At 59.6% G+C, this 113,878-nt stretch carries 105 protein-coding genes (2 of these 105 cut by a window edge); 41 read left to right on the top strand and 64 right to left on the bottom strand.

Annotated features, from left to right (window positions below; all coding sequences use genetic code 11):
- From tsaB to ACSQ87_RS06605, 4 genes are all read right to left on the bottom strand, one after another.
- Positions 1-656, bottom strand: the 5' portion of a protein-coding gene (gene tsaB, locus ACSQ87_RS06620; protein ID WP_223433563.1) for a tRNA (adenosine(37)-N6)-threonylcarbamoyltransferase complex dimerization subunit type 1 TsaB. The gene continues 19 nt to the left of window position 1, outside the view; only the first 656 of its 675 coding nucleotides appear in the window; it begins with the start codon at positions 654-656; its stop codon lies beyond the left edge, outside the window.
- An 87-nt stretch (positions 657-743) separates the two neighbouring features.
- Positions 744-1,391 (bottom strand): adenylate kinase, encoded by a 648-nt coding sequence (adk, locus tag ACSQ87_RS06615; RefSeq protein ID WP_027924949.1) that lies wholly within the window; start codon positions 1,389-1,391, stop codon positions 744-746.
- 288 nt (positions 1,392-1,679) lie between these two features.
- Positions 1,680-4,310, bottom strand: a complete 2,631-nt coding sequence (gene ppc, locus ACSQ87_RS06610; RefSeq protein ID WP_223433562.1) for a phosphoenolpyruvate carboxylase — start codon at positions 4,308-4,310, stop codon at positions 1,680-1,682.
- A gap of 199 nt (positions 4,311-4,509) precedes the next feature.
- Complete coding sequence (locus tag ACSQ87_RS06605) at positions 4,510-5,814, bottom strand: IS4 family transposase (protein WP_436273568.1); 1,305 nt, start codon at positions 5,812-5,814, stop codon at positions 4,510-4,512.
- Between the two features lie 880 nt (positions 5,815-6,694).
- On the opposite strand from ACSQ87_RS06605, the gene ACSQ87_RS06600 reads away from it, so the two are divergent.
- The 3 genes from ACSQ87_RS06600 to ACSQ87_RS06590 all read left to right on the top strand — a co-directional run bounded on the left by ACSQ87_RS06600 (position 6,695) and on the right by ACSQ87_RS06590 (position 8,565).
- Positions 6,695-7,039, top strand: a complete 345-nt coding sequence (locus ACSQ87_RS06600) for a hypothetical protein (protein ID WP_046048158.1) — start codon at positions 6,695-6,697, stop codon at positions 7,037-7,039.
- Positions 7,040-7,313: 274 nt separating this feature from the next.
- Entirely contained in the window at positions 7,314-7,727 is a 414-nt protein-coding gene (locus ACSQ87_RS06595) for a DUF4398 domain-containing protein (protein WP_111451410.1), read from the top strand.
- Positions 7,728-7,776: 49 nt separating this feature from the next.
- Positions 7,777-8,565 carry an OmpA family protein gene (locus tag ACSQ87_RS06590; protein WP_436273567.1) on the top strand — a complete coding sequence of 263 codons (789 nt, stop codon included), beginning with the start codon at positions 7,777-7,779 and terminating at the stop codon, positions 8,563-8,565.
- 137 nt (positions 8,566-8,702) lie between these two features.
- Here the strand turns inward: ACSQ87_RS06590 and ACSQ87_RS06585 are convergent, their stop codons facing one another.
- From ACSQ87_RS06585 to ACSQ87_RS06515, 15 genes are all read right to left on the bottom strand, one after another.
- On the bottom strand, positions 8,703-9,032 hold the full coding sequence (locus ACSQ87_RS06585; RefSeq protein ID WP_033056344.1) for a hypothetical protein: 330 nt from the start codon (positions 9,030-9,032) through the stop codon (positions 8,703-8,705).
- On the bottom strand, positions 9,029-9,943 hold the full coding sequence (locus tag ACSQ87_RS06580) for an alpha/beta hydrolase (protein WP_436273566.1): 915 nt from the start codon (positions 9,941-9,943) through the stop codon (positions 9,029-9,031). The genes ACSQ87_RS06585 and ACSQ87_RS06580 overlap by 4 nt, the downstream gene beginning before the upstream one ends.
- Before the next feature lie 146 nt (positions 9,944-10,089).
- Positions 10,090-11,367: a flavohemoglobin expression-modulating QEGLA motif protein gene (locus ACSQ87_RS06575; RefSeq protein ID WP_150654795.1), complete on the bottom strand. Its 1,278-nt coding sequence runs from the start codon at positions 11,365-11,367 to the stop codon at positions 10,090-10,092.
- Positions 11,368-11,404: 37 nt separating this feature from the next.
- Positions 11,405-11,959, bottom strand: a complete 555-nt coding sequence (locus tag ACSQ87_RS06570) for a hypothetical protein (protein WP_223429745.1) — start codon at positions 11,957-11,959, stop codon at positions 11,405-11,407.
- Positions 11,960-11,987: 28 nt separating this feature from the next.
- The gene (locus ACSQ87_RS06565; protein WP_046048164.1) at positions 11,988-12,704 is read right to left on the bottom strand and encodes a TetR/AcrR family transcriptional regulator; all 717 of its coding nucleotides are present in this window, start codon (positions 12,702-12,704) and stop codon (positions 11,988-11,990) included.
- Positions 12,705-12,805: 101 nt separating this feature from the next.
- Positions 12,806-14,308: a lysine--tRNA ligase gene (lysS, locus tag ACSQ87_RS06560; protein ID WP_282482734.1), complete on the bottom strand. Its 1,503-nt coding sequence runs from the start codon at positions 14,306-14,308 to the stop codon at positions 12,806-12,808.
- Positions 14,309-14,379: 71 nt separating this feature from the next.
- A protein-coding gene (gene prfB / locus ACSQ87_RS06555) for a peptide chain release factor 2 (protein ID WP_141232781.1) occupies positions 14,380-15,475 on the bottom strand; the annotation gives its coding sequence in 2 pieces (ribosomal slippage) (positions 14,380-15,402 and positions 15,404-15,475; 1,095 coding nt in all).
- Positions 15,476-15,769: 294 nt separating this feature from the next.
- Positions 15,770-16,771 (bottom strand): response regulator, encoded by a 1,002-nt coding sequence (locus ACSQ87_RS06550; protein WP_223429744.1) that lies wholly within the window; start codon positions 16,769-16,771, stop codon positions 15,770-15,772.
- 48 nt (positions 16,772-16,819) lie between these two features.
- The gene (locus ACSQ87_RS06545) at positions 16,820-17,830 is read right to left on the bottom strand and encodes a chemotaxis response regulator protein-glutamate methylesterase (protein WP_223429743.1); all 1,011 of its coding nucleotides are present in this window, start codon (positions 17,828-17,830) and stop codon (positions 16,820-16,822) included.
- Positions 17,827-20,124 (bottom strand): hybrid sensor histidine kinase/response regulator, encoded by a 2,298-nt coding sequence (locus ACSQ87_RS06540; protein WP_436273565.1) that lies wholly within the window; start codon positions 20,122-20,124, stop codon positions 17,827-17,829. Before ACSQ87_RS06540 ends, ACSQ87_RS06545 begins: the two co-directional genes overlap by 4 nt.
- Complete coding sequence (locus ACSQ87_RS06535) at positions 20,121-20,804, bottom strand: chemotaxis protein CheW (RefSeq protein WP_436273564.1); 684 nt, start codon at positions 20,802-20,804, stop codon at positions 20,121-20,123. Before ACSQ87_RS06535 ends, ACSQ87_RS06540 begins: the two co-directional genes overlap by 4 nt.
- Positions 20,801-22,075 carry a CheR family methyltransferase gene (locus ACSQ87_RS06530; RefSeq protein WP_223429740.1) on the bottom strand — a complete coding sequence of 425 codons (1,275 nt, stop codon included), beginning with the start codon at positions 22,073-22,075 and terminating at the stop codon, positions 20,801-20,803. Before ACSQ87_RS06530 ends, ACSQ87_RS06535 begins: the two co-directional genes overlap by 4 nt.
- Entirely contained in the window at positions 22,072-22,608 is a 537-nt protein-coding gene (locus tag ACSQ87_RS06525; protein WP_223429739.1) for a chemotaxis protein CheW, read from the bottom strand. The genes ACSQ87_RS06530 and ACSQ87_RS06525 overlap by 4 nt, the downstream gene beginning before the upstream one ends.
- The gene (locus ACSQ87_RS06520; RefSeq protein ID WP_150654786.1) at positions 22,608-24,230 is read right to left on the bottom strand and encodes a methyl-accepting chemotaxis protein; all 1,623 of its coding nucleotides are present in this window, start codon (positions 24,228-24,230) and stop codon (positions 22,608-22,610) included. The genes ACSQ87_RS06525 and ACSQ87_RS06520 overlap by 1 nt, the downstream gene beginning before the upstream one ends.
- Before the next feature lie 311 nt (positions 24,231-24,541).
- Entirely contained in the window at positions 24,542-25,264 is a 723-nt protein-coding gene (locus ACSQ87_RS06515; protein WP_436273563.1) for a tellurite resistance TerB family protein, read from the bottom strand.
- Between the two features lie 186 nt (positions 25,265-25,450).
- On the opposite strand from ACSQ87_RS06515, the gene ACSQ87_RS06510 reads away from it, so the two are divergent.
- The 8 genes from ACSQ87_RS06510 (at position 25,451) to ACSQ87_RS06475 (ending at position 35,308) form a co-directional block, all read left to right on the top strand.
- Positions 25,451-26,365, top strand: a complete 915-nt coding sequence (locus ACSQ87_RS06510) for a LysR family transcriptional regulator (RefSeq protein WP_223429736.1) — start codon at positions 25,451-25,453, stop codon at positions 26,363-26,365.
- Positions 26,366-26,465: 100 nt separating this feature from the next.
- Positions 26,466-27,953 carry a gamma-aminobutyraldehyde dehydrogenase gene (locus tag ACSQ87_RS06505; protein ID WP_436273562.1) on the top strand — a complete coding sequence of 496 codons (1,488 nt, stop codon included), beginning with the start codon at positions 26,466-26,468 and terminating at the stop codon, positions 27,951-27,953.
- A 90-nt stretch (positions 27,954-28,043) separates the two neighbouring features.
- Positions 28,044-29,195 carry a putative ABC transporter substrate-binding protein YdcS gene (ydcS, locus tag ACSQ87_RS06500; protein ID WP_150654784.1) on the top strand — a complete coding sequence of 384 codons (1,152 nt, stop codon included), beginning with the start codon at positions 28,044-28,046 and terminating at the stop codon, positions 29,193-29,195.
- A gap of 190 nt (positions 29,196-29,385) precedes the next feature.
- The gene (locus ACSQ87_RS06495) at positions 29,386-30,423 is read left to right on the top strand and encodes an ABC transporter ATP-binding protein (RefSeq protein ID WP_223429734.1); all 1,038 of its coding nucleotides are present in this window, start codon (positions 29,386-29,388) and stop codon (positions 30,421-30,423) included.
- A 1-nt stretch (position 30,424) separates the two neighbouring features.
- Positions 30,425-31,372: an ABC transporter permease gene (locus ACSQ87_RS06490; RefSeq protein WP_223429733.1), complete on the top strand. Its 948-nt coding sequence runs from the start codon at positions 30,425-30,427 to the stop codon at positions 31,370-31,372.
- Positions 31,362-32,204, top strand: coding sequence for an ABC transporter permease (locus tag ACSQ87_RS06485; RefSeq protein WP_223429732.1), 843 nt, complete (start codon positions 31,362-31,364; stop codon positions 32,202-32,204). Before ACSQ87_RS06490 ends, ACSQ87_RS06485 begins: the two co-directional genes overlap by 11 nt.
- Before the next feature lie 50 nt (positions 32,205-32,254).
- A complete protein-coding gene (locus ACSQ87_RS06480) occupies positions 32,255-33,679 on the top strand; it encodes a gamma-aminobutyraldehyde dehydrogenase (protein WP_223429731.1) in 1,425 nt (474 codons plus the stop codon).
- A gap of 144 nt (positions 33,680-33,823) precedes the next feature.
- Positions 33,824-35,308, top strand: coding sequence for an APC family permease (locus ACSQ87_RS06475; RefSeq protein ID WP_223429730.1), 1,485 nt, complete (start codon positions 33,824-33,826; stop codon positions 35,306-35,308).
- Positions 35,309-35,418: 110 nt separating this feature from the next.
- Here ACSQ87_RS06475 and ACSQ87_RS06470 read toward each other — a convergent pair whose 3' ends face one another.
- A complete protein-coding gene (locus ACSQ87_RS06470) occupies positions 35,419-35,976 on the bottom strand; it encodes a hypothetical protein (protein WP_223429729.1) in 558 nt (185 codons plus the stop codon).
- A 5-nt stretch (positions 35,977-35,981) separates the two neighbouring features.
- Positions 35,982-36,683, bottom strand: a complete 702-nt coding sequence (locus ACSQ87_RS06465) for a ComF family protein (protein WP_223429728.1) — start codon at positions 36,681-36,683, stop codon at positions 35,982-35,984.
- Positions 36,684-36,899: 216 nt separating this feature from the next.
- On the opposite strand from ACSQ87_RS06465, the gene ACSQ87_RS06460 reads away from it, so the two are divergent.
- Positions 36,900-37,412, top strand: coding sequence for a BRO-N domain-containing protein (locus tag ACSQ87_RS06460; RefSeq protein ID WP_436273561.1), 513 nt, complete (start codon positions 36,900-36,902; stop codon positions 37,410-37,412).
- A gap of 119 nt (positions 37,413-37,531) precedes the next feature.
- On the opposite strand, the gene ACSQ87_RS06455 is transcribed toward ACSQ87_RS06460, so the two are convergent.
- The 3 genes from ACSQ87_RS06455 to ACSQ87_RS06445 all read right to left on the bottom strand — a co-directional run bounded on the left by ACSQ87_RS06455 (position 37,532) and on the right by ACSQ87_RS06445 (position 38,506).
- Positions 37,532-37,933 (bottom strand): type II toxin-antitoxin system VapC family toxin, encoded by a 402-nt coding sequence (locus ACSQ87_RS06455; RefSeq protein WP_140677731.1) that lies wholly within the window; start codon positions 37,931-37,933, stop codon positions 37,532-37,534.
- The gene (locus tag ACSQ87_RS06450; protein ID WP_223429726.1) at positions 37,933-38,178 is read right to left on the bottom strand and encodes an AbrB/MazE/SpoVT family DNA-binding domain-containing protein; all 246 of its coding nucleotides are present in this window, start codon (positions 38,176-38,178) and stop codon (positions 37,933-37,935) included. The genes ACSQ87_RS06455 and ACSQ87_RS06450 overlap by 1 nt, the downstream gene beginning before the upstream one ends.
- 142 nt (positions 38,179-38,320) lie before the next feature.
- Positions 38,321-38,506: a hypothetical protein gene (locus tag ACSQ87_RS06445; protein WP_008151642.1), complete on the bottom strand. Its 186-nt coding sequence runs from the start codon at positions 38,504-38,506 to the stop codon at positions 38,321-38,323.
- Positions 38,507-38,899: 393 nt separating this feature from the next.
- Here ACSQ87_RS06445 and ACSQ87_RS06440 point away from each other — a divergent pair, with 393 nt between their 5' ends.
- Complete coding sequence (locus ACSQ87_RS06440) at positions 38,900-40,525, top strand: glucan biosynthesis protein D (RefSeq protein ID WP_008151641.1); 1,626 nt, start codon at positions 38,900-38,902, stop codon at positions 40,523-40,525.
- A gap of 63 nt (positions 40,526-40,588) precedes the next feature.
- Here the strand turns inward: ACSQ87_RS06440 and ACSQ87_RS06435 are convergent, their stop codons facing one another.
- The 3 genes from ACSQ87_RS06435 to ACSQ87_RS06425 form a co-directional block, all read right to left on the bottom strand.
- Positions 40,589-41,695: an NADH:flavin oxidoreductase/NADH oxidase gene (locus tag ACSQ87_RS06435; RefSeq protein ID WP_046048186.1), complete on the bottom strand. Its 1,107-nt coding sequence runs from the start codon at positions 41,693-41,695 to the stop codon at positions 40,589-40,591.
- A 199-nt stretch (positions 41,696-41,894) separates the two neighbouring features.
- On the bottom strand, positions 41,895-43,604 hold the full coding sequence (gene recJ, locus ACSQ87_RS06430) for a single-stranded-DNA-specific exonuclease RecJ (RefSeq protein WP_436273560.1): 1,710 nt from the start codon (positions 43,602-43,604) through the stop codon (positions 41,895-41,897).
- A 66-nt stretch (positions 43,605-43,670) separates the two neighbouring features.
- A complete protein-coding gene (locus ACSQ87_RS06425) occupies positions 43,671-44,213 on the bottom strand; it encodes a YaeQ family protein (protein WP_007897614.1) in 543 nt (180 codons plus the stop codon).
- A 147-nt stretch (positions 44,214-44,360) separates the two neighbouring features.
- Between ACSQ87_RS06425 and ACSQ87_RS06420 the strand changes: the two genes are divergently transcribed.
- The gene (locus ACSQ87_RS06420) at positions 44,361-45,560 is read left to right on the top strand and encodes a CaiB/BaiF CoA transferase family protein (RefSeq protein WP_223429722.1); all 1,200 of its coding nucleotides are present in this window, start codon (positions 44,361-44,363) and stop codon (positions 45,558-45,560) included.
- Between the two features lie 58 nt (positions 45,561-45,618).
- Positions 45,619-46,482 carry a TIGR02285 family protein gene (locus ACSQ87_RS06415; protein WP_436273559.1) on the top strand — a complete coding sequence of 288 codons (864 nt, stop codon included), beginning with the start codon at positions 45,619-45,621 and terminating at the stop codon, positions 46,480-46,482.
- 170 nt (positions 46,483-46,652) lie between these two features.
- On the opposite strand, the gene ACSQ87_RS06410 is transcribed toward ACSQ87_RS06415, so the two are convergent.
- The 11 genes from ACSQ87_RS06410 to ffh form a co-directional block, all read right to left on the bottom strand.
- The gene (locus tag ACSQ87_RS06410; RefSeq protein ID WP_033056390.1) at positions 46,653-46,940 is read right to left on the bottom strand and encodes a DUF3509 domain-containing protein; all 288 of its coding nucleotides are present in this window, start codon (positions 46,938-46,940) and stop codon (positions 46,653-46,655) included.
- 162 nt (positions 46,941-47,102) lie between these two features.
- Positions 47,103-48,461 carry a transporter substrate-binding domain-containing protein gene (locus ACSQ87_RS06405; RefSeq protein ID WP_223429720.1) on the bottom strand — a complete coding sequence of 453 codons (1,359 nt, stop codon included), beginning with the start codon at positions 48,459-48,461 and terminating at the stop codon, positions 47,103-47,105.
- 121 nt (positions 48,462-48,582) lie between these two features.
- Entirely contained in the window at positions 48,583-50,007 is a 1,425-nt protein-coding gene (thrC, locus tag ACSQ87_RS06400; protein WP_223429719.1) for a threonine synthase, read from the bottom strand.
- A gap of 66 nt (positions 50,008-50,073) precedes the next feature.
- Positions 50,074-51,378: a homoserine dehydrogenase gene (locus ACSQ87_RS06395; RefSeq protein ID WP_150654769.1), complete on the bottom strand. Its 1,305-nt coding sequence runs from the start codon at positions 51,376-51,378 to the stop codon at positions 50,074-50,076.
- 134 nt (positions 51,379-51,512) lie between these two features.
- Positions 51,513-52,244: a DsbC family protein gene (locus ACSQ87_RS06390; RefSeq protein WP_436273558.1), complete on the bottom strand. Its 732-nt coding sequence runs from the start codon at positions 52,242-52,244 to the stop codon at positions 51,513-51,515.
- Between the two features lie 283 nt (positions 52,245-52,527).
- On the bottom strand, positions 52,528-53,424 hold the full coding sequence (gene xerD / locus ACSQ87_RS06385) for a site-specific tyrosine recombinase XerD (protein WP_008151625.1): 897 nt from the start codon (positions 53,422-53,424) through the stop codon (positions 52,528-52,530).
- Positions 53,425-53,523: 99 nt separating this feature from the next.
- Entirely contained in the window at positions 53,524-53,874 is a 351-nt protein-coding gene (gene rplS, locus ACSQ87_RS06380; RefSeq protein WP_003175895.1) for a 50S ribosomal protein L19, read from the bottom strand.
- Positions 53,875-53,919: 45 nt separating this feature from the next.
- A complete protein-coding gene (gene trmD / locus ACSQ87_RS06375; RefSeq protein WP_154503229.1) occupies positions 53,920-54,693 on the bottom strand; it encodes a tRNA (guanosine(37)-N1)-methyltransferase TrmD in 774 nt (257 codons plus the stop codon).
- Positions 54,675-55,211, bottom strand: a complete 537-nt coding sequence (gene rimM / locus ACSQ87_RS06370) for a ribosome maturation factor RimM (RefSeq protein ID WP_008014731.1) — start codon at positions 55,209-55,211, stop codon at positions 54,675-54,677. Before rimM ends, trmD begins: the two co-directional genes overlap by 19 nt.
- 5 nt (positions 55,212-55,216) lie before the next feature.
- Positions 55,217-55,468: a 30S ribosomal protein S16 gene (rpsP, locus tag ACSQ87_RS06365; RefSeq protein WP_007944872.1), complete on the bottom strand. Its 252-nt coding sequence runs from the start codon at positions 55,466-55,468 to the stop codon at positions 55,217-55,219.
- 249 nt (positions 55,469-55,717) lie between these two features.
- Positions 55,718-57,094: a signal recognition particle protein gene (gene ffh / locus ACSQ87_RS06360; protein WP_033056394.1), complete on the bottom strand. Its 1,377-nt coding sequence runs from the start codon at positions 57,092-57,094 to the stop codon at positions 55,718-55,720.
- Between the two features lie 210 nt (positions 57,095-57,304).
- Between ffh and ACSQ87_RS06355 the strand changes: the two genes are divergently transcribed.
- The 3 genes from ACSQ87_RS06355 to ACSQ87_RS06345 all read left to right on the top strand — a co-directional run bounded on the left by ACSQ87_RS06355 (position 57,305) and on the right by ACSQ87_RS06345 (position 61,009).
- On the top strand, positions 57,305-58,117 hold the full coding sequence (locus ACSQ87_RS06355; protein WP_436273557.1) for a cytochrome C assembly family protein: 813 nt from the start codon (positions 57,305-57,307) through the stop codon (positions 58,115-58,117).
- 12 nt (positions 58,118-58,129) lie between these two features.
- The gene (locus tag ACSQ87_RS06350) at positions 58,130-59,374 is read left to right on the top strand and encodes a transporter associated domain-containing protein (protein WP_223429717.1); all 1,245 of its coding nucleotides are present in this window, start codon (positions 58,130-58,132) and stop codon (positions 59,372-59,374) included.
- A 318-nt stretch (positions 59,375-59,692) separates the two neighbouring features.
- Positions 59,693-61,009, top strand: a complete 1,317-nt coding sequence (locus ACSQ87_RS06345) for an MFS transporter (protein WP_436273556.1) — start codon at positions 59,693-59,695, stop codon at positions 61,007-61,009.
- Between the two features lie 111 nt (positions 61,010-61,120).
- On the opposite strand, the gene purT is transcribed toward ACSQ87_RS06345, so the two are convergent.
- The 5 genes from purT to ACSQ87_RS06320 all read right to left on the bottom strand — a co-directional run bounded on the left by purT (position 61,121) and on the right by ACSQ87_RS06320 (position 64,313).
- Positions 61,121-62,302 carry a formate-dependent phosphoribosylglycinamide formyltransferase gene (gene purT, locus ACSQ87_RS06340; RefSeq protein ID WP_223429715.1) on the bottom strand — a complete coding sequence of 394 codons (1,182 nt, stop codon included), beginning with the start codon at positions 62,300-62,302 and terminating at the stop codon, positions 61,121-61,123.
- Positions 62,303-62,401: 99 nt separating this feature from the next.
- On the bottom strand, positions 62,402-62,869 hold the full coding sequence (locus ACSQ87_RS06335; RefSeq protein WP_223429714.1) for a VUT family protein: 468 nt from the start codon (positions 62,867-62,869) through the stop codon (positions 62,402-62,404).
- A gap of 39 nt (positions 62,870-62,908) precedes the next feature.
- Positions 62,909-63,124 carry a DUF1289 domain-containing protein gene (locus ACSQ87_RS06330; RefSeq protein ID WP_223429713.1) on the bottom strand — a complete coding sequence of 72 codons (216 nt, stop codon included), beginning with the start codon at positions 63,122-63,124 and terminating at the stop codon, positions 62,909-62,911.
- A complete protein-coding gene (locus tag ACSQ87_RS06325; protein WP_095132309.1) occupies positions 63,121-63,645 on the bottom strand; it encodes a gamma carbonic anhydrase family protein in 525 nt (174 codons plus the stop codon). Before ACSQ87_RS06325 ends, ACSQ87_RS06330 begins: the two co-directional genes overlap by 4 nt.
- 68 nt (positions 63,646-63,713) lie before the next feature.
- Complete coding sequence (locus ACSQ87_RS06320; protein ID WP_056743377.1) at positions 63,714-64,313, bottom strand: CoA pyrophosphatase; 600 nt, start codon at positions 64,311-64,313, stop codon at positions 63,714-63,716.
- A gap of 146 nt (positions 64,314-64,459) precedes the next feature.
- Here ACSQ87_RS06320 and ACSQ87_RS06315 point away from each other — a divergent pair, with 146 nt between their 5' ends.
- From ACSQ87_RS06315 to nagE, 7 genes are all read left to right on the top strand, one after another.
- Complete coding sequence (locus tag ACSQ87_RS06315; protein WP_436273555.1) at positions 64,460-65,011, top strand: NUDIX hydrolase; 552 nt, start codon at positions 64,460-64,462, stop codon at positions 65,009-65,011.
- Between the two features lie 64 nt (positions 65,012-65,075).
- Positions 65,076-65,579 (top strand): L,D-transpeptidase family protein, encoded by a 504-nt coding sequence (locus ACSQ87_RS06310; protein ID WP_223429711.1) that lies wholly within the window; start codon positions 65,076-65,078, stop codon positions 65,577-65,579.
- Positions 65,580-66,029: 450 nt separating this feature from the next.
- Positions 66,030-66,761 carry a GntR family transcriptional regulator gene (locus ACSQ87_RS06305; RefSeq protein WP_436273554.1) on the top strand — a complete coding sequence of 244 codons (732 nt, stop codon included), beginning with the start codon at positions 66,030-66,032 and terminating at the stop codon, positions 66,759-66,761.
- Positions 66,762-66,794: 33 nt separating this feature from the next.
- A complete protein-coding gene (gene nagA / locus ACSQ87_RS06300; RefSeq protein ID WP_436273553.1) occupies positions 66,795-67,901 on the top strand; it encodes an N-acetylglucosamine-6-phosphate deacetylase in 1,107 nt (368 codons plus the stop codon).
- Entirely contained in the window at positions 67,882-68,904 is a 1,023-nt protein-coding gene (locus ACSQ87_RS06295; protein ID WP_436273552.1) for an SIS domain-containing protein, read from the top strand. The genes nagA and ACSQ87_RS06295 overlap by 20 nt, the downstream gene beginning before the upstream one ends.
- Before the next feature lie 144 nt (positions 68,905-69,048).
- A complete protein-coding gene (gene ptsP / locus ACSQ87_RS06290) occupies positions 69,049-71,565 on the top strand; it encodes a phosphoenolpyruvate--protein phosphotransferase (RefSeq protein ID WP_436273551.1) in 2,517 nt (838 codons plus the stop codon).
- 41 nt (positions 71,566-71,606) lie between these two features.
- Positions 71,607-73,322 carry an N-acetylglucosamine-specific PTS transporter subunit IIBC gene (nagE, locus tag ACSQ87_RS06285; protein WP_436273550.1) on the top strand — a complete coding sequence of 572 codons (1,716 nt, stop codon included), beginning with the start codon at positions 71,607-71,609 and terminating at the stop codon, positions 73,320-73,322.
- A gap of 103 nt (positions 73,323-73,425) precedes the next feature.
- Here the strand turns inward: nagE and ACSQ87_RS06280 are convergent, their stop codons facing one another.
- A complete protein-coding gene (locus ACSQ87_RS06280; protein WP_436273549.1) occupies positions 73,426-73,737 on the bottom strand; it encodes an NGG1p interacting factor NIF3 in 312 nt (103 codons plus the stop codon).
- A 20-nt stretch (positions 73,738-73,757) separates the two neighbouring features.
- Positions 73,758-77,654 (bottom strand): phosphoribosylformylglycinamidine synthase, encoded by a 3,897-nt coding sequence (purL, locus tag ACSQ87_RS06275; RefSeq protein WP_436273548.1) that lies wholly within the window; start codon positions 77,652-77,654, stop codon positions 73,758-73,760.
- A 274-nt stretch (positions 77,655-77,928) separates the two neighbouring features.
- On the opposite strand from purL, the gene mltF reads away from it, so the two are divergent.
- Positions 77,929-79,389: a membrane-bound lytic murein transglycosylase MltF gene (mltF, locus tag ACSQ87_RS06270; protein WP_436273547.1), complete on the top strand. Its 1,461-nt coding sequence runs from the start codon at positions 77,929-77,931 to the stop codon at positions 79,387-79,389.
- Between the two features lie 31 nt (positions 79,390-79,420).
- On the opposite strand, the gene pdxJ is transcribed toward mltF, so the two are convergent.
- The 8 genes from pdxJ to lptF form a co-directional block, all read right to left on the bottom strand.
- Positions 79,421-80,164 (bottom strand): pyridoxine 5'-phosphate synthase, encoded by a 744-nt coding sequence (pdxJ, locus tag ACSQ87_RS06265; protein ID WP_150654752.1) that lies wholly within the window; start codon positions 80,162-80,164, stop codon positions 79,421-79,423.
- A 49-nt stretch (positions 80,165-80,213) separates the two neighbouring features.
- Positions 80,214-80,897 (bottom strand): DNA repair protein RecO, encoded by a 684-nt coding sequence (recO, locus tag ACSQ87_RS06260; protein ID WP_140677777.1) that lies wholly within the window; start codon positions 80,895-80,897, stop codon positions 80,214-80,216.
- Positions 80,898-81,059: 162 nt separating this feature from the next.
- Entirely contained in the window at positions 81,060-81,962 is a 903-nt protein-coding gene (era, locus tag ACSQ87_RS06255) for a GTPase Era (protein WP_008151577.1), read from the bottom strand.
- The gene (rnc, locus tag ACSQ87_RS06250) at positions 81,955-82,644 is read right to left on the bottom strand and encodes a ribonuclease III (RefSeq protein WP_033053426.1); all 690 of its coding nucleotides are present in this window, start codon (positions 82,642-82,644) and stop codon (positions 81,955-81,957) included. Before rnc ends, era begins: the two co-directional genes overlap by 8 nt.
- A gap of 184 nt (positions 82,645-82,828) precedes the next feature.
- Complete coding sequence (gene lepB, locus ACSQ87_RS06245; RefSeq protein ID WP_150654750.1) at positions 82,829-83,683, bottom strand: signal peptidase I; 855 nt, start codon at positions 83,681-83,683, stop codon at positions 82,829-82,831.
- 5 nt (positions 83,684-83,688) lie between these two features.
- Complete coding sequence (gene lepA / locus ACSQ87_RS06240; RefSeq protein ID WP_008151572.1) at positions 83,689-85,488, bottom strand: translation elongation factor 4; 1,800 nt, start codon at positions 85,486-85,488, stop codon at positions 83,689-83,691.
- 171 nt (positions 85,489-85,659) lie between these two features.
- Entirely contained in the window at positions 85,660-86,721 is a 1,062-nt protein-coding gene (gene lptG, locus ACSQ87_RS06235; protein ID WP_223429702.1) for an LPS export ABC transporter permease LptG, read from the bottom strand.
- Positions 86,714-87,832, bottom strand: a complete 1,119-nt coding sequence (gene lptF / locus ACSQ87_RS06230; RefSeq protein WP_223429701.1) for an LPS export ABC transporter permease LptF — start codon at positions 87,830-87,832, stop codon at positions 86,714-86,716. Before lptF ends, lptG begins: the two co-directional genes overlap by 8 nt.
- Positions 87,833-88,138: 306 nt before the next feature.
- Here lptF and ACSQ87_RS06225 point away from each other — a divergent pair, with 306 nt between their 5' ends.
- The 5 genes from ACSQ87_RS06225 to rlmF all read left to right on the top strand — a co-directional run bounded on the left by ACSQ87_RS06225 (position 88,139) and on the right by rlmF (position 94,940).
- Positions 88,139-89,629: a leucyl aminopeptidase gene (locus tag ACSQ87_RS06225; RefSeq protein WP_436273546.1), complete on the top strand. Its 1,491-nt coding sequence runs from the start codon at positions 88,139-88,141 to the stop codon at positions 89,627-89,629.
- A gap of 60 nt (positions 89,630-89,689) precedes the next feature.
- On the top strand, positions 89,690-90,118 hold the full coding sequence (locus tag ACSQ87_RS06220) for a DNA polymerase III subunit chi (RefSeq protein WP_436273545.1): 429 nt from the start codon (positions 89,690-89,692) through the stop codon (positions 90,116-90,118).
- An 8-nt stretch (positions 90,119-90,126) separates the two neighbouring features.
- The gene (locus tag ACSQ87_RS06215; RefSeq protein ID WP_436273544.1) at positions 90,127-90,522 is read left to right on the top strand and encodes a DNA polymerase III subunit chi; all 396 of its coding nucleotides are present in this window, start codon (positions 90,127-90,129) and stop codon (positions 90,520-90,522) included.
- 266 nt (positions 90,523-90,788) lie between these two features.
- The gene (locus tag ACSQ87_RS06210; protein WP_201185831.1) at positions 90,789-93,635 is read left to right on the top strand and encodes a valine--tRNA ligase; all 2,847 of its coding nucleotides are present in this window, start codon (positions 90,789-90,791) and stop codon (positions 93,633-93,635) included.
- A gap of 282 nt (positions 93,636-93,917) precedes the next feature.
- Positions 93,918-94,940, top strand: coding sequence for a 23S rRNA (adenine(1618)-N(6))-methyltransferase RlmF (rlmF, locus tag ACSQ87_RS06205; protein WP_056743581.1), 1,023 nt, complete (start codon positions 93,918-93,920; stop codon positions 94,938-94,940).
- Positions 94,941-95,148: 208 nt separating this feature from the next.
- Here the strand turns inward: rlmF and ACSQ87_RS06200 are convergent, their stop codons facing one another.
- The gene (locus tag ACSQ87_RS06200) at positions 95,149-95,430 is read right to left on the bottom strand and encodes an HU family DNA-binding protein (RefSeq protein ID WP_007905514.1); all 282 of its coding nucleotides are present in this window, start codon (positions 95,428-95,430) and stop codon (positions 95,149-95,151) included.
- Positions 95,431-95,825: 395 nt separating this feature from the next.
- Here ACSQ87_RS06200 and yejK point away from each other — a divergent pair, with 395 nt between their 5' ends.
- Positions 95,826-96,830, top strand: coding sequence for a nucleoid-associated protein YejK (gene yejK, locus ACSQ87_RS06195; RefSeq protein WP_008147593.1), 1,005 nt, complete (start codon positions 95,826-95,828; stop codon positions 96,828-96,830).
- Positions 96,830-97,180 (top strand): glutaredoxin family protein, encoded by a 351-nt coding sequence (locus tag ACSQ87_RS06190; RefSeq protein WP_436273543.1) that lies wholly within the window; start codon positions 96,830-96,832, stop codon positions 97,178-97,180. Before yejK ends, ACSQ87_RS06190 begins: the two co-directional genes overlap by 1 nt.
- Before the next feature lie 43 nt (positions 97,181-97,223).
- Here the strand turns inward: ACSQ87_RS06190 and ACSQ87_RS06185 are convergent, their stop codons facing one another.
- The 5 genes from ACSQ87_RS06185 to ACSQ87_RS06165 all read right to left on the bottom strand — a co-directional run bounded on the left by ACSQ87_RS06185 (position 97,224) and on the right by ACSQ87_RS06165 (position 101,157).
- Positions 97,224-98,159 carry a glutathione S-transferase family protein gene (locus ACSQ87_RS06185; RefSeq protein ID WP_436273542.1) on the bottom strand — a complete coding sequence of 312 codons (936 nt, stop codon included), beginning with the start codon at positions 98,157-98,159 and terminating at the stop codon, positions 97,224-97,226.
- An 88-nt stretch (positions 98,160-98,247) separates the two neighbouring features.
- On the bottom strand, positions 98,248-98,568 hold the full coding sequence (locus ACSQ87_RS06180) for a GIY-YIG nuclease family protein (protein WP_436273541.1): 321 nt from the start codon (positions 98,566-98,568) through the stop codon (positions 98,248-98,250).
- A 40-nt stretch (positions 98,569-98,608) separates the two neighbouring features.
- Complete coding sequence (locus ACSQ87_RS06175; protein ID WP_123365717.1) at positions 98,609-99,079, bottom strand: nuclear transport factor 2 family protein; 471 nt, start codon at positions 99,077-99,079, stop codon at positions 98,609-98,611.
- 112 nt (positions 99,080-99,191) lie between these two features.
- Complete coding sequence (locus ACSQ87_RS06170) at positions 99,192-100,508, bottom strand: CynX/NimT family MFS transporter (RefSeq protein WP_223429693.1); 1,317 nt, start codon at positions 100,506-100,508, stop codon at positions 99,192-99,194.
- Complete coding sequence (locus ACSQ87_RS06165; RefSeq protein WP_223429692.1) at positions 100,498-101,157, bottom strand: FadR/GntR family transcriptional regulator; 660 nt, start codon at positions 101,155-101,157, stop codon at positions 100,498-100,500. The genes ACSQ87_RS06170 and ACSQ87_RS06165 overlap by 11 nt, the downstream gene beginning before the upstream one ends.
- Positions 101,158-101,322: 165 nt before the next feature.
- On the opposite strand from ACSQ87_RS06165, the gene ACSQ87_RS06160 reads away from it, so the two are divergent.
- Together ACSQ87_RS06160 and ACSQ87_RS06155 are read left to right on the top strand one after the other, a co-directional pair.
- Positions 101,323-101,634: a type II toxin-antitoxin system MqsR family toxin gene (locus tag ACSQ87_RS06160; protein WP_436273540.1), complete on the top strand. Its 312-nt coding sequence runs from the start codon at positions 101,323-101,325 to the stop codon at positions 101,632-101,634.
- On the top strand, positions 101,631-102,119 hold the full coding sequence (locus ACSQ87_RS06155) for a type II toxin-antitoxin system MqsA family antitoxin (protein WP_223429690.1): 489 nt from the start codon (positions 101,631-101,633) through the stop codon (positions 102,117-102,119). Before ACSQ87_RS06160 ends, ACSQ87_RS06155 begins: the two co-directional genes overlap by 4 nt.
- Before the next feature lie 58 nt (positions 102,120-102,177).
- Here ACSQ87_RS06155 and ACSQ87_RS06150 read toward each other — a convergent pair whose 3' ends face one another.
- The 4 genes from ACSQ87_RS06150 to ACSQ87_RS06135 all read right to left on the bottom strand — a co-directional run bounded on the left by ACSQ87_RS06150 (position 102,178) and on the right by ACSQ87_RS06135 (position 106,336).
- Positions 102,178-102,942: an amino acid ABC transporter ATP-binding protein gene (locus ACSQ87_RS06150; RefSeq protein ID WP_008147575.1), complete on the bottom strand. Its 765-nt coding sequence runs from the start codon at positions 102,940-102,942 to the stop codon at positions 102,178-102,180.
- Positions 102,943-102,952: 10 nt separating this feature from the next.
- Positions 102,953-104,050 carry an amino acid ABC transporter permease gene (locus ACSQ87_RS06145; protein ID WP_223429689.1) on the bottom strand — a complete coding sequence of 366 codons (1,098 nt, stop codon included), beginning with the start codon at positions 104,048-104,050 and terminating at the stop codon, positions 102,953-102,955.
- A 10-nt stretch (positions 104,051-104,060) separates the two neighbouring features.
- Positions 104,061-105,242 (bottom strand): amino acid ABC transporter permease, encoded by a 1,182-nt coding sequence (locus ACSQ87_RS06140; protein WP_223429688.1) that lies wholly within the window; start codon positions 105,240-105,242, stop codon positions 104,061-104,063.
- Between the two features lie 65 nt (positions 105,243-105,307).
- The gene (locus ACSQ87_RS06135; protein ID WP_223429687.1) at positions 105,308-106,336 is read right to left on the bottom strand and encodes an amino acid ABC transporter substrate-binding protein; all 1,029 of its coding nucleotides are present in this window, start codon (positions 106,334-106,336) and stop codon (positions 105,308-105,310) included.
- Positions 106,337-106,803: 467 nt separating this feature from the next.
- Here ACSQ87_RS06135 and ACSQ87_RS06130 point away from each other — a divergent pair, with 467 nt between their 5' ends.
- From ACSQ87_RS06130 to ACSQ87_RS06110, 5 genes are all read left to right on the top strand, one after another.
- Complete coding sequence (locus tag ACSQ87_RS06130) at positions 106,804-107,460, top strand: alpha/beta hydrolase (RefSeq protein WP_436273539.1); 657 nt, start codon at positions 106,804-106,806, stop codon at positions 107,458-107,460.
- Between the two features lie 98 nt (positions 107,461-107,558).
- The gene (gene rhlB / locus ACSQ87_RS06125; RefSeq protein WP_095130527.1) at positions 107,559-109,046 is read left to right on the top strand and encodes an ATP-dependent RNA helicase RhlB; all 1,488 of its coding nucleotides are present in this window, start codon (positions 107,559-107,561) and stop codon (positions 109,044-109,046) included.
- Between the two features lie 126 nt (positions 109,047-109,172).
- Positions 109,173-110,120 (top strand): ornithine cyclodeaminase family protein, encoded by a 948-nt coding sequence (locus tag ACSQ87_RS06120; protein WP_436273538.1) that lies wholly within the window; start codon positions 109,173-109,175, stop codon positions 110,118-110,120.
- Positions 110,121-110,267: 147 nt separating this feature from the next.
- Positions 110,268-111,395, top strand: a complete 1,128-nt coding sequence (locus tag ACSQ87_RS06115) for an NAD(P)/FAD-dependent oxidoreductase (RefSeq protein ID WP_436273537.1) — start codon at positions 110,268-110,270, stop codon at positions 111,393-111,395.
- A 92-nt stretch (positions 111,396-111,487) separates the two neighbouring features.
- The gene (locus tag ACSQ87_RS06110; protein ID WP_223429683.1) at positions 111,488-112,144 is read left to right on the top strand and encodes a helix-turn-helix transcriptional regulator; all 657 of its coding nucleotides are present in this window, start codon (positions 111,488-111,490) and stop codon (positions 112,142-112,144) included.
- A gap of 113 nt (positions 112,145-112,257) precedes the next feature.
- On the opposite strand, the gene hmpA is transcribed toward ACSQ87_RS06110, so the two are convergent.
- Positions 112,258-113,439: an NO-inducible flavohemoprotein gene (gene hmpA / locus ACSQ87_RS06105; protein ID WP_223429682.1), complete on the bottom strand. Its 1,182-nt coding sequence runs from the start codon at positions 113,437-113,439 to the stop codon at positions 112,258-112,260.
- A gap of 156 nt (positions 113,440-113,595) precedes the next feature.
- Between hmpA and norR the strand changes: the two genes are divergently transcribed.
- Positions 113,596-113,878: the beginning of a nitric oxide reductase transcriptional regulator NorR gene (gene norR / locus ACSQ87_RS06100; RefSeq protein ID WP_150654727.1), read on the top strand. 1,268 nt of this gene lie beyond the right edge of the window; 283 of the gene's 1,551 nt are visible here — the first part of the coding sequence; the start codon lies at positions 113,596-113,598; the stop codon falls past the right edge of the window.

The following is a 113,878-nucleotide window of genomic DNA, read 5'->3' as shown; positions in this document are numbered from 1 at the left end:
GCCACTTTATCGCGCAAGTACACCGGCTGAGCCTCATCAGCCACGATCGCCTCGCCACGCGCCCAGGCAAAACGCGCCAAGGTCAGCAGGTCTTCAGCGTGAGGCAGCATGCCCGCATCCTGACCGGTCAGGCTGACGGCGATTCGCTCGGCATAACCCCAGCCAGTGCCGGCGCCAAACCACTCACCGCGGGCGTCAGCCGGCAACTCGGCCACTTCCGGCGGCAGCACCGCTTCATTGCCGACCAACCGCATCTCCCCCGCCGTTTCGCGGTAGCAACCCCAATACACTTCGTCCATGCGCGCATCGATGGCAGCCGCAACCTGGCTCACGCCATGTTCGCGATAGGCCCGCTGCGCCAACACGGCCAGGTTCGACACCGGCAACACCGGACGGTCCAGCGCAAACGCCAGCCCCTGCACCACGCCGATGGCGATCCGCACGCCGGTGAAAGCACCCGGACCACGTCCGAAAGCGATTGCATCGACCGCTTGCAGGGTGGTCCCGGCATCCGCCAGCAGTTGCTGAATCATCGGCAACAGCTTTTGTGCATGCAGGCGCGGGATCACCTCGTAATGGCTCGTGACTTTACCGTCATGCAGCAAGGCAACGGAGCAAGCTTCAGTCGCGGTGTCCAGGGCCAGCAAGGTGCTCATCGATGTTTCCGTAAGAGAGGTCAGAAAAAGTGCGCCAGTATAAACAACTACGGCCCGCAAGCGGGCCGTAGAAGATGAAGCGTTTTTTTAGCTCAGTGCTTCAAGCACTTTGCCGGTGATCGCTTCAACCGAGCCAACACCTTCGACGTGGCTGTACTTCGGTTTGCCTTGAGCGGCGGACAGCTCCTGGTAAAACTTCACCAGAGGCTCGGTCTGGGCGTGGTAGACCGACAGGCGATGACGCACGGTTTCTTCAGTGTCGTCTTTGCGCTGCACCAGCTCGTCGCCGGTGATGTCGTCTTTACCGGCAATTTTTGGCGGGTTGTAGACGATGTGGTACACGCGGCCGCTGGCCTCGTGAACACGACGGCCAGCGATACGCTGAACGATGTCTTCGTCTTTAACGTCGATTTCCAACACGTGGTCCAGCTCGACGCCGGCCTTCACCAGGGCTTCAGCCTGAGGAATGGTGCGCGGGAAACCGTCGAACAGGAAACCGTTGGCGCAATCGGCCTGGCTGATGCGTTCCTTGACCAGATTGATGATCAAGTCATCGGAAACCAGACCACCGCTGTCCATGACGCTCTTGGCGATCAGGCCCAGCTCGGTGCCAGCCTTGACCGCGGCACGCAGCATGTCGCCGGTGGAGATTTGCGGAATGCCGAATTTCTCGGTGATGAACTTAGCCTGAGTACCTTTACCGGCCCCGGGAGCTCCCAGCAGAATGACGCGCATCGATGTGCTCCTCAATTTTTTATATAGATAACGTCAGATTCGCCTCGTGGGGCCAATCTCAAAATAAGGGTCGTGACCGCCCAAACGGTCAAAGGCTGATCAAGATACACAGCAGATCCTACGCACACAAGCCGCCGAAAGTCGGAGAAACCCACGCCTGATGTGGCCTTTCGTCGGGGTAACCCTAGTCGCAACCCCATCACTAACTGTCGCCTGGCAGCACTTTTCAAGCCCTCGCCCACAGGCACCCGACGCTCGCGCCGAGTGCCTTGCCCCACGACGAAAACCTTAGCCGGTATTACGCAAACCGGCGGCAATCCCCGCCACAGACACCAGCAGCGCCTGTTCTACCGGGCTGCCCTGCGCCACTTCCTGTTGTCGCGAACGCGCCAACAACTCAGCCTGCAATAGATGAAGAGGGTCAAGGTAAGTGTTGCGCAAGCGGATGAATTCAAGCGTGGCTGGGCTATGTGCCAGTAGCTGCGACTGACCGGTCAACCCCAGGACCACCGAGCAAGCCTGCGACAATAGGTCGCGTAAATGCGCACCCAAAGGGAGCAGATCCGGCTCGACCAAACGCTCATCGTAAGACAGAGCGATATCGGCATCGGCCTTGGCCAATACCATTTCCAGCATATCGATGCGCGTGCGGAAGAATGGCCACTGCTCGCGCATCTGCCCCAGCAGCTCACCTTCGCCGCGCTCCAGCGCCTTGCTCAACGCCGCTTCCCAGCCGAGCCATGCCGGCAACATCAGCCGCGTCTGGGTCCAGCCGAAGATCCACGGGATCGCCCGCAGGCTTTCAATCCCGCCGGCGCGGCGCTTGGCCGGGCGACTGCCCAGCGGCAAGCGTCCCAGTTCCTGCTCCGGCGTGGACTGGCGGAAATACTCTACGAACTGCGGGTTTTCCCGCACCACGGCGCGATAAGCGCTAACACCGTCAGCAGCCAATTCGTCCATCAGATGGCGCCAGGCTGGCTCTGGTGGCGGTGGCGGCAGCAAGGTCGCTTCCAGCACCGCCGCCAGGTACAGATTGAGGTTTTGTTCGGCGATGTCCGGCAGGCCGAATTTGAAACGAATCATTTCCCCCTGCTCGGTGGTACGGAAACGCCCCGCCACCGAACCCGGCGGCTGCGACAGAATCGCCGCGTGTGCCGGGCCGCCGCCGCGTCCCACGGTGCCACCGCGACCGTGAAACAACAGCAGTTCCACTTGCTGCTCGCGGCAGATGTCGACCAAGCGCTCCTGCGCCCGATACTGCGCCCAGGCCGCTGCCGTCGTGCCGGCGTCCTTGGCCGAGTCGGAGTAGCCGATCATCACTTCCTGCGGCCCTTGCAGGCGCGAGCGATAACCGGGCAGCAGCAACAGTTTTTCAATCACCGGGCCGGCGTTGTCGAGGTCGGCAAGGGTTTCGAACAGCGGCACCACACGCATCGGCCGCAACACGCCAGATTCTTTGAGCAGCAGTTGCACGGCCAGCACGTCGGAAGCGGCGCCGGCCATGGAGATCACATAAGAACCGAGCGATGCGCCCGGTGCGGCAGCGATTTCCCGGCAGGTCGCCAACACTTCGGCGGTGTCCGCCGATGGCTTGAAGTACGCCGGCAACAACGGCCGACGGTTGTTCAGTTCGCGCATCAGGAAGGCGATACGCTCTTCCTCGCTCCAGTCCTCGTACCGCCCAAGGCCCAGGTAATCGGTGATCTCGGTCATGGCCGCGGTATGTCGCGTCGAATCCTGACGCACATCGAGCCGCACCAGGAACAGCCCGAACGTCACCGCCCGGTGCAGGCAATCAAGTAGCGGCCCATCAGCGATCACGCCCATGCCGCACTCATGCAGCGAGTGGTAGCACAGCTCCAGCGGATCGAGCAGCTCGCGATTGTTTTGCAACACATCGGCGGGTGCCGGCGTGGTCGTCGTCAAAGCGGCGTGAGCCCAGTTACGTGTCGCGCGCAGGCGTTCACGCAGCTGTTTAAGCACCGCACGGTAAGGTTCGGCGCTGTCCCCGGCCTTGGCCTTCAAGTCGTCGCTGGCCTGCTGCATCGACAACTCAGCCGCCAGGTGATCGACATCGCGCAGGTACAAGTCCGCAGCCATCCACCGCGCCAGCAGCAAGACTTCACGGGTCACGGCAGCAGTCACGTTGGGGTTGCCATCCCGGTCGCCGCCCATCCACGAGGCAAAGCGAATCGGTGCGGCCTCCAGCGGGAGGTGCAGGCCAGTGGCGTCATGCAGGGCTTTATCGGCCTTGCGCAAATAGTTGGGGATCGCCTGCCACAACGAATGTTCGATCACCGCGAAGCCCCACTTGGCTTCATCCACCGGGGTTGGGCGGGTGCGGCGGATTTCTTCGGTGTGCCAGGCTTCGGCGATCAGGCGCTGCAACTTCGTGTGGATCTGCTCGCGTTCGGCAGTGGTCAGGTCGCGATGGTCCTGGGCCGCCAGTTGTGCGGCAATCGCGTCGTATTTCTGGATCAGCGTGCGGCGCGCCACTTCGGTCGGGTGCGCGGTGAGGACCAGTTCGATCTCCAGCCGTCCCAGTTGCCGGGCCAGGGATTCAGCGCCATGACCTTCAGCACTCAGGCGGGCGAGCAGTTCCGGCAGTACCCGCGCTTCGAACGGCGCAGGCTGTGACTCTTCGCGTCGGTGAATCAGCTGATATTGCTCGGCGATATTGGCCAGGTTGAGAAACTGGTTGAACGCCCGCGCCACCGGCAGCAACTCTTCTTCGCTCAATTGGTTGAGGCTGGCGCTCAGTTCAGCGTCCATTGAACCGCGACGGTCGGCCTTGGCGCCTTTGCGGATCTGCTCGATCTTGTCGAGAAAACCGTCCCCGTACTGTTCACGAATGGTGTTGCCCAACAGCTCACCCAACAGGTGAACGTCCTCGCGCAAGCGTGCATCAATATCGGTCATCAGCAGTTCTCCAGCGAAAATCCGGGTGTGCTTTGTCGTTAGAGAGTGCCGTTGTAAAGCGGTTCTTACAAGCGGACGACGATGGGAATGATGTTCGCCCGAGAAGTTTTTGGGATTGGGGTTGGGGTTGGGGGTGGTGGGTACATATCCGTTTCTGCGGTGATGGCGGCTGGCGGTTTCGCTTTTACAGCCAGCCCTTTCAAGGTCTTTTGACTTTAGCGGCCTTGAGCACCCGATCCGTCGACACGTGGGCATTCGCGGCTTTGCCTTCAAGCCACTCCTTTGTTTTGGGCACCTTCGGACCTCGCTTGCTCTTGACGACCGCTTTGGGCTGGATGTTTCGAGCGAGTGCAAGCAGGTACTGAGCCAGCCCTCCTGCGGGGATCGGAATGGATGAGTGCTCTGCTGGCAGAGCTATTTGCATACCCTCGTAACCGCTGCGTACCTGTACCGTCAGGTGGAAAATCGATGCTTCCCAATCGTCGGGCAGGGTCTGGCGATGAGCCTGTTCAACGCTGCGCTTGAGCACGGCCAAGACGTTGTAAGCCAACACGGCCGACGCAAATCCCAGCAGGGCGGCCTTAGGGTTGCCCAAGGTTTCGATTTCGCTGTCCAGCACCGATTCCAGGCGCTGGAACATCCCTTCGATGCTCCAGCGACGGCGGTACAAATCGGCGATTTGCTCGGCACTGATGGAGTCGGGCAAGTTGCTCCAGAACAACAGCGTGGTGTCGCCAGATTCGGTGGGGGTTTGCAGATTCAGTTCGACACGCCGCCACTGGCGACCACCTTTAACTTCGATGATTTGCTCGCGCACGCTGCCTGCCCCGACCGCGACAGACTCCTGCCAGTCGCTTTCCTTAAGTAGGCGTGGATGTTTGCTCGGTTCGCGAATGATGAACGAGGCTCCGGACTCTTCGCAGGCGTCCATGACGGGGAGCGTGCAATAGAGTCGATCAGCCATCCACAGCTGCCCCGCACAGGCTTTTTCCAGCAACGGCAGAACGCTGACGCGCTCACTGGCATAGGCATCTTCACAGGGCTGAAGATCGACGACCTGATCCAGATCGGGGTCGTAAACCACTACTGAAAAACCAGGCCGGGCGGCCCCCCGTTCACGGCGCAAAGCGCCCAGGCGTTTTTCGCTGGAAGGCAGGTGGTTGCCGTCGACGACCCGCAGTTGCCAGCCCGGCAAAATGGCTGAGTGCCCCAGCTCTTTTATCGTCGGGGCCAAGCGCTCTGCGCTGCCGGTGACCAGGGCGCGCAGCAGCGCAGGTTCTGTGCGGCTGACCTTGTCATACAGCGCCGCCAAGCTGACGGGAAGATCCTCCATCTGCCGTGCAGCAGCATGTAGCGATGGTCGCAAGCCCAATGAAACAAGGGACATCAGTTCAACGATGGTTGAGAACAGAAGCTCACGCGGGTATTGCCGCTGACGATGTTCTTCGAACACCTGATCGACCCATTCGGCAGGAACAGCCTGCTCCAGTATCACTCTTGTCATGACACTGGCCGGTGTTTTTTTCTCAAACCGCGCTAGAACTTCTGCCCACATCGCTTTCGTCACCCTGACTGGAGTTTTGGGGGATTTTATCAAAGACCTTGAAAGGGCTGGCTTTTACAGCGACTCCCTTTTGCAAACGCCCAAAAGGAAGCAAAACGCTTTGCCCCTCCATTCGGTGCCTCGCCTAGGCTCGGCATGCCCTCACTCCGGCATTGCTCCGGGGGCCCGCCGCCATCGGCCATCCATGGCCGGGGGCGGCTACCGCGGCATCCTTGCCGCGGTGCCCCCTGCGCAACGCCTGCGTTCGGCCTCTGGGAAAGGGGCAACAGATCAAAATCAAAAGCAACGGCAACGGCAAGATCAACAGCTTCGCGAGCAAGCCCGCTCCCACATAAAGCAGATCGGCGTACAGCTTTTGCTCCTCACCACTCAACAGGCCGAGCGTTAGCTCGCCTGCAGCTTTTGATCTTGATGCACCGCCCCATCGAGAGGCCGAGTGGAGGTTCTGCGCAGTGGGCAACCCGGCATGGATGCCGGGTTAGCCGCCCCCGGCCATGGATGGCCGATGGCGGCGGGCCCACGGAGCAGGACCGGAGCGAGGGCATGCCGAGCCTGGGCGAGGCACCGAACGACAGGGGCAGGAGCGCTTTGGTTACTTTGGCGCTTTTCCAAAGTGACTCGCTGTAAAAGCGAAACCGCCAGCAGCCATCACCGCAAAAACGGATATACACCCAATCCCCGCCAACGGCATAAGACGACGAAGGGACTTTAAACCTTGGGCGTTAAAGCTAGTCTGAAGAGTAAGCCTTACAACGGCTGCCGCCGGCGATTGCCGGACACTGACACTGCCTGCCACGAGCAGGTGCGCATTGAGGTCACTATGAAAATCCGCGAGCTTGCCCATCACTGGGAAGAAAACGCCAAGGGTCGCCTGACCGACACCGGATACTCGATTCATCTGGATGTAGAGGCCGCCGCACGGCTGGCGGCCATTATCGAAATGTACCCCAAACGGCAGCCCGAAGAACTGCTCGGCGAGCTGATCGGCGCCGCCCTGGAAGAGCTCGAAAAAAGCTTTCCGTACGTGAAGGGCTCGACCGTCGTGGCCACCGACGAAGAAGGTGATCCGCTGTACGAAGACGTCGGTCCGACTCCGCGTTTTCTCGCCTTGTCCCGTCGTCATTTGCACGATTTGTCGGCCGTCGACGACAAACAGAAACACTGATTACTGCACTTCTTTCCCCCTCCCAAAATGCGTATTCCTGGCCCCCTGCAGGGCCGGGAATACGGCTGCTTGCGGTAAGGATTCCTGGTTTAGAGCCTTGTCCGTTCGGTCAAAGTTTTTTCGGGCGATGGGCCATATTCTCTGAACTTTCGAAAAACGCCTCGGGTCACACCCATTAACCACGCCTGGGACGGCCGTTTTAAAACACCCCCGGAAATTGAAGGTTGCGGCTCCTTGCCCAGGATGGATTTTAAGTTTTTCAGGAGTTTTTCCAATGGAGTTGAAGACCATGAAGACCCGAACTGCCAAATCCTCGTTCCCCCCTCTGCGTAGCCTGAAACTGGCTGCACTGGCCATCGGCAGCAGCCTCGTTCTGGCCGGTTGTGCCGGTAACCCGCCAAGCGAGCAATTCGCCGTGACGGAATCGGCGGTCAACAGCGCCGTCAGTGCCGGCGGTACCGAATTCGCGGCAGTGGAAATGAAATCCGCCCAGGACAAGCTCAAACAAGCCGAAATCGCCCTGCACGACAAAAAGTATGACGAAGCCAAAGTCCTGGCCGAACAGGCCGAGTGGGACGCTCGCGTGGCTGAGCGCAAAGCCCAGGCGATCAAAGCTGAACAGGCTGTGAAGGACTCTCAGAAAGGTGTTCAAGAACTGCGTCAGGAAAGCCAGCGCACCGTGCAGTAAGCGGCGCGACACGACGTACTTCTTACTCGACTAAAAGGACGAAACCACCATGCGTACACAATTGTTGATCCCTGCCCTGCTGGCCGCAAGCGTTGCACTGGCCGCCTGCTCCACGCCGCCGAACGCGAACCTGGAACAGGCCCGCACCAACTACACCGGCCTGCAAACCAACCCGCAAGCCAGCCAAGTCGCGGCGCTGGAAACCAAAGAAGCCAGCGATTACCTGGACAAGGCCGACAAGGCTTATCAGGACAAAGAAGACCAGGCCAAGGTTGACCAACTGGCTTACCTGACCAATCAACGTGTTGAAGTAGCGAAGCAGACCATTGCTCTGCGCAACGCCGAAGCCAATCTGAAAAATGCTTCCGCGCAGCGTGCCCAGGCTCGTCTGGATGCCCGCGACGCGCAGATCAAGCAATTGCAGGACAGCCTGAATGCCAAGCAGACCGATCGCGGAACCTTGGTGACGTTCGGTGATGTGTTGTTTGCCACTGACAGGGCTGATCTGAAGTCCAGCGGTCTAGCGAATATCAACAAACTGGCGCAATTCCTCTCGGAAAACCCTGATCGCAAAGTGATCGTCGAGGGCTACACCGACAGCACGGGCACCGCGAACCACAACCAGTCGCTGTCCGAGCGTCGGGCCGGTTCCGTGCGCACGGCACTGGTGAAGATGGGCGTAGATCCAGCGCGTATCGTGGCGCAGGGTTACGGCAAGGAATACCCGGTCGCGGAGAACTCCAGCGTGTCGGGCCGTGCGATGAACCGTCGGGTGGAAGTGACCATTTCCAACGACAACCAGCCGGTGATCCCGCGTTCGGCGGTCAGCTCTAACTAAGCTTCGTTTGCTGAAACACAAAAGCCCCGCCTGAGTCGATCAGGTGGGGCTTTTGTTTTTAAGATCAAAAGATCGCAGCCTCGTTTCACTCGACAGCTCCTACATAGTGAAACGAGGCTGCGATCTTGTCGGGAGCGCTACGGTTGCAGCTTCTGCGGGGTTTCCTCACCCATGCAGCGCACGGCTTTTTTCTTGTTGTTGACCAACACGCCGCTCAGGCCTTTCTGTTCGGTGTCGAACATCACCAGCACGCCATCGATGCACTGCGCGACTTGCGGGGCCGGTTCCAGGGAGACTTTGTAGTCTTCGCCCGGCACAGTCTTGAGCATGGTGAAGTCGCTGAGCAGCAGCGCATCTTCGGGTTTGGCGAAGTGCAGGTAGCCGTAGAACCACAGGGCTCCGACAGTGCCGAGGATGCTGCAGATACCGGTGATGATCAGCGGGATGGCGTTACGTTCTTCACTCATTGCGGACTCTCTGGTGGTTCATCTTCAGAATTTTTCGGCGCCGGGTAATTCGGGACTTCGCCGAGGCGGCGCAGACCGTTGAAATGCTGCGGATCATCGAGAAAACGCAGCATGACTTTGCGCCAGACCGGGTCGGTGAACGTCTGCACATGACCGCCACGGGTCAGTTGCAGCACCCGCGGCGGCGGCGCAGCTTGATACAGACGGATGCCGTTGGAAAGGGGCACGATCGGATCGTCGATGCTGTGGTAGATCAGTTTCGGTACGCCATTGAGCTGCGCCATGGAGTGGATCGCGCTGTCGCCGTCCGGCACCAGCCAGGACAGCGGCACCTGAAACAGCCAGGTCAGCCAGGATTGGCTCAGGGCAAATTGACCGATACTGCGATAGCTGGCGGGCACGCCATCGAGGACGAAAGCCTTGAGTTGTTTCTGGCGTTCAGGGTGCTGAACCAAGTAGTGCACGGCCATCGAACCACCGAGGCTTTGGCCGAGCAGGATCAGCGGCTTGCCCTTGACCTCCGGCGCCTGATCGAGCCATTTGAACGCGGCGTCGATGTCCTGATAAATCTCCGGCAGCGTCGGTTCACCCTCGGACAGACCGTAGCCGCGATAATCCAGCAGCAGCACTTGATACCCTTCTTTCGGTAACCACCAGCTCCCCCCGAGATGCATGGGTAGATTGCCGCCGTTACCGTGCAAATGCAGCACCGTGCCTTTGACCTCGACACCTTGTTTGGCCGGCAACCACCAGCCGTGCAGCTTGAGGCCGTCGGCGGTGGTCAGGGTGACGTCGCGGTATTCGAGTTCGGCTTTTTCCGGGGTAAACAGCTGGCCTGGCTCGGGGTAGAACAGCAGCGAGCTGCAACCGCTCAAGGTCAGGAGAAGGCAGAAGAAGCCGAGGATTCTCATCCGATGAAACCTCGTGAATGAAGGTTGAAACACAGAACCTGTGGGAGCGGGCTTGCTCGCGAAAGCGGTGTGTCAGACAACAGAGATATTGAATGTTAGACCGCATTCGCGAGCAAGCCCGCTCCCACATTTTGACCGTGTACTCCTTAAAGGATATTGGAGTAATCCGCTTCGATCCGGTCCAGGCTCAGATGATTGAGGAAGTTGGAGAAGCACATCCATGCCGACAGCGCGTTCAGGTCACGGAACTGATCCGGCAAATACTTCGGCGGCACCACCAGCCCTTCATCCACCAACTGGCGCAAGGTCCGCATGTCTTCCAGCGTGGTCTTGCCGCAAAACAGCAGCGGTATCTGCTCAAGCTTGCCTTTACGCACGGCCAACTGAATGTAGTTGTAAACCATGATAAAGCCCTTGAGGTAGGACAAGTCTTTGGTAAATGGCAGACCTGTCGGCACCGAGCCACGGAAAACCCGACTGGCGTTGCCATAGCTTTCCGCCATTTCAAAACCTTGCTCGCGGAAGAACTCGAAGATCTGCAGGAAGTCCGCGCCCTCTTCCACCATGTGAATGGCGCGAGTGCGGTTGGTCAGCTTGCGCAGGCGACTTGGGTAGGAGGCAAAGGTGATGATTTCCATCAGGATCGCCAGGCCTTCCTGGGTCACCGTCGACGACGGCGGACCTTTGGAGAGGAAGGTGCAGATCGGCTGGTTCAGACCATTGAGCGTGGTCCCCACATGCACCAGCCCTTCGTGGACTTCCAGGGCGCGCACGTCACGGTCGTTGAACATCGCGTCGGCGCGGATCTTGATGTAGTCGGCGCCAGCCGCGGCATCGGCGACGATCCCGTCGGATTCGAATACGCGAATGGTGTCCTCGGCCTCGCCGAATACCTTGTTCAAGCGGGTTTGCAGCAGGTGGACGGCTTCCTTGGCGGTGAGGATTTTCGGTTCGTCCTTCAGGTCGCCACGGCCATCGATATTGTTCAGGTAATCCGAGAGCATCAGACCCAGGTCGGAAAGGGTCGGATCGCCGGCGTGGAACGCGTCGGAAGCGGCACCGTAAAGCTCCTGTGAAATCAGCCCGAAATCCTCGGTGCCGCGCGCTTCGAGCATGCGCACCACCATCCGGTATTCCTTGCACATGCGGCGCATGATCTGGCCGACCGGGTTGAACTGTCCGAGCTGACGGGTGATGTCGCGTTCAATGTTCTGGAATTCCAGCTTCACCTTGCTGGAGTCGAACGCCAGCGGCCGGTTCAGGTAGTAATCGCGGTCCACCGCCGGCATTTCCTTGCCCTTGGCCTTGAGGAACCCCTTGCGGATGTTGTCGTCCCACTTCACCGCATCCAGGACGCGAATCGGCGTCTGCGCCAGCACAATGCGATCGGACAAAATGCGTATCGACTGCTGGTAATCGTCCACCCGAAACTCCTGTAGAAAAACCGTTTACGTGCTGGGTTTATTTGGCTTTGGCCAGGCGCTGATAGCGCACCGCCTCGACGAACACATCGGAATTGGCCGGGTCATCGAGGTAGGCGAAAACCTGGTCCAGATTGTTGTTGATCAACACGCCGTCGCCGTCGTCGGTCTGGAAGCCTTCGCCGCTGAGGACTTTTTGCCTCAAGGCCTGGTTGATCTGCTCGAGGTCGAGGTTGTAGACAACCAGTTCATGTTTATCGGTGAGTTCAAAACCCAAGAGTGTGAAATGCCCACCGAATTGCGCCGGCACCTTCGCCGACAGGTACCAGCGACTGCCATGGCGGGTCACCGTGAACGGATAGGCTTCGCGCTCCTTGGGTTTAGCCTTGAAGTAGCTGACGGCCTGATAGTGATTGTCGCCGAGGCGCGTCAGTTCCAGATTCAGCGGCTCGCCCCAGGCATTGGTGCTGGTCCATTTGCCGAGCAACCCTTTAGGCGCGGGCTCGCTCGAGGGCAGCGGCTCCTTGAAGGTCACCAGACAGCCACTGAGCAGCAGGAACGACAAGGCGATCACAACGACACGCCAGGCTTTCATTCAACACTCCCTTTGAATACACGCAGGGTTACACCGACGCCAATACCAGGTGCATATACCGCGTGAGGATGCCGAGCATTTCGGCTTCGGCGACAGGCTCGGCGTCGTTGAGCAGGCCCTGATATTCCATCCGTCCGATAATCGCCGTCAACACTTTGGCATCCTGTTGTGGCTCGCGGGAACCCAATACCTCGAAAAAATGGCAGGTGCCTTGCAGAAGAATCTGCTGATGCGAGCGCACCAACTCCGCCAGGCGCGGGTTCAACAGCGCCTCCTGACGGAACGCCTGCTCGGCCATCAAGTGCTCGCGACGGTTGTGCAATTGGCGTTGCACATAATCGGCGGTCAGGCGTGCGATATCGTCAGCCAGCTGTGAACGGGACTCAGGGCTGCCATCGCCATAAGCAACCATCTCGCGCAGCAGGCCTTCGTTGCTGGCCCACAGCTTGGCCATGAACGCCGCGCTGCGTTCCACGTATTGGGCAAAGGTATCGGTGAGCAGGTCATCGATATCCTTGAAATAGTAAGTGGTGGCCGACAGCGGCACACCAGCCTCGGCGGCCACTGCGCGGTGACGCACGGCCCGCACGCCATCGCGCACGACAATGCGCATCGCCGCATCGAGAATGTCCTGTCGACGCTGTTCACTGCCCTGTCGGCTGGCCTTGCGACCCTGGTACTGAACACTTTCAGCGACCGCAGTGGCGACGTCCGCTGCACCCTCTTGAGCAATTGCACGGTTCACGACAGGTATTCCTCTCTACTTCAAAAGTAACCAATTGATACGTTTGTACCAGACAGGCAATAAAAAGCCGCCTGTTTTAGGCGGCTTTTTTATTGAAACACTTACGCTTGCGGCCGCATGTGCGGGAACAGGATCACGTCGCGGATCGACGGGGAGTTGGTCAGCAGCATCACCAGGCGGTCGATGCCGATACCTTCACCGGCCGTTGGCGGCATGCCGTACTCCAGCGCACGAACGAAGTCGGCGTCGTAGTGCATGGCTTCGTCGTCGCCGGCGTCCTTGTCGGCCACCTGAGCCATGAAGCGCTCGGCCTGGTCTTCCGCGTCGTTCAACTCGGAGTAGGCGTTGGCGATTTCGCGGCCACCGATGAACAGTTCGAAACGGTCGGTGACGTTCGGGTTGTCGTCGTTACGACGGGCCAGCGGCGACACTTCAAACGGGTACTGAGTGATAAAGTGCGGCTGCTCCAGCTTATGCTCGACCAGTTCTTCGAAAATCATCACCTGCAATTTGCCCAGACCTTCGAAGCCCAGCACCTTGGCGCCGGCCTTCTTGGCGATGGCGCGGGCCTTGTCGATGTCGGTCAGGTCGTCAGCGGTCAGCTCAGGGTTGTACTTGAGGATCGAGTCGAACACCGACAGACGCACGAACGGTTCGCCGAAGTGGAACACTTTGTCGCCGTAAGGCACGTCGGTGCTGCCCAGAACCAGCTGCGCCAGTTCGCGGAACAGTTCTTCGGTCAGGTCCATGTTGTCTTCGTAGTCGGCGTAAGCCTGGTAGAACTCCAACATGGTGAATTCAGGGTTGTGACGAGTCGAAACGCCTTCGTTACGGAAGTTGCGGTTGATCTCGAAGACTTTTTCGAAGCCGCCGACAACGAGGCGCTTGAGGTACAGCTCAGGCGCGATACGCAGGAACATTTCCATGTCCAGCGCGTTGTGGTGAGTCTCGAACGGCTTGGCTGCCGCGCCACCCGGAATGGTTTGCAGCATCGGCGTTTCCACTTCCAGGAAGTCACGCTGCATCAGGAAACTGCGGATGTGCGCAATCACTTGCGAACGTACGCGGAAGGTCTGGCGCACGTCTTCGTTGACGATCAGGTCGACGTAACGCTGGCGATAGCGCTGTTCGGTGTCGGTCAGGCCGTGGTGTTTGTCCGGCAGCGGACGCAAGGACTTGGTCAGCAGGCGCACTTCCGTCATTTCGACGTACAGGTCGCCCTTGCCGGAACGCGCCAGGGTGCCAACGGCTGCGATGATGTCGCCCATGTCCCAGGTTTTCACCGAGGCCAGGGTTTCTTCGGACAGGGTTTTACGGTTGACGTAGACCTGAATGCGACCGGTCATGTCCTGGATCACCATGAACGAGCCACGGTTGAGCATGATGCGACCGGCAACCTTGACCGGGATCGCAGCCTCTGCCAGCTCTTCCTTGGTCTTGTCCGCGTACTGTTTCTGCAAGTCTTCGCAGTAGTTGTCGCGGCGGAAGTCGTTCGGGAAGGCATTGCCCTTGGCGCGCTCGGCAGCCAGCTTTTCCTTGCGCAGGGCGATCAGGGAGTTTTCTTCCTGTTGCAGGGCTTGCGGGTCGAGTTCTAGGTCGCTCATGTCTTTAAAAATTCCATCACAGGTTCGTTGCCCCCACCGGTGGCAGGGGACTTAAGGTCTTGACTGGCGGTTTACAGGCCTTGCTTCAGGCTGGCCACCAGGTATTCGTCGATGTCGCCGTCGAGCACCTTGTCGCAGTCACTACGTTCGATGTTAGTGCGCAAATCCTTGATTCGCGACGCATCGAGTACATACGAGCGGATCTGGTGACCCCAGCCGATGTCCGACTTGGTGTCTTCCAGGGCCTGGGAGGCGGCGTTGCGTTTCTGCACTTCCTGCTCGTACAAGCGCGCCCGCAACATTTTCATCGCGGTGTCTTTGTTGGCGTGCTGGGAGCGTTCGTTCTGGCAGCTGACCACAGTGTTGCTCGGTACGTGCGTAATACGCACGGCCGAGTCGGTGGTGTTTACGTGCTGACCACCGGCACCGGAGGAGCGGTAGGTGTCAATGCGCAGGTCCGACGGGTTGATGTCGATTTCGATGTTGTCATCGATTTCCGGCGACACGAACACGGCCGAGAACGAGGTGTGGCGACGGTTACCGGAGTCGTACGGGCTCTTGCGCACCAGACGGTGCACGCCGATTTCGGTACGCAACCAGCCAAAGGCGTATTCACCCTTGATATGGATTGTGGCGCCTTTGATACCGGCGACTTCACCGGCCGACAGTTCCATGATGGTCGCGTCGAAACCGCGTTTGTCGGCCCAGCGCAGGTACATGCGCAGCAGGATGTTGGCCCAGTCCTGAGCCTCGGTACCGCCGGAGCCGGCCTGGATGTCCAGGTAGGCGTTGTTGGCGTCCATTTCACCGCTGAACATGCGACGGAATTCGAGTTTTTCCAGGGACTCGCGCAGACGCTCGACTTCGGCAGCAACGTCATCGACGGCGGCCTGGTCTTCTTCTTCGGCGGACATCAGCAGCAGGTCTTTGGCGTCGGCCAGGCCTGTGTGCATTTCGTCGAGGGTTTCGACGATCTGAGCCAGCAGGGACCGCTCGCGGCCCAGCTCCTGAGCGTACGTCGGGTTGTTCCAGACAGACGGATCTTCAAGCTCGCGATTGACTTCAGTCAGACGCTCATGCTTTTGATCGTAGTCAAAGATACCCCCGAATAGTTTCGGAGCGCTCGGACAGGTCCTTGATACTGTTAAGGATCGGGTTGATTTCCATGGCGGGCAGCACTCGTTGGCGAACTTTTGAAAGCCGGCGAGTATAACGTAATCAGGCTGTCACGGCAGCCCGCCTGGCGGCTTTAGGGGCGAATGGTTTTGCTTGAAACCATGGAGCACTCCTGTAGCAGCGGTCGAGCCCCGCGAGGCCGCGTTCGAGGACGAAGTCCTCGCAAAACCTGCGTACGCGGTTTTCCTGAACGACCGCGTTGTCTGGTTTTACGACGGCTGCGCCGCCGAACGCAGCCTCGCGGGCTCGACAGCTGCTACGGTGCTACAGCGCTAGGGGTGTGGGTTATTCGATCCCCACCTGATTACGCCCATTGTTCTTCGCCAGATACAGCCCCTTGTCCGCCGCCGAGATCAATTGACGGCAGTCGCCGCCCGGTTGCGGGGTCATGGTCGACAGGCCGATGCTGATGGTCAGGCTCGAGCCCTCGCTGGGGAAAATATGCGGAATCTTCAGCGCGGCCACCGTCAGACGCAGTTTTTCCGCCACCAGTCGCGCACCGCCCGGTGTGGTATTAGGCAGCACCAGGACGAATTCTTCGCCGCCGTAACGGGCCGGCAGGTCCGAAGGCCGCGCACTCGCATCACGTATCGCCGTGGCCACTTTGCGCAGGGCTTCATCGCCTTCAAGGTGGCCGAAGCTGTCGTTGTAGGACTTGAAGTAATCCACATCGATCATCAGCAGCGACAGTTGACTTTGGTCACGCATCGAACGGCGCCACTCAAGCTCCAGGTATTCGTCGAAATGCCGGCGGTTCGACAGCCCGGTCAGGCCGTCCGAGTTCATCAAACGTTGTAGCACCAGGTTGGTGTCGAGCAACTGTTGCTGGCTGACCCGCAGCGCGCGATACGCTGCATCACGCTGCAGCAACGTCATGTAGGAGCGCGAGTGATAGCGGATGCGCGCCACCAGTTCGATGTTGTCCGGCAACTTGACCAGGTAATCATTGGCCCCCGCCGCAAACGCCGCGCTCTTGATCAGCGGGTCTTCCTTAGTCGACAGGACAATAATCGGGATGTCCTTGGTCGCCGGATGATTGCGGTACTCTCGCACCAGGCTCAAACCGTCAAGACCGGGCATCACCAGATCCTGGAGGATCACCGTCGGCTTGATGCGGATCGCCTGGGCGATGGCCTGGTGCGGGTCGGCGCAGAAGTGGAAGTCGATGTTTTCTTCGTTCGACAACCCGCGGCGCACCGCCTCGCCGATCATTGCCTGATCGTCCACCAACAACACCATGGCGGCGTTTTCGTCGGTTTTGAAGTCGTCGAGCTGTAAATCATTCATGTGCGGTCACCTGAGTACTACTTTGGCCACGATTGCTGCTAATGATAGTCATTTTGAGAAGATTTCCAGCAATCGTGGCGCTATCTTGTGCAGTGGGCGAATTTCCACAGCCGCGTCGATGGCGGCGGCCGCCTTCGGCATGCCATACACCGCACTGCTTTGTTGGTCCTGAGCGATTGTGAGGTAGCCCTGTTGGCGCATGAGTTTAAGCCCCTGTGCGCCATCGCGTCCCATGCCGGTGAGCAAAACACCCACGGCATCGCCGTTCCAGTAATTGGCCACGCTCTCGAAGAACACATCGATCGAGGGCCGGTAGATCTCGTTGACCGGTTCAGCGGTGTAAGCCAGCGTGCCGTTTTTCAGCAAGCGAATATGATGGTTGGTCCCGGCCAGCAGGACCGTGCCGCTTTGCGGCGGTTCGCCTTCCTGGGCCAGGCGTACGTCCAGGCCACTGGCGCTGGCAAGCCATTCCGCCATGCCGGCGGCGAACACCTGATCCACATGCTGGACCAGCACGATGGCGGCCGAAAAATCTCGCGGCAGGCCCTTGAGCAGCACTTCGAGCGCCGCCGGCCCGCCAGCGGATGAACCGATGGCCACCAAATGCTGGCGCGAGGACGAGTGGCGGTGCGAGCTCGGTGCCGATCGCACCCGATTGCTATGGTCGCCGATCAGCCAGCCAATGTTCATGATCTTGCGCAGCAACGGTGCGGCGGCTTCCTGAGGATTGCCCCCTCCGATAGCCGGCGTATCGACCACATCCAGTGCTCCGTGGCCCATGGCCTCAAACACCCGATGCACGTTCTGCTCGCGGTCGACCGTAACGATGACAATCGCGCACGGCGTATCAGCCATGATCCGCCGGGTCGCTTCCACGCCATCCATCACTGGCATGATCAGGTCCATCAGGATCAGATCCGGCGTGTTTTCAGCGCAACGCTGCACCGCCTCGGCCCCATTACTGGCGACCCAGACCACCTCGTGCGCCGGATCGAATACCAAGGCGCGGCGCAGGGCCTCCACCGCCATGGGCATGTCGTTGACGATCGCTATTCTCATGCACGTGCTCCTCCAATGAGCTCAACCACCGCGTCAAGCAGGGCGTCGTCATGAAAACTGGCTTTGGCTAGATAATAGTCGGCTCCAGCGTCCAGTCCACGGCGACGGTCCTCTTCACGATCCTTGTAAGACACCACCATCACCGGAAGGGATTGCAGGCGATTGTCCCGGCGCAACAAAGACACCAGCTCGATGCCATCCATGCGTGGCATATCGATGTCGGTGATCAGCAGATCGAAATTCTCCGAACGCAGGGCGTTCCAGCCATCCATTCCGTCCACCGCCACCGCCACGTCGTAGCCGCGATTGAGTAGCAACTTGCGTTGCAGCTCACGTACGGTCAGCGAATCGTCGACCACCAGAATCCGTTTTCGCGCGGCTTCAACCACTTGGCTGCCTTGACGGGCAATGCGCTCAAGACGCCCGGTATTGAGCAGTTTGTCCACCGAACGCAGCATGTCTTCGACGTCGACGATCAGCACCACCGAACCATCGTCGAGCAAGGCCCCGGCGGAAATGTCCTGCACCTTGCCCAGACGCTCGTCCAGCGGCAACACGACCAACGTCCGCTCGCCGATAAAACGCTCGACCGCCACGCCGTAAATCGCCTCGCGCTCGCGAATCACCACCACTTTGAGGGTTTGCTGACTGTTCTGGCTCGCCGGACGCTGCAACAGCTGACTGGCCGCGACCAGCCCGACATGCCGGCCTTCGTGCCAGAAATGCTGACGGCCTTCGACCTGGACAATGTCCGCTGGCTCCAGATCGCACATCCGTTCGATGTGGGCCAGCGGAAAGGCATACGCCTCGTCACCGACTTCCACCACCAGACTGCGCACCACCGACAGGGTCAGCGGCACTTCGAGATGGAAGCGACTGCCCTCGCCCGCCGTCTGCTCCAGCACAACCGCGCCGCGCACCTGGCGGACCATGTGCTGGACCGCATCCAGTCCGACGCCGCGCCCGGAGACTTCGGTGACCGTGTCGCGCAGGCTGAAACCCGGCAGAAACAGGAAGGTCAGCAACTCTTCTTCACTCAACTGCGCGGCGGTTTCGGCCGGAGACAATTGGCGTTCGATGATGCTACGACGGACCTTTTCCAGATCGACGCCATTGCCGTCATCGCTTAGTTCCAGCACCAACAGACCGGCCTGATGGGAGGCGCGCAAACGGATCAGGCCTTCAGCGGGTTTGCCCGCCAATAGCCGTTGCTCCGGGGATTCGATGCCGTGATCCACGGCATTGCGCAGCAGGTGAGTCAGCGGCGCTTCAAGTTTCTCCAACACGTCGCGGTCGACCTGTGTTTTCTCGCCCTCGATCTCCAGTCGTACCTGTTTGCCGAGGTCGCGACCGAGGTCACGGACCATGCGCACTTGCCCGCTCAACACATCGGCAAACGGCCGCATGCGGCAGGCCAGCGCGGTGTCGTACAACACTTGCGCCCGTTGACTGGCCTGCCAGGCGAATTCATCCAGTTCGGCGTTCTTTTCCACCAGCAATTGCTGAGACTCAGCCAGTAGCCGACGAGCAACTTCGAGGGCTTCTTGTGCTTCCAGACTCAAGGCATGTTCCTTGAGGTGGACGTTGAGGCTTTCCAGGGCCCGCAGGCCGTTGTTCTGCATTCGCTTGAGGCGTTGCATGGTGGCCAGGTGCGGTTTGAGCCGCAGGGTTTCCACCAGGGATTTGCTCGACAGGTCGAGCAGGCTGTTCAAGCGCTCGGCCGTGACGCGCAACACGCGTTCGCCATTTTCGGTGGTGCGTTTAGCCTTGGGCGTTGGCTCGGCGGGCGCTGCGGGGGGCTGTTCTGGGTGAGCTTCGCCTGCCGGCATGGGCGGCTCAACCTTGGGCGTCGTTGGTTCAAACTGAAGTTCTGCCATCGGCGGCGCGATGGGGGCAACCGTCGCCATGTGTTCAAGCAGCCGTCCCATCAAGACGACGTAAGCTTCGATATCCGCAGGCGCCGGAGCGTTGCTCGGCGTCGCAATTCGCATCAGCAGATCAGTGCCTTGCAACAGTCCATCAATGTATTCGGGCCGCAGGTACAGGCGCCCTTCCTGGGCGCTGACCAGGTAATCCTCCATCACATGGGCGACGCTGACCCCGGCATCGACGCCGACAATCCGCGCCGCGCCCTTGAGCGAATGCGCCGCGCGCATGCACGACTCGAGGTAATCGGCCTGGGTCGGGTCGCGCTCCAGCGCCAAAAGACCTGCGCTCAGCACCAGCGTCTGGGCCTCGGCTTCCAGACTGAACAGTTCCAGCAAAGAGGCGTCGCGCATTTGCTCGGGGGTCATGTGAGGCTCCGGGTCACGGCGGACAGCAGCTGTTCTTCATCCAGCCAACGCAGGCTGCGACCTTTGAATTGCAACACGCCACGGGTGTATTTGGCGCTGGCCTGCGTGCCGGGGCGGGACGCTGCCTCGAGGATGCGTTCGTCGATGGCGTGAATCCCGTCCACTTCATCCACCGGCACCACCACCGGCCCGCCGTGGGCGGCGATGATCAGCATGCGCGGCATGACCCGCGCGCCGGACGCCACGCTGCTGGCGCCGTCGAGCCCGAGCAATTCCACCAGCGACAGGCACGCCACCAACGCGCCGCGCACATTCGCCACGCCGAGCAAGGCCCGGGAGCGTTGGTGCGGCAAGGAGTGAATCGCTTGCAGCGGCGCCACCTCCACCAGACTACGAGTGGCAAGGGCCAGCCATTCTTCGCCCAGACGGAACATCAGCAGCGAACGGGTCTTCACCTCGCTCTCGACCGCCGTGGAGACTTGCCAGCGGTCTTCCTGCCGCAACGCGTAGCGGTCGAGCAAGCGCGTCGCAGCGGCCGAATACACCGCGCAATTGCGGCAGTGAATGTGATCGTTCAGCAGCGGGCAGGACTTGTCGCCGTGGATACCGATGCGGTTCCAGCAGTCGTCGATGGCCTGGGCATCTTCATGGGTGAGGCTAAAGGTGTCGGCGGCATTCATCGGTTACGCTCACTGTCAGCGGCGCGCTCGCTGCGGGCGGCGCGGTCCTGCAATCGTCTGGCTCCCGCCGTGTCGCCCAAGGATTGCAGCAACGCCGCCAGGTGCATCAACGCGTCGGGATGTTGCGGGTCGAGGTACAACGCCTTGCGATAAAACCCTTGAGCCTCAAGGACTCTGCCGGCGACATCGCTGAGCAAGCCCAGCCAGTAAAAGACCTGGGCCACTGGTTCATGACTGCGCAAATAGCTATCGCACGCGGCGCGGGCCTCGGCACTTTTGCCTTCGTTGGCCAGCGCGGCGATGTTCGCCAGCAGTGTGGCGGTGTCCGGGTTGGCGACTTTCGTCACGACAGGCAGCGGCGCTACCGTTGCGAAGGGCCGGCTGCGAACGGGCGGCGGCGCCACGCTACGCACCGCTTGGTGCACGGGCAGAGGCGTTGGCACGAACGTCGGGGAGGGTTCTGGCTCTGGTGCGCTCTGACGACTGAACGCAAAGGACTGCGGGATGCCGATCGAACGCATGCCGAAACGGCCGAGCAAACTGCCCTCGGCCGGGCCGATAAACAGCACGCCATCCACATGGGTCAGACGCTTGAGCACTTCGAACACTTGCTGCTGGGTCGGCTGATCGAAATAGATCAGCAGGTTGCGGCAAAACACAAAGTCATAAGGCGGCTCGTTGGCCAGCAACGTCGGATCCAGCAGATTGCCGACCTGCAAACGCACTTGTTCGAGCACTCGCCCGCTGAGGCGATAGCCCTCCTCGCCTTCAGCGGTGAAATGCCGGTCGCGAAAGTCGATGTCCTGACCCCGAAACGAATTCTTGCCGTACAGCGCGCGCCGGGCTTTTTCCACCGACAACGGGCTGACGTCCATGCCTTCGACCTTGAACTGGTGCGGCTGTAGCCCGGCATCGAGCAACGCCATGGCGATGGAATACGGTTCTTCACCGGTGGAACACGGCAGGCTGAGAATCCGCAGCGCGCGCATATTGTTGATGTCGCTCAGGCGTTTGGCGGCGAGTTTCGCCAACGTGGCGAAGGATTCCGGGTAACGGAAAAACCAGGTCTCGGGGACAATCACCGCTTCGATCAGCGCCTGCTGCTCGTCCTGCGAACCCTGCAAGGTGTGCCAGTATTCATCGACCGTCAGCGCTTTGGATGCCGTGCTGCGCTGGCGCACCGCACGCTCGATGATCGCCGGGCCCACCGAGGTCACGTCGAGACCGATGCGCTCTTTGAGGAAATCGAAAAAACGCTGATCGCTGCTCATGGCCGCTCCTCAAACAGCGCCAGGTCCAACGGCTGCAACGGAAACAGCAGCGCGCGAACCTTCTCGTCCAGCAGATCGGCGACCCGCACCCATTGCAGCAAACCCTGGGTATCTTCGCGCACCGGCCCAAGGTACGGCGCCTGGCGATTGTCCAGGCCATAGGGCTGAAAATCCGCCGGGTTGCAGCGCAAGGTATCGGTGGCCTGTTCCAGAATCAGCCCGAGCAATTGCGCCTCAGCAGTCTCATCTGGACGGTAATTAACCAGCACCAAGCGCGTGCTGGTGCGGGCCTGGGCCGGTTGGCCAAACGTCAGCGCACTGAGGTCGATCACCGGCACCACCGCGCCGCGGTAGGCGAACACCCCGGCAACCCATTCCGGCGCGCGGGGAATCGGCTTCAATGGCAGACGCGGCAGCACTTCCGCCACTTCGATGGCCTGCAAGGCATAGCGCTCGCTGCCGATGCGGAACACCAGAAACAATGATTGCAGCGCCGGCTTCACGGCGGTGCGCTTGGCCGTGGGTTCGCTCATCAGACTTTGAATCGCGAAACGCCACTGCGTAGCCCTACGGCCACCTGGCTCAGTTCGTCGATGGCGAAACTGGCCTGGCGCAGGGACTCGACGGTCTGGCTGCTGGCATCGCCCAATTGCACCAGCGCGTGGTTGATCTGCTCCGCGCCCGTGGCCTGGGCCTGCATGCCTTCGTTGACCATCAACACCCGCGGCGCCAATGCCTGAACCTGATGGATGATCTGCGACAACTGCTCGCCGATTTGCTGTACTTCGGACATCCCACGGCGCACTTCTTCAGAGAACTTGTCCATGCCCATGACCCCGGCCGACACTGCCGACTGGATCTCGCGCACCATCTGCTCGATGTCGTACGTGGCGACGGCGGTCTGGTCCGCCAGACGCCGCACTTCGGTGGCGACCACGGAAAAACCGCGGCCGTATTCACCGGCCTTTTCGGCCTCGATCGCCGCGTTGAGCGACAGGAGATTGGTCTGGTCGGCGACCTTGACGATGGTCACCACCACCTGATTGATGTTGCCGGCCTTCTCATTGAGGATCGCCAGTTTGGCGTTGACCAGATCGGCCGCGCCCATCACCGAGTGCATGGTCTCTTCCATCCGCGCCAGGCCTTGCTGCCCGGAACCGGCGAGCACCGAGGCCTGATCGGCGGCGGTGGAGACTTCGATCATCGTGCGCACCAGATCCCGCGAAGTGGCCGCAATCTCACGGGACGTCGCGCCGATTTCGGTGGTGGTGGCGGCGGTTTCGGTGGCGGTCGCTTGCTGTTGCTTGGAGGTGGCGGCGATCTCGGTCACCGAGGTGGTGACCTGCACCGAGGAACGCTGGGCCTGGGACACCAGCGACGTCAGCTCGGTCATCATGTCGTTGAAGCCGGTTTCCACGGCGCCGAATTCGTCCTTGCGCGCCAGGTTCAGACGACTGCTGAGATCGCCGGTACGCATTATTTCGAGGATCTGCACAATGCGATTCATCGGAGCCATGATCGCGCGCATCAACAAAAGACCACACAACCCGGCACTCATGACGGCGACCAGCAACGAAATACCCATGATCAGCTTCGCCGCTGCTACCGATGAAATGATCGAGTCAGTGGCCGTCTCAGCCGCCTCCCTGTTGAATTCAATGAGTTCATCCAAATGTTTGCGGCCGGCAGCCCATGCCGGGGTCATCTGTTCGGCGAGTATGCGACGGGCCTGTTCGAAGTCCTTTTGCTGGTAAGCATCAAGTACCGCTTCGAGCTGCTTGTCATATTGTTCGTGCAGCTTTTCAAACTCATCGAATCTTGCCTGATCATCTTCCTCGAAAATGGTACTCCGGTAGCTGGCCATCGAGCGTTGCAGCCTTTCCTCAATACCCTTGTACAGATCCTTGTCAGCCTGGGTCATGCCCCGACCACCACCCAGCCCGATCAGTTGCTGGGTCAACACGTAATCATCGACCCAGGCACCGCGAATCAGGGAACTGTAGTGAATCCCGGGAACACTGTCAGTGCGCACAACGTTCTCACTGGACTCAATCGACAGTAAACGGGAATACGACACGACGACCATCAGCAACATGATGGCGATAATCACCGCAAAGCTCGCCAAGATGCGTTGGCGCAACGTCCAGTTCTTCACAGTCAGTCCTCGGGGAGCGGTTGAAATGTTGCGGAGTATAGCTGAGGGTGGTGTTTCATTTATAAGACTGTTGCCAGGGGTGAATCGGAAGAAACGGGTCGTGGAATGACAATAAAATCTGTGGTGCTGCTGAAAATGCTATCGCGAGCAGGCTCGCTCCCACACTTGACCGAGTTGTCCAAACGGACACGATCTATGTGGGAGCGAGCCTGCTCGCGAAGAACGATGACGCGAATTAACTGACTGCACACCTACTCTGGTGGATCGAGGTTACCCAGAGCCCTCTCGGAACGCGTTTTTTTAAACAACGCTTACACAGAAGCCTGACGCACCTGCTTTTCCAACTCAGCCTTCAACCCCGGCTCAAGCTTGAGCTGACGTGCAAGCTCATCAAGGTAGGACTTCTCCATGAAGCTCTCTTCATCCACCAGCATCACACTGGCGATGTACATCTCTGCAGCCATTTCCGGTGTGCTGGCAGCGCGGGCGACTTCTGTCGGGTCGAGCGGCTTGCTGAGTTCGGCATGCAGCCACTGCTGCAATTCCTGATCGTTGTCGAGCTTGGTGAACTCACCTTCGATCAGCGCACGTTCACGCTCATCAACATGGCCATCGGCTTTAGCAGCGGCCACTAGCGCTTTGAGAATCGCCTGGCTGTGCTGTTCAACTTGCGCCGCCGGTAAGCGGTCGATGGTTTGCGGTTCAGTCTTCGGCGCGGAGCCCTGCTGGGCCTGCCAGTTGCCATACGCCTTGTAGGCGATCACGCCCAATGCGGCGAGGCCGCCATAAGTCAGGACCTTGCCGCCGACACTGCGCCCTTTCTTGCTGCCCAGCAGCAAACCCATGGCGCCGGCCGCCAACGCCCCGCCGCCCGCGCCCGAGAGCAAACTGCCGAGGCCGCCCGAACCACCGCTGCCGCCGAGCAATCCGCCCAAGCCACCGCCAGAGGTCTTGTTTTGTGAGCCGCCGGCCTTGTTCTGCAACATGTCCTGACCGGACTTGAGTAGCTGATCGAGCAATCCACGCGTGTTCATTTGCCGCCTCCAAAAAGGGGTTAACCGGATCAATAAGGCCTCCAGCCTAGATCGAAAGTGCCCGGCATTCGGGGGCGAGAGTGCTTCGAGATGTTGCGCAGCGCCGTTCAGCTGACCGCGGCCATTCAGAAAAATGGATATACACTCAAGCAAATCTATAAAAACCGCTCACCGGGTACTTTATCCATGATGACCTTGCGTCAGATCCGTCACTTCATCGCCGTGGCCGAGACCGGCTCGATCTCCGCCGCGGCACAAACCGCGTTCATTTCTCAGTCCACCTTGACCCTGGCCATCCAGCAATTGGAGCAGGAAATCGGCGTCGGCCTGTTCAACCGTCACGCCAAGGGCATGACGCTGACCCACCAGGGCCACCAATTCCTACGCCAGGCGCACCTGATTCTGGCGACGGTGGACAACGCCAAACGCAGCCTGCAACAGAGCACCGATCAAGTCGCCGGGCAGTTGATCATCGGCGTGACCAGCCTGGTGGCCGGTTACTACCTTGCGGATCTACTCACCCGTTTCCAGCGCGCCTACCCCAATGTCGAGATCCGGGTGATGGAGGACGAGCGCCCTTACATTGAGCATTTGCTGGTCAGCGGTGAGATCGATGTCGGGGTGTTGATCCTCTCCAACCTCGAAGACCGCCACGCCTTGCAGACCGAAGTGCTGACCCACTCGCCGCACCGGTTATGGCTGCCGGCCCAGCATCCGCTGCTGGAACACGACAGCATCAATCTCGCCGACGTGGCCCGTGAGCCGTTGATTCAGCTGAACGTCGATGAAATGGACCGTAACGCCCAGCGCATGTGGGCGGCGGCTTCGCTGCAACCGCGCATCACCTTAAAAACGGCGTCGACGGAAGCGGTACGAAGCCTGGTGGCAGCGGGGTTGGGCGTGTCGATCCAGCCAGACATGACTTACCGCCCGTGGTCACTGGAGGGCGACATCATCGAAGCGCGCCCGATCGCCGACCTGAGCCAGACGTTGGACGTCGGCCTGGCCTGGCGTCGTGGCACCGCGCGCCCAGCGCTGGTGGACCCATTCCTGACCGTTGCCCGCGAGCAACCCCATGGCGGGCGCAAGCCATCTATTTAATCGAACGCCACCTTCAGTATTTAGTATTTGTCGACCTCGGGTGCGGCGCCTAGTCTTGGTACATCTATAAGACGGCCGCGCCCCAGTCACAGGGAGCAGCATGGCCACACAAGAAAAGAGAACCCGAAAAATGGCTGGCGCGCAGACCCCGTTGTTCACCGCGTTGTTGATCGATGGCGAATTGGTCGCGGGCCAGGGGTTTGTCGAACCGATCCTCAACCCGGCCACCGGGGAAGTGCTGACGCACATTGCCGAAGCCAGCACCGAGCAGGTCGAAGCCGCGATCCTCGCCGCCCACCGCGCCTTTGCCAGTTGGTCGCGGACCACGCCGCAACAACGCTCGAACCTGTTGCTGGACATCGCCAACGCTATCGAAAAACAAGCCGACCTCCTCGCCCGTCTCGAATCCCTGAACTGTGGCAAGCCGTTGCACCTGGCCCGTCAGGATGACTTGAGCGCGACGGTCGATGTGTTCCGCTTCTTCGCCGGTGCCGTGCGTTGCCAGACCGGTCAGCTCAGCGGCGAATACCTGCCGGGCTACACCAGCATGGTTCGTCGCGATCCGATTGGCGTGGTGGCATCGATTGCGCCGTGGAACTACCCGATCATGATGGCAGCGTGGAAAATCGCCCCGGCCCTGGCCGCCGGCAACACGCTGGTGTTCAAGCCGTCCGAACACACGCCGCTGTCGATTCTGGCCCTGGCGCCCGCGCTGGCCGAGATCCTGCCGCGCGGTGTGATCAACATCATTTGCGGTGGCGGTGAAGGCGTCGGCAGCCACTTGGTCAGTCATCCTAAAGTGCGCATGGTGTCGTTGACCGGCGATATCGTCACCGGGCAAAAAATCCTTCAGGCCGCAGCAAAAACCCTGAAGCGCACTCACCTCGAACTCGGCGGCAAGGCCCCGGTGATCGTCTGCAACGATGCCGACATTCAAGCCGTGGTCGAAGGCGTGCGCACTTACGGTTATTACAACGCCGGCCAGGATTGCACCGCAGCGTGCCGAATTTATGCACAGGCCGGGATTCATGATCGCTTGGTGGCCGAACTCGGCGCGGCGGTCAGCAGCCTGCGCTTCGCCGGCAAGCGCGACGCCGACAACGAGATCGGCCCGCTGATCAGCACCCGCCAACGCGACCGCGTGGCCAGTTTCGTCGAGCGCGCCCTCGGCCAGCCGCATATCGAGCGGGTGACCGGCGCGGCAGTGCATTCCGGTGCTGGCTTCTATTACCAGCCGACGTTGCTGGCCGGTTGCAAGCAGAGCGATGAGATCGTCCAGCGCGAAGTGTTCGGGCCGGTGGTCACCGTGACCCGTTTCGATCAGCTCGAACAAGCCGTGGACTGGGCCAACGACTCGGAATACGGCCTCGCTTCATCGGTCTGGACCCAGAACCTCGACAAGGCCATGCAGGTCGCGGCGCGCTTGCAGTACGGCTGCACCTGGATCAACAGCCATTTCATGCTGGTCAGCGAAATGCCCCACGGCGGCCTGAAACGTTCGGGCTACGGCAAGGACTTATCCAGCGATTCGCTTCAGGACTACAGCGTGGTGCGGCACATCATGGCTCGCCACGGACAGCATTTGTAAAAGCGCACTACGCTAACAATTAGCCGTAAAGGCATCGGCTTCACCACGTTCAAAACTGCCCCGACCATAATTAAAGAAGAGGGAAACCCCATGTTCGTGCACAAGACCGCACTGCTCAGTGCAATCACCACCGCGCTGCTGGCCAGTGCCAGTATCCAGGCCGCCGAACCGCTGAAAGCCGTCGGTGCCGGCGAAGGTCAGCTGGATATTGTGGCTTGGCCTGGCTACATCGAACGTGGCGAAAGCGACAAGGCCTACGACTGGGTCACCGGCTTCGAAAAGGAGACCGGCTGCAAGGTCAACGTCAAGACAGCCGCCACTTCCGATGAGATGGTCAGCCTGATGTCCAAGGGTGGTTACGACCTGGTGACTGCATCCGGTGATGCCTCCCTGCGGTTGATCGCCGGCAAGCGTGTGCAGCCGATCAACACGGCGTTGATCCCGAACTGGAAGAGCATTGACCCTCGCCTCAAGGATGGCCCGTGGTACGTCGTCAACAAGCAAACCTACGGCACCCCGTACCAATGGGGCCCGAACGTGTTGATGTACAACACCAATATCTTCAAAACGGCGCCGGACAGCTGGAGTGTGGTGTTCGAAGAACAGACCCTGCCGGACGGCAAGTCCAACAAGGGTCGGGTCCAGGCCTACGACGGCCCGATCTACATCGCCGATGCGGCGCTTTATCTCAAATCGAAACAGCCGGAACTGGGCATCAAAGACCCGTACCAGCTCAACGAAGCGCAATACAAAGCGGCGCTGGAACTGCTTCGCAAGCAACAGCCCTTGATCCACCGCTACTGGCATGACGCAACGGTCCAGATGAGTGACGTCAAAAACGAAGGCGTGGCGGCGTCCAGCACGTGGGGTTACATGGTCAACGGCCTGGTGGCGGACAAGCAGCCGGTTGCCTCGGTGATTCCAAAAGAAGGTGCAACGGGTTGGGCCGACACCACCATGCTCCACGCCGAAGCCAAGCACCCCAACTGCGCTTACAAATGGATGGACTGGTCGCTGCAACCGAAAGTCCAGGGTGACCTAGCGGCATGGTTCGGTTCGTTGCCGGCGGTTCCGGCGGGGTGCAAGGAAAGCGAATTGCTCGGCGCCGAAGGTTGCAAGACCAACGGTTACGACCAATTCGAGAACCTGGCCTTCTGGAAAACCCCGCAGGCTGAAGGCGGAAAATTCGTGCCGTACAGCCGCTGGACCCAGGACTACATCGCGATCATGGGCGGTCGCTGAGCCCACCGTAGCAGCTGCCGAGGCACGAGGCTGCGTTGCGGTGTCCGCAGGACCGCCCTCGGGGCCGCTGCGCAGCCCGACGCAGCCTCGTACCTCGACAGCTGCTACGACGCTGTTCATTAAGTTTCAGTTTTTCAGAAGTCCAGGCAGGGGCCGCTGTGAGGCCCTCGCCTTTTTGGAGCACCGCACCATGACGCTTGCAGTCCAGTTCACCAACGTTTCCCGTCAGTTCGGCGAAGTGAAGGCCGTTGACCGGGTTTCCATCGATATCCAGGACGGCGAGTTCTTTTCCATGCTGGGCCCTTCCGGCTCGGGCAAAACCACCTGTCTGCGCCTGATCGCCGGTTTCGAACAGCCGAGTGCAGGCTCTATCCATATTCACGGCGAAGAAGCCACCGGGCTCCCGCCATATCAGCGTGACGTGAACACCGTGTTCCAGGATTACGCGCTGTTCCCGCACATGAACGTACTCGACAACGTCGCTTACGGTTTGAAGGTCAAAGGCGTCGGCAAGTCCGAACGCCAGAAACGCGCCGAAGAAGCCCTCGACATGGTCGCCCTCGGCGGTTACGGCGAGCGTAAACCGGTGCAACTGTCCGGCGGTCAGCGCCAGCGTGTGGCCCTGGCCCGCGCCCTGGTCAATCGTCCGCGCGTGCTGCTGCTCGATGAACCGTTGGGCGCGCTCGACTTGAAGCTGCGCGAGCAAATGCAGGGTGAATTGAAGAAGCTGCAACGCCAGCTCGGCATCACCTTCATCTTCGTCACTCATGACCAGACCGAAGCGCTGTCGATGTCGGATCGTGTGGCAGTGTTCAACAAGGGGCGCATCGAGCAGGTCGACACGCCGCGCAACCTCTACATGAAACCGGCTACAACCTTTGTGGCGGAATTCGTCGGCACCTCCAACGTGATTCGCGGCGACCTGGCGAAACAATTGAGCGGCAATCCACAGCCGTTTTCGATTCGCCCGGAACACGTGCGTTTCGCCGAAGGGCCGCTGGCCAGCCATGAAATCGAAGTCAGCGGTTTGCTCCATGACATTCAGTACCAGGGCAGCGCCACGCGCTATGAACTGAAACTGGAAAACGGCCAGACCCTGAACATCAGCCAGGCCAACGTCCAGTGGCTGGACGTCAGCGCGCAACATCAGACCGGGCAACGCATCAGCGCGCGCTGGGCACGGGAAGCGATGATCCCGCTGCACGACACCGTTGTCGGTGGGGTGTGAGATGAACAGCGTGGCTCTCCCTCAAACCCCGGCCGGCGGCTCGCCGTTGCGCAGGTTTTCCAACCTGCTGTATCGCCGGCCGAACTTTTACCTGTCACTGCTGCTGGTGCCGCCGCTGCTGTGGTTCGGCGCGATCTACCTCGGTTCGCTGCTGGTTCTGCTATGGCAAGGTTTCTACACCTTCGACGACTTCACCATGGCGGTCACGCCCGACCTGACCCTGGCGAACTTCGCTGCGCTGTTCCAGCCGTCGAACTTCGACATCATCCTGCGCACCTTGAGCATGGCCGTCGTCGTCTCGATCGCCAGCGCCATCGTCGCGTTCCCGATCGCCTACTACATGGCGCGCTACACCACCGGCAAAACCAAGGCGTTTTTCTACATCGCGGTGATGATGCCGATGTGGGCCAGTTACATCGTCAAGGCGTATGCCTGGACCTTGCTGCTGGCCAAGGGCGGCGTGGCGCAGTGGTTCGTTCAGCACCTGGGTCTTGAGCCGGTTTTGCAGTTCATTCTGGGCATTCCGGGCGTCGGCGGCAGCACCTTGTCGACCTCGCACCTGGGCCGGTTCATGGTGTTCGTCTACATCTGGCTGCCGTTCATGATCCTGCCGATCCAGGCTTCGCTGGAACGTCTGCCGCCCTCGTTGCTGCAAGCCTCGGCCGACCTCGGTGCCAAGCCACGCCAGACCTTCATGCAAGTGACGCTGCCGCTGTCGATTCCGGGCATCGCGGCCGGTTCGATCTTCACCTTTTCACTGACCCTGGGCGACTTCATCGTGCCGCAACTGGTGGGCCCGCCGGGCTACTTCGTCGGCAGCATGGTGTACGCCCAGCAAGGCGCGATCGGCAACATGCCGATGGCCGCGGCCTTCACGTTGGTGCCGATTGTGTTGATCGCCATTTACCTGACTGTCGTGAAACGACTGGGGGCCTTCGATGCGCTCTGATGCAAAAAAACCAAGGCCAGAAACGCACGGGGAGAAAGCCTCGCTCGGCCTGCGCATCGCCGCCTGGGGCGGGTTGGTGTTTCTGCACTTTCCGATCCTGATCATCTTCCTGTACGCCTTCAACACCGAAGACGCAGCGTTCAGCTTCCCGCCCAAGGGCTTCACCCTGAAGTGGATCGGCGTGGCGTTCTCGCGACCGGACGTGCTGGAAGCAATCAAGCTGTCGCTGCAAATCGCTTCCGTCGCGACGTTGATTGCGTTGGTCCTCGGCACACTGGCATCGGCGGCGTTGTACCGCCGGGATTTCTTCGGCAAGCAAGGCATCTCGCTGATGCTGATCCTGCCGATTGCCTTGCCGGGGATCATCACCGGCATCGCATTGCTGGCGACCTTCAAGACGCTGGGGATCGAGCCGGGAATGTTCACCATCATCGTCGGTCACGCGACCTTCTGTGTGGTGATCGTCTACAACAACGTCATCGCCCGGTTGCGTCGCACTTCTCACAGTTTGATCGAAGCTTCGATGGACCTTGGCGCCGATGGCTGGCAGACCTTCCGCTACATCGTCCTGCCGAACCTCGGCTCGGCGTTGCTGGCCGGCGGCATGTTGGCGTTTGCACTGTCGTTCGACGAAATCATCGTCACCACCTTCACCGCCGGCCATGAACGCACCCTGCCGCTGTGGCTGCTCAACCAGCTCAGCCGCCCACGGGACGTGCCGGTGACCAACGTCGTCGCGATGCTGGTGATGATGGTGACCATGCTGCCGATCCTCGGCGCCTATTACCTGACCCGTGGCGGCGAAAGCGTTGCGGGCAGTGGTGGCAAGTGATTTTCCTGACAATTCCAATAATGAATTTGCGGTAGAAAGAGGACAAAGCCATGCAAACCAAACTCTTGATCAATGGCCAACTGATCGACGGCGAAGGCCCCGCCCAACCGGTGTTCAACCCGGCCCTCGGTCGTGTGTTGGTGGAAATCAACGAAGCCAGTGAAGCCCAGGTCGATGCCGCCGTGCGTGCCGCCGACAGCGCCTTCGAAGGCTGGTCGCAAACCACGCCGAAAGAACGTTCGCTGCTGCTGCTCAAACTCGCCGACGCCATCGAAGCACACGGCGAAGAGCTGGCCAAACTGGAATCGGACAACTGCGGTAAACCTTACAGCGCTGCACTGAACGACGAGATCCCGGCGATTGCCGACGTGTTCCGTTTCTTCGCCGGCGCCAGCCGTTGCATGAGCGGTTCGGCGGGCGGTGAATACCTGCACGGCCACACCTCGATGATCCGCCGCGACCCGGTCGGCGTGATCGCCTCCATCGCACCGTGGAACTACCCATTGATGATGGTCGCCTGGAAAATCGCCCCGGCCCTCGCGGCGGGTAATACCGTGGTGCTCAAGCCGTCGGAACAAACCCCGCTGACCGCGCTGCGTCTGGCAGAACTGGCGTCGGATATTTTCCCGGCCGGTGTGCTTAACCTGGTGTTCGGTCGCGGTCCTACAGTCGGTAGCCCGCTGGTCACACACCCGAAAGTGCGCATGGTCTCGTTGACCGGCTCAATTGCCACCGGTTCGAACATCATTTCCAGCACCGCTGACAGCGTCAAACGCATGCACATGGAACTGGGCGGCAAAGCCCCGGTGATCATCTTCGACGACGCCGACATCGATGCGGCCGTGGAAGGCATTCGCACCTTCGGCTTCTACAACGCCGGCCAGGACTGCACCGCCGCCTGCCGCATCTATGCGCAGGAAGGCATCTACGACAAATTCGTCGAGAAGCTCGGCGAAGCGGTCAGCAGCATCAAGTACGGTTTGCAGGACGATCCGTCGACCGAGCTGGGCCCGTTGATCACCGCGCAACATCGCGACCGCGTGGCCGGATTTGTCGAGCGTGCTTTGGCGCAGCCGCATATCCGATTGATCACCGGCGGCAAAGCGGTTGAAGGCAATGGCTTCTTCTTCGAACCAACGGTGTTGGCCGACGCACAACAGGACGATGAAATCGTCCGTCGTGAAGTGTTCGGGCCGGTGGTATCGGTGACCAAATTCGCCGATGAAGCACAGGTGCTGGGCTGGGCCAACGATTCTAACTACGGCCTGGCCTCGTCGGTCTGGACCTCGGACGTCGGTCGTGCGCATCGCTTGTCCGCACGCTTGCAGTACGGCTGCACCTGGGTGAATACACACTTCATGCTGGTCAGCGAAATGCCGCACGGCGGTCAGAAACTGTCCGGTTATGGCAAGGACATGTCCATGTACGGGCTGGAGGACTACACCGTCGTTCGGCATGTGATGTTCAAGCATTAAAAAAGCTTCGCGAGCAGGCGCATTCCCCTGCTCGCGATGGCCTCACCGCAACACAAAACAATAACCACCGATCCGGGCAGCGCCGTCATGGCCCTGCCACGGTTTCGGACATCCGAAATCTGCCGATTTTCCGGAGCTAACACCATGGATTCAACACCCGAACTCGCTGTACCCGTCGCTGACAGCGACGCCGAGCAACTGCGCAAGCTGGGCTACACCTCGAACTTCAATCGCAGCATGAGCCTATGGGAAAACTTCGCCCTGGGCTTCACTTATCTCTCTCCGGTCGTAGGGGTTTATACCCTGTTCGGCCTGTGCCTCGCCGCCGGTGGGCCACCGATGTTCTGGGCCTATTTGCTGGTCGGCTGCGGCCAGTTGCTGGTGTGCCTGATCTTCGGTGAAGTGGTCTCGCAGTTCCCGATTTCCGGCGGCGTGTACCCGTGGGCTCGTCGCTTGGTGGGCAAGCGCTGGGCGTGGATGGTCGGCTGGATCTACTCCATCGCCCTGTGCGTCACCATCGCGGCTGTTGCGGTGGGCGCCGGTCCATACCTGGCCGCCATGATGGGCTTTGAACCGAGCAACAACACCAACATCGTCATCGCACTGTTCCTGACGTTGTTCGCCACGCTGGTCAACCTCAGCGGCACCAAGGTGCTGGCACGGATCGCCATGTTCGGCTTCCTCTGCGAACTGGTCGGTGCGGTGATCGTCGGCCTTTATTTGCTGATCTTCGAGCGTCATCAATCGATCAGTGTGTTGTTCAACACCTTCGATATCAGCGTCGACGGCTCGTATCTGCCGGCGTTCCTCACCGCCTCGCTGGCGGGGATGTTCCTGTACTACGGCTTCGAGGCCTGCGGCGATGTGGCCGAAGAAACCCCGAACCCGAGCAAACAGATCCCGGTGGCCATGCGCATGACCATCTACATCGGCGGCATCGCGGCGATGTTCGCCTGCCTGGCGCTGATCCTCGCCGTGCCAGACATGCAAGCAGTGATCAACGGCACCGACAAGGATCCGGTCACCACCATTCTCAACAACGCCTTCGGCCCGGTCGGTTCGAAAGTGGTGATGGGCGTGGTCATGATTTCCTTCATCTCCTGCGTCATCAGCCTGCAAGCGGCGGCGAGTCGTCTGCTGTATTCCTACGCTCGGGATGAAATGATCATCGGCAGCTCACTGCTGAAGAAGATTTCCCCTACGACTCAGGTTCCGGTTGCTGCGCTGTTCGTGTCCGGCGTCCTGCCAGCACTGATCATTGTGCTGGGCTTCTTCCTGCAGGATGCGGTGGCAACCATCGTCAGCTTCGCGGCCATCGGTATCTACCTGGCGTTCCAGATGATCGTGCTCGCCGCGTTGTATGCGCGTATGAAGGGCTGGAAACCTAGTGGCAAGTTCACCCTCGGTGCCTGGGGCTGGGCAGTGAACATCGGCGCACTGGTTTATGGCGTCGGCGCGATCATCAACATGGCCTGGCCGCGTACGCCGGATGCGGCGTGGTACATCAACTACGCGATGGTGTTGAGTACTGCGATCGTGATTGGGTTGGGGCTGGTTTACATGTGGCTTGCCAAGCCGTATGACCATGGGACTGCGCCGGCGGGGGATGCTTGGAAGGTTAGTCGATAAGTTTTTTTGCTCCCTCGGCACCGCTAGTGGTGCCGTCGCTGAAATATCCCCTTTCTCACACGCCTAGAGAAAGGGGAGTTAATGACAACTATTGACTGAAGAGAAAACCATCAAAGCAACAGTTCTGCTTGATCGTGCTTCAGCAAAGATATGCGATCGAAAAGCTTGATTTTTTCATCTGCCTTTTGTTTAGCGTAATCCGACATAAACGCAACAAGTTCCTCAAGCTGACTCACATTCCCTACCACCTTAAAAGCTTTTTCTTTATTAACGAAAACGAGAGACTTTTTCTTTCTAGACAACAGCTCAATTACGTTACTCAGTGTTCCAGTACTTTTTGCATCCCATATCATCAAGCCGTAATCCGCGGCCTCGGCCATGACAACATCCTTCGCCGTAAAAAAAGCTCGCGACCCTTTGGAGTGCTTGGTTTCCACTGTTCTAGCCGGCCATTCTCCGAGATTGTTTCGCGGGGCCACGCCACTGCAATAAATAGTAGTTTTAGATCGAGCCAGGCTCAACAGATACTCTTGAATAGAAGTATCGGCTCCGCCTGCGTCACCCACCACGACATCAAACTCTGAATCAACGATATTATTGATACGCTCTTTAACCTTCGGATCAAGGTGTTTGATATTAATAGAGCCCGCAATGAATACAGTTGTCATCTATCTCATTTCCAAGTTAATGCCGCGACGTAGATTTTTCCCACTTTGGGATATTTACGTAAAGCAGCGCAGGCGGCATCCATTGACGCCCCACTGTCAAACAAATCATCAACGACCAAAATATTCCAGCAGCCTGTATTGGTAATTTCATCATTCACACTGAAGCTAGCTCCGATAGCAGCAACCTTTTCAGCCTTAGAATGCAAATCTTTAAGCGATTGCCCCGTAGCGGCCTTTCGGAGTAAATCCGAGAATACAGGCTTCCCTATTATTCGTCCTAACTCCATGGCAACCTCAGTAACGGGTTGTCGTGCACGTACATTCGAAGCCGGCATAGGAACTACGAACCCTACTTGAGTAAGTTTAGGTAAAACATTCGTAGCTACAGCTTGAGCAAGAGGGCCCACTTGACTCCAATCCTTCTGGTATTTGAGCTGGTAGGTTGCCTGTCCTACCTCGGTACGGTGGTTATCGAAACGTGGTTTTCCATGCTCATCTTCCCCTAGAAAGGTACTACTTATCATGTGCTTGTCCAGCACCCATCCCAGGTCCCAAGGACCGTTTATCTGTTTGAGGGATACTTTCAAGGCATTCTCCATTTTTAAACCCTGTCCATAAGCACCGAAATTTCCTTGGCGCTTTTTGACCATAGGCAATGAAAAACAGAGATTCCAGTCAAATGCCGTGTGGCGCTGACTCTCATGCAAAAACAGGAAATTCCTACAGACCGAACTTTCCGGTAAAAGCCCCAATTCCTACAGCATGCGGCGGCAGAGTAGACTTGGCGCCGCGAGCGCCTGAACGATAGGCTTTACCTCGTCGCTGCCAAATCAGCGACCCGGGGTCGAAGCCGGAACACAATCAATATGGCGCAACCGCGCTCCTCTGAGTGGCGGCTCCCTTTTCAACTTGGAGTCGAAAAAATGCTTGAACACACGCTAAATCCGTCTGAAACCCATCCTCATTTCACCCCATCCGTCTTCACCCGCCACAACCGCTTCCTCCACGCCTTCATGCAGGACAACCAAGCCTGGTTCTGCGTCCAGGACCTCGGTCGCCTGATGGGCCGCCCGATGGATCAACGCCTCACCCTGAAACTCGATCCCGATCAGCGTCGATACGTCTGGTTGCTCAAGAGTGGGAAAACAGTCGAATCACTGATGGTCAGCGAATCAGGGATGTACGCCCTTCTGGTGCACCACTTCGTCCCGGAAAACCGAAACCTGCGCCAGTGGCTGAGTAACGAAGTCATACCTACTCTGCGTGAGTCGAAAGCAACATCTGTGGATAACATTCCAAGCCTGAGTTCGTTGCAATGGGGCGGGCTCTCTGTGCCGCTATTGCACTGGCAACAGTCGGCCTGGATCAAGTGGCGGGACATGCCTGATCTGATGCAGGCACAACGGCCGTTCACGATCGTGGGCACTTGCAGTTGAAGGTAGAGTGAAAAAATGAAAAAGGGGCAGACTTCACAGTCCGCCCCTTTTGTTAGCCTTCCCCTCAAAACCTCCACGAATAGCCATCTCGGCAGGTTTATCCGTTGAGACAGAAAGTCTCAGGCCGGCACTATCAATTCAACCGAAGGAAAATAGCTGCGGTAACGCTTGGCATCCCGAGTCAGTAGCGGCAGCTTTTTCACTGCGGCATGCGCACCGATGAAAAAATCCGCCAAAACGTTACTTTTTCCGCCGCCTACTTTCCGGTAACGAACAAAGGCCTTTCCTGCCAAAAACAAGGCGGGACGCGGGACTTCCCGCATCGCCAAACCGAGCTGTGTAACCGCATCATCCAGCGCTTCAAACGTGGTGAATGTATGGGACAGTTCGGCGTAAATAATCGGATTGATGGCCAATTCATGAATCTGGGATTGAGCACGTAGCTGTTGAATGGACCAGTCAGCCCAGACGGGGTCGTCTTCCAGAACATCAATCAACACATTCGTGTCGACCAATATCATCAGTCCTCACCTCGCAGCAATGCCATCAAATCGTCGGTTCGCCATTTGATATCCGCTTTACCACGCGCAGCCTCAAATCGGTCGAGTGTGGCTGTCTTGTCGGCTACTGCCTTATGGCTGTGCAGCACCACCTCGCCTTGCGCGTTGACACTAAACTCTATGGCCGAACCTGGTGTCAGGTGCAGCGCGTCGCGAATAGGCTTGGGAATAGTGACCTGCCCTTTGCTGGTCATGGTTGTCGTCATGATGCTCTCCTGGAGTATTACTCTGCCGTGAAACGTAATACTTGGCGTGCAAGTCTGCAACCGCCGCTCATCGTAGTCGGGTTCCTACCGCTCTGTAGGATCTGACCGCGACACCTGTGTCACGGCCAAAGCCTTCTCCTTTTCAAAACCGCGAAACACTCCTCATCGCATCCACCAGATACCGCATCGCAATCTGGTCGCTTTCCGACAGCTCCCGATAGCGCTCCAACAACTTCATCTCGTCCGAACTGACCCGACGCCTTCGGCGCACAGTGGTCAGGCAAGGAAGGATTCCCAGCAACTGGGTGATGCCTTGTACTTTCGTCATGGACGATGTCCTTCTATAAGCCCGAGAAAACTTCAAAAACCGCATCGCCCTCTCCTTTTTGTCAGTCGCCGGCCTGAAGGGCAGAAACCGGTCATGACCACAGAATAGAAACTATCCGGGCGCTGAAAAGCGGTTTTTAGAGTAATTAGTCAAAAAAAGCAGAAATGCCCTATAAATCAGAAAGTACTGTCGGAAAACTTAACCGACATTTCTTGTTTCATTGCCGCGAAGCCAAAGTGCTACCAATCATTTTTTGTACGCAACCGAACGGTTTAAGCTATTTGTTATCTGTTAAATGACCGTTGCGTTTGGCCGAAGGCATGTCCGAACCTTTTATTTTTGATCCAGCACGTGCCAGGAACGGCGCGGGATTGTTCACGACAGGTTGAACTTATGCACCGCAGGAATTTGCTCAAAGCATCCATGGCCATCGCTGCCTACACCGGATTATCAGCCACCGGTCTGCTGGCTTCGCGGGCCTGGGCCGGTACTGGCGCGGCGGACGGCGAAGCTCAGGCTTTCGACTTTGAAGCGCTGAAAATCCAGGCCAAGCAGCTCGCCGGCAATCGCTATCAGGACACCAAGCAGGTGTTGCCGCCGACCCTGGCGACCATGACGCCGCAAAATTTCAACGCGATCCGCTACGACGGCAACCACTCGCTGTGGAATGACCTCAACGGTCAGCTGGATGTGCAGTTCTTCCACGTCGGCATGGGTTTCAAGCAACCGGTGCGCATGTACAGCGTCGACCCCAAGACGCGTCAGGCGCGAGAGGTGCATTTCCGCCCGTCCCTGTTCAACTATGAGAAAACCACGGTCGATACCAAACAGCTCACGGGCGACCTGGGGTTTTCCGGGTTCAAGCTGTTCAAGGCCCCGGAGCTGGACCAGCACGACGTGCTGTCCTTCCTCGGCGCCAGCTATTTCCGTGCGGTCGATGCCTCGGGCCAATACGGTCTGTCGGCACGCGGCCTGGCGATCGATACCTATGCCAAGAAGCGTGAAGAATTCCCGGACTTCACCAAGTTCTGGTTCGAGACCCCGGACAAGGACAGCACCCGCTTCGTGGTCTACGCCCTGCTGGATTCACCGAGCGCGACCGGCGCTTACCGTTTCGACATCGACTGTCAGGCCAGCCAGGTCGTCATGGGCATCGATGCCCACATCAATGCGCGTACCGCCATCGAACAATTGGGCATCGCGCCGATGACCAGCATGTTCAGCTGCGGCACCCATGAACGGCGCATGTGCGACACGATTCACCCGCAAATCCACGACTCGGATCGCCTGGCCATGTGGCGTGGCAACGGCGAGTGGATCTGCCGCCCGCTGAACAACCCGGCCACCCTGCAATTCAATGCCTTCGCCGACACCGATCCGAAAGGTTTCGGCCTGGTGCAGACCGATCACGAGTTCGACAGCTATCAAGACACCGTCGACTGGTACAGCAAGCGTCCGAGCCTGTGGGTAGAACCTACGACCGCGTGGGGCGAAGGCTCTATCGATCTGCTGGAAATTCCTACAACCGGCGAAACCCTGGATAACATCGTCGCGTTCTGGACCCCGAAGAAACCGGTCGCGGCCGGCGACTCCCTGAACTACGGCTACAAGCTGTACTGGAGCGCACTGCCTCCGGTCGGCACGCCATTGGCGCGGGTCAACGCCACTCGTTCGGGCATGGGCGGCTTCATCGAAGGCTGGGCGCCGGGCGAACATTACCCGGAGGTCTGGGCGCGACGGTTTGCCGTGGACTTCACGGGCGGCGGTCTGGACCGCTTGCCGGAAGGCGCGGGGATCGAGCCGGTGGTCACGTGCTCGAATGGGCAAGTGAAGGATTTCAACGTGCTGGTGCTGGATGACATCAAGGGTTACCGCATTACCTTTGACTGGTACCCGACCAATGACAGCGTGGCGCCGGTGGAACTGCGGTTGTTCATTCGTACCAATGACCGGACGTTGAGTGAAACCTGGTTGTATCAGTACTTCCCGCCTGCGCCGGATAAGCGTAAGTACACCTGACAGCTGTAGAAACGCAAAAGCCCCGATCACAACGACCGGGGCTTTTTGGTTTTACTGCATCACTCAGTCGCGCAAATCCGACTCATGAATCGGCTGTTCACGATGGGTGGCCCGCTGATACTGCGCCGGCCAGATGGCCTTGCGTCCACCCAGGTCATCATCGGCATGCAGCGGCCAGTACGGATCACGCAGCAGCTCACGGGCGAGAAAGATGATGTCGGCCTGGCAGGTGCGCAGAATGTGCTCGGCCTGCGCCGGCTCGGTAATCATTCCTACCGTGCCGGTGGCAATGCCTGACTCTTTGCGCACACGTTCAGCGAAGCGAGTCTGATAACCGGGACCTGTTGGAATCTCGGCGTTGGCCGCCGTACCGCCCGACGAGACGTCAATCAGGTCTACGCCCAACGCGTGGAGGCGTCGCGCCAGCTCCACGGTTTCATCCGGGTTCCAGCCGTCTTCCACCCAATCGGTGGCCGACACCCGCACGAACAGCGGTAGCTCTTCAGGCCACACCGCACGCACCGCTTCGGTGACTTGCAGCACCAGCCGGATGCGATTCTCGAACGAACCACCATATTGATCGCGCCGCTGATTGCTCAGGGGCGAAAGAAACTGATGCAACAGGTAACCGTGGGCGGCGTGTATTTCCACCACTTTGAAACCGGCGGTCAGTGCTCGCTGAGCCGAAGCGACAAAGGCCTGAATGACCTCAGCGATCTCGCTTTCATCAAGCGGCTTGGGATGTGTGTGCTGCGGGTCGAAAGCAATCGACGATGGACCCACCGGGATCCAGCCACCGTCTTCGGGTTTGACGCTGCCATGTTTACCGATCCACGGCCGATGGGTGCTGGCCTTGCGCCCGGCGTGAGCCAACTGAATGCCGGCCACAGCGCCTTGTGCCGCAATGAAGCGCGTGATGCGTTGCAACGGTTCGATCTGTTCATCGTTCCACAGACCGAGGTCCTCGGCGGTGATGCGCCCGTCGGCCGTGACCGCCGTGGCTTCGGTAAACACCAGGCCGGCCCCGCCGACTGCGCGGCTGCCGAGGTGGACCAGGTGCCAGTCATTGGCCAGTCCATCAACGCTGGAGTACTGGCACATCGGCGACACCGCAATGCGGTTGAGGAGGGTCAATTGGCGAAGGGTATAGGGTTCAAGCAGCAGACTCATGGGGCACCTCTCGAATCAGTGGGCAGGCTCCAGGGTTCTGTTTGAAAAGTCGACGAGTGACAGGAAAAAGGTGCAGCACCCGCCCCCGCGGGCAAAAAATTCGACAAGACGTCACAAGGATAATCAAGCAGTGCTTAGAGACTAGTCGACATCGGGGGATGAGGGAGGGTTCAGATGGATTGGGTGCCAGAAGATCGCTTCAACGCGGTTCGATGTGGGCAATCATCAACTGCACCGTCTCGTTGCCACGGAACTCGTTGAGGTCGAGTTTGTAGGCCAATTCCACCCACTTGATGGTCGGATTCGGCCAGATGTCGCGGTCGATTCCGAAGGCAATGCCATCCAGTTTTACCGAACCACATTCACTCTTCAGCACCACTTTGAGGTGTCGCTCACCGACCACCCGCTGCTCGACCAACTGGAACACGCCGTGGAACAGCGGCTCCGGGAAATGCTGCCCCCAAGGACCGGCATGGCGCAGGGCACGGGCCAGTTCCAGGTGGAATTCCTCGACCGCCAGCGTGCCGTCCGACAGCAATCGCCCGGTCAGGTCTTCTTCGCGCAATTGCCTACGCACTTCCGCATCAAAGGCTTCGGCGAACAACGGAAAATTCGCTTCCGGCAGCGTCAGGCCGGCGGCCATTGCATGGCCGCCGTACTTGCTGATCAGGTTCGGATGCTGCGCGGCCACCACGCTCAGCGCGTCGCGAATATGAAAACCCTGAACCGAACGCCCCGAGCCCTTGAGCAAGCCATCGCCGGCATCGGCAAAGGCAATGGTCGGACGGAAATAGCGTTCTTTCATACGCGATGCGAGGATGCCGATGACACCCTGGTGCCACTCGGGATCGAACAGGCACAAGCCGAACGGCATCGACTCGACCGGCAAATCCTTCAGTTGAGCCAGCGCTTCACGCTGCATGCCCTGCTCGATGGATTTTCGGTCCTGGTTCATGCCGTCGAGTTGAGCGGCCATTTCACGCGCCAGACCAGCGTCTTCGGTGAGCAGGCATTCGATGCCCAGGCTCATGTCATCCAGACGTCCCGCCGCGTTCAGACGCGGGCCAACAATGAAACCCAGGTCGGTAGAGGTGATGCGCGCGTGGTCACGTTTGGCGACTTCGAGGATCGCCTTGATCCCCGGTCGAGCACGCCCGGCGCGAATCCGTTCCAGGCCTTGGTGCACCAAAATCCGGTTGTTGGCATCCAGCGGTACCACGTCGGCGACGCTGCCAAGGGCCACAAGGTCCAGCAACTCGCCGATGTTCGGCTGCGGCTTGCTCTCGTACCAACCGAGGCTGCGCAAGCGCGCACGCAGGGCCATCAGCACATAGAAAATCACCCCGACGCCGGCCAGCGCCTTGCTCGGAAAGTCGCAACCTGGCTGGTTGGGATTGACGATGGCATCGGCCAACGGCAACTCGTCACCGGGCAAGTGGTGGTCGGTGACCAGCACCTGGAGCCCGGCCTTTTTCGCCGCCGCCACGCCTTCAACGCTGGAGATACCGTTGTCCACAGTGATCAGCAACTTTGGTGTACGGGTCAGCGCCACTTCAACGATTTCCGGCGTCAGGCCGTAGCCGTACTCGAATCGGTTCGGCACCAAATAGTCGACGTGCGCCGCGCCCAGCAGGCGCAAGCCCAACATGCCCACGGTGCTGGCCGTCGCGCCATCGGCGTCGAAGTCACCGACGATCAGAATCCGCTGACGCTGCTCCAGCGCCGTCACCAGCAAATCCACCGCGGAATCGATGCCTTTGAGTTGCTGGTACGGAATCAACCGCGCCAGGCTCTTGTCCAGTTCAGCCTCCGACAGCACGCCCCGCGCCGCGTACAGACGGGTCAGCAGCGGCGGCAGATCACCGAGGAATGGCAGGGTGTCGGGCAACAGGCGAGGTTCGATGCGCATGGGGTGACAGGTGCTTCTCTTGAATACGTAGGATAAAAACGGGTAACGCTGACCAGCAGCGAGTAATCAGCCGCGTTCGCCGCTCAGCCACTGCAACTGGACTTCGTGCTGACCACGGTCGTCGGTGACGAAAATCGTCCCTTCGCTGATCATCACATCCCACTTGATAACCCGCGGCATGTCTTTGGCCAGGGTTTCCAACACTTCCTGCGGAACAGCAGCGATGTGCACGTTTTTCAGGTTCTTGATCGCCGGGATCACTTTGGTCTCCCAGACGCGCAGGCTGCCGTAAGCCAGCAGGCTGGTGCGTTCGGTGCGACGCGAGCACCACGTCAGGCGATCGGCGTCTGGCTGGCCGACTTCGATCCAGTGCAGGACACGGTCGTCCAGGCTCTTTTCCCACAGGGCAGGTTCGTCCACGTCTGACAGACCGCGACCAAACGACAACTGCTCGTTGTACCAGAAGGCGTAGGCCAGCAGCCGCACGGTCATGCGCTCTTCGGTTTCCGAAGGGTGGCGGGCGATGGTCTGCTTCACGCTCTCGTACACGCTGCGATCGAGGTCGGTAAGGTTCAGTTCAAACTTGTAGGTCGTGGACGGCTGGGCCATGAACGGGCTTCTTGATACGGGGAAAGGCGGCAAGTCTAACCGATGCGGTAGGCAATCCACGAATTGAAGGCGATCAACCTTGGTCGTCTGACGTTCGGCTATGTTAAAACCCTGTATCCGCTCAACCTTTGTCCTACAGGATCCAGCATGCCGCTCACCGGAAAACCGCTCTCAGGTCTGAAAGTCATTGAATTGGGAACGCTGATCGCCGGGCCGTTTGCCTCGCGCATTTGCGGCGAGTTCGGTGCCGAGGTGATCAAAATCGAGTCCCCGGATGGCGGCGATCCGTTGCGCAAATGGCGAAAACTGTATGAAGGCACCTCGCTGTGGTGGTTCGTCCAGGCGCGCAACAAAAAATCCCTGACCCTGAACCTCAAACACCCCGAGGGCCTGGCGATCCTGAAAAAACTGCTCAGCGAAGCGGACATTCTGATCGAGAATTTTCGCCCGGGCGTGCTGGAAAAACTCGGTCTGGGCTGGGACGTCTTGCACGCTCTGAACCCGAAACTGGTGATGGTGCGTCTCTCGGGTTTCGGTCAGACCGGACCGATGAAGGATCAGCCAGGCTTTGGTGCCGTCGGTGAATCCATGGGCGGTCTGCGTTACATCACCGGGTTCGAAGACAGACCACCGGTGCGCACCGGGATTTCCATTGGTGACTCGATTGCCGCGCTCTGGGGCGTGATCGGCGCATTGATGGCCCTGCGTCATCGCGAGGTTAACGGTGGCCTCGGCCAAGTCGTGGATGTGGCGCTGTATGAAGCGATCTTCGCCATGATGGAAAGCATGGTCCCCGAGTTCGACGTGTTCGGCTTCATCCGCGAGCGCACCGGCAACATCATGCCGGGCATCACGCCCTCCTCGATCCACACCAGTGCCGACGGCAAACATGTGCAGATCGGCGCCAATGGCGACGCGATCTTCAAACGCTTCATGCTGATCATTGGTCGCGAGGACTTGGCCAATGACCCTGTATTGGCGAGCAACGACGGACGCGATAGCCGTCGCGACGAGATTTATGGGGTGATTGATCGCTGGGTCAATTCGCTGCCGCTGGACACCATCATCGAGCAGTTGAATCAGGCCGACGTACCGGCCAGCCGGATCTTCAGTGCTGAAGATATGTTCAGTGATCCGCAGTACCTGGCTCGGGAAATGTTCCTGAAGGCCAAGTTGCCGGACGGCAAAGATTTCAAGATGCCGGGAATCGTGCCGAAACTATCAGAGACACCCGGCACTTCGGAATGGGTCGGGCCGCAGTTGGGCGAACACAATGCGCAGGTACTCAACGATCTTGGTTACGACAAGGAACAGATCGCAAAACTGCGTGAAGACGGGGCCATCTAAGCTGAGGCGCCTGCTTGCGCGGCCCATCAACCACTGCCTGACACGCGACGGACGAGCATTGTGCGCGTTCGCCTTTTTCCTGTTGCTCGCCGGCCAGGCTCAGCCAACGTTGGCGCAACCGAAGGAAACCCTGGTCTGGCTGTTGCGCGACCTTCCACCGCTGATGATTTTCGAAGGATCGAAAAAGGGCCAGGGCGTCATCGATCAACTGTTACCGCTGCTGATCGCCCGCATGCCGCAATATGAACACTCCCTGATGCGAGTCAATCGCGCTCGTGGCTTGCAAATGCTCCACGAGCCATCCCTCACGTGTGATGCAGCGCTGAACTGGAGCAAGGAGCGCGATGGCTGGATCGCGTTTTCCATCCCGGTCTTTCGGGCCATGAGTAATGGCCTGGCCGTGCGCCGCGTTGACCGGGAGGTGCTGGCGCCCTTTATCAAGGACGGCGAAGTGGACCTGGCGGCCCTGCTGGCCAGTGGCCGCGAGAAACTGGGCATTATTGCCGAGCGCAACTACGGCGAATATCTCGACGCGCTGATCAAACAAGCACCAGCCAACTCACTAACCCTCCACTACGGCAACGACGCTTTGGGCAGCCTGTTGCAAATGCAACGCCTGGGGCGCTTGCGGATGCTGTTGGGGTACCGCTCGGAGATCCGCTACCAGGCCCAGCAGCAAGGGATCGCGGAGGATGAATTGCAGTTCTACCCGATTCGCGGCACGGGCAAATACCTGTCCGGTTACATTGGCTGTACCGACACCCCCCAAGGCCGGCAGGCGATCATCGAGATCAACCAACTGCTAAGCACCCTGCCCCACGATGACTTGAGCGAGGCATATGCCGCCTGGCTGGACCCCGAAAGTCGCAGCGACTACCTGGAAGCCAGTCGTGCATTTTTCCTGCAGCAGGCCGAGCAATGACAAATCGCAGGCAAAAAGAAACCCCGAGAAGTGGGGAGACGACTCGGGGTTAAACGTGGCCTATATAAAGACCAGTAACAGCAAGCTACAAGCACCGGAGCACAATGCTTGATCCTGCTGTTACATGGTCTGACTGACCTAAGCGCAGGAAGGTTCCCACAAAAAACAATTCAATTTCGGTTGGCCAGGATCTTGTCCTGAGCAGCATTACGTAACGCCGCGATGACGCAGGGCTCCAGCCGACCTTCGGCGATCAGCACGTCGCGATGCAATCCGTCGACGACATCCGTCAACAGACGTTTGCTGGTCAACTGGGCCTGATTGAACGCCCGCTCGACCACGATCGCACCGGTCGCATTCTTAAGTGTCACCAGGCATTCGCCATGGGTCCCCGACGGGGTCAACGTTACCTGATACGGGCTCAGAGCTTCACCGAGCAATAGACTGATACTTTCCATCTCGATCACCACTCAATAGTCCGAAAACAAAGTGCCTGGGGCGTGCCTACAGTAAATGACCACTGGCTCGAGAATAAAGTTCTGGATACCGATTGCTGGTGAACCTGCGCCGCGGGTCAATAGAGCATGCACGGCCAAGATGACAGATAAAAAACAGCCGCGTCACGCCTGCGTCTTACGCTTGCCAATATCGGTCCATCCTCCCAGCAGGCCCCGCAATTGTCCGTCGGCACCGTAAAAAGGCACCGTCCACTGATAGACATGCCTGACGCCGTTGTTGAACATCAATTGACGCTCAGTGAAGCGCGTCTTGCGCGTACCGAGTTGGGCCATGAACTCTGCATGCAGCAGTTCAGCGGTCTCTTTGGGCAAGACGTCCAGCTCAATCAGCTGTCGTCCCTGAACCTGGTCGAAACGGGTCGACAAGCCCTCCTCATAACTTTTGTTGCACATGATCAAACGCCCCTCCAGATCACGAACAAACATCGGATCGGGCATGGCGTCCATCAACGCATGCTGGAAGGCAAGCTGATCACTCAGACTTTTCTCGGCATCCAGGCGCTGCTGGATCAATACCGTGAGCCGTCGGTTCCAGAGCAGGGACATCAGGCCGAACAGACTGACGATTACCATTCCCCAGCAGCCCCACTCGGCGAGTCGGTGCCAGACGCCGGACACCTTGACCGGGGCAATCCCATTGAGCCATTTCAGGCGAATGGCGCGCAATTCGGCAGGATCAAGCGCCTCAAGCGCCTTGTTGAGGATGCTCGACAGCTGAGGCTGACCTTTGCGTACGGCCAAGTGGTCCGCCTCCCATTTGCCCTCCACCGTATACCCGACCTTGAGCTGCCCGGACGGATAGAGTTGTGCTCCGGTTTCGTTTTCGATGGTGGCATAGGCCTCACCGCTCTCGACCAGCGCCCGGGCCTCCGCGTAGGTTTTAACCGAGCGCAGCTCAATGTCGGGATAGTCGCGGCGAATCGTGGCCTCCAGCGCATGCCGGGTTGGCAACACCAGAACCCTTCCCGACAGCTGCTCCAGGGATTGCACCTCTGGCGCCCCGGCCCGCCCAACGAACACCCAGCCAGCGCCACCGAACGCATGACTGAAATCCAGAAACGTCTTGCGTTCGTCATTCATCGCCAGCGTCGTGCTCATGTCCGCTACGCCACTTTCCAGTCGCCCGAGCAACTGATCGGTGGAAAACGATTCTTCGTGAACAAACTGCAATCCCGTCATCACGCTGATGCGGTTGAGCAGATCATTGTTCAAGCCGCTCCATTGGCCGTGCTTATCCTTGAACAGGTACAGCGGGTATTGCACCGATGCGACGATGACTTTTGAATGCTCGGCAATCCATTTCAACTCTTGAGCATCCAGCTCGATCCTTAGGCCAGCAACCGATCCTTTGGAATCGGTCGCCGCCAATTGCGACGCGCTCCCCCATTGAGCAAAGCCCAGGGCGCCGACTAAAAAAAACATCCAGCACGCGGCTGGTTTTAACCCTCTGAAAAACAGCATTGCCACTTCCTTCGTGATCAACTCGCCCGTCCTTCATGGGGCGAAAACCCGACAAGTGTGGCACGCAGAAATGAGAAAGCCCGTCAGGAGACGGGCTTCAAAATGTGACAGTTTTAATCGGTTACAAAGGCTTGCCGCGGTTGCCATGCTTGCTGACAAAGGCCTGCACGGCTTTCAGATCATTTGGCAGCACGGTGCAGCGCTCATCTCGCTCAAACAAATCAGAAAGATGTGCAGGTAGTTCGAGCGCTTTTCCTACGCCAGCTTTTTCCACTGCGTCCGGGAATTTGACCGGATGCGCCGTACCGAGGATCACCATCGGGATATCCAGGCTGCGACGGCACTCGCGCGCCGCCTTCACGCCGATAGCGGTGTGCGGATCCAGCAGTTCGCCGGTTTGCTCAAAAACTTCAGCAATGGTTTCGCAGGTTTGAGCGTCATCCACGGCCAGCGAATCGAACAGCTTGCGAGCTTCGGTCCAGCGCTCCTCTTCGACGCTGAAACCGCCACCTTGCTTGAAGGTGTCCATCAGCCCGGCAATTGCTGCGCCGTTGCGACCGTGCAGGTCGAACAGCAGGCGTTCGAAGTTCGACGACACCATGATGTCCATCGACGGCGACAGCGTGGCGTGCAGGGTGTCCTTGACGTACTGATTGCCGCTCATGAAGCGGTGCAGGATGTCATTGCGGTTGGTGGCGACGATCAACTGGTTGATCGGCAGTCCCATGTTGCGCGCCAGGTAACCGGCGAAGATGTCGCCGAAGTTGCCGGTCGGCACCGAGAACGATACCGAACGTGCCGGACCGCCCAACTGCAGGGCTGCGTGGAAGTAGTAAACGATCTGGGCCATGATTCGCGCCCAGTTGATCGAGTTCACGGCCACCAGACGCGTGCCTTTGAGGAAGCTCTGGTCGGCGAAGCTGGCCTTGACCATTTCCTGGCAATCATCGAAGTTGCCTTCGATGGCGATGTTATGGATGTTCTCGCCGAAGATGGTGGTCATCTGGCGACGCTGCACTTCGGACACGCGGTTGTGCGGGTGCAGGATGAAGATGTCGACGTTTTCGCAGTGCTTGCAGCCTTCGATGGCCGCCGAACCGGTGTCGCCGGAGGTGGCGCCGACAATCACTACGCGCTCACCGCGTTTTTCCAGCACGTAGTCAAGCAGACGACCCAGCAGCTGCAAAGCGAAGTCTTTGAACGCAAGAGTCGGGCCGTGGAACAGCTCCAGCACCCATTCGTTGCCGTTCAGCTGACGCAGCGGTGCCACGGCGTTGTGGGAAAACACGCCGTGCTCTGAAGAAGAGTAGGTCTCTTCCAGAATCTTTTTGAAATCGGCGTCAGGGATGCTGCCGCCAACGAACGGGCGCATCACCCGGAAGGCCAACTCGTGATACGGCAGGCCGGCCCAGGAGGCGATTTCTTCCTGGGTGAAACGTGGCAGGTTTTCCGGGACGTACAGACCGCCGTCGGTGGCGAGACCGGCCAGCAGGACATCTTCGAAATTCAGGGCCGGTGCCTGGCCGCGGGTACTGATATAACGCATGACTGGCTCCAATAGACAGTGTTCGCAATGCCGGGCCCGCGTGCGAGCCCGGTGAACGATAACGGCTTAGTTCAGGTGCTCGACGCGGATCCGTACGACCGGGCCGACCACGCCTTCCAAGGCCTCCAGGGCGGTGATCGCGTCGTTCATGTGCTGTTCCAGCACACGGTGCGTCAGCAGGATCATCGGCACCAGGCCGTCGTGTTCTTCGACTTCCTTCTGCATGATCGATTCGATGTTGATGCCGCGCTCCGACAGGATGCTCGCCACCTGCGCCAACACGCCCGGATGGTCCTTGGCCTGGATGCGCAGGTAATAGGAGCTTTCGCAGGCCTCGATCGGCAGGATCGGGTGAGCCGACAGCGAATCCGGCTGAAAGGCCAGGTGCGGTACGCGGTTTTCCGGGTCGGAAGTCATGGCGCGAACCACGTCCACCAGGTCGGCGATCACCGACGAAGCGGTCGGCTCCATACCAGCGCCAGCGCCGTAGTACAGGGTCGAACCCGCGGCATCACCGTTGACCATCACCGCGTTCATCACGCCGTTGACGTTGGCGATCAGGCGATCGGCAGGAATCAGCGTCGGGTGCACGCGCAACTCGATACCGGCCGCCGTGCTGCGCGCCACGCCCAGGTGCTTGATGCGATAGCCCAGCGCTTCGGCGTAGTTCACGTCAGCGGTGGTCAGCTTGGTGATGCCTTCGGTGTAGGCCTTGTCGAACTGCAGCGGAATGCCGAACGCGATCGACGCCAGGATCGTCAGCTTGTGGGCCGCGTCGATGCCTTCAACGTCGAAGGTCGGATCGGCCTCGGCGTAACCCAGGGCTTGCGCCTCGGCGAGTACGTCTTCGAAGGTGCGACCCTTCTCACGCATTTCGGTGAGGATGAAGTTACCGGTGCCGTTGATGATGCCGGCGACCCAGTTGATGCGGTTGGCCGACAGGCCTTCACGGATCGCCTTGATCACCGGAATGCCACCGGCCACGGCGGCTTCGAACGCAACAATCACGCCCTTCTCCCGGGCCTTGGCGAAAATTTCATTACCGTGAACGGCGATCAACGCCTTGTTCGCGGTCACAACATGCTTTCCGTTCTCGATCGCTTTGAGTACCAGCTCGCGGGCAACGGTGTAGCCGCCCATCAGCTCTATGACGATGTCGATCTCAGGGTTCGTGGCCACTTCGAAGACATCGTTGGTAATCGCAATACCGGTCGTCTGGAACTGAGGCTTTGGCGTGCGCATGGCAATTTGTGCCACTTCGATTCCACGCCCGGCACGACGAGCAATTTCCTCGGCGTTACGCTGAAGTACGTTGAAGGTACCGCCACCGACGGTCCCTAACCCACAGATGCCTACTTTGACCGGTTTCACTGTGAACTCCCCATAAAACGGCCGACTCAAGGCCGGCCGTGAAAACAACCGCATGCTCGCGGTTCTCTATTAATGGCCCGGCGAATGCTGCCGCCGAACCATGATCGTCAATGGCTGACCGTGACGATGCGAATTTACTTCGCGCCCAGTGCCAGTTTGGCGACTTGTGGCGCAGGCTGGTAGCCCGGAATGACTTGGCCGTCGGCCAAAACGATGGCCGGTGTACCGTTCACGCCGATCGACTGACCGAGGGCGAACTGCTTGGAAACCGGGTTATCGCACTTGGCGGCCTTGATTTCCTTGCCGTCGACCATCTTGTCCATCGCGGCTTTCTTGTCTTTCGAGCACCAGACCGCTTGCAGCTGTTCATCACCCGGCGAGCCAAGGCCCTGACGCGGGAATGCGACGTAACGCACTTCGATGCCGCGCTTGTTCAGCTCAGGCACTTCGGCGTGCAGCTTGTGGCAGTACGGGCAGGTGGTATCGGTAAACACGGTGATGTGCGATTTGGTTTCGCCGATCGCCGGGTAGACCACGGTTTCAGCCACTGGAATTTCGTTGATCAGTTTGGAAATGCCCAGGCGTTCGGTCTTTTCGGTCAGGTTGACCGGTTTGCCGTCCTTGAGCTGGAACAGGTAACCCTGAACGACGTACTGGCCGTCGGCACTGGCATAGAGTACGCGACTGCCCTTGAGTTTGACTTCGTACAGACCTGGCAACGGGCTGGCAGTGATGGTTTCTACCGGCACGTCGAGCTGGAGGTTTTCCAGGCTTTTACGAATGGCTTTGTCGGCCGCGTCATCGGCGACGGCAAAGGTGCTGACCAACGCAATGGCTGCGGCGGCGAAAGTCTGGGTCAGACGCATGAGAACTCCTGAAGGCGGACAAATGGGACGATCAGAACGCCCGTGCCGAAACACCGGGTCATAAACGCCCATCGTGCAAACTGGCAAAGCCTACCACATAAGGCCCTCGTGGCGAGGGGGCTTGTCGGAACGCCGCACCGCCCCGTTGGGTTGCGAAGCAGCCCCATTTTGACGATCTCAAGCAGCCAGATAGACCGGGGTGTGAGACTTGACGACTGCTGCGCAGCCGAACGGGGGCAAGCCCCCTCGCCACAGGTCAGCATTTTCATTCCTGGAGCTGCGCTTATCCGCGCGGGTGGTGTTTGGCGTGCAGGTCCTGCAAACGGGCGCGGGCGACGTGGGTGTAGATCTGCGTGGTCGACAGATCGCTGTGGCCGAGCAGCATTTGCACCACCCGCAAGTCCGCGCCATGGTTGAGCAAGTGCGTGGCGAAGGCATGGCGCAAGGTGTGCGGCGAGAGCGACTTGCCGATCCCGGCAACCTTGGCCTGGTGCTTGATGCGATGCCAGAAGGTCTGCCGAGTCATCTGCTCGCCGCGCTGGCTGGGGAACATGACATCGCTGGGACGCCCGCCGAGCAGCTCCTGGCGGCCATCGCGCAGGTAACGCTCGACCCAGACAATCGCCTCCTCGCCCATCGGCACCAGCCGCTCCTTGCTGCCCTTGCCCATCACTCGCAGCACACCTTGGCGCAGATTGACCTGCTCCAGCGTCAGGCTGATCAGCTCCGTCACACGCAAGCCACAGGCATAAAGCACTTCGAGCATGGCGCGGTCGCGTTGGCCGATGGCTTCGCTCAGGTCAGGTGCTTTTAACAAGGCCTCCACATCCGCTTCCGACAAGGACTTAGGCAATGGCCTACCCAGCTGCGGCATGTCGACACGCAAGGTCGGATCGACGGCAATCAGCTTTTCCCGCAGCAAATAGCGATAGAAGCCACGCACGCCGGAGAGAAATCGCGCCGTCGAGCGGGGTTTGTAGTTTTGCTCCAGACGCCAGGCCAAGTGATCGAGGATCAATTCGCGGCCGGCATTGATCAACTCCAGCCCTTTTTCCTGCAGCCAGCCGTTGAACAGGGCCAAGTCGCTGCGATAGGCATCGCGGGTGTTATCGGAAAGACCTTTCTCCAGCCACAGAGCGTCGAGGAATTGGTCTATCAGTGGATGATCGATGGCGGGCATAAAGGCTCAGGCAAGACCGACAGTACGGCCAGGGAAGATAAATCGCAGGCAACAAAAAAGCAGCCCGTAGGCTGCTTTTTTCTGCATCGGAAGCTGGACTTAAGCCAGTTTTTCCTTGATGCGAGCTGCTTTACCGGACAGGTCACGCAGGTAGTACAGCTTGGCTTTACGTACGTCACCGCGACGTTTAACGGCCATGCTGTCGATTTGCGGGCTGTAGGTCTGGAAAGTACGCTCTACGCCAACACCGTTGGAGATTTTACGAACGGTGAAAGCACTGTTTACGCCGCGGTTACGCTTGGCGATAACAACACCTTCGAACGCTTGCAGACGCGAACGGTCGCCTTCCTTCACTTTCACCTGAACGACAATGGTGTCGCCCGGGGCAAAGGTAGGGATCTCTTTGGTCATCTGCTCTGCTTCGAGTGCAAGGATGATTTTGTTAGTCATGCTGTGCTCCTAAGGTAAATCGTCGGATCTACCATCGATACGTTGTTAACTATCGTCCCGCTCGCGGATGTATTCCTCGAGCAGCTTCTTCTCTTCTCCAGAAAGCGAGCGGCTTTCCAGAAGATCGGCGCGTCGTTCAAAGGTCCTACCAAGGGACTGCTGTAAACGCCAACGCCGGATATGCGCGTGATTGCCACTTAGCAACACGTCGGGAACACGCTGATCCGCATACACCTCCGGTCGGGTGTAGTGCGGGCAATCCAGCAAACCATCCGTAAAGGAATCTTCCTCGGCGGAGTCCGCATGCCCTAAAGCTCCAGGCAGCAGTCGTGTAACCGCATCGATCAGGACCATCGCCGGCAGCTCGCCGCCAGACAGTACATAGTCACCAATCGACCACTCTTCATCGACATGAGCCTCTATAAAACGCTCGTCAATGCCTTCATAGCGGCCGGCAATCAGGATCAATGCATCCAGATTCGCCAACTCGCGTACCGCCGACTGAGTCAGTTGACGGCCTTGGGGGGACAGGTAAATTACCTTCGCCGCCTCCCCGGCTGCTGCCTTGGCCTGAACCAACGCATCTTCCAGGGGCTTGATCTTCATCACCATGCCCGGACCACCGCCAAATGGGCGATCGTCCACAGTGTGATGTCGATCCGTCGTGTAGTCTCGCGGATTCCAACAGGTGAGCTGCAAGAGCCCCTGTTTCACCGCACGACTGGTGATGCCGTACTCGCTGATGGCGGAGAACATCTCGGGAAACAAACTGATCACTTCTACGCGCAAGTTAGCCACGCTTAGAAGTCCGCATCCCATTCCACCTTCATCTCGCCTGCGGCAAGGTCGACGGCCAACACGCATTGCTCCGTATAGGGCAACAGGCGTTCGCGATCATCCAGGCTGCCAGCGCAAGGCTTGACCACCATTACATCATTGGCGCCGGTTTCCAGAAGATGATCGATTTTCCCAAGCAATTGCCCGAGTTGATCAATGACCTTCAGACCTTCCAGCTGGTACCAGTAGTACTCGCCGTCGGTCAATTCAGGGAACAGGTTGCGCGGCACGCAGATCTCATAACCGGCCAGAAGACGCGCTTCTTCACGATCATCAAGACCCTTGAGCTTTGCGACCAGGAACTTGTCGTTCCCACGTCCGCTGACCAGCTCAACCTGTTTCACATTACCTTCGCGCTTGAGCGTCCAGGTTTTGTACTGCAACAGGTTTTCAGTCGGATCAGTAAAGGAATACACCTTCACTTCGCCGCGAACGCCATGAACCGAATAAATTTTGCCGATAACGATCAAATCATCAGCAACAGCTGGCGTCGCGTTCATATTGCTCAGGCCGCAGCCTTAGCCGCGTCCTTCAACAACTGAGCAACACGCTCAGATGGTTGTGCACCAACGCTCAGCCAGTAGGCTACGCGCTCTTGGTTCACGGACAGACGGACTTCTTGACCACGAGCAACAGGGTTGAAGAAACCAACCTGTTCTTTGTGCGAACCGTCGCGCGGGTTGCGGCTGTCGGTTACGGTCAAGTGGTAAAACGGGCGCTTTTTGGAGCCGCCAAGGGCAAGACGGATTGTTAGCATGTGAACATCGTTCCTGTAGTCGGTGCTGCAAATCTAAAGGCACAGCGGGCATAGGTGCCCGAAAGGCCGCATATTCTAAGGAATATCCGGACTTTTGCAAATGACTTTTTCCGGCGGCCTTTCAGTCGCCATCAAGATTTGCTATAGAGCCGTCGTTGAAAACGGCCAGTCAGCTCCCGCCAAGCGCGGGTTTGCTGGAGATCCCACTTCCGTGTGAGAGGTGCAAGGGCAAGCCCTTGCGTGAATTCTTTACATTCTCGGCATGCCGCCGCCGGGCAACATACCGCCCATGCCGCGCATCATTTTGGCCATTCCGCCTTTCGCGGAGAACTTCTTCATCATCTTCTGCATCTGCTTGTGCTGCTTGATCAAGCGGCCGATGTCCTGCACCTGAGTGCCGGAACCCATGGCGATCCGGCGTTTGCGCGAACCGCTGATCATCTCAGGGTCGCGGCGCTCGGCCGGGGTCATGGAATTGATGATGGCTTCCATCTGCTTGAATTGTTTCTCTGCCGCGCCTTGGGCGTTGCCCATCTGCGCCAGGTTCATACCGGGCATGTTTGGCAGTTTATCCATGAGGCCGCCGAGGCCGCCCATGTTTTTCATCTGTTGCAGCTGATCGCGGAAGTCTTCGAGGTCGAAGCCCTTGCCCTTCTTCAGCTTCTTGGCCAGTTTGTCGGCCTTGTCCTTGTCGAGGGTCTGCTCGGCCTGCTCGATCAGGCTGAGTACGTCGCCCATACCAAGGATGCGCGAAGCAATACGCTCCGGGTGGAACGGTTCAAGCGCGTCGCTCTTCTCGCCCATACCGATGAACTTGATCGGCTTGCCGGTGATGGCGCGAACCGACAGCGCGGCACCGCCACGGGCATCGCCGTCGACCTTGGTCAGGATCACACCGGTCAGCGGCAGCGCGTCGCCGAAGGCCTTGGCCGTGTTGGCAGCGTCCTGACCGGTCATGGCGTCAACCACGAACAGCGTTTCGACTGGGTTGATCGCGGCATGCAGAGCCTTGATCTCGCCCATCATCTCTTCATCGATGTGCAGGCGACCGGCGGTATCGACGATGACCACGTCGATGAATTTCAGTTTTGCTTCTTTAATAGCTGCTTGCGCGATGTCGACCGGCTTCTGGCTCAGGTCGGACGGGAAGAAGGTAACGCCGACTTCACCCGCGAGCATTTCCAGCTGCTTGATCGCTGCCGGACGGTAAACGTCCGCAGACACGACCATGACCGACTTCTTCTTGCGCTCTTTGAGGAAGCGCGCGAGTTTGCCGGCGGTGGTGGTTTTACCCGCGCCCTGCAAACCGGCCATCAGCACGACGGCCGGAGGAACGGCGCTCAGGTTCAAGTCTTCGTTGGCCGCGCCCATCAGGCTTTCGAGTTCGGCCTGGACGATCTTCACGAAGGCCTGGCCCGGCGTCAGGCTGCGCGACACCTCGGTGCCGACGGCGCGTTCCTTGACCGAATTGACGAAGTCCTTGACGACCGGCAAGGCGACGTCAGCTTCGAGCAACGCCATGCGCACTTCGCGCAGGGTGTCTTTGATGTTGTCTTCGGTCAGCTTGGCCTTGCCGGTGACATGGCGCAGCGTCTGCGAGAGACGGTCGGTTAAGTTTTCAAACATTGCGCGATCCTTTCAGGCCCTGTGTAGACCGGGATAATGGCGGCCCAGACCGGAATAAACATGTGCTCGGCGAGCCTGCGGCGTGGGCAGGTCGCGGATTATAGCGAAGACTGCGTCTGGCGGACACCTCATCGTCAGGTTGCATGGTCTTTCGTGCTGCGGGGGTTCTATGCCAAACTCAGCGCCTTTCGGGCTTGCCTAACAGGATTTATGCTCCCCTTGTCACCCAGTTTGCTAGCTACCCTCGCCGCCGCCTGCTTATATGCCGCTGCGACCCTCTATCAGGGCACTCGTCTGGCCACCGGTGCCAAGGCGAACAAACGCCTGCTGGTCACGCTCGGCGTGCTCGCCGTGCTGGCTCATAGCGCCAGCCTGTTCACCCACCTGCTGACACCGATTGGCCTGGGCCTGGATTTTTTCAGCGCCGCCAGCCTGATTGCCGCCGCGGTGATTGCCCTGACCCTGCTGGCCTGCTCGCGGATCCCGGTGGAAAACCTGCTTATATTGCTGTTCCCGCTCGGTGCCGCCACCGTGCTGCTCGCACAGTTCGCCCCCGCCGGCACCGTGCAGATCATCGACGAAGAACCGGGCATTCTCGCCCACATCCTGCTGTCGATCCTCGCCTACGGCATGTTCACTATTGCGGTGTTCCAGGCGTTGCTGCTGCTGGTTCAAGACCATCAGCTCAAGCACAAACACCCGTCGGGCCTGATCAAGAACTTCCCGCCGCTGCAAACCATGGAAAGCCTGCTGTTCGGTTTCCTCTGGGCCGGCTGGACCCTGCTGTCGCTGTCGCTGATCTCCGGCTGGCTGTTCGTCGACAACCTGTTCGCCCAGCACCTGGTGCACAAAACCTTGCTGGCGTGCATCGCCTGGATCGTCTTCAGCGTGCTGCTCTGGGGCCGTAACCGCCTCGGCTGGCGCGGACACAAGGCCATTCGCTGGACCCTCGCCGGTTTCTGCTTGCTGATGCTGGCGTATTTCGGCAGTAAGCTGGTTCGTGAATACATCCTGCATATCTGACGGGCGGCATTAATGGACGACTTGCCCATAGGGCCGATGCTCGCGGTAGTGGCCCTGCTGATTTTATGGTCGGGGCTGTTTACCGCCATCGAAGCTGCGCAACAGCACTTGCTCGCCCAGCGAACCGCTTCGCGTTCGAGCGACAAACCGGTGGCAAAGCTGAGCTTTTCGCTCAATAGCCTGATCTTTTGCAACACCCTGTGCCGCGCACTGGTCGTGGTCATCAGCACCTTGCTGGCGATTTTCACTTGGGCGGAAAACGGTCCATGGGTGGCCTGCCTGGGGGCTGGCGCCGTGCTTCTGGTGTTCGCCGACTACCTGCCGCGTACCCTCGCCGTCCGTTATCCGGACGCCGTCCTGGCCCTGGGCAACACCTTGCTTGGCGCACCACTGAAAATCATCTATCCCGCCGCCTGGTTGCTCAATGGCATAAGCCAGCTGCTGATGCGACCGTTCGCCCGCAAAGTCAACGTGGTGCAGCAGAGCGAAGACGAGGCCCCGAACGATCGGCACGACGATCACGAACACGCCGTCTGCCGCCCACACCCGCTGTCAGGCATCCATGCGCTGGACAACATCACGGTCAACGACATTCTGGTGCCACGCAGTGACGTCGACGGGGTCAACCTGGACGACTCCCTCGAGGAAATCATCGAGCAGCTTCGCGCCAATAAACGCACGCGCTTGCCGGTTTTCCACAGCGACATCAATCAGGTCGAGGCGGTACTCAATACCCGGCAGATCCGCCATCTGCTGTCCGACGCCAGCCTGACCCGAGAGGCACTGCTGGCAGCCTGTCACGACCCCTACTTCGTGCCGGAAAGCACCCCGCTGCAACTGCAGCTGTTGAATTTCCACAAACAACAGCGACGCCTGGGCATGGTGGTCGACGAGTATGGCGAAGTGCTCGGTGTCGTGACTCTGGAAGACATTCTCGAAGAAATCGTCGGCGAGTTCGAAAGCCAGCACAGCCTGGACAACCCGCACATCCATCCACAGGCCGATGGCCGCCTGGTGATCGAAGGGGCGGCGTCGATTCGCGAACTGAACAAGAGCCTGGGCTGGCACTTGCCGAGCGACGGTCCGAAAACCCTCAACGGGTTGGTGACCGAGGCGCTGGAAACGATTCCGGACAGTGCGGTATGCCTGAAGATCGGGCGTTATCGGCTGGAGATTCTGGAGACCGAGGAGAATCGCGTTACTCGGGTGTTGATCTGGCATACCAGTTCGACGCCTGCGATTGCTTCTATCCGTTAGACAGTTAAAAGATCGCAGCCTCGCTTCGCTCGACAACTTGTAGGAGCTGTCGAGCGAAGCGAGGCTGCGATCTTTTTCAAAACTATGCCCTTGTTCGATCGATAGCTGCCTTCCTATAATCGAGCCGCTTACCCAAGCCCCGCCGCACCACGTGCTTACCCCGCACGCAGCAGGTTCCGGCCAGACCATCGGCAATATCCGCACCACACCGACGACTGTTCCTACCTTGAACAGCGGCCGCGCCTCACTCCCACATCCCTGGGTGTTCGACCATAATAATTCGCTCCACTGGGGCACATGACTGTCAGGGATAACCGCATGACGACCAGCACGACTTATAACGACACCGCGCCTGCGCATCCGACGAACTCCGCCACCCGCGTGGCGACCGCGAGTTTCATCGGCACCGCCATCGAGTTCTACGACTTCTACGTCTATGCCACTGCCGCTGCACTGGTGATCGGTCCGGTGTTCTTTCCGCAAACCTCCGGCACGGCCCAGATGCTGTCGGCGTTTCTCACCTTCGGCATCGCCTTCCTGGCTCGACCGCTGGGATCGGCGCTTTTCGGCCACTTCGGTGACCGTATCGGGCGCAAATCGACACTGGTTGCCTCGCTGCTGCTGATGGGCGTGTGCACCACACTGATCGGCGTGCTCCCGGGTTACGACAGCATTGGGGCCTGGGCGCCGATCCTGCTCTGCGTGCTGCGCTTCGGCCAAGGCCTGGGACTCGGCGGTGAATGGGGCGGCGCGGCGCTGCTGGCGACGGAGAATGCGCCGAAGGGCAAACGCGCCTGGTTCGGCATGTTCCCGCAGCTTGGCCCCTCGATCGGCTTCCTCGCGGCCAACGGCCTGTTTCTTACGCTGGCAATGACCCTGAACGACGAGCAGTTCCGCTCGTGGGGCTGGCGGATTCCGTTCCTGCTCAGTGCCGCGCTGGTGATGGTCGGTCTGTACGTGCGCCTCAAGCTTCACGAAACCCCGGTGTTTGCCAACGCAATGGCTCGCCAGGAGCGGGTAAAGATCCCGTTGGTCGAGCTGTTCAGCCAATACTGGGCGCCGATGTTGCTGGGTGCCGGGGCGATGGTGGTGTGCTACGCGCTGTTCTATATCTCGACGGTGTTTTCGCTGAGTTATGGCGTAACGACGCTCGGCTACACCCGCGAAACCTTCCTCGCGCTGCTGTGCTTCGCCGTGCTGTTCATGGCCGCCGCTACGCCGCTGTCGGCTTGGGCCAGCGATCGTTACGGGCGTAAACCGGTGCTGATCATCGGCGGTATGCTGGCGATTCTGTCCGGCTTCCTGATGGAGCCGCTGCTGACCCAAGGTTCGACCTGGGGCGTGGCGCTGTTCCTGTGCATCGAGCTGTTTCTGATGGGCGTAACGTTTGCGCCGATGGGCGCGCTGCTGCCGGAGTTGTTTCCAACCCACGTGCGTTATACCGGTGCGTCGGCGGCCTACAACCTGGGCGGCATTGTCGGAGCCTCGGCGGCGCCGTTCTTCGCACAGAAGCTGGTGGCGATGGGTGGCTTGAGTTATGTCGGCGGGTATGTGTCGGGGGCGGCGGTGCTGAGCTTGATTGCCGTGCTGTGCCTGAAGGAAACGCGCGATAACGATCTGAATCGGGTGGCCTGAAGAAAAAGCAAAAACTTCGCGAGCAAGCCCGCTCCCACAGGGGATCGCGTTCTAACAGAAAGAATGCGTTCCAATGTGGGAGCGGGCTTGCTCGCGAATGGCGCGACTCGGTTACAGCTCTACAACAACAGCCTGGGAAGCGCGGGTCGCTTTAGCGCGAGCAGCGTCAATCGACTCATCACGCGCCAACGCCACACCCATCCGACGCTGACCATTGACCTCAGGCTTGCCGAACAGACGCAATGCCGTATCCGGCTCGCTCAACGCAGCACCAAGATTGGCGAAAGCCGTCTGAGTCGACTGCCCTTCCACCAGAATCACCGCCGAAGCCGATGGACCGAACTGACGGATCAATGGAATCGGCAGGCCCAGAATCGCCCGTGCGTGCAGCGCGAACTGCGACAGGTCCTGGGAAATCAACGTCACCAGACCGGTGTCATGTGGACGCGGCGAGACTTCGCTGAACCAGACTTGATCGCCTTTGATGAACAGCTCAACACCAAACAGACCTCGGCCACCCAAGGCTTCAGTGACGGCTTTGGCAACGCGCTCGGATTCGGCCAGGGCAATCGGGCTCATGGCTTGTGGCTGCCAGGATTCCTGATAGTCGCCCTTCTCCTGACGGTGGCCGACTGGCGCGCAGAACGTAGTGCCACCAACGTGACGCACGGTCAACAGGGTGATTTCGTAGTCGAAGTCGATAAAGCCTTCGATGATCACGCGGCCTTTACCGGCACGGCCGCCTTCTTGAGCGTAATCCCAGGCTTTCTGCACGTCATCGATGCTACGCAGCAGGCTCTGGCCTTTACCCGAGGAACTCATCACGGGCTTGACCACGCACGGGAAGCCCAGGTCCTGAACGGCCTTGCTGTAATCCTCGAAGGAGTCGGCGAAGTGGTACGGCGAGGTCGGCAGGTCCAGCTCTTCAGCGGCCAGGCGACGGATGCCTTCACGGTTCATGGTCAACTGCGCGGCGCGAGCAGTCGGGATCACGGTGAAGCCTTCGGCTTCCAGTTCCACGAGGGTCGCGGTGGCAATGGCTTCGATTTCCGGCACGATGAAATGCGGCTTTTCGGCTTCGATTACCGCACGCAGGGCAGCGCCGTCGAGCATGTTGATCACATGGCTGCGATGGGCAACCTGCATGGCAGGCGCATTGGCGTAGCGGTCCACGGCAATCACTTCAACACCCAGCCGTTGCAGCTCGATCACCACTTCCTTGCCCAACTCGCCACAGCCACACAGCAATACGCGGGTCGCGGTTGGCGACAATGGAGTTCCGATACGGGTCATCTCAGGTCCTCAAGAAGCGGATCATCGAGGGTCGCTGCGCCTGGCACGCGCCCCATGGGGAGAAAGCGCGGCATTTTACATGAACCTGCGGGTTTGGCTTCAGCTGACGACGGCCTGTTTGCGTATGCGCCAGGCCATGAGCAACCATACGGCCGTCACGCCGGCGAACTTCGAGCCCATGGCGGTGAGGATCACGCCTGGAGTGAACGCATCGATCATGCCGAAGAAAATGAAGGTATCGAGAGGAATGCTCAGGGCCGAACTTATCCACAAGCGGTCGTGCAAGGGACGCTTGGTGATGCTGAACACCAGCCAATCGATGCATTCGGACACCGCGAACGCCGTAGCGCTGGCCAGCGCGATGGAGGGATCGGACGTCACGTAGGACAACACCAGCGCTGCCAGCATCGCCACGATCGCGCCATGGCCGAAACGGATTTGCACCATGTCGCGCAAAACGAACACCAAACCACCCCAGGCCGACCAGATGATGTCCAGGTGCGGAGCGGTGGAAAAGGCATAGTTGATCAGCACGACGCTGCTGATGTAAGCGATCAGGAAGAGCATGGGGCGGCGGGATACCTGTCAATTTGGCGCACAGGGTACCTACAGGTCTGGTGTTTTGCCTAGCATCCAGAGAATGCCACTCGATTTGGCCCGCTCATGACACAACCCCAACACCTTGCGGCGCTCTTCGTTGTCCATCCGGCTCCAGCGCGTGATCTCTTCCACCGTGCGCTGACACCCGGTGCAAATGTCATCGTCGTCCAACGCGCAAATGTTCACGCAGGGCGATAGCACCGGCCGTTCAGTGGCGCTCATTCTTCCTGCTCAACCAGATCGCGGGCATAGCGCTGCGAGTTATGCACATAGTGACGGGCGCTGGCCTCCAGCATTTTTTTCTGCGGCTCGGTCAGCTCGCGCACCACTTTGCCGGGGGAGCCCATGACCAGCGAACCGTCTGGAATCTCCTTGCCCTCCCCGATCAGTGAGTTGGCGCCGATGATGCAGTTCTTGCCGATTTTCGCGCCGTTGAGGATCACCGCATTAATCCCGATCAAGCTGTAATCGCCCACCGTGCAGCCATGAAGCATGGCGTTATGGCCGATAGTCACGCCGGTGCCGATCGTCAGCGGGTAACCCATGTCGGTGTGCATCACCGTGCCGTCCTGGACGTTGCTGTTCTTGCCGATCAGGATCAGTTCGTTGTCGCCACGCAGCACAGCGTTGAACCAGACGTTGGCGCCCTCCTCCAGTTTGACCTTACCCACCAGCACGGCATTGGGTGCGACCCAGCTCTGCGGATGGGTTTCGACGCGGGCGTCGCCCAGGCGATATTTCATCTTATTGTCCTCAAGGCCAGGCTGGCTCACTTGCAAAAAGCGGGGTTCACGCCATACGGGCGATGGCTTTAGGTGTTGATAAACGTCTTGGGTGGCTGGTGCAGGCTGATTTTGGCGTCATAGAGCAGGTTGATCAACTCGACGATCATAATCGCCGTCAGGCCCCAGATTTTGTACTCGCCATAACGATAGCTCGGCACGTACCAACTGCGACCCTGGTAATCGATGCGATGGGTGTGTTCGCGTGGGTCCTTGCGGAAGAACTCCAGCGGTACGCTGAAGACTGCGGCAATCTCGGCATCGTTGGCCCGGTACTCGACAAAGTCCGGAATCACACCGACATAGGGTGTGACCTTGATGCCGTGCAGGGAGATCAACGGGCTCAGCGGGCCGATCACTTCGACCAGCCCCGGCGGCAGGCCGATTTCTTCTTCGGCTTCGCGCAGGGCAGTGAAAATAAGATCCGGGTCTTCAGGGTCGCGTCGCCCGCCGGGAAAGGCGACTTCGCCGCCATGGGTCGAGAGCCCGCTGGCGCGCAGGGTCAGAACCAGTTCCGGTTCGTCACTGCGAGTGATGGGCACCAGTACCGCGGCTTCAGGGAAACGCTTGTCGGTTTCCAGTGTGCGAGGGGTGTGGTTGCTTACTCGATGCAGTAGCTCGTCCAGCATGAGTCTTCTCGATTTGTTCTCTATCTCGCATCATGCACCAATCGAACCGACCGCCCAACCCCATAACCACTGCATGTCGCTAAACGACAACTTGCCGACAGACACCGCCGCACGCCAAGATAGGCGCAGCATTCAGGAACCCAAGCATGAAATTTTGCAGTCAGTGCGGCAACCCGGTGACCCAGCGTATTCCAGAGGGCGATTCGCGCCTGCGTTTTGTCTGTGACAGCTGTCACGCGATTCACTACCAGAACCCCAATATCGTCGCCGGTTGCGTGGCGACCTGGGGCTCCAGGGTCTTGTTGTGCCGACGCGCCATCGAGCCTCGGCTCGGTTATTGGACCCTGCCCGCCGGCTTCATGGAAAACGGTGAAACCATCGAGCAGGCGGCCATTCGCGAGACGGCCGAAGAAGCCTGCGCGCGGGTGCGTAACCTGAGCATCTATACGTTGATCGACGTGCCGCACATCAGCCAGGTGCATGTGTTCTTCCGCGCCGAGCTGGCGGACCTGGACTTTTGCGCCGGTCCCGAGAGCCTTGAAGTGGCGCTTTTCGACGAAGCCGACATCCCGTGGTCCGAGTTGGCTTTCCGCACAGTGGGCCGTACCTTAGAATGCTTCTTTGCTGACCGGCGGATCGAGGTCTACCCCGTGCGGTCCGAGTCGATCCCGCCGCTTGCGCAGCCTGCCAACACATAAAGCTCCTGGCTCTAAAATCACCTATAACTTAATAGTCGCGACACCTCTTAGGGATATCGTTTCAATGCGCTGGTTGCTTGCCCTGTTTTGCTTGTCGTTCGTCGCTGTCTCCCAGGCTTCCGTTGCGGAAACGCTGGACGGCAAAGTCATCGAAAAAGTTCTGGTGCTCAAGTCCGCCCACCAATTGCAATTGATCAATGACGGCAAGCCGTTCAAGACCTATCGCATCTCCTTGGGCAAACGCCCCATCGGCCCGAAACTCATGGAAGGCGACAAACGCACGCCTGAAGGTTTCTATTGGCTGGACTGGCGCAAGGTCAGCGATAAATTCAATCTGGCGATGCACATCTCCTACCCGAACATCAGTGACTCTGCGCGCTCCCGACGTGAAGGCGTCGAACCCGGCAGCATGATCATGATCCACGGCACCCCGGACACTGAAGAAAACCCCGAAGACCTGTTCCACACGCTGGACTGGACCGACGGCTGCATTGCCATGCGCAACATGGACATGCGCGAGGTTTGGGGTTTGGTGCCGGACGGCACGATGATCGAAATCCGCCCGTAATCCTGTGGCGAGGGAGCTTGCTCCCGCTGGGCTGCGAAGCAGCCCTGAAATCAGCGAATGCGGTGTCAGATCATTTTTGGGGCCGCTTCGCGACCCAGCGGGAGCAGGCTCCCTCGCCACAAAAACACCGAGTAGCTTCTGATCTCCCTCTTCCGAGCGCTACCTTTGGTCGTTCATCAAAAAATAAATTCAAAAGATCGCAGCCTTCGGCAGCGCCTACCGGGTAGATACCACTCCCATCGGTAGGAGCTGCCGCAGGCTGCGATCTTTGCTTTCAAAGTCCCCATCTCTAATACCACTTCAAACCAGCGACCCTAGTACCCATCAATCAGGGCAGGCTTTCCCGCGCCAACAGCAAAGTGGTCTCATTGACATGGTATTTAAGTGGTATTAGGTTTCACCCCACCACCGGGCGACAACACTCCAATATCCGCATCGGAACAAACCTACATGAATGACCTCCAGGCCCTACGTCCTGACGACACCCAGCCGACGCCGTTGTACTTGCAACTGGCGCGCAATCTGGAAGCGGCGATCCATGCCGGCCAGTGGAAAGCCGAACAGGCCATGCCGTCGGAGCGCAATCTCAGCGAAATGCTGGGCATCTCCCGGGTCACTGCACGCAAAGCGCTGGAAGTGCTGTTCGAGCAAGGCCTGATCCGCCGCAACCAAGGTTCCGGCACCTTTATCACCCCGCGCCTGGAACAACCGCTGTCGCGCCTCTCGGGTTTCAGCGAGATGTTGCGGCTGAAGGGCTTCGTCCCCGGCTCGCAATGGCTGGAGCGTGAAATCACTCCACCAACCCACGAAGAACTGATCCGCCTGGGCCTCTCGCCGAACGACAAGGTCGCGCGGCTCAAACGCCTGCGTAAAGCCGACGACACGGTGATGGCGATCGAGATGAGCACCCTGCCCGCCTCGATCACTCCCAAGCCACAAGCGGTGGGCGACTCCCTGTACGAATACCTCGACGGCATCGGCAAGCCGATCGTCCGTGCCCTGCAGCACATTCAGGCGATCAACGCCTCGGACGAATTCGCCGCCCTGGTGGGCATCGCCCCCGGCACCGCCATGCTGCTGATGACCCGGGTCGGGTACCTGGAAGACAACACGCCGATCGAAGTCACCGACACCTATTGCCGCAACGACTACTACGACTTTGTCGCAGAGCTTCGTCGATAACCTGCTTCGCCGCTAAAGAACCGAGAACCGATCATGTCCGAAGACAACATCCTCACCGCCCGCGGCTGGGTTCGCGGCCGGCTGATTCACGAACACGGCAAGGTCGTGTCGATCGAAGGCCAACCGTGCGATCCGGCCGACAACGACCTGCCTTACCTGCTGCCGGGTTTCATCGACCTGCACGTTCACGGTGGCGGCGGCAAAGACATCATGGAAGGTGCGCCAGCCTTCGAGACCATCACTAGAACCCACGTGCGTTTCGGCACCACGTCGCTGCTGGCGACCACCATGACTGCGCCGAACGAAGAGATTTCGCGAGTACTCAAGGACGTCGGCGAGTTCTGCGAGCAGCGCCCGAAAGGCAGCGCCCGAGTCCTCGGCGTGCACCTCGAGGGCCCGTACATCAACCCCGGCAAACTCGGTGCTCAACCGAATTTCGCCCACACCGCGTTGATGGCCGAAGTCGAAGAATATCTGGCACTGGCGCCGATCCGGGTGATCACCATCGCCCCGGAAATCGCCGGCCACGACGCCTTGATCCGTGACCTCAGCGCCCGCGGCGTGCGCATGCAAATCGGCCACACGCTCGGCAGTTACGAGGAAGGCGTTGCCGCGCTGAACGCCGGCGCCAGCAGCTTCACTCACCTCTACAACGCCATGAGCCCGCTGCATCACCGCGAGCCGGGCATCGTCGGCGCAGCTCTGGCTCACGCCAAATACGCCGAACTGATTCCCGACTTGCTGCACGTGCACCCCGGCGCCATCCGTGTGGCCCTGCGCTCGATCCCGTGCCTGTATTGCGTCACCGATTCCACCGCCGCCGCTGGTATGCCCGACGGTGAATACAAGCTCGGCAGCCACACGGTGACCAAATGTCTGGGCGGTGTGCGCTTGTCCGACGGCACGCTGGCCGGCAGCACGCTGACCATGGATCAGGCCCTGCGCAATCTGGTGAAGATCGGTTTGCCGATCGCCGAAGCCTCGCAACGTCTTTCGCAATTCCCCGCCGACTACCTCGGCCTCAACGAACGCGGGCGCCTGCAACCCGGCAGCTGGGCCGACTGCGTGCGGCTCGATCGCTCACTCACACTGACCGCCGTCATGGTCGAAGGAGAAGACATTGACTTCAAAAATGCTTGAAGAGGCGCTGTCCTCATTTGAGGCCGTGCAAGCCCAATTGCAGCAACTCGACCCGCAGATGATCGAGATCGCCGGGCGCCTGCGCCGTCAGCCACCGCAAGTGGTGATGACCGTCGCTCGCGGCAGCTCCGACCATGCCGCCAGTTACTTCGCCTACCTGACCATGCAGCAATTGGGCTTCCCGGTGGCGTCGCTGCCGATGTCGGTGGTGACCATGCTGCAAGCGCCGTTGAAGGTCAGCGGCCAAGTGGCGTTCGCCTTCTCGCAGTCCGGGCAAAGTCCCGATCTGGTGAACAGCATGCGTCTGCTGCGCAAGCGTGGCGCCCTGAGCGTCTCGATGGTCAACGCCGAGAGTTCGCCGCTGGAGGCCGCGTGTGAGTTCAGCCTGCCGCTGTGTGCCGGCACCGAAAACAGCGTCGCCGCGACCAAGAGTTTTATCGCCACCCTCAGCGCCAGTGCCCGTCTGATCGCCCACTGGAAAGAGGATGTGCAATTGCTGGAGGCCGGTCTCGCACTGCCGGAAGGTTTGCGCGAGGCGGCGAAACAGGACTGGAGCCTGGCCATCGATGCCTTGCGCGATTGCCAACGCCTGATGGTAATTGGCCGTGGTGCCGGTTTCGCCATCGCCCAGGAAGCTGCGTTGAAATTCAAGGAAACCTCGGCGATCCAGGCTGAAGCGTTCAGCAGCGCCGAGGTCCGTCACGGCCCGATGGCGTTGATCGATGAAAATTATCCACTGCTGATCTTCGCCCCGCGCGGTGCCGAGCAGGCGGGTTTGCTGAGCCTCGCCGCCGACATGCGCCAACGCGGTGCCCGCGTATTGCTGGCCGCACCGGATGATGTTGCCGAACGCGACCTCACCCTGACCCGCGCCGAGCACCCGGCCCTCGACCCGATTCTGGCAATCCAGAGTTTCTACGTCATGGCCGCCGGTTTGGCCGTCGCCCGAGGCATGGACCCGGACCAGCCGCGGCACTTGAGCAAAGTGACCCGCACGCACTGAGTGGAGAACCCTGTAGCAGCTGTCGAGTGAAACGAGGCTGCGATCTTTTGATCCTGCGTTGAAAAGATCGCAGCCTCGTTTCACTCGACAGCTGCTACAGGGCGGGTTGATCCGAACCGTAGTTTTTACTGATGAGACCGAGCCATGCACAACAATAATAAAGAGCTGACCCTCAGCGCCCCGCTCAGCGGCCCGGTGCTCACGCTCGCCAAAGTCCCGGACCCGGTGTTCGCCAGCGGCGCCATGGGCGACGGGATCGCCATCGATCCGCTGAACGACACCCTCCACGCCCCATGCGCCGGCATCGTGGTGCACGTCGCGCGCACCGGCCACGCCGTCACCTTGCGTGCCGACAACGGCGCCGAATTGCTGCTGCACCTGGGCCTCGACACGGTCGAGTTGCAGGGCGAAGGCTTCTCGATGCTCGTCAAGGAAGGTGCGCGGGTCAGCAACGGCCAACCGTTGTTGCGCTATGACCTGGACAAGGTCGCGCAACAGTGCAAAAGCCTGGTCAGCCTGATGATCCTGACCAACAGCCAGGACTTTCAGGCGCGGCCAATCACGTTGAAGTCGGTGAAAGTTGGCGAGCCATTGCTGCACATCATTCGTCGACACGCACCTGGAGCGCAGGCTGAAGCGGAGCTCTCCGGGGAAGAAATTGTCGGCCACATTCGCATCGCCCATCGTGGCGGGCTGCATGCTCGTCCGGCAGCACTGATTCGTCAGACGGCGCAAGGTTTCAAGAGCAAATCGCAGCTGCATTTCGCTGGCAAATCGGCGACCTGCGACAGCTTGATCGGACTGATGGGTTTGGCCGTTGGCGAACAGGACGAGGTTCAGGTCAGCTGCCAGGGCCCGGACGCCGAAGCCGCGCTGCAAGCGTTGCTGATCGCGTTATCCACAGCGCTGGCCGAAGACAGCCACGCCGCCGCGCCGACACCGATTGCCCGACACACTCGAGCTGCCGAAGCGGGCGTGCTGCACGGTGTTTGTGCCGCGCCCGGTTTGGTTGGCGGGCCGTTGTTCCGCTTGAGCGCAATCAGCCTGCCGGTGGACGCCGGCAACCATGATCCCGAGCAACAACTGCAAACCCTCGACACCGCGCTGACCGTTGTGCGCAGCGAAATCGACCACACGCTGGCCCAAGCCAGGAAACATAAAAACACCGACGAAGAAGCGATCTTCGCCGCGCACCTCGCCCTGCTCGAAGACCCGGCGCTGCTGAACGCTGCGAACACTTCCATCGACCAAGGCATGGCCGCGACCCTCGCATGGAGCCAATCGATCGACGTGCAGTGCGAGGTGCTCCAGCAACTCGGCAGCCCGTTGTTGGCCGAACGCGCCAACGATCTGCGCGACCTCAAACAACGCGTGCTGCGCGCCCTGCTCGGCGAAACCTGGCACTACGACGTGCCGGCCGGCGCCATCGTCGCCGCGCATGAATTGACGCCGTCCGATCTGCTGCAACTCAGCCAGCAAGGTGTTGCCGGGTTGTGCATGGCCGAGGGCGGCGCAACCTCCCACGTTGCAATTCTCGCTCGCGGAAAAGGTTTGCCGTGCATGGTCGCGCTAGGTTCTACACTGCTGGATCAGCAGCAAGGCCAAGCGGTTGTGCTGGATGCCGATGGCGGTCGCCTCGAACTGATGCCAAATGCCGAACGTTTGGCCGAAGTGCATCAGGCACAACTCGATCATCAACAGCGTCGCGCCGAACAACAGGCTCAGGCTCACACACCGGCGCTGACGCTCGACGGTTTGCAGATTGAAGTCGCCGCCAATGTGGCCTCCAGCGCTGAAGCGGCCGAGGCGTTGGGCAATGGTGCAGACGGCGTCGGCTTGCTGCGTACCGAGTTTCTCTTCGTCGACCGCAACACCGCGCCGGACGAGGAGGAACAGCGCGCCGCCTATCAAGCCGTGCTCGACGCCATGGGCGACAAGTCGGTGATCATCCGCACCATCGACGTTGGCGGCGACAAGCAACTCGACTACTTGCCGCTGCCGGTTGAGGCCAATCCGGTGCTCGGCCTGCGCGGTATTCGCCTGGCTCAGGTCCGTCCGGAATTGCTGGATCAGCAACTGCGCGCCTTGCTGCATGTCAGCCCGCTGTCGCGCTGCCGGATCCTGTTGCCGATGGTCACCGAAGTCGATGAGTTGCTGCACATCCGCCAGCGTCTCGACGCGTTGTGCACTGAACTCGGTGTGATTGAGCGCCCTGAGCTGGGCGTGATGATCGAAGTCCCCGCCGCCGCCCTGCTGGCCGAGCAGCTTGCAGAGCATGCGGACTTCCTGTCCATCGGCACCAACGACTTGTCGCAATACACCCTGGCCATGGACCGCGACCACGCCGGCCTCGCTTCGCGAGTCGATGCCATGCACCCGGCGCTGCTGCGGTTGATCGCTCATACCTGCGCCGGCGCTGCGGTGCACAACCGTTGGGTCGGTGTTTGCGGCGCGCTCGCCTCCGATCCGCTGGCCACGCCGGTTTTGATTGGCCTGGGCGTCAGCGAGTTGTCGGTCAGCCCGGTGCAGATCGGTGAAATCAAGGACCGCGTCCGTCACCTGGACGCGAGCGAATGCCGACGCCTCAGCCAGGACCTGCTCAAGTTGAGCAGCGCCGCTGCAGTGCGTCACGCCTGTCACCAGCAATGGCCTCTGAACTGAGCTCACAACAACAAAAAAACAAAAATCCAGGGAGTTCCGCCATGTACCAATACTTCATCGAAGGCCTGCAACGCCTCGGCCGCGCGCTGATGCTGCCGATCGCGATCCTGCCGATCGCCGGCCTGTTGCTGCGCCTGGGCGACACCGACCTGCTGAACATCGCGATCATTCACGACGCCGGCCAAGTCATCTTCGCCAACCTGGCAATGATCTTCGCCATCGGCATCGCGGTCGGTTTCGCCAAGGACAACAACGGCACCGCAGGCCTCGCCGGCGTCATTGGCTACCTGGTGATGATCTCCACCCTCAAGGTGCTCGACGCGAGCATCAACATGGGCATGCTCGCCGGGATCGTCAGCGGCCTGATGGCCGGCGCGCTGTACAACCGTTTCAAGGACATCAAGCTCCCGGAGTACCTGGCGTTCTTTGGCGGCCGGCGCTTCGTGCCGATTGTCACCGGGTTCGCCGCCGTCGGCCTGGGCGTGATCTTTGGCTTGATCTGGCCGCCCATCCAACACGGCATCAACAGCTTCGGTGTGTTGATGCTGGAAAGCGGCAGCATCGGGGCCTTCATTTTCGGCGTGCTCAACCGCCTACTGATCGTCACCGGTCTGCACCACATCATCAACAACATGGCGTGGTTCGTCTTCGGCAACTTCACCGACCCGACCACGGGCGCCCTCGTGACCGGCGATATCTCGCGCTACTTTGCCGGCGACCCCAAGGGCGGCCAATTCACCACCGGCATGTTCCCGATGATGCTCTTCGGCCTGCCCGCCGCGTGCCTGGCGATGTACCGCAATGCCCTGCCGGAACGCCGAAAAGTCATGGGCGGGATCTTCCTGTCGATGGCGCTCACCTCGTTCCTCACCGGCGTCACCGAACCCGTCGAATTCGCCTTCATGTTCCTCGCACCGCTGCTCTTTTTACTGCACGCACTGCTGACGGGTTTGTCGATGGCCGTCACCAACCTGTTGAACATCCATCTCGGCTTTACCTTCTCCGGTGGCTTTATCGACATGATCCTCGGCTGGGGTAAATCCACCAATGGCTGGCTGGTCGTGCCGGTGGGGTTGGCATATGCGGTGATCTACTACGTGGTGTTTGATTTCTGCATTCGCCGCTTCAACCTCAAGACGCCGGGGCGTGAAGACATTCCTGCGGGCGACAAAGTCGTCGTGGCCGACAACGAACGGGCCGGTGCTTACATCAAGGCGCTGGGTGGTGCGCAGAATTTGATCACGGTGGGTGCGTGCACCACTCGGTTGCGGTTGGACATGGTGGATCGCAACAAGGCGAACGATGCGGAGTTGAAAGCACTGGGGGCGATGGCGGTTGTGCGTCCGGGCAAGGGTGGGAGTTTGCAGGTCGTGGTCGGGCCGATGGCAGACAGCATTGCCGATGAGATTCGCTTGGCGATGCCTGCTTTGGGGCGCGCGATCATTTCCTCCCCCGCTGCGGTGATCGATACGCCGAAACCTGCTGCGGTGGCGAATTCAGAAGCACAGCAATGGCTGAAGGCATTGGGTGGCGGCGAGAACGTATTGCAGATGGATTGCATCGCCATGACCCGGATCCGGTTGCAACTGGCGGATGGCAAGGCGTTGTCGGAATGTGATTTGAAGGCGCTGGGTTGCCAGGGTGTCAGTCAGTTGGACGGTGGGATTTGGCATCTGCTGATTGGCGACAAGGCATCGAGTTTGAATGATGCGCTGGATGCGTTGGTGAATCGCAGCGAGGTGAGTGCCAAGGTTTAACCCACGCCCTCTGTAGGGGTGTGTGCATTCATTGATTGTTCAGGCAACAAAAAACCCGCTGAACGCAAATTCAGCGGGTTTTTCATTTCAGCGGCCCGGAAGACTAGAAATCTTCCAACCGCCACACCTCATAAGCCGGCGTCTCATAGGGATGGCTCTGCTTCAAAGCCACCACCACAGAACGAATCAACTCATCCGCCACGACAAGCTCAACCTTCCATTCCTCAACCTGCTCGACCTGCCCCGCTTCCCCAATGAATGGCTGACTGCCATCCAACGGGCGAAACTGGCCAAGGCCGAGCACTTGCCAGGCGCAATGGTCGTACGTGCCGATCCGTCCGCCACCGGCGGCGAATACGGCACTTTTGACCTGTTCCACATGACTGGCCGGAACAAAAAAGGAAAGCTTGTACATAGCCTTCAGTTAACCCGCTCTTAGTTAACCCAAACCCGCGCGTTACGGAACATACGCATCCAAGGTGCGTCTTCGTTCCAGTCTTCCGAACGCCACGAGTTCTGCACCGCGCGGAACACACGCTCCGGGTGCGGCATCATGATCGTTACGCGACCGTCGCGGCTGGTCAAACCGGTGATCCCGCGCGGCGAGCCGTTCGGGTTGGCCGGGTAGCTTTCGGTGACCTTGCCGTGGTTGTCGACAAAACGCATCGCCACACAACCCGACAGATCAGCTTCCAGCAACGCTTCTTCGCTGGCGAACTCGGCATGACCTTCACCGTGAGCAATAGCGATCGGCATACGCGAACCGGCCATGCCTTGCAGGAAGATCGAGTTCGATTCCTGAACCTGAACCATCGCCACGCGTGCTTCGAACTGCTCGGAACGGTTGCGCACGAAGTGCGGCCAGAACTCGCTACCCGGGATCAGCTCGTGCAGGTTGGACATCATCTGGCAACCGTTGCACACGCCTAGGGTGAAGCTGTCGTTACGTTCGAAGAAGCCCTGGAACGCGTCGCGAGCACGGCTGTTGAACAGCGCGGACTTGGCCCAGCCTTCGCCGGCACCCAGTACGTCGCCGTAGGAGAAACCACCGCACGCCACCAGACCTTTGAACTCGTTCAGGTCGACACGGCCGGCCAGAATGTCGCTCATGTGCACGTCGATCGCGTTGAAACCGGCGCGGTCGAACGCGGCCGCCATTTCCACCTGACCGTTGACGCCCTGCTCACGCAGCACGGCAACCTGTGGGCGGATGCCTTTCTTGATATAAGGCGCTGCGACGTCCTGGTTGACGTCGTAGCTCAGCTTGACGCTCAGGCCCGGGTTGTCTTCTTCCAGCAGCACGTCGAACTCTTGTTCGGCGCAGTCGGCGTTATCACGCAGACGCTGGATCTGGTAGCTGGTTTCAGCCCACTGACGTTGCAGCAGACGACGCTGACCTTCGAACACGGTTTCGCCGTTGAAGGTAATGCTGATCTGGCCGTTGTTCATCGGCTGACCGATCACCGACACGCAGTCACCCAAACCGGCAGCGCTGAACTGCGCGAGGATGTCTGGAGTAGCGTCCTGGCGAACCTGGATCACGGCGCCCAGTTCTTCGTTGAACAGGATTGCAGCGATGTCGGCAGAGGTTTCTGCCAGACCGTCGAGGTTCAGGCTCAGACCGCAATGACCGGCGAAGGCCATTTCCACGGTGCTGGTCAGCAGACCACCGTCGGAACGGTCGTGGTAAGCCAGCAGGTGACCGTCGGCGTTGAGGCCCTGGATCACGGCGAAGAAGGCTTTGAGGTCTTCGGCGTCGTCGACGTCCGGTGCTTGCGAGCCGAGCTTGCCGTGAACCTGGGCCAGGATCGAGGCACCCATGCGGTTTTGGCCGCGGCCCAGATCGATCAGGATCAGGTCGGTGGTGCCCTTGTCCATGCGCAGTTCCGGCGTCAGGGTCTGACGGATGTCAGCCACAGGCGCAAAACCGGTCACGATCAGGGACATCGGCGAGGTGACGGTCTTGTCAACGCCTTCGTCGTTCCAGCGCGTGGCCATGGACATGGAGTCCTTGCCCACCGGAATGGTAATACCCAGATCAGGGCACAGTTCCATGCCGACTGCTTTCACGGTGTCGTACAGACGCGCGTCTTCGCCTGGGTGACCGGCAGCGGACATCCAGTTGGCCGACAGTTTGATGTCGGAGATCTTGTTGATGCGCGAAGCCGCGATGTTGGTCAGGGTTTCGCCGATGGCCATGCGGCCCGACGCCGGAGCGTCCAGCAGAGCCAGCGGAGTACGCTCGCCCATGGCCATGGCTTCACCGGTGTAAACGTCGAAGCTGGTGGCGGTGACGGCAACGTCGGCTACCGGAACCTGCCACGGGCCGACCATCTGATCACGGGCCACGAGGCCGGTGATGGTGCGGTCGCCGATGGTGATCAGGAAGCTTTTGCTCGCAACGGCCGGGTGATGCAGAACGCGCTCGACGCAGTCTGCGATCTCCAGGGTCGACGGATCGAAATCGTCGCCCATTTCGTTTTCGCGAACGGCCGAACGGTGCATGCGCGGGGCTTTACCCAGCAGCACTTCCAGTGGCATGTCCACCGGGCTGTTGCCGAAGTGACTGTCGGTGACCGTCAGTTGCGGCTCGGCAGTGGCTTCGCCGACGACGGCAAACGGGCAACGCTCGCGCTCGCAGATCGCCTGGAAGCGTTCGAAGTCAGCCGGGCCGACCGCCAGAACGTAGCGTTCCTGGGATTCGTTACTCCAGATTTCGTGCGGGGCCATGCCCGGCTCGTCGTTTGGAATGTTGCGCAGTTCGAAGCGACCGCCACGGTTGCCATCGTTGACCAGTTCCGGGAAGGCGTTGGACAGACCGCCCGCGCCGACGTCGTGGATGAAGCTGATCGGGTTTTTATCACCCAACTGCCAGCAACGGTCGATGACTTCCTGGCAGCGACGCTCCATTTCCGGGTTTTCGCGCTGTACGGAAGCGAAGTCCAGGTCTGCCGAGCTGGTGCCGGTAGCCATGGAGGAAGCGGCGCCGCCACCCAGGCCGATCAACATGGCTGGACCGCCGAGGACGATCAGCTTGGAGCCAACGGTGATCTCGCCTTTCTGCACGTGTTCGGCACGGATGTTACCCATACCGCCGGCCAGCATGATCGGCTTGTGGTAACCGCGAACTTCGTCGCCACGCGGGGTGGTGATCGACTGTTCGAAAGTACGGAAGTAACCGGTCAGGGCCGGACGACCGAATTCGTTGTTGAACGCGGCACCACCCAGTGGGCCTTCGATCATGATGTCCAGCGCGGTGACAATGCGCTCAGGCTTGCCGTACGGCACTTCCCACGGCTGTTCGAAGCCCGGGATTTGCAGGTTGGACACGGTGAAACCGGTCAGACCAGCCTTTGGCTTGGCGCCGCGACCGGTGGCGCCTTCGTCGCGAATCTCGCCACCGCTACCGGTGGACGCGCCCGGGAACGGGGCAATCGCGGTCGGGTGGTTGTGAGTTTCGACTTTCATCAGGATGTGCACCGGTTCCTGCACCGCGCCGTACTGACGGGTTTCAGGGTCCGGGAAGAAACGACCGGCGACGTTGCCGACGATCACCGAAGCGTTGTCCTTATAAGCCGACAGAACGCCTTCGCTGTGCATCACGTAGGTGTTCTTGATCATGCCGAACAGGCTTTTTTCCTGGCTCTGACCGTCGATGTCCCAACTGGCGTTGAAGATCTTGTGACGGCAGTGCTCGGAGTTCGCCTGGGCGAACATCATCAGTTCGATGTCGTGCGGGTTGCGCTTCAGGCCGACGAAGGCGTTGACCAGGTAGTCGATTTCGTCTTCGGCCAGGGCCAGGCCCAGCTCGGTGTTGGCTTTTTCCAGCGCGGCGCGGCCGCCACCCAGCACGTCGATCGCGGTCAGCGGTTTCGGCTCGGCGTGGCTGAACAGGCCGGCGGCTTGTTCAAGGTTGGCCAGAACGATCTGCGTCATGCGGTCGTGCAAGGTGTCGGAAATCAACTGTGCTTCGGCGTCGCTGAACTGGCCGGCAACGTAGAAGGCGATGCCGCGTTCAAGACGCTGGATTTTCGTCAGGCCGCAGTTGCGAGCGATGTCGCTGGCTTTACTGGACCATGGCGAGATGGTGCCGAACCGCGGCAACACCAGGAACAGACGACCGGTCGGCTCTTGTACCGGAACACTTGGGCCGTACTTCAGAAGGCGCGCGAGCACCTGCTGTTCGTCGCCGGTCAGGACGCCGGTAACTTCGGCGAAGTGAGCGAATTCAGCATACAAGCCGCTGACAGCCGGGACCTTCTGGCTCAGTTGCTCAAGGAGTTTGCTGTGGCGAAAGGCAGAAAGGGCAGGAGCGCCGCGCAGGATCAACATCTTCGGGACAGCCTCGGGAAGGGGTGTGCTTTGAGGCCGTGCATTCTAGCCTAAACAGGCCGCGACATCACCCGAAACGGTACGGGCGGCTGCACCCGGGCGTCGGGCCGGGTGTTCGGACCTCAAACAGGCGCGCGCCGAGCGTTATTTTTTCTGTCACAAAATGCTGCTCGGGCCCATTCCTGCGGGCTCCGGAGCGGTTTTCAGTTGCCTAGCAGACAAGCCCTTCGCTGTCGAGATATGGCGCTCGTGGTCCTTTGCGTATACTGCGCAGATGTTTTCCCCAACGGCTTTGCGTCCGCGGTTCGCCAAATGGCTGATCGCAACCGGACTCTTCCTGGTGCTCAGTGGCTGTGTTGATAAACCCAACACGCTGGAGCGCGTAAAGGAGGATGGCGTGCTGCGGGTGGTTACCCGTAACAGCCCCGCCACCTACTTTCAGGATCGCAACGGTGAAACCGGCTTCGAATACGAGCTGGTGAAGCGCTTCGCCGACGATCTGGGGGTGGAACTCAAAATCGAAACCGCCGACAACCTCGACGACCTGTTTAACCAGGTGGGCAAGCCCAACGGCCCGGTGATCGCTGCTGCCGGCCTGGTCAGCAGCGAAGCACGTAAAAAGCAGGTGCGGTTTTCCCACTCCTATCTCGAAGTCACCCCACAGATCATCTATCGCAACGGCCAATCCCGGCCGACCGACGCGAAGGATCTGGTGGGCAAGAAGATCATGGTGCTCAAGGGCAGCACCCACGCCGAGCAGTTGGCGGAGCTGAAAAAGAAATTTCCCGGCATTGAATACGAAGAGTCCGACGCGGTTGAAGTCGTCGACTTGCTGCGAATGGTCGATGAAGATCAGATTGACCTGACCCTGGTCGATTCAAACGAAGTCGCGATGAACCAGGTCTACTTCCCCAACGTACGGGTAGCCTTCGACCTCGGTGACGCCAGCAACCAGAGCTGGGCGGTGGCCGCCGGCGACGACAACAGCTTGCTCAACGAGATCAACACCTACCTCGACAAGGTGAAGAAAAACGGCACCCTGCAACGCCTGAAAGACCGCTATTACGGGCACGTCGATGTGCTCGGCTACATGGGCGCCTATACCTTCGCCCAGCACCTGCAGCAACGGCTGCCCAAGTACGAGAAGCATTTCAAGGCTTATGCCAAGGAAGAGAAAGTCGACTGGCGCCTGCTGGCAGCGGTCGGTTATCAGGAATCCCTGTGGCAACCGGCCGTCACGTCGAAGACTGGCGTGCGCGGCCTGATGATGCTGACCCAGAACACCGCGCAGGCCATGGGTGTGTCCAACCGACTGGACCCCAAACAAAGCATCATGGGTGGCGCCAAGTACCTGGCCTACATGAAGGAACAGCTGGATGAGTCGATCCAGGAGCCGGATCGCACATGGTTTGCGCTGGCGGCCTACAACGTTGGCAGCGGTCACCTGGATGATGCGCGCAAACTGGCGGCCAAGGAAGGACTGAACCCGGACAAGTGGCTGGACGTGAAAAAGATCCTGCCGCGCCTGTCCGAGAAGAAGTGGTTCAGCAAAACCCGTTACGGCTATGCCCGTGGCGGCGAACCCGTTCACTTCGTGGCGAACATCCGCCGCTATTACGACATCCTGACGTGGGTGACGCAGCCGCAACTTGAAGGCAATCAGGTCGCCGAAGGCAACCTGCATGTGCCGGGGGTCGACAAGACCAAGCCGAATCAGGAAACCCCTCAACTTTAACAGCCACCACATTTTGGTTTTGTGTTTGGCTTTAGGCTTTTGCGGCGGCCAGGATCAGTGCTTTCATCTCCGACACCGCCGACTTGAACCCGACGAACAACGCATGAGCCACCAGCGCATGACCGATGTTCAGTTCGTTGATGCCCTTGATCGCCGCGACGGCTTCAACGTTGTGATAGTGCAGGCCGTGGCCAGCGTTGACGATCAAACCTTGAGCCAGACCAAACGCCACGCCATCCGCCACACGCTTGAGCTCTTCAGCCACATCGGTCGGCGTCTCGGCATCGGCATAACGACCGGTATGCAACTCAATAGCCGGCGCACCAACACGACGGGACGCTTCGATCTGCCGCTCGTCAGCGTCGATGAACAGCGACACTTCACAGCCGATTTTCGCCAGGCGATCCACCGCCGCCTTGATCCGTGCTTCTTGCCCCGCCACGTCCAGACCACCTTCGGTCGTCAGCTCCTGACGGGTTTCCGGCACCAGGCAAATGTGCGCCGGACGAATGCGTTCGGCGAACGCCATCATCTCTTCGGTGACGCCCATTTCGAAGTTCATGCGGGTTTGCAGCACATCCTTGAGTAGCAACACGTCGCGCTCCTGGATGTGCCGACGGTCTTCGCGCAGGTGCACGGTAATGCCGTCAGCGCCCGCCTCTTCCGCGTCCAGTGCTGCCTTGACCGGATCCGGATAGCGCGTGCCCCGGGCCTGACGCAGGGTGGCAACGTGGTCGATGTTCACGCCAAGAAGAATGCGATTGCTGGTGGTCACGGAAGCGCTCCTGAAAATGGAAAAGTTCGGCGCACAGCATACGGGGTGATCAGGGCTTGCGAAACAACTCGCGACTCACCAAGGGACGACCGCCCAGATGAACGGCCAGTGCCTGGCGCATCAAGCGCTTGGCTGCCGAGAGTGCGCCAGGGGCAGACCAATCTGCATCGGCCATCGCCAGCAGCTCGGTGCCATTGAACAGACCGGGTTGCAGCAGGTAGACCCGCTCGAGCCCCGCATCCACTTGCAGACGGTAGAGACCGTCCGGCGCGATGGGATCGCCATGGATATCGGTGGTCAGAGCGAAGCCGTAACCCAAGTCATCCAGCAGCCGCCATTCGAAGGATCGCAACAAAGGCTCCAGCGGACGACCTTCGGCAAGTGCGAGCAAGGTCGCGGCGTAGTGATCGAAGACGGCGGGATGGGGATCTTCGGAGGGCAGCAGACGGATCAATAACTCGTTGAGGTAGAGACCGCTGAACAGCGCTTCACCGTTGAGCCAGGTTGAAACACCGGCGCTTTCCATGCGACCGACATTCTTCAGCTCACCACGCCCACGGAACTCGACTTCCAGCGGCACGAACGGCCGTGCCAATGTCCCGGCCTTGCCCCGAGCACTGCGCAACACCGCTCGCAGCCGACCTTGCGGCGTGAGGAAATCCACCAGCGCGCTGTTTTCGCGGTAGGCGCGACTGTGGAGCACGAAGGCGGGTTGGCCGATGGGCTGGGACATAAAGCTCTCGATGAAGGATTGCAGTTTTTCAGACAACCCAAAACCAATGTGGGAGCGGGCTTGCTCGCGAAGGCGGTGTGACAGTCAACATCAATGCTGAATGTTACATCCTCTTCGCGAGCAAGCCCGCTCCCACAGTGGATCTATGTGCTGCCAGACGATTTACAGGTCGCCGTAACCCAGTGAACGCAAGGCGCGTTCATCGTCGGACCAGCCGCCTTTCACCTTGACCCAGAGGTTGAGCATGATCTTGGAGTCGAACAGCAACTCCATGTCCTTGCGCGCCTCGGTGCCGATGCGTTTGATCCGCTCGCCCTTGTCGCCAATGATGATTTTCTTCTGGCCGTCGCGCTCGACGAGGATCAAGGCATGAATGTGCAGGGTTTTGCCCTGCTGCTTGAACTCTTCGATTTCGACGGTGATCTGGTACGGCAGCTCGGCGCCCATCTGGCGCATGATTTTCTCGCGTACCAGTTCAGCGGCGAGGAAGCGGCTGCTGCGGTCGGTGATCTGGTCTTCCGGGAAGAAGTGATCGTTTTCCGGCAGGTAACCGGCAATCACGCGCTCCAGCGTTTCGAGGTTATGCCCGTGCTGGGCCGAGATCGGCATGATCTGCGCGTTCGGCAACTGTTCCTGCAACCAGGTCAGGTGCGGCATCAGCTCGGCTTTATCTTCGATGCGGTCAGTCTTGTTCAGCGCCACGATCAGCGGGCCGGTCACGTATTGAACGCGCTCGAGGACCATCTGGTCTTCGTCGGTCCACTTGGTGCGGTCAACCACGAAGATCACCACGTCGACGTCTTTCAACGCCGCCGAAGCGGTCTTGTTCATGTAGCGGTTCAGGGCTTTCTCGCCACCTTTGTGCATGCCGGGGGTGTCGACGTAGATCGCCTGCACGGCGCCTTCGGTCTTGATGCCGAGCATGTTGTGGCGAGTGGTCTGAGGCTTGCGCGAGGTAATCGCCAGCTTCTGACCGAGGATGTGGTTCAGCAGCGTGGACTTGCCCACGTTGGGACGGCCGACGATGGCGACATAGCCACAGCGAGTTGCAGTTGAATCAGTCATGGCCATTCTCCACGCCCAGGGCAATCAGTGCTGCAGCGGCCGCTACCTGTTCGGCAATACGACGGCTCACACCCTGACCTCGGCTTTTTTCGTTCAGTAAGGTGATTTCACATTCGACGAAGAACGTCCGGCAATGCGGCTCACCCTGGATATCCACCACTTCGTAACGCGGCAGTTCACAACCCCGCGACTGCAGGAACTCTTGCAGGCGGGTTTTTGGATCTTTGTTGGTGTCGACCAGCGTCAGGCCTTCGAACTCCCCGGCCAGCCAGGCCAGCACGCGTTCGCGTGCCATGTCCATGCCGGCGTCCAGGTAGATCGCGCCAATCAGCGCTTCAAGGGCATCGGCCAGAATCGACTCGCGACGGAAACCGCCGCTTTTCAATTCACCGGAACCCAGGCGCAGGTATTCGCCCAGATCGAAACCGCGGGCCAGTACGGCCAGGGTCTCGCCTTTCACCAGGCGTGCGCGCAAGCGCGACAACTGACCTTCGCGGGCCAGCGGGAAGCGATCGAACAGCGCCTCGCCAGCGACAAAGTTAAGGATGGCATCACCGAGGAATTCCAGGCGTTCGTTGTTACGCCCGGCAAAGCTGCGGTGAGTCAGGGCCAGGACCATCAGCTCCTGATCCTTGAAGGTGTAGCCGAGCTGACGCTCGAGACGGCTTAAGGAGACGCTCACGGTTTACCCACGCTGAGTTCGTGGTTGGGTTCCACCGCCATCGCCGTGATGCGGCGCAGGCTTGGGACAATTAACGCTGTGTTCAAAAATAACGTCCTGAATATCGTTGTTTTCATGCTTCTGTCGCCGATTATGCCGACTCCAGAAATGCATTCGGCGCTGTGTTCAACAGCGCCGTGTGTGATTACTTGATCAGGCCAACCCGCGAGAAATTCGGCAGGTGACTGAGTTTAGGTTCCGGCCAGCTCATCCAGACTGCGAAGGCCTTGCCGACGATATTCTTGTCGGGAACCATGCCCAGCAGATCCTTGGGAATGCTCGGATCATCCCAGTAGCGACTGTCGTTCGAGTTGTCGCGGTTGTCGCCCATCATGAAGTAGTGCCCGGCAGGCACGGTCCACGAATGGTCCGGCGTTGCGCGGTAACGGCTCATTTCCTTGCGGATCAGGTGCTCGGCAACGCCGAGTTTTTCCTTGTAGAGCTCAGCGCTGCCCAACGTGCCCGGCTCGGAGCCGACCAGTTGTTCGGCAATCGACTCACCGTTGACGAACAGACGCTTGTCGGCGGTGTAACGAATCTGGTCACCCGGCAGGCCTACCACACGTTTAATGTAGTTGACGTTCGGATCGCTCGGGTAGCGGAACACCATCACATCGCCGCGCTGTGGATCACCGACTTCGATGACTTTCTTGTCGATCACCGGCAAGCGGATCCCGTAAGAAAACTTGTTCACCAGAATGAAGTCGCCAACGTCCAGGGTCGGTTTCATCGAGCCGGAAGGAATCTGGAACGGTTCCACCAGGAACGAACGCAATACCAGCACGATGAACAACACCGGGAAGAACGACTTGCCGTATTCGACCAGCAGCGGCTCTTTGTTCAGTTTCTCGACCACCACCCCATCAGGCTGGCTGACGCTGCCCTGATAGGAGGTAATGGCGGCACGCCGACGCGGCGCCAGGAAAACCAGATCGAGCAACGCCAACAGGCCGCAGACGAACACGGCGATGACCAGCAACAGCGGGAAATTTAGTGACATAGGACCTAACTATCCAACCTGAGCACTGCAAGGAAGGCTTCTTGTGGAATTTCCACGTTACCGACTTGCTTCATGCGTTTCTTACCGGCCTTTTGCTTCTCAAGCAGTTTCTTCTTACGGCTAACGTCACCGCCGTAGCATTTGGCCAATACGTTCTTTCTGAGTGCCTTGACGGAGGTTCGCGCAATAATCTGCCCGCCAATGGCGGCCTGGATCGCGACGTCGAACATCTGGCGTGGAATCAGTTCTTTCATCTTCTCGGTCAACTGGCGACCTTTGTAGTGCGCGTTATCCTTGTGCACGATCAACGCCAGGGCGTCGACCTTGTCACCGTTGATCAGCACATCCAGTTTCACCAGATTAGCCGATTGATAACGATCGAAATGGTAATCCAGCGAAGCATAGCCACGGCTGGTGGATTTCAGACGGTCGAAGAAGTCCAGGACCACTTCGTTCATCGGCAAATCGTAGGTCACTTGAACCTGGGTACCGAGGAACAGCATGTCGTGCTGTACGCCACGCTTCTCGATGCACAGGGTAATGACGTTGCCCAAGTGCTCTTGCGGCACAAGAATATTGGCCCGCACGATCGGTTCACGCATGTCTTCGATCGAGGACAGGTCTGGCAGCTTCGACGGGTTGTCGACGTAAATCGTTTCACCGGTTTTCAGCAGCAGCTCGAAAATTACCGTCGGTGCCGTGGTGATCAGGTCCAGGTCGTACTCGCGCTCCAGGCGCTCCTGGATGATTTCCATGTGCAGCATGCCGAGGAACCCGCAACGGAAGCCGAAGCCCAGGGCATCGGAGCTTTCCGGGGTGTATTGCAGGGACGAGTCGTTGAGCGTGAGCTTTTGCAAGGCTTCACGGAAATCTTCGAAATCGTCGGAGCTGACCGGGAACAGGCCGGCGTACACCTGCGGCTGAATGCGTTTGAAGCCTGGCAGCACGTCGACGTCCGGCGTGGAGCTCAAGGTCAGGGTGTCACCGACCGGTGCACCGTGAATGTCCTTGATGCCGGCGATGATGAAGCCCACTTCGCCGGCCTTCAGGTCAACGGTGGCGGTGTGTTTCGGGTTGAAGACACCGACGCTGTCCACCAGGTGGATCTTGCCGGTGGACTTGACCAGGATCTTGTCGCCCTTCTTCACACGACCGTGGCGCACGCGAACCAGGGAAACAACGCCCAGGTAGTTGTCGAACCAGGAGTCGATGATCAACGCTTGCAGCGGATCTTCATAGTTGCCGGTCGGCGCAGGAATGGTCTTGACCAGACGCTCCAGCACTTCGTCGACGCCCAGACCGGTCTTGGCACTGCACTCGACCGCATCGGTGGCATCGATGCCGATGATTTTTTCGATTTCTTCTTTCACGCGGTCCGGGTCGGCCTGAGGCAGGTCGATCTTGTTCAGGACCGGCATCACTTCCAGGCCCTGCTCAATCGCGGTGTAGCAGTTGGCTACCGACTGCGCTTCAACGCCCTGACCGGCATCGACCACCAGCAACGCGCCTTCACAGGCCGCCAGTGACCGGCTGACTTCGTAGGTGAAGTCAACGTGGCCCGGGGTGTCAATGAAGTTCAGCTGGTACTTGATGCCATCGCGAGCGGTGTAATAGAGGGTGACGCTGTGGGCCTTGATGGTGATCCCGCGTTCACGTTCCAGGTCCATGGAGTCCAGAACCTGGGCTTCCATTTCGCGCTCGGCAAGGCCGCCACACATCTGGATGAAGCGATCGGCCAGCGTCGACTTGCCATGGTCAATGTGGGCGATGATGGAGAAATTGCGGATATGACTCAAATCACTCACGGATCAACACTCAAAAAGGCTGCAGGCATAGCCCGCCGAAAAATAGCCGGGAATTGTACCTGATCCACGGCGCAAGCGTCACGTTCGCAGGTCAGACGGCGCCTACAAAAACGCCCCGGTCTTGCGACAGGGGCGTTTTGAGTGACCTGCAAGGTCAGGAGAAACCCTTGATCAACCGGCCCGGCGCAACAACCAGACCCCGGCCAAGGCACAAACACCCGCCGGAACAAGCACCGCAAACAGTGGCGAGAAACCGAAGACCTGGCTCGAAGGACCGAGTAAATCCTGAACGATACGGAAGGTGAAACCCACCAGCACGCCGGTGAACACTCGCTGACCGAGGGTCACCGAGCGCAATGGGCCGAAGATGAAGGAAATCGCCATCAGTACCAGAGCGGCGGTAACCAGCGGCTGCAACACCTTGACCCAAAATGCCAGCCAATAACGACCATTGCTCAGGCCCTGGTCAGCCAGGTAGTGGATGTAACCCCACAGACCGCTAATCGACAGCGTGTCAGGCGACATGACCACCGTACTCAACAGCTGCGGACTCAAGGCGACATTCCAGCGCTCGACCGGGGCGGTGACCACTTCGGTGCTCTTCTCATGGAACAGCGTGGTGGTGACGTCGCTCAACTGCCAGTGATCCTGATCGAACTTCGCCCGTTTGGCGAAGCTGGAAGACAGCATATGACGCTCATTGTCAAAACGATAACGGGTGACGCCGTACAGCAGACCGTCGGGTTGTACCGAGTTGACGTGAATGAACTCATCACCCTGGCGATGCCACAAACCATGCTTGGCGCTCTGCGCATCGCCGCCGCCCTGAGCCAGGGAGCGATTGGCCTGAGCGGTGACTTCGGTGGCCGGCGCGACGTACTCGCCGATCAGCACACCCACCACCATCAGGATCAGCATTGGCTTCATGACCGCCCAGACGATTCGCCCGATCGACACGCCCGCAGCGCGCATGATGGTCAGCTCGCTGTGACTGGCCAGACTGCCGAGGCCGATCAGGCAACCGATCAGTGCCGCCATCGGCAACATGTCGTAAAGACGACGCGGCGCGGTCAGCAGGACATAACTCAACACGTCGACCAGGGTGTAGGTATCGCTGACCTCACTCATTTCATCGATGAACGCGAACAGCGTCGCCAGACCGAGAATGATCCCCAGTACCGCCAGAATGGCCACGAACACGCTGCTACCAATGTACCGATCGAGCTTATCCACGAGCCACCTCCAGCGCGCTGCGGCGACTCGCCAGCTTCAACTGAAAGGATTCCCAATAGAGCAAGCCCAGGCCGATGGCCAGGAAGATTGCATGCACCCACCACAACCCCAGAGCTGGCGGGATTTTGCCCTTTTCAAGGGCGCCGCGGGCGGCAATCAGGATGGACAGGTAAGCCATATATAGAAGAATCGCCGGCAGCAGCTTGAGGAAACGGCCCTGACGCGGATTGACCCGCGACAGCGGCACCGCCATCAGGGTCACGATGAATACCAGCAATGGCAGGGATAGACGCCATTGCAGTTCGGTGCGGGAGCGAATGTCATCGCTGCCGATCAGGAAACTGGTGGTCATCGCGTCACGGTCGGTCACTTCGTCGCTGACGTCCGGCTTGGGCAGCAATACGCCGTACTCCTCGTACTTGATCGCCCGGTAGTCGGCCTGACCCGGATTGCCGTCATAGCGATAGCCGTTGTCGAGAATCAGGTAACGGTTACCGTCGGGGCGAATTTCCTGACGGCCCTTCTCGGCCACCAGCACGGAGATCCCGCGATCCTTTTCATCAGACGATACGTTCTTTTGCGAAATGAATACGCCGCCGAGGTTGATGCGGTCATCCGACAGCGTTTCGGTGTAGGTCACCCGCGTTCCGTCACGCAGTGCCTGGAAACGACCCGGCTCGAGGGTGTCGAACTCGGTCAGGGCATCCTGCTTGTTCAACAGCAACTGGAACTGATTGGCACCTTGTGGCGCCAGGCTCAGGCTCAGCCATGCCACCACCAGTGCGACCAGGGTGGCTGGAAAAAGGGTCATGGCAAACAGACGCTGCTGGCTCATGCCGGTGGCAGACAGCACGGTCATTTCGCTTTCAAGGTACAGGCGACCGTAGGACAGCAGGATTCCTAGAAACAGGCCCAAAGGCAAAATCAACTGCAGGAAGCCCGGCAAACGGAAGCCCATGATCAGGAATAGCGAGCCCGGATCCAGGAGGCCAGAGGCCGCCTGGGCGAGGTACTTGATGAAGCGACCGCTCATGATGATGACCAGCAGCACGGCGCTGACGGCGCTCAAGGTCAACAGGACTTCGCGGGATAGATAACGGAAGACGATCAAACCAGACACTCCAGTGTTGTCAGGCTAAGGCGGCCAAACAAGCAAACGTATCAGACAGCCCGCAGGGCAGAGCCGCCGAAAAAGATGGCGCATTATCCTGTGATTGGGTGCGCCTGTCACTGCGCATGCTCAAGCAGGCGGGTAAAGCGCTGAAGTTCGTACGACCGAGGGTTGTCAGGCTCAGGGCACGAGGTTCAAACTGCGGCCTTTGTCGCGGGCCGTGACCTGCGTCTTTCTATCTATAAGCAAGTTCGAACGCATGCCGTCGAACACTTGCGTGTTGACCATTAATTCAGGGACCCGGACATGGAACTGGTTGTAAAAAGCGTTAGCCCAGAAACGTTGAAAACCGCCACTCTGGTAGTCGCCGTCGGCGAAGGCCGCAAGCTCGGCACCGTCGCCAAACAACTCGACGAACTGAGCGGTGGCGCCATCAGCGCTGTACTCAAGCGCGGCGACCTGGCTGGCAAAGTCGGTCAGAGCCTGTTGCTGCACAGCCTGCCGAACCTCAAGGCCGAGCGCGTGCTGCTGGTCGGCGTGGGCAAGGACGAAGAGCTGGGCGACCGCCCGTTCCGCAAAATCATCGCCGGCATCCTCAATACCCTTAAAGGCCTGGGCGGCAGCGATGCAGTGCTGGCCCTGGACGAAGTCGTGGTCAAAGGCCGCGACAGCTACGGCAAGACCCGCCTGCTGGCCGAAACCCTGGTGGACGGCGAATACACGTTCGACCAGTTCAAAAGCCAGAAAGCCGAGCCTCGCGCCCTGAAGAAAGTCACCCTGGTGACCATCAAGGCTGCCCAGGCTGAAGTCGAGCGCGCCGTGGCCCACGCCACCGCCATCGCCAACGGCATGGCGTTTACCCGCGACCTGGGTAACCTGCCGCCGAACATCTGCCACCCGACGTTCCTCGGTGAGCAAGCGAAGAACCTGGGCAAAGAATTCAAGAGCCTGAAAGTCGAAGTCCTTGATGAGAAGAAGATCAAGGACCTGGGCATGGGCTCGTTCTACGCCGTCGGCCAGGGCAGCGCCCAGCCGCCGCGTCTGATCGTCATGCAATACAACGGCGGCAAGAAATCCGAGAAGCCGTATGCACTGGTCGGCAAAGGCATCACCTTTGACACGGGTGGCATCAGCCTGAAACCGGGCGCCGGCATGGATGAAATGAAATACGACATGGGCGGCGCTGCCAGCGTATTCGGCACCCTGCGTGCCGTGCTCGAATTGAAACTGCCGATCAACCTGGTGTGCATCCTGGCCTGCGCCGAGAACATGCCGAGCGGCAATGCTTCGCGTCCTGGCGACATCGTCACCACCATGAGCGGCCAGACCGTGGAAATCCTCAACACCGACGCCGAAGGCCGTCTGGTGCTGTGCGACGCCCTGACCTACTCCGAGCGCTTCAAGCCGCAAGCGGTAATCGACATCGCTACCCTGACCGGCGCTTGCGTCGTTGCTCTGGGCTCCCACACGTCGGGCCTGCTGGGCAACAACGACGAACTGATCGGCCAACTGCTGAGCGCCGGCCAATCGGCTGACGATCGCGCCTGGCAACTGCCGCTGTTCGATGAGTACCAGGAACAGCTGGACAGCCCGTTCGCCGACATCGCCAACATTGGCGGCCCGAAAGCCGGCACCATCACCGCTGCCTGCTTCCTGTCGCGCTTCACCAAGAACCTCAACTGGGCGCATCTGGACATCGCCGGCACGGCCTGGACCAGCGGCGGCAAGGACAAGGGCGCCACTGGCCGCCCGGTTCCATTGCTGACCCAATACCTGCTGGACCGCGCCAAAGCCTGAAACCGATGACCTTGGGCGACGTCACTTTCGGGGGACGCCACCCAAGGCTCAGGAACCGCAATGACCAAAGTCGACTTCTATATCCTGCCCAGCGCCGATCCTTCGGCACGGCTGGACTTTGCCTGCAAGCTCACCGAAAAAGCCTGGCGCATGGGCCACCGCATCTACCTGCATTGCAGCGATGCAGCCCAACGCGACGATCTCGATGCGCGCCTGTGGGCCTTCAAGGGCGAAAGCTTTGTGCCTCACGGCCCCGCTGAAAATGAGCCGGACGGTTTGATTGTGTTGGGTCTTGGCGATGACTGCGGCCCGCATCAGGATCTGTTGGTCAATCTCGCCCTGAAAGTCCCGGCATTCGCCAAAAAGTTCGCCCGCGTGGCGGAAGTGGTGGTGGAAGATCCGACGATTCGTACGGCTGCGCGGGAGAGTTTCCGTTTCTACCGCGAACAGGGCTATCCTCTGCAAGATCACCGTTTACAGCGACTCTGAGCATTCCGATGGACACTCCAAAACCGCAGCAAAAGTCCGCGCACCTGCTGGATGACCTTGAGTCGATCCGCCAACTGCTCGGCGATGACAATCTGCAACCGCCCTTGCTCACCGACACGGTCGAGGAAGGTGATCAGGAACAGATTCCGATGCTGTTCGATACAGTCGGCGCCAGCCCGCCCATTCTCGAACCGGCGCCACCCGCCCCTGCTGCCCCTGCTACCCAACCGGCACCCGCCGCCAGCAAAGGCCCCGACGACCTGCTGCACCTGGATGACGAACTGCGCGCCGCCGCGCAATTGATCATGCAAGACGTGATCGACGACTTCGCCCCGCACATCGAAACCGAAATCAAACGCCGCCTGGCCGCGCGGATGGAACGGTTGTTGAGCCAGTACGAGTAACCCCGAGCCCGGCGGACTACTGTGGCGAGGGAGCTTGCTCCCGCTCGGTTGCGCAGCAGCCGCAAAGCCGGAACACGCGGCGTCCCTGACAAACCGAACTTGCTGATGTCGGGGCCGCTTCGCACCCCAGCGGGAGCAAGCTCCCTCGCCACAGGTTCATTCCACAGTTTGATTTGCGCCCTGTCCGCCCCTGCTCGCCCTACGCCCCATGCCCCGCTATACTTGCCGGCTTTTCCTGAATAAATGCCAATAGGGTCCCGCCGCGCATGGATAAGACCTACCAGCCGCACGCCATTGAAACTTCCTGGTACAACACCTGGGAGTCAGAGAATTACTTCGCCCCGCAAGGCGCGGGCGAGTCCTACACCATCATGATCCCGCCGCCGAACGTCACCGGCAGCCTGCACATGGGTCACGGCTTCAACAACGCGATCATGGACGCCCTGATCCGTTTCCGCCGCATGCAAGGTCGTAACACCCTGTGGCAGCCGGGTACCGACCACGCCGGTATCGCCACGCAAATGCTGGTGGAGCGTCAACTCGAAGCCCAGGGCCAGAATCGTCACGATCTGGGCCGTGAGAAATTCCTCGAAAAAGTCTGGGAATGGAAGGATCAGTCCGGCGGCAACATCAGCCGTCAAATCCGCCGTCTCGGCTCGTCCGTGGACTGGGGCCGCGAGCGCTTCACCATGGACGACGGCCTCTCGGAAGCCGTTAAAGAAGCCTTTGTGCGCCTGCACGAAGACGGCCTGATCTACCGCGGCAAGCGCCTGGTCAACTGGGACACCAAGTTGCACACGGCGATTTCCGATCTCGAAGTGGAAAACCACGACGAGAAAGGTTTCCTGTGGAATCTGAAATACCCGCTGGCCGACGGCGCCAAGACCGCTGAAGGCAACGATTACCTGATCGTGGCGACCACTCGCCCGGAAACCATGCTCGGCGACGCCGCCGTAGCGGTTAACCCGAACGATGAACGCTACCAGGCCCTGATCGGAAAATTCGTCGAGCTGCCGCTGGTCGGCCGCCGTATCCCGATCATCGCCGACGATTACTGCGACCCTGAATTCGGCACCGGCTGCGTGAAAATCACCCCGGCCCACGATTTCAACGACTACGAAGTCGGCAAGCGCCACAACCTGCCGCTGCTGAACATCTTTGACAAGAACGCTGCCGTATTGCCGGCCTGTCAGGTGTTCAACCTCGACGGCACGCTCAACGAAAGCATCGACGGCAAGATCCCGGCCGAATACGCCGGCCTTGACCGCTTCGAAGCGCGCAAGCAGATCGTTGCTGCGTTCGATGCTGCCGGCCTGCTGGTCAGCGTCAACGACCATGCGCTGAAAGTGCCGAAAGGCGACCGCTCCGGCACCATCATCGAGCCGTGGTTGACCGACCAGTGGTACGTGTCGACCAAGCCATTGGCTGAACCAGCCATCGCTGCCGTTGAAGACGGCCGCATCGCGTTCGTGCCGAAACAGTACGAAAACATGTACTTCTCGTGGATGCGCGACATCCAGGACTGGTGCATCAGCCGTCAGCTGTGGTGGGGCCACCGGATTCCGGCCTGGTACGACGAGTCGGGCAAGGTCTATGTCGGTCGCGACGAAGCCGAAGTACGCGCCAAGCACAACCTCGGCCCGGACGTTGCGCTGCAACAGGACAACGACGTTCTCGACACCTGGTTCAGTTCGGGCCTGTGGACCTTCTCCACGCTCGGCTGGCCTGAGCAGACCGAATTCCTGAAGAAATTCCACTCCACCGACGTGCTGGTGACTGGTTTCGACATCATTTTCTTCTGGGTTGCCCGGATGATCATGCTCACCATGCACTTGGTGAAGAACGAAGACGGCACGCCGCAGGTTCCGTTCAAGACCGTTTATGTTCATGGCCTGGTGCGAGATGGCCAGGGCCAGAAGATGTCCAAATCCAAGGGCAACGTCCTGGACCCGCTGGACATCATCGACGGCATCGAACTCGAAGACCTGGTGCAGAAACGCACCTCGGGCATGATGCAGCCGAAACTGGCGAAGAAGATCGAGAAGCAGACCCGCGACGAGTTCGCCGACGGCATCGCCAGCTACGGCACCGACGCCCTGCGTTTCACCTTCTGCTCGCTGGCGTCCACCGGTCGCGACATCAAGTTCGACATGGGCCGTGTCGAGGGCTATCGCAACTTCTGCAACAAGATCTGGAACGCCGCGCGCTACGTGCTGGACAAGGGCGAAGACTGCGGTCAGAACGGCGAAGCTTACGAGCTGTCGCTGGCGGACCGCTGGATCATTTCGCAGCTGCAACGCACCGAAGCCGAAGTGACCCGTCAGCTCGATCAGTTCCGTTTCGACCTGGCCGCACAAGCCTTGTACGAGTTCATCTGGAACCAGTATTGCGACTGGTACCTGGAGCTCTCCAAGCCTGTGCTGTGGGACGAAAACGCGCCGGTCGAACGTCAGCGCGGCACCCGCCGCACGCTGGTTCGGGTATTGGAAGTCGCGCTACGTCTGGCACATCCGTTCATGCCGTTCATCACCGAAGAAATCTGGCAGCGCATTGCGCCGCTGGCCGGTATCGAAGGCAAGACGATCATGCTGCAACCGTGGCCAGTGGCCAATGAAGAGCGCATCGATCCGGCTGCCGAGAACGACATCGAATGGCTCAAGGGCCTGATGCTCGGCACGCGTAACATCCGTGGCGAAATGAACATCGGTCCGGGCAAGCCGCTGAACCTGTTCCTGAAAAACGTCAGCGCCGAAGATCAGCGTCGTCTCACCGAGAACGAAGCCCTGCTGAAGAAGCTGGCTCGCCTCGAATCGATCACGGTGTTGGCTGCCGGCGAAGAAGCACCGCTGTCTGCCACCGCACTGGTCGGCGAGATGGAAGTGCTGGTGCCGATGGCCGGTCTGATCGACAAAGATGCTGAGTTGGCGCGTCTGGACAAGGAAATCCTGCGTCTGCAGGGCGAAGTTCAGCGCGTGGGCGGCAAGCTGTCCAACGCCGGTTTCGTCGACAAGGCCCCGGCCGAAGTCATCGAGAAGGAACGCGCCAAACTGGCTGAAGCTGAACAGGCTTTGGGCAAATTGGCCGAGCAGCATGCGCGGATTGCCAGCCTGTAACGGCAAATCGCAATGAAAGAGGGAGGCCCGAAACGGCCTCCCTTTTTTGTGCCCGACGCTTTATCCCAAACACCTCAAACCTAATGTGGGAGCGGCGGTGCGACGATTCGACTTGCTCGCGAAAGCGGAGTGTCAGCCTATATCCATGCTGAATGTTAAACCGCCTTCGCGAGCAAGCCCGCTCCCACATTGGCCCCTCATCGATCATCAGATCGCAGGCAACACCGATCAAGTGTGGGACAATACCCGCCACTTTTAGCCATACCCGAATCGACAACGCCCATGAACGCCCCCCGCACACCAAGACCTGCGCGCAAAAAGCCTGATTCCGCGACCCCGGCCAAAGCCGTGGAGCCCCGCGAGAAGGCCAGCCTTCACCCGCGCAACCGCCATCAGGGTCGTTACGACTTCCCGGCGCTGATCAAAACCACGCCGGAACTGGCGAAGTTCGTGATCATCAATCCGTACGGCAAGGAAAGTATCGACTTCGCCAGCCCGGACGCCGTGCGGGTGTTCAACCGTGCGTTGCTCAAGTCGTTCTACGGCGTCGCCCATTGGGACATCCCGGCCGACTACCTCTGCCCACCGGTTCCGGGCCGTGCCGACTACGTGCACTTCCTGGCCGACTTATTGGCCAGCGTCAACGACGGCGAGATCCCGCGCGGCGCGCCGGTCAAGGTGCTCGATATCGGCATGGGCGCCAACTGCGTTTATCCGTTGATCGGCTACAGCGACTACCGCTGGCACTTTCTCGGCTCGGAAATCGACCCGACGGCCGTGGCCGCCGCCAAAGCCATCGTGCAGTCCAACGGGCTGAACAAAGCCATCCAGTTGCGCCAACAAAGCAATCCCAAGCACATTCTGCTGGGCCTGCTCGAACCCGGCGAACGCTTTGACCTGACCATGTGCAACCCGCCGTTCCACGCATCGATGGACGAAGCGACCAAGGGCAGCGAGCGTAAATGGCGCGCCCTGGGCCGCGCCGATCCAAAACGCAAACTGCCAGTGCTGAACTTTGGCGGTCAATCGGCAGAATTGTGGTGTGAAGGTGGCGAAGCACGGTTTGTGACGCAACTGATCGCCGAGAGCGCACATTTCCAACACAAAGTGCTTTGGTTCAGCACCCTGGTCTCGAAAGCCTCCAACCTGCCGGCGATCCAGACGGCCCTGAAAAAGGCCGGCGTACTGGAAAGCCAGGTCGTGGAAATGTCTCAGGGGCAGAAGCAAAGCCGCTTCGTCGCCTGGACCTTCCAGACCAAGTCCGAGCAGCAGGTCTGGCGCGAACGCTGGGCTCGCAAGAGCTGAGTAACTGACCGACACAGATCAAAATGTGGGAGCGGGCTTGCTCGCGAATGCGGTGTGTCAGTCGACTTAAATGGTGACTGATACACCGCATTCGCGAGCAAGCCCGCTCCCACATTGGTTTAGAGGTGTTTTCAGGACAGTCGCTGAATCGCAGACACAAAAAAGCCGTGCCCGGATCACTCCGGAGCACGGCTTTTTTTACTGCGTCTTACTTGTTAACAGCGTCGGTCAGGCCTTTGGCCACAACCAGCTTGATAACTTTCTTGGCAGCGATTTCGATGGCAGCGCCAGTCGAAGGGTTGCGGCCGGTACGGGCAGGACGCTCAGTCACTTTCAGCTTGCCGATACCTGGCAGGGTGATTTCGCCGCCGTTTTCCAGCTGATCAGCAACGATTTGGCCCAGTTGGTCCAGAGCGTTACGCGCGGTGGTTTTTGGCGCGTCGATAGCTTCAGCGATGTCGGCGATCAGTTGGTCTTTAGTAAGAGCCATGTAATGTTCCTTCCCTATCAAATTCATATGGATTGCAGAGTGCAGTGTCAGCCATCGAGCCCGATCTTCTGGATCTGGCACCCTCGGCCATAACCGCGACGAGTCGGGGTTATAGATACCGAAATCAGGGTTTGGTTCGACCTGACAAATGCTGAATGCACGCTTAACGCAGTGACTTCGCGTAAGACCGGGCAAAACTAGCACAGAGACGGGGAAATATCCGCCTCTAGCTACCCATTTGGTCAGCTTTATTGCTCTAAAACTGTAAAAAACAGCATAAGCGCCATCGGACACCTGCGAATTGCCCTTGGTGCCGCGCCAAAACCAGTGGTTGCGGTACACTTGGCACTTTTTGGGGGAGCACGCCCTCCTCTCTTCAATCAGCCGAGAAGCCCATGCCGATCCGTCATTGCATCGTCCACCTGATCGACAAAAAACCCGACGGCACGCCCGCAGTTCTCCACGCTCGCGATTCCGAATTGGCCGAGTCGAGCGCCATCGAGTACATGCTTGCCGACCTCAATGAGAGCTACAACGCCAAACAAGGCAAGGCCTGGGGTTTCTTCCATGCCGAGTCCGGGGCGCATCCGTTCAGCGGCTGGCTGAAGGAATACCTCGATGGCGGCAAGGATTTCACCGCGTTCAGCCGGGTGGCGGTGGAGCATCTGCAAAAGCTGATGGAAGAGTCGAACCTCTCTGTGGGCGGCCACGTGCTGTTTGCGCATTATCAGCAAGGCATGACCGACTACCTGGCGATCGCGCTGCTGCACCACAGTGAAGGCGTTGCAGTGACCGATCAGCTGGACGTGACCCCGTCCCGGCACCTGGACCTGGGCCAACTGCACCTGGCGGCGCGGATCAACGTTTCCGAGTGGCAGAACAACAAGCAGTCCAAGCAGTACATTTCGTTCATCAAAGGCAAGAACGGCAAAAAGGTTTCGGAGTATTTCCGCGACTTCATCGGCTGCCAGGAAGGCGTCGACGGCCCCGGCGAAACCCGCACTCTGCTCAAGGCCTTCAGTGACTTCGTCGAAAGCGAAGACCTGCCGGAAGAATCCGCCCGCGAGAAAACCAAGACCTTGGTGGATTACGCCAGCAGCCAGGCTAAATTGGGCGAACCCATGGGCCTGGAAGAACTCTCGGAACTGATCGACGAAGAGCGCCCAAAAGCCTTCTACGACCACATCCGCAACAAGGACTACGGCCTGTCGCCGGAGATTCCGGCAGATAAACGTACCCTCAACCAGTTCCGCCGCTTCACCGGTCGCGCCGAAGGCCTGTCCATCAGCTTCGAAGCGCACCTGCTGGGCTCGAAGATCGAATACGACGAAGAAGCCGGCACACTGATCATCAAAGGTCTGCCGACCCAGCTCACCGATCAGCTCAAGCGACGTAACTGATGCTCGGTGGCGTACTGAAAAAATTCCTGCTGATCCTGCTGGTGGTCGTGATCTACCAGAACTGGGGCAAGATCGAGCGGGTGATCCATCCGGCACAGGTGGTGTCGGAGCAGACTCAGGCGAAGGCCAATGTTGTGCTCTATGCCACCGAATGGTGTGGCTACTGCAAACTGACCCGGCGCTTTCTCGATCAGAAGGGCATTCCGTACAAGGAGTTCGATATCGAGAAGGATGCCGAGTCGCGCAAGGCCTATAACGCATTGGGTGGCGGCGGAATTCCGATCATCGATGTGAACGGGACGTTGATTCGCGGGTATGACCCGGATGCCATTCTTGCAGCCCTTAAGTAATCCCTCAGGGTTATCAATCCCCTCGCCACAGGGTGTGTGTTTATCAGCGCTTTTCGATGCGGAAGCCAAATCGCGGAAAGTGCACATGCACCACGCCACCCCGCTCGTCCTCGCGATGCAGAATCAATTCTTCACTGCCCGCAAACAGCAACTCACCCGCCACCGGGTCAACGCCGTAATCGATGGCGGCAATGACCACCTGCTGACCCGCCTCAAAACCATTCGGCTCGTCGAATTGCTCATCCGGCAATGCGGCCGGTGTGGCATTGCGCGCAACCTCCAGCGCCTCTTCGGAGGTCATCTCGCTGAACGCGCCATGACCGAAGCCCAACACGCGACCCAGCCACGCAGAAACCGCTGGATAAGCATCGACCAGCGGCGCAGTGACCGGCGTCGCCTTGAGGAACCACAACGAGTGAGCCAGGGCGAAGTCGGCAATCGACGGCTCGCCGAACAGGAAGTCGCCCTGCTCGCGCTGAAGCTGTTGCTCCAGACGCGTCATGATGGTCGGCCATTGATGCCGGGCCTGCTCTGCCGACAGCCGTGTGGCGCTGCCACCGCTGAACAACTCCGCGCGATCGGCAATGAACGCCTTGATCGCCTCCGGCGGCATATTGCCGAAGCGCACGGCGATCGATTCCGGTTGAAACACCAGGCTGACCGCGTGCTGGAACACCACCGAATCCGCCCACGCGGCGAAGGTCGCAGCGATCATTTCCTGACCTTCCGGGAAGAATGCAGGCAAGGCTTTTTCCTGCTCCAGACGACGGGCGATCAACGACGTGTCGCAATAGATATCCGCGCCAATCTGCAACACCGGCGTCTTGCGGTAGCCGCCGGTCAGCGCGGTCAGATCGGGTTTGGGCATCACCGGCGAGATCTTCACCGAGCGCCAGGACAACCCTTTGAAGCCCAGCAGCAAGCGGGCCTTTTCGGCGAAAAGGGACGTCGGGTAATGATGAAGAATTAACTCTGACATGCTCGGCTCCGCCGCACGGATAAGGAATCCGCAGCTTAGCGCGCATTCCCGGAGCAGCCCACCGATCTGCCTGATGGGCGCTTATCAGTCAGATTGATAAGCCCGCAGTAGCACTCGCCACCAAGCATTCCTTGGCGCTTTTCTTGAGTTTTTTGATCAGCCGTTCCTGCCGCAACGCTTCGCTTTTGTCGCGGCAGGCTTCGGTGTAGACCAGTGCCACGGCAGGGCTGGAGAGAAAAAAGCGCGCGCCCTTGCCTCTCTGGTGGGTGGCGAAGCGGCGCGCGGGATCATCGCTGATCCCGCAGTAGAGCGAACCATTGGCCGCGCGAACGAGGTAAACGAACCAGGGCTTGCTGACAGGCAGCGTCGGTTCGGCGGCAGTGACGGAAAATTCGCTGGCGGTGTTCACGTGACGATCAAGGCTTGAAAGGAAACAAGCCGCGATCTTATCAGCGACTGGCCTGGAATGCCTTCAGCCCCTTCAAGGCTTGAGCGCGCACGGCGTTTCTCACCGCCGGCGTCCAGCCCAACAACAGCCCTTTGAAACCCAGCGCCTGTCGGGACCAGGCCCACAGATCGAAGCTGTCGTGATGCTCGCAAATCTTGCCGTCGCGAAAAACAAAACGCGCCTGAATGTCGTTGACCACGGTGTTACCGGTCTGGCTGAACAGGTACGTCGCCACCCAATGGGCGCCGCCCGTGCGCTCATCGCTGCGCACGTTATCGAACGTCAGGGAAAAATCCTTGGCCCGAGTGGTGAGCATCCGCCACATGTCGCCGGCATCGCGGCCGCGCAGCTCGCCGAACGCCGGATCACTGAACACCACGTCGTCGGTATAGCAGGCACTCATGGCCTCGGCATCCAGCCGCTGGAAGGCTTGGTAGAACTGGGTGATCAATGCGTTGTGGGCATCACTCATGGACAGGCTCCCTGATGTGCAAAGTGGTTTCAAAGGATTGCCTGCACGATAGTCAACAAAGGCGCGAAACACTATCGGCATTCGTGAGCCGAATACCGACAGTGTGCGGGTGTCAGACCTTTTCGCTTTCGACCTGGACGTACAGCGAACGGCCGGCACCGAGACCAGCGATGATCGCCCCCAGGCCGATGATGCCGAAAATCCAGCCCAAGGCGTTCCAGCCGCCGGTCCAGTCATGCACGATGCCGACCGCGAACGGGCCCATGGACGCCAGGGTGTAACCGAAGCCCTGGGCCATGCTCGACAGGTTCGCCGCGACATGGGCGTCCCGCGAACGCAGCACGATCAAGGTCAACGCCAGACTGAACGTACCGCCCTGCCCCAGCCCCAGCAGGATCGCCCAGCCCCACAAGCCTTCGATCGGTGCGTAGAGGCAACCGAACAACCCGCCAAGGGTCAGCAGCATGACGATGACGATCGCCAGACGCTGATCCTTGCCACGCGTCGCCAGCCATGGCGCCGCCAGTGAACTCGCCAACTGAACAATGACCGAGCCTGACAGCACCAGACCCGCCTGGGTCGGCGTCAGGCCGCGACCGATCAGGATCGATGGCAACCAGCCGAACACGATGTAGGCCAGAGAAGATTGCAGGCCCATGTAGAGCGTCACTTGCCAGGCCAGTGGATCACGCAGCAGACCGCGAACCCGATACGCGACGTTGTGCGCGCCGTGTTTCTGGCCGACTTGTGGCAACCAGAAAATCGCCGCGACCAATGCCGGAACCACCCAGAAGCCGAGGCCCAAGGCCCAGCTCTTGTCGAAATGCTCGCTCAACGGCACGGTCGCGCCCGCAGCCATCGCCGCCCCAAGGCACAGAGCCATGGTGTAGACGCCGGTCATGGTGCCCGCGTGCTTTGCGAAGTCGCGTTTAACGATGCCGGGCAGCAATACGCCGATCACACCGATGCTGGCACCGGCCAATACGCTGCCGGCAAACAGGCCGATCTCGCCGAACGAACTGCGCAGGATGATCCCGCCGGCCAACATCAAGAGAATGCCCAACACCACTCGCTCGGCGCCGAAACGTCGTGCCAGCACGGGCGCCAGCGGTGCAAACAAGCCGAGGCACAGCACCGGCAACGTCGTCAGCAAACCGGCCTGGGCTGCCGACAAACCGAGGGTTTTCGAAACCTCGCTGAGCATCGGCGCCATGCTCGACAGCGCCGGGCGCAGGTTCAGCGCCACCAGAATCAGACCCAGCAACAACAGCCACGGCCGCCGCAGGATCGGGTGACTTTGCTGGACCTGTTCGTCATCCGCCTCGGCGTCGATCAGCAGCTCTTCGAGCTCCGCCGTGCGCTTGGCCTGGGGAATGCTGCTGTTGTTGACCTGCTGGCTGGACATGGGGTTCTCGGTTTCAAGGTTCATTGATCAACTGCCTCGACAGGGCTTTAGCCCGTTCCGGGTCGCGTTGTTCGACTGCATCAAGCAGTGCGATATGAAGGTCGAACACCTCTTGGCGTCGAGGGGAAATGTTCAGGGTCTCGCGCAGTTGCGCACCGATGACGCTGGAAAAATAGCGATACAACTCGCTGAGGGTCGGGTTGTGCGCGGCGTCAACCAGTCGACGGTGAAACACCAGATCGCAGGCGATATAGGTGTCGAGATCGCCGTGGTAGTGACTGCCACTGACACCCAACGCCTCGCGCAATGCCACCAGGTCTTCGTCGGTACGACGCAATGCGGCCAGGCCGATGGCCTCGACTTCCAGAATGTGCCGAGTCTCCCGGGCTTGTTCGTGGGAGCAGCGGGACAACGCCTTCAGGGTGTCGAGCGGATCGACCACCGCCCGCAAATAGCTGCCGTCGCCCTGACGGATTTCGATCAACCCGGAAAACGCCAGTACGCGCATGGCTTCACGCACGGTATTGCGGCTGATGCCCAGCTCGGCGGACAGCTCGGGTTCGGTGGGCAGGCGCTGGCCGACCGTCCACACGCCTTCGGTGATGCGCAGGCGTAACTGGTCCAGTGCCTGGTCGACCAGGGACCGTTTAACTAGCGGAGAAATGTCTGACATAGGATTCGCCCTTTCATCCAATCATAGGATGAATTTTCTGACATGTTAGTCAGCTTCGTCCGAGAGGACAACCGCCTAGGGTTAAAGGGCGGGAAAAGGAGCGGGATTTTCGATTGTTAAAATTACCCTTTAAGGGTAATTTTTATCTCAGAGTTGAAGTGTCTTATGGAAACGAACACACCTCATTACGACTTGGCGGTGGTCAAGGCGGAGGTTGCCAGGATGGGGGTCCATGCTCTCACTAACAAAGCGCTGGAGACAGGCAGGAGCATGGGACTCAATTACAAGAGCATGCAAAAGGTCATTTATGCGCTGGAGAGAAGGATGCTCTACAAATCCATGACCACTTATTTGGATCACCGAACCTGGCAGGACGTTTACCACGCAAAACTTAATGATCAGGAGATTTACATTAAAGTGACCTACTGCCCCGGTGGTGGCGCCCCAGTGATCTCCTTCAAGGAGAAAAACCTATGAAGATACGGCAATGCATGAGCTGTGGCGCCCGCGACGGCATGCATCACTTCGTCGATCGCAGTCTCACCGTCAATTACAAGCAAATGTCGCGACTGGTACACGATCTAGCCGGTTGGGAATGCAAGCTGTGTGGTGAAATCATCTTCGATGACACTACAGACAGCGCCGAACGATACGTCGATGCAGGCGATCAACTGCTGGAAGACTGCTTTCAAGTCATGGGATCCGAGATAAAACGTATCCGCCGCAAATTGCACCTCACGCAGAAAGACGCGGTGAAGCTACTCTCCGGCGGCGGGCACAATGCGTTTTCCCGCTATGAGCGCGGTGAACTTGCCCCTCCTCAACCGCTATTTACCCTGATGCGCTTGCTGGATCGTCACCCGCATCTGATGGCCGAGGTGCATGCGCTCAGCGAGGGCGCCGATTTAAAGCAGCTGTTGGCGACACGTCATCCAGAACAAGAAACCGTTCTGACGCAATAACCTCAGAAAAAAATAAACCCGGAACACTGTCCGGGTTTATTTCACTGCCAAGCGCCAATCAATGCAGGATCTGGCTCAAGAACAGCTTGGTACGCTCATTCTGCGGGTTATCGAAGAAGTCGTTCGGCGCAGCCTGTTCGACGATTTCGCCCTTGTCCATGAAGATCACACGGTTGGCCACGGTGCGGGCGAAGCCCATTTCGTGGGTCACGCAGAGCATGGTCATGCCGTCTTCGGCCAGGCCGATCATGGTGTCCAGCACCTCTTTCACCATTTCCGGGTCGAGTGCCGAGGTCGGTTCGTCGAACAGCATGATTTTCGGTTTCATGCACAGAGCACGGGCAATCGCCACGCGCTGTTGCTGACCGCCGGACAGTTGCCCCGGGAATTTATGCGCCTGCTCTGGAATGCGGACGCGTTCCAGGTAGTGCATGGCGATTTCTTCGGCCTTGCGCTTGGGCATCTTGCGCACCCACATCGGTGCCAGCGTGCAGTTCTGCAGGATGGTCAGGTGCGGGAACAGGTTGAAGTGCTGGAACACCATGCCGACTTCACGGCGGACCGATTCGATCTGCTTGAGGTCGTTGGTCAGCTCCACGCCATCGACCACGATGCGGCCCTGCTGGTGTTCTTCCAGACGGTTGAGGCAACGAATGGTGGTGGATTTGCCGGAACCCGACGGGCCGCAGAGGACGATACGCTCGCCCTGTTTAACGTTCAGGTTGATGTCTTTCAACACGTGGAACTGGCCGTACCACTTGTTCACGCCCTGCATCTGAATAATGCCTTCAGGGCTCACAGGCTTTTTGATTGCTTCGCTCATTACAGAACTCCTAACGCTTGTGGCCAGTGTCGAGCTTGCGTTCCAGATGCATGGAATAGCGCGACATACCAAAACAGAAAATCCAGAACACCAGGGCCGCGAACACATAGCCTTCGGTGGCCATGCCCAACCATTTCGGGTCGGCGGCGGCTTGTTTGACGCTGTTGAGCAAGTCGAACAGGCCGATGATGATCACCAGGCTCGTGTCCTTGAACAGCGCGATGAAGGTGTTGACGATGCCGGGGATCACCAGCTTCAGGGCTTGCGGCAGAATCACCAGGCCCATGCTGCGCCAGTAGCCGAGGCCCATCGCTGCAGCCGCTTCGTACTGACCTTTGGGAATCGCTTGCAGACCGCCACGCACCACTTCGGCCACGTAGGCCGACTGGAACAGGATCACGCCGATCAGTGCCCGCAACAGTTTGTCGAAGTTCATGCCTTCAGGCAGGAACAACGGCAGCATCACCGAGGACATGAACAGCACCGTAATCAACGGTACGCCGCGCCAGAACTCGATGAAAGTCACGCAGACCACACGAATCGCCGGCATGTTCGAACGACGGCCCAGCGCCAGGACGATCCCCAGCGGCAACGCACCGGCAATACCGACGGTGGCGATCACCAGGGTCAGCATCAGCCCGCCCCATTGGCTGGTCGCCACGGTGCTCAGACCGAAGAGGCCGCCATGCAGCAGGAAGTAGGCAATGATCGGGTACAAGAAGAGGAAGCTCAGGCCATACACCGCTTTACGGTGAAAGCGCGAGATAAACAACGGTGCCACGCCGATGACCGCCAGCCACACGGTCAGGTCCACGCGCCAGCGCAGGTCTGCCGGGTAGTAGCCGTACATGAACTGGCCGAAGCGCTGTTGGATGAACACCCAGCAGGCGCCCTCCTTCGTGCAGTCGGCGCGCGTGGTGCCGACCCAGTTGGCATCGAGGATCGCCCAGCTCAGGATCGGCGGCACCACTAGGTAAATCAGATAGAACGCGAACAGGGTCAGCAAGGTGTTAAGCCAGCTGGAGAACATGTTCGCGCGCATCCACGCCACCACACCGATGCTTCTGTTCGGTGGAGGCATGTCAGGCTTGAAAGTATGAGTCGTCATGCGCTTTTCCTTACCGCTCGATCAGCGCAATGCGCTTGTTGTACCAGTTCATCAGCAGGGAAATGCTGATACTGATCGCCAGGTACACGCTCATGGTGATGGCAATCACCTCGATCGCCTGCCCGGTCTGGTTCAGCACCGTACCGGCAAACAACGAGACCATTTCCGGATAACCGATACCGGCCGCCAGCGAGGAGTTCTTCGCCAGGTTCAGGTATTGGCTGGTCAGCGGTGGAATGATCACGCGCAGGGCTTGCGGGATGATCACCTTGCGCAGGGTCGGACCGTTGCGCAACCCCAACGAGTGCGCCGCTTCCGTCTGGCCGTGGCTGACCGACTTGATGCCCGAACGCACGATCTCGGCAATGAACGCCGCGGTGTACACCGTCAGGGCCAGGGTCAGCGCCAGCAGTTCCGGGATCAGCACCCAGCCACCGACGAAGTTGAAGCCTTGCAGCTTCGGCATTTCCCAGTGCACGGGCGCGCCAAAGATCAATGCGCACAGCGCAGGGATCGCAAAGAACAGCGCCAGACCGACCCAGAATTTGTGGAACGGTACACCGGTCGCTTCGAAGCGTTTGGTCGCCCAGCGGCTCATCAGCACGATGGCGACAATGGCCACGACGATGCTGACCACAAACGGCCAGAAACCGTCCGCCGTCAACGCGGCCGGCATGTTCAGGCCGCGACTGCTGACAAAGAAGGTGTCACCGAAGTTATGGCTGTTGCGTGGCCCCGGCATGGTCAGGAACACCGCGAAGTACCAGAACAGGATTTGCAGCAGCGGCGGAATGTTACGGAAAACCTCTACATACACCGTCGCCAGCTTGGCAATGATCCAGTTCTTCGACAGCCGTGACACACCAACGATGAACCCGAGGATCGTCGCCAGGATCACGCCGATGAAGGTCACCAGCAGCGTGTTGAGCAGGCCGATGACAAACACCCGGGCATACGTGTCCGATTCGGTGTAGTCGATCAGGTGCTGAGCGATGCCGAAACCGGCACTGCGCTCCAGAAAGCTGAAGCCGGAGGTAATGCCCCGGTGTTGAAGGTTGGTCTGCGTATTGTCGAACAGATACCAGCCCATCGAGACCACCGCCACAATGGTGATGATCTGAAATAGCCACGCACGCACTTTTGGATCGCTGAGGCTGAGCCTCTGCTTTGGTGCGCCGATTGAATTTTGCATGAAGTGCCCCGCAAATAATGGAACAGAACATCACCCGGTGGTTGGCCCACCGGGTGATAGAACCATCAGCGCACTGGTGGTGCGTATTGAATGCCGCCGTTGTTCCACAGGCCGTTCAGCCCGCGGTCGATGGCCAGTGGAGTGCCCTTGCCGAGGTTTTTCTCGAACACTTCACCGTAGTTACCCACTTGCTTGACGATCTGAACGACCCAGTCCTTCTTCACTTTCAGGTCTTTGCCGTATTCACCGTCAGCGCCCAGCAGACGAGCAACGTCCGGGTTCTTGGTGGCTTTGGCTTCAGCTTCAACGTTTTTCTGGGTGATACCCATTTCTTCAGCGTTGAGCATCGCGAACAGGGTCCACTTGACGATGCTGAACCACTCTTCGTCGCCTTTACGCACGACCGGGCCCAAAGGCTCCTTGGAGATGGTTTCCGGCAGAACGACGTAGTCGGTCGGGGTCGCCAGCTTGCTGCGTTGTGCGTAGAGCTGGGATTTGTCGGAGGTCAGCACGTCGCAACGACCGGATTCCAGCGACTTGGCGCTTTCATCGGAGGTGTCGAAGGTGATCGGGGTGTATTTCAGACCGTTACCGCGGAAGTAGTCGGAAACGTTCAGCTCGGTGGTGGTACCGGCTTGAATGCAGATGGTGGCGCCGTCGAGCTCTTTAGCGCTCTTCACACCCAGCTTGTTGTTCACCAGGAAGCCGATGCCGTCGTAGTAAGTCACACCGGCAAACACCAGGCCCATGCCCGAATCGCGGGAGCTGGTCCAGGTGGTGTTACGCGACAGCACGTCGATTTCGCCGGACTGCAGCGCGGTGAAGCGCTCTTTGGCGTTCAACTGGCTGAATTTGACCTTGGTCGCATCGCCGAAAACGGCAGCGGCCACAGCGCGGCAGACGTCAGCATCGATGCCGATGATCTTGCCAGTCGAGTCCGGTACCGAGAAACCAGGCAGACCGTCACTGACGCCGCACTGTACGAAACCTTTCTTCTGCACTGCATCCAGGGTTGCACCCGCCTGAGCGAACCCACTGACACCGAGTACTGCGGCTGCAGTCACGATAGCCAGGGTGGATTTCAACATCTTCATTCAAACCTCCAGTTTTGCTCTTGTTGTGTCGGAGCTTGAGTCCAGTCGCACCCTTATGAGGCGTTGTTGACCCGTGTTGGCTTTTTTTGGGGTCAACCGACGTAAGACCTGCGCTATGAGTCTAGTAGGAGAAAATCCACATCATGGACAACTCACTTCTCACCAATCGGCCGAACGGGCTGTAGCCCTTTCACGTTCGCGAAGCCCGTAGCGGCCACTGGCGAACATCCATCACCGGATTCTTTGCTATCCCACCGCCAGCAGTACACTGATAGTGTTACCGCAAGGCGCGAGATGGGTTGCACCGTTTCCCCATAGCAAAGCCCGTACCAGACCGCTCGCTGAAGCGATTTAGCGACAGGTCAATAGCAAAACTTGTAGCCTTGCGACATCTTCTTAACTGATCAACCAGGCACGCCCTTAGACCTCGCACTCAATGAGAGCGCCTGCACAACATTGGAGCAACCATGACCGAGCCCTTGATTCTTCAGCCCGTCAAGCCCGCAGATGCCTGCGTTATCTGGCTGCACGGCCTGGGCGCCGATCGCTATGACTTCTTGCCGGTGGCCGAGGTGTTGCAGGAAAGCCTGCTGACCACCCGCTTCGTTCTCCCCCAGGCACCGACCTGCGCCGTGACCATCAATGGTGGTTACGAGATGCCGAGCTGGTACGACATATTGGCCATGAGCCCCGCGCGCGCGATCAACCGCGAGCAGCTGGAAGCGTCCGCACAACGGGTCTTTGATTTGATCGAAGAGCAGAAGGCCGGCGGAATAGACGCCTCGCGCATCTTTCTTGCTGGTTTTTCCCAAGGTGGCGCGGTGGTATTGCACACAGCCTTTCTGAAATGGCAGGGGCCGTTGGGTGGCGTACTTGCCCTCTCGACCTATGCACCGACCTTCAGCGATGAACTGGAGCTTTCCGCCAGCCAGCAGCGCATTCCCGTGCTGTCTTTACACGGCCAGTACGATGACGTCGTTCAAAACTCCATGGGCCGCACCGCCTACGAGTATTTAAAGCAGCATGGTGTCACCGTGACATGGCAGGAATACCCAATGGGTCACGAAGTGTTACCCGAGGAAATTCGCGACATTGGTGTCTGGCTCGCCGAGCGCTTGCGTTAACTGTTTAGGTGAAAAGCAGCCCATTGATCCATCCCACTACGCCGCGCCCGATTCTTGCATTACACTGGCCGGCGTATATTCCTTAACCAATTGATGAGATGACCGTGCTCAAAGCACTCAAGAAAATGTTCGGTAAAAGCGAGACTGAGCAGCTCGCGCCAGTCTCCAGCGCTCCGTCTCACCATCCCAGCCACCGCACCGACGGTAATCAGTCTGGCCGGACCGCAACCGTAGCGGTACCGAAGCACGAGCCGATGACCACACCGGCCGTCCAACCCGTTGAGGCTCAGGCCTCTGAAGAACCGAGCAGCGAAGCTGCGAAACCTGCCCGACCGCGTCGCGAACCGAAGCCAAAAGCACCGGTTATCCCCTGGAAACTCGAAGACTTCGCCGTCGAACCCCAGGAAGGCAAAACCCGATTCCACGATTTCAAACTCGCCCCCGAACTGATGCACGCCATCCAGGACCTGGGCTTCCCGTATTGCACGCCGATCCAGGCTCAGGTGTTGGGCTTTACCCTCGCGGGCAAAGACGCCATCGGTCGCGCCCAGACCGGCACCGGCAAAACCGCAGCGTTCCTGATTTCGATCATCACCCAGTTGCTGGAAACTCCGCCGCCGAAAGAGCGTTACATGGGCGAGCCGCGGGCGCTGATCATTGCACCGACCCGTGAACTGGTGGTGCAGATTGCCAAGGACGCAGCCGACCTGACCAAATACACCGGCCTCAACGTCATGACGTTTGTCGGCGGCATGGACTTCGACAAGCAACTCAAGCACCTCGAAGCCCGTCATTGCGACATCCTCGTGGCCACACCGGGCCGCCTGCTCGACTTCAACCAGCGCGGCGACGTGCACCTGGACATGGTCGAAGTCATGGTCCTGGACGAAGCCGACCGGATGCTCGACATGGGTTTCATCCCACAAGTGCGTCAGATCATTCGCCAGACCCCGCCGAAGAACGAGCGTCAGACGTTGCTGTTCTCCGCAACCTTCACCGAAGACGTGATGAACCTCGCAAAGCAATGGACCACCGACCCGTCGATCGTCGAGATCGAGTCGCAGAACGTGGCCAGCGAAAACGTCGAGCAACACATCTACGCCGTCGCCGGTGCCGACAAATACAAACTGCTCTACAACCTGGTCAACGACAACGGTTGGGAGCGGGTGATGGTGTTCGCCAACCGCAAGGATGAAGTGCGGCGCATCGAAGAACGCCTGGTGCGTGACGGAGTCAACGCCGCGCAACTCTCCGGCGACGTGCCGCAGCACAAGCGCATCAAGACCCTGGAAGGTTTCCGCGAAGGCAAGATCCGCGTCCTGGTCGCCACCGATGTGGCCGGTCGCGGCATTCACATCGACGGTATCAGCCACGTGATCAACTTCACCCTGCCGGAAGTCCCGGACGACTACGTGCATCGCATCGGTCGTACCGGTCGTGCCGGCGCCGATGGTGTGTCCATCAGTTTTGCCGGTGAAGACGACTCCTACCAGCTACCGTCCATCGAGGCGCTGCTGGGTCGCAAGATCAGCTGCGAAACGCCACCGACGCATCTGCTGCGGGCGGTTGAGCGCAAGCGCCCGTAACGCGGGTCGCATTAAAAGAGGCGCAGCCGGCAACGGACTGCGCTTTTTTTTCGTCCGGACATTGATCGAGACAACTAAAAGTCCATAATGGACAAATTAGTTTACTTCCAGCTCCCGGAGCCGACCATGTCCAGTACGCCTTACGTGATCACCCAACCTCAGGCCCGCGAGCTGCTGGCGCAGGTCGACGTACCTCAGATCCTGCGCAAACTGTTCCGCGACCTGGCCGCCGGGCAAGCTGTGCAACCGGCGCAGCAACTGGTGGAGTTCCCGCAGGGCGCTGGCGACTTCATCAACTACCTGGGTGTGCTGGCCGAAGACGGCGTTTACGGGGTCAAGACTTCGCCATACATCGTGCGTGAACAAGGCCCGCTGGTGACCGCCTGGACGCTGCTGATGTCGATGCAGACCGGCCAGCCGCTGTTGCTCTGCGACGCCGGTGAACTGACCACGGCACGCACCGCCGCAACAACCGCAGTGGCGGTCGACGCCCTCGCCCCGCTCAAGGCCGAACGCCTGGCAATCATCGGCAGCGGCAAGGTCGCCCAGGCGCACCTGCACTACGTCAAAGGTCTGCGCGACTGGCAGAGCATCAGCCTCTACTCGCCGAGCCTGAGCGACAAGAATCCCGAGGTATTGGCGCAGCTCCAAAGTCTCGATCATCGGCTGACCATCGTCGACAGTCGTGAAGCAGCGGTTCAAGACGCCGACGTAATCATGCTCTGCACCTCGTCCGCAGGACCGGTGATCGACCCGTCTAGCTTGAGCAAACCGGCGCTGATCACCTCCATCAGCACCAACGCGCCGCGTGCCCACGAAGTGCCGCCGCAGAGCCTCAATGACATGCAAGTGTTCTGCGATTATCGCCTGACCACCCCGGGCTCGGCCGGCGAGATGCTGATTGCCGGTGAACAACATGGCTGGGACAAAAACGCGATCATCGGCGACCTGCCCGATCTGCTCAGCGAAAAAGTGCAGCGCCCTGGCTACGACCGTCATGTGTTCTTCCGCTCCATTGGTCTGGGCCTGGAAGACATCGCGCTGGCCAATGCCATCTACCGCCTACAGCACTAACACCACAAACCCTGTAGGAGCGGGCTTGCTCGCGAAAGCGGTCTGACATTCACCGATGATGTCGACTGACACACCGCTTTCGCGAGCAAGCCCGCTCCCACAAGGATCATCTACACATTTGGCATTTGCGCCCATCAGGAGACGTTCATGAGCCAGGCAGATTTCATTATCATTGGCGGCGGGATTGCCGGCGCTTCCACCGGTTTCTGGTTGTCGCAGCACGCCCGAGTGATCGTGCTCGAACGCGAGTCCCATCCGGCTTACCACTCCACCGGACGTTCAGCCGCACTGTTCACTGCCGCCTACGGCACGCCTCAAGTTCGGGCGCTGACCCAGGCCAGCCGCGACTTCTTCGACGCGCCGCCGGCCGGTTTCTGCGAACACCCGCTGCTGACCCCGCGTGGCGAGATGACCGTGGACTTCACCGGTGACCCGGACGAGCTGAACAATCAATACCTGAGCGCCAAAGCCACGGTGCCGGAGATGCAGCTAATCAGCGCCGACGAGGCCTGCGTGCGCCTGCCGATTCTGCGCCGGGAAAAAGTCCATGGTGCGATTTACGACCCGACTGCCAGCGACATCGATACCGATGCCTTGCACCAGGGTTACCTGCGCGGTATCCGACGCAACAAAGGTGAAGTTCATACCGACAGCGAAGTCATGGGCCTGACCCGTGACGTCGAAGGTATGTGGCACGTGCAAACCAGCGGTCAGACCTTCAGCGCCCCGATCATCATCAACGCGGCAGGCGCCTGGGCCGACAAAATCGGCGAGCTGGCCGGTGCCAAACCTCTGGGCCTGCAACCCAAGCGCCGTGCGGCATTCATCTTCGCCGGCCCCGAGGGCGTGGACATCCACCACTGGCCAATGCTGGTCAGCCTCGACGAATCCTTCTACATGAAGCCCGACGCCGGAATGTTCCTCGGCTCGCCAGCCAACGCCGACCCGGTGGAACCGCACGACGTTCAGCCCGAAGAGTTGGACATCGCAATGGGCATCTACCAGATCGAAGAAGCCACCACCCTGACCATCCGCCGTCCGACCCGCACCTGGGCCGGCTTGCGCAGTTTCGTGAGCGACGGTGATTTGCTGTCCGGTTTCGATCCGCAGGTGCCGGGGTTATTCTGGGTAGCGGCACAAGGCGGTTATGGTATTCAGACCTCGCCAGCCATGGGCCAGGCCAGCGCTGCACTGGTGCGCGGTGAAGCCTTGCCCGAGCAACTGACTCGCTTCGGTCTGAACACCCAGATGCTCTCCCCGACACGACTGGGCTGACTTTCGGACCCAGGTGACGTGTCGACACGATTGCGGCAAACTTCCAGCGCCCTTTTTTGACGGGGCGCTGATGCTGTCTGGAGCTCCACTTTATGAACGCCCAAGAACAAGAACCAGCCGGTGATGACTCTGCATTGAAGAGCTCGCCGCTGGACAACTTCCGCGCGATCGCCGATGCCATCGCCACGTTGTTCTTTCCTCACGCCGAGGTGGTGCTGCACGATCTGCGCACACAGAAGGTCGACTACATCGCCAACAACCTGTCCAAACGGGAAATCGGTGACGACTCGGCGCTGGAGGACATGCTCAGCGAAGAGATCAACGAACGAAACATCGGGCCGTACGAAAAGCTCAATTGGGATGGCCAGAAGATTCGCAGCCTGAGCAGTGTGCTGCGCGACAGCGAAGGTCATCCGCTGGCGGTGCTGTGCATTAATCTGAATATTTCGTTGTTCGAAAATGCCAAGGCTGCACTGGATCTATTCCTGTCGCCGAGCAAGTTGATTCCGCAACCGGAATCGCTGTTTCGCGATGACTGGCAGGAGCGGATCAATACCTTCCTCCACGCCTGGCTGCGCGAGCGTCAGCTGAGCCTGAACCTGCTGACCCGTGACCATAAGCGCGAACTGGTGCTGGCACTGCACGCCGAAGGCGCCTTCAAAGGCAAAAGCGCCTCCAACTATGTGGCGAACGTGCTGAACATGGGGCGGGCGACGGTGTACAAACATTTGAAAGAACTGAAGGGCTGAAACCTGTGGCGAGGGAGTTTGCTCCCGCTGGACTGCGCAGCAGTCCCCTTCTTTTCAGTTAGAGAGTGGGGCCGCTTCGCGCCCCAGCGGGAGCAAGCTCCCTCGCCACAGCGTTACTCCAGTGCCGAAGCCGGCCCGAAGAATTCGTAACGGCTTTGCTTCTCCGGTACACCCAGCGCTTTCAGGTGACGCTTGACCGCCGCCATGAAGCCTTTAGGTCCGAGGAAGTAAGCGTCCAGGTCGCGTTGCTGCGGCAACCACTCGCCCAGTTGCTCCTGGCTCAACAGGCCAACCTTGTGCGCCGCCGGGCTCACGCCATCATCTTCGTCGTAGCAATAGAAGCGCTTGAGTTGCGGGTGACGCTCGGCCAAGCCATCGATCCAGTCGCGGAAAGCATGAACGCTACCGTTACGCGCGCAGTGGATAAAGTGCACCGGCCGTTCGGTCGCCAGCGCCGCTTCGAGCATCGCCAGCGTCGGAGTGATGCCCACGCCGCCGCTGATCAGCACCAGCGGTTTATCGCTGTCGGTCAGGGTGAATTCGCCCGATGGCGGGAACAACTCAATTTTTGCGCCAACATGCAGTTGATCGTGCAGATGGTTGGAGGCGCGACCACCGGTTTCACGTTTAACGCTGATCCGGTACTGGCCCTTGTTGGCCAGGGCCGACAGCGAATAGTTACGACGAATCTCTTCGCCATCGAGGATCAGTTTCATACCGATGTACTGGCCAGGTTCTGCCGCCAGAATCGGGCCTTTGTCCGCTGGTTCGAAGTAGAACGAAATAATTTCCGCACTTTCCTCGACCTTGGCCACCACGATGAATTCCCGCGCCCCGCGCCAGCCGCCCGGTGCCTGCTCCTTCTGGTCGTAGATGCTGGTTTCGGCGCCGATCAGGATGTCGGCCAATTGACCGTAAGCAGCCCCCCAGGCGGCCATCACTTCAGGTGTGGCGATCTCGTCGCCCAGCACTTCGGAGATGGCTCGCAGCAGGCAGGCGCCGACAATCGGGTAGTGTTCCGGGAGGATTTGCAGGGCCACGTGCTTGTTGATGATCTTGGCCACCAGGTCGCCCAACTGGTCGAGTTGGTCGATGTGACGCGCATACATCAAAACACCGTTGGCCAAAGCGCGCGGCTGATCACCGCTGGCTTGGTGAGCCTGGTTGAACAGCGGACGGACTTCCGGGTACTCGGACAGCATCATGCGGTAGAAATGAGTGATCAACGCTTCGCCACCGCTTTCCAGCAAGGGCACGGTGGATTTGACGATTGCACGGTCTTGAACGCTAAGCATAAGGCGACTCCTGAACTACTTGGATTGCTAACTGATTGCCTTGTACTTATCAGTTTCCGTGCCAGAAAATAAAACCTTATAAATCAATATGTTAAATTCTTTATAGTCATATCGACACACCCTGACTTATAGTCATACCGACTACACGGAGTCACTATGACTGCAAAAGCCTTGCTCACCACCCTGCTGCCACTGGTCGCCGACCTGTCCCGCGAACTCCCCGAAGGCGAGCGTTATCGGCGCTTGCTTGAAGCCATGCGCGCCCTGCTCCCCTGCGATGCTGCCGCACTGCTGCGCCTCGATGGCGAATGGCTGGTGCCACTGGCCGTCGACGGGTTGAGTACCGACACCCTCGGCCGACGCTTCAAAGTCAGCGAACACCCGCGTTTCGAAGCGCTGCTCAGCAGCCACGGTCCGACCCGTTTCGCCGCCGACAGCG

It is taken from the genome of Pseudomonas sp. LjRoot277, from assembly GCF_964253845.1.
In the GTDB taxonomy this organism is placed as follows: Bacteria; Pseudomonadota; Gammaproteobacteria; order Pseudomonadales; family Pseudomonadaceae; genus Aquipseudomonas.
Note: the sequence above shows the minus strand (reverse complement) of the source record. Positions and strands in the feature narration are given on the sequence as shown.

What these genes read in the sequence shown, in the direction of transcription:
- adk (WP_027924949.1), bottom strand. Translation starts at nt 1,391, where the DNA reads ATGCGCGTCATTCTGCTGGGAGCTCCCGGGGCCGGTAAAGGTACTCAG.
- ppc (WP_223433562.1), bottom strand. Translation starts at nt 4,310, where the DNA reads ATGACCGATATTGATGCACGCTTGCGCGAGGACGTTCACCTGTTGGGT.
- ACSQ87_RS06605 (WP_436273568.1), bottom strand. Translation starts at nt 5,814, where the DNA reads ATGACAAGAGTGATACTGGAGCAGGCTGTTCCTGCCGAATGGGTCGAT.
- ACSQ87_RS06600 (WP_046048158.1), top strand. Translation starts at nt 6,695, where the DNA reads ATGAAAATCCGCGAGCTTGCCCATCACTGGGAAGAAAACGCCAAGGGT.
- ACSQ87_RS06595 (WP_111451410.1), top strand. Translation starts at nt 7,314, where the DNA reads ATGGAGTTGAAGACCATGAAGACCCGAACTGCCAAATCCTCGTTCCCC.
- ACSQ87_RS06590 (WP_436273567.1), top strand. Translation starts at nt 7,777, where the DNA reads ATGCGTACACAATTGTTGATCCCTGCCCTGCTGGCCGCAAGCGTTGCA.
- ACSQ87_RS06585 (WP_033056344.1), bottom strand. Translation starts at nt 9,032, where the DNA reads ATGAGTGAAGAACGTAACGCCATCCCGCTGATCATCACCGGTATCTGC.
- ACSQ87_RS06580 (WP_436273566.1), bottom strand. Translation starts at nt 9,943, where the DNA reads ATGAGAATCCTCGGCTTCTTCTGCCTTCTCCTGACCTTGAGCGGTTGC.
- ACSQ87_RS06570 (WP_223429745.1), bottom strand. Translation starts at nt 11,959, where the DNA reads ATGAAAGCCTGGCGTGTCGTTGTGATCGCCTTGTCGTTCCTGCTGCTC.
- lysS (WP_282482734.1), bottom strand. Translation starts at nt 14,308, where the DNA reads ATGAGCGACCTAGAACTCGACCCGCAAGCCCTGCAACAGGAAGAAAAC.
- ACSQ87_RS06550 (WP_223429744.1), bottom strand. Translation starts at nt 16,771, where the DNA reads ATGAATGATTTACAGCTCGACGACTTCAAAACCGACGAAAACGCCGCC.
- ACSQ87_RS06545 (WP_223429743.1), bottom strand. Translation starts at nt 17,830, where the DNA reads ATGAGAATAGCGATCGTCAACGACATGCCCATGGCGGTGGAGGCCCTG.
- ACSQ87_RS06540 (WP_436273565.1), bottom strand. Translation starts at nt 20,124, where the DNA reads ATGACCCCCGAGCAAATGCGCGACGCCTCTTTGCTGGAACTGTTCAGT.
- ACSQ87_RS06535 (WP_436273564.1), bottom strand. Translation starts at nt 20,804, where the DNA reads ATGAATGCCGCCGACACCTTTAGCCTCACCCATGAAGATGCCCAGGCC.
- ACSQ87_RS06530 (WP_223429740.1), bottom strand. Translation starts at nt 22,075, where the DNA reads ATGAGCAGCGATCAGCGTTTTTTCGATTTCCTCAAAGAGCGCATCGGT.
- ACSQ87_RS06525 (WP_223429739.1), bottom strand. Translation starts at nt 22,608, where the DNA reads ATGAGCGAACCCACGGCCAAGCGCACCGCCGTGAAGCCGGCGCTGCAA.
- ACSQ87_RS06515 (WP_436273563.1), bottom strand. Translation starts at nt 25,264, where the DNA reads ATGAACACGCGTGGATTGCTCGATCAGCTACTCAAGTCCGGTCAGGAC.
- ACSQ87_RS06510 (WP_223429736.1), top strand. Translation starts at nt 25,451, where the DNA reads ATGATGACCTTGCGTCAGATCCGTCACTTCATCGCCGTGGCCGAGACC.
- ACSQ87_RS06505 (WP_436273562.1), top strand. Translation starts at nt 26,466, where the DNA reads ATGGCCACACAAGAAAAGAGAACCCGAAAAATGGCTGGCGCGCAGACC.
- ydcS (WP_150654784.1), top strand. Translation starts at nt 28,044, where the DNA reads ATGTTCGTGCACAAGACCGCACTGCTCAGTGCAATCACCACCGCGCTG.
- ACSQ87_RS06495 (WP_223429734.1), top strand. Translation starts at nt 29,386, where the DNA reads ATGACGCTTGCAGTCCAGTTCACCAACGTTTCCCGTCAGTTCGGCGAA.
- ACSQ87_RS06490 (WP_223429733.1), top strand. Translation starts at nt 30,425, where the DNA reads ATGAACAGCGTGGCTCTCCCTCAAACCCCGGCCGGCGGCTCGCCGTTG.
- ACSQ87_RS06485 (WP_223429732.1), top strand. Translation starts at nt 31,362, where the DNA reads ATGCGCTCTGATGCAAAAAAACCAAGGCCAGAAACGCACGGGGAGAAA.
- ACSQ87_RS06480 (WP_223429731.1), top strand. Translation starts at nt 32,255, where the DNA reads ATGCAAACCAAACTCTTGATCAATGGCCAACTGATCGACGGCGAAGGC.
- ACSQ87_RS06475 (WP_223429730.1), top strand. Translation starts at nt 33,824, where the DNA reads ATGGATTCAACACCCGAACTCGCTGTACCCGTCGCTGACAGCGACGCC.
- ACSQ87_RS06470 (WP_223429729.1), bottom strand. Translation starts at nt 35,976, where the DNA reads ATGACAACTGTATTCATTGCGGGCTCTATTAATATCAAACACCTTGAT.
- ACSQ87_RS06460 (WP_436273561.1), top strand. Translation starts at nt 36,900, where the DNA reads ATGCTTGAACACACGCTAAATCCGTCTGAAACCCATCCTCATTTCACC.
- ACSQ87_RS06455 (WP_140677731.1), bottom strand. Translation starts at nt 37,933, where the DNA reads ATGATATTGGTCGACACGAATGTGTTGATTGATGTTCTGGAAGACGAC.
- ACSQ87_RS06450 (WP_223429726.1), bottom strand. Translation starts at nt 38,178, where the DNA reads ATGACGACAACCATGACCAGCAAAGGGCAGGTCACTATTCCCAAGCCT.
- ACSQ87_RS06445 (WP_008151642.1), bottom strand. Translation starts at nt 38,506, where the DNA reads ATGACGAAAGTACAAGGCATCACCCAGTTGCTGGGAATCCTTCCTTGC.
- ACSQ87_RS06440 (WP_008151641.1), top strand. Translation starts at nt 38,900, where the DNA reads ATGCACCGCAGGAATTTGCTCAAAGCATCCATGGCCATCGCTGCCTAC.
- ACSQ87_RS06435 (WP_046048186.1), bottom strand. Translation starts at nt 41,695, where the DNA reads ATGAGTCTGCTGCTTGAACCCTATACCCTTCGCCAATTGACCCTCCTC.
- recJ (WP_436273560.1), bottom strand. Translation starts at nt 43,604, where the DNA reads ATGCGCATCGAACCTCGCCTGTTGCCCGACACCCTGCCATTCCTCGGT.
- ACSQ87_RS06425 (WP_007897614.1), bottom strand. Translation starts at nt 44,213, where the DNA reads ATGGCCCAGCCGTCCACGACCTACAAGTTTGAACTGAACCTTACCGAC.
- ACSQ87_RS06420 (WP_223429722.1), top strand. Translation starts at nt 44,361, where the DNA reads ATGCCGCTCACCGGAAAACCGCTCTCAGGTCTGAAAGTCATTGAATTG.
- ACSQ87_RS06410 (WP_033056390.1), bottom strand. Translation starts at nt 46,940, where the DNA reads ATGGAAAGTATCAGTCTATTGCTCGGTGAAGCTCTGAGCCCGTATCAG.
- ACSQ87_RS06405 (WP_223429720.1), bottom strand. Translation starts at nt 48,461, where the DNA reads ATGCTGTTTTTCAGAGGGTTAAAACCAGCCGCGTGCTGGATGTTTTTT.
- thrC (WP_223429719.1), bottom strand. Translation starts at nt 50,007, where the DNA reads ATGCGTTATATCAGTACCCGCGGCCAGGCACCGGCCCTGAATTTCGAA.
- ACSQ87_RS06390 (WP_436273558.1), bottom strand. Translation starts at nt 52,244, where the DNA reads ATGCGTCTGACCCAGACTTTCGCCGCCGCAGCCATTGCGTTGGTCAGC.
- xerD (WP_008151625.1), bottom strand. Translation starts at nt 53,424, where the DNA reads ATGCCCGCCATCGATCATCCACTGATAGACCAATTCCTCGACGCTCTG.
- rplS (WP_003175895.1), bottom strand. Translation starts at nt 53,874, where the DNA reads ATGACTAACAAAATCATCCTTGCACTCGAAGCAGAGCAGATGACCAAA.
- trmD (WP_154503229.1), bottom strand. Translation starts at nt 54,693, where the DNA reads ATGGGATGCGGACTTCTAAGCGTGGCTAACTTGCGCGTAGAAGTGATC.
- rimM (WP_008014731.1), bottom strand. Translation starts at nt 55,211, where the DNA reads ATGAACGCGACGCCAGCTGTTGCTGATGATTTGATCGTTATCGGCAAA.
- rpsP (WP_007944872.1), bottom strand. Translation starts at nt 55,468, where the DNA reads ATGCTAACAATCCGTCTTGCCCTTGGCGGCTCCAAAAAGCGCCCGTTT.
- ffh (WP_033056394.1), bottom strand. Translation starts at nt 57,094, where the DNA reads ATGTTTGAAAACTTAACCGACCGTCTCTCGCAGACGCTGCGCCATGTC.
- ACSQ87_RS06355 (WP_436273557.1), top strand. Translation starts at nt 57,305, where the DNA reads ATGCTCCCCTTGTCACCCAGTTTGCTAGCTACCCTCGCCGCCGCCTGC.
- ACSQ87_RS06350 (WP_223429717.1), top strand. Translation starts at nt 58,130, where the DNA reads ATGGACGACTTGCCCATAGGGCCGATGCTCGCGGTAGTGGCCCTGCTG.
- ACSQ87_RS06345 (WP_436273556.1), top strand. Translation starts at nt 59,693, where the DNA reads ATGACGACCAGCACGACTTATAACGACACCGCGCCTGCGCATCCGACG.
- purT (WP_223429715.1), bottom strand. Translation starts at nt 62,302, where the DNA reads ATGACCCGTATCGGAACTCCATTGTCGCCAACCGCGACCCGCGTATTG.
- ACSQ87_RS06335 (WP_223429714.1), bottom strand. Translation starts at nt 62,869, where the DNA reads ATGCTCTTCCTGATCGCTTACATCAGCAGCGTCGTGCTGATCAACTAT.
- ACSQ87_RS06330 (WP_223429713.1), bottom strand. Translation starts at nt 63,124, where the DNA reads ATGAGCGCCACTGAACGGCCGGTGCTATCGCCCTGCGTGAACATTTGC.
- ACSQ87_RS06325 (WP_095132309.1), bottom strand. Translation starts at nt 63,645, where the DNA reads ATGAAATATCGCCTGGGCGACGCCCGCGTCGAAACCCATCCGCAGAGC.
- ACSQ87_RS06320 (WP_056743377.1), bottom strand. Translation starts at nt 64,313, where the DNA reads ATGCTGGACGAGCTACTGCATCGAGTAAGCAACCACACCCCTCGCACA.
- ACSQ87_RS06315 (WP_436273555.1), top strand. Translation starts at nt 64,460, where the DNA reads ATGAAATTTTGCAGTCAGTGCGGCAACCCGGTGACCCAGCGTATTCCA.
- ACSQ87_RS06310 (WP_223429711.1), top strand. Translation starts at nt 65,076, where the DNA reads ATGCGCTGGTTGCTTGCCCTGTTTTGCTTGTCGTTCGTCGCTGTCTCC.
- ACSQ87_RS06305 (WP_436273554.1), top strand. Translation starts at nt 66,030, where the DNA reads ATGAATGACCTCCAGGCCCTACGTCCTGACGACACCCAGCCGACGCCG.
- nagA (WP_436273553.1), top strand. Translation starts at nt 66,795, where the DNA reads ATGTCCGAAGACAACATCCTCACCGCCCGCGGCTGGGTTCGCGGCCGG.
- ptsP (WP_436273551.1), top strand. Translation starts at nt 69,049, where the DNA reads ATGCACAACAATAATAAAGAGCTGACCCTCAGCGCCCCGCTCAGCGGC.
- nagE (WP_436273550.1), top strand. Translation starts at nt 71,607, where the DNA reads ATGTACCAATACTTCATCGAAGGCCTGCAACGCCTCGGCCGCGCGCTG.
- ACSQ87_RS06280 (WP_436273549.1), bottom strand. Translation starts at nt 73,737, where the DNA reads ATGTACAAGCTTTCCTTTTTTGTTCCGGCCAGTCATGTGGAACAGGTC.
- purL (WP_436273548.1), bottom strand. Translation starts at nt 77,654, where the DNA reads ATGTTGATCCTGCGCGGCGCTCCTGCCCTTTCTGCCTTTCGCCACAGC.
- mltF (WP_436273547.1), top strand. Translation starts at nt 77,929, where the DNA reads ATGTTTTCCCCAACGGCTTTGCGTCCGCGGTTCGCCAAATGGCTGATC.
- recO (WP_140677777.1), bottom strand. Translation starts at nt 80,897, where the DNA reads ATGTCCCAGCCCATCGGCCAACCCGCCTTCGTGCTCCACAGTCGCGCC.
- era (WP_008151577.1), bottom strand. Translation starts at nt 81,962, where the DNA reads ATGACTGATTCAACTGCAACTCGCTGTGGCTATGTCGCCATCGTCGGC.
- lepB (WP_150654750.1), bottom strand. Translation starts at nt 83,683, where the DNA reads ATGTCACTAAATTTCCCGCTGTTGCTGGTCATCGCCGTGTTCGTCTGC.
- ACSQ87_RS06225 (WP_436273546.1), top strand. Translation starts at nt 88,139, where the DNA reads ATGGAACTGGTTGTAAAAAGCGTTAGCCCAGAAACGTTGAAAACCGCC.
- ACSQ87_RS06220 (WP_436273545.1), top strand. Translation starts at nt 89,690, where the DNA reads ATGACCAAAGTCGACTTCTATATCCTGCCCAGCGCCGATCCTTCGGCA.
- ACSQ87_RS06215 (WP_436273544.1), top strand. Translation starts at nt 90,127, where the DNA reads ATGGACACTCCAAAACCGCAGCAAAAGTCCGCGCACCTGCTGGATGAC.
- ACSQ87_RS06210 (WP_201185831.1), top strand. Translation starts at nt 90,789, where the DNA reads ATGGATAAGACCTACCAGCCGCACGCCATTGAAACTTCCTGGTACAAC.
- rlmF (WP_056743581.1), top strand. Translation starts at nt 93,918, where the DNA reads ATGAACGCCCCCCGCACACCAAGACCTGCGCGCAAAAAGCCTGATTCC.
- ACSQ87_RS06200 (WP_007905514.1), bottom strand. Translation starts at nt 95,430, where the DNA reads ATGGCTCTTACTAAAGACCAACTGATCGCCGACATCGCTGAAGCTATC.
- yejK (WP_008147593.1), top strand. Translation starts at nt 95,826, where the DNA reads ATGCCGATCCGTCATTGCATCGTCCACCTGATCGACAAAAAACCCGAC.
- ACSQ87_RS06190 (WP_436273543.1), top strand. Translation starts at nt 96,830, where the DNA reads ATGCTCGGTGGCGTACTGAAAAAATTCCTGCTGATCCTGCTGGTGGTC.
- ACSQ87_RS06185 (WP_436273542.1), bottom strand. Translation starts at nt 98,159, where the DNA reads ATGTCAGAGTTAATTCTTCATCATTACCCGACGTCCCTTTTCGCCGAA.
- ACSQ87_RS06175 (WP_123365717.1), bottom strand. Translation starts at nt 99,079, where the DNA reads ATGAGTGATGCCCACAACGCATTGATCACCCAGTTCTACCAAGCCTTC.
- ACSQ87_RS06170 (WP_223429693.1), bottom strand. Translation starts at nt 100,508, where the DNA reads ATGAACCTTGAAACCGAGAACCCCATGTCCAGCCAGCAGGTCAACAAC.
- ACSQ87_RS06165 (WP_223429692.1), bottom strand. Translation starts at nt 101,157, where the DNA reads ATGTCAGACATTTCTCCGCTAGTTAAACGGTCCCTGGTCGACCAGGCA.
- ACSQ87_RS06160 (WP_436273540.1), top strand. Translation starts at nt 101,323, where the DNA reads ATGGAAACGAACACACCTCATTACGACTTGGCGGTGGTCAAGGCGGAG.
- ACSQ87_RS06155 (WP_223429690.1), top strand. Translation starts at nt 101,631, where the DNA reads ATGAAGATACGGCAATGCATGAGCTGTGGCGCCCGCGACGGCATGCAT.
- ACSQ87_RS06150 (WP_008147575.1), bottom strand. Translation starts at nt 102,942, where the DNA reads ATGAGCGAAGCAATCAAAAAGCCTGTGAGCCCTGAAGGCATTATTCAG.
- ACSQ87_RS06145 (WP_223429689.1), bottom strand. Translation starts at nt 104,050, where the DNA reads ATGACGACTCATACTTTCAAGCCTGACATGCCTCCACCGAACAGAAGC.
- ACSQ87_RS06140 (WP_223429688.1), bottom strand. Translation starts at nt 105,242, where the DNA reads ATGCAAAATTCAATCGGCGCACCAAAGCAGAGGCTCAGCCTCAGCGAT.
- ACSQ87_RS06135 (WP_223429687.1), bottom strand. Translation starts at nt 106,336, where the DNA reads ATGAAGATGTTGAAATCCACCCTGGCTATCGTGACTGCAGCCGCAGTA.
- ACSQ87_RS06130 (WP_436273539.1), top strand. Translation starts at nt 106,804, where the DNA reads ATGACCGAGCCCTTGATTCTTCAGCCCGTCAAGCCCGCAGATGCCTGC.
- rhlB (WP_095130527.1), top strand. Translation starts at nt 107,559, where the DNA reads ATGACCGTGCTCAAAGCACTCAAGAAAATGTTCGGTAAAAGCGAGACT.
- ACSQ87_RS06120 (WP_436273538.1), top strand. Translation starts at nt 109,173, where the DNA reads ATGTCCAGTACGCCTTACGTGATCACCCAACCTCAGGCCCGCGAGCTG.
- ACSQ87_RS06115 (WP_436273537.1), top strand. Translation starts at nt 110,268, where the DNA reads ATGAGCCAGGCAGATTTCATTATCATTGGCGGCGGGATTGCCGGCGCT.
- ACSQ87_RS06110 (WP_223429683.1), top strand. Translation starts at nt 111,488, where the DNA reads ATGAACGCCCAAGAACAAGAACCAGCCGGTGATGACTCTGCATTGAAG.
- hmpA (WP_223429682.1), bottom strand. Translation starts at nt 113,439, where the DNA reads ATGCTTAGCGTTCAAGACCGTGCAATCGTCAAATCCACCGTGCCCTTG.